Genomic DNA, 115,343 nt, shown 5'->3' with positions numbered 1-115,343 from the left:
TCCCGGCATCTGTCAGTTTTCCAACTTCAACTCATCCATCTGCTTCTGAATCTGAGCGACATCTACCGTTCTTTGAAAACGAACCTCCGAGCGACTATAACGATCCTGAGTAATGGAAGTCTGTTCAAGCAAATCGCTAAACAGCTTGCGTAGCTGTAGCATTTTGTCCCGTTCCGCTAGCGCATCGGCGATCGATTGATCACTCGGATCAAAATCGTCTGCTCATTCACAGCTCTTTCTAACTCCTGCAAAAGAGCTTCAGGTTGTTCAGCCGGCTCCTCACCCTCTTGAACTTTAACGACTCGCTCCAGCCGCTGCTTTAGCTGAACGATTTTACGGGTTAGATCATTTCGATTCACTAACGCTTCCGCAAGTTTCAGATCTGGACTCCCCCTATAATTTTCTGATAGCTAGCGAATAAGGCTCGTGTGAAAAGATGCCGTGGTGTTCAGCACAGCTAATCCTCCCAAATCGATGTCTCTAAATGATCTACGAACTTGCGTAATTTACCGGCTAGCTTGCGGTTAATGGTTCCATCCTGATACATTTGCTGCACCTTATCCCGCTGCTCTTGAATGGCTTTCAGCTTCATTTCAAGTTTTTGATCATCAACAAGCCCATCCTTTGTCCAGCCTTTCCCTTGCTCCAGACGAGAAATTAACTGCTCATAACTGCATGCAACCTTCTCGGCTGCACTTCGGTTGTTCTCGTTCTTACAGACATTAATAGCAGCTATAGCAGCATGGGCCATGGCAATTTTCGCTTCTCTAGCACACTCAGCCTGTTGCAGCATTTGTTGGCTAGCTTCCCCTTCATTCTGACCTGAGAACATTCCCGCAAACAGTCGTCTGATCTCGGTAATCGATATTCTGATTTGTGAATTTAGACTTCTGGCTAGAAAGACCTCACTATGATCCAAGAATTCTCCCAGCTTCTGAGCCACTGAGGCGGGAATCTCATTGTTCTCTAGCAATCGGTTCAGTTCTTTACGTTCAGCTTGCAGACCCACAATCCTCGCTTCAACACCCAGTCGGCGGAAGTTCTCGAGTGCTGGATCATTCGATTGGTCCTCACGGTTTAGACTATAAACCTTTTCTCTAAATTCACTCAAAGCCGGTTGTGCGGATTCCTTACTTTCTTCTGTCATCATACTTTGCAGCATGGTTAAACCGGCAGCAATAACTTTAGACTTGGCCGCCTGCTCGGCTCCTGTCTCACCTGATTCGGCAACTGGCTCTTCTATACCTGCTAGAATTGGCAAAAAGATACTAGCGATCAGCAGCGACATTAGAATAACACCTGCGGCGATAAAGATGATTAAATCACGCTCAGGAAATGGCGATCCATCCCCAAGAAAAAAGGGAATCGAGAACGCACCGGCTAAGGTAACCGCTCCACGCACTCCTGAAATCGTGAGGATTAATAGTGACTTAACAGATGATTTCTCCATTTTCCGCAGACGAGATCCTACTAAAGAGAACACATACACCCATACAAACCGTAGTACAAACAGCAGCAAAGTAATGGCTAATACATAACCTACAACTATAAGATTATCCACGGCCGTATCACGGTAGATCACTTCAATAACATCTGGAATAGATAAGCCAAGAATAAGAAAGACCAGGCCATTCAATATATAGAGCAGAACAGACCATGTACTAGCGGATACCAGTTGTAGCTTATACTGCGGAGATACGGCACGGTCCTTCTCAACCGCATGAATAATTCCCCCTGCAACCACTGCCAAAATGCCAGATACCCCTATCTCTTCACTGATCAAATAAATAATAAAAGGAGTTAGGATTTGCAGCAGCACATGCACTGTGATATCCTCCATCCCCAGTCTGCGAATAATTACGCTTAGCCGAATCAGAAGAAAAGCCAATAATGCCCCAACGATCAACCCACCTGCAGCTATAATTACAAAGCTAATGGAGGCTTTCGGTAAAGAAAACATACCCGTAACTGCTGCAGCAATGGCAAAGTTAAAGGCAACAAGCCCGGAAGCATCATTCATTAATGATTCGCCCTCTAGAATGCGGTGAATACTCTTAGGAAGATGTACTCTTCCAGCGATTGCGCTGACCGCGACCGCATCTGTAGGTGACAAGATCGCTGCCAGAGCAAATGCAGCTGCTAGAGGGATCGTTGGAATCATCCAGTTTATCGAATATCCAGCAATAAGCACCGTAGCAAAAACCAATCCCAGCGCCAGCATTAATATCGGACCCCGTAAGTTCCATAATTCATTTCTTGGCGTCCGTTTCCCATCATTGAACAAAAGCGGTGCAATAAACAATACGAAAAACAGCTCTGGTTCCAATGTCATATGTATTCCCAAAGGCATTAACACTACCATTACACCCAGACCAATTTGAATTAACGGTATTGGCACAAAGGGAATAAATCGGTTTATGATGTTGGAAATTGCGATAAGGCCCAGTAGGACGAGTACAACTAGAAAAGTCTCCAAACCACATCAACTCCCTTTTTTATTTGGTTATTATATCGTAAAGCTTCAGGTAAGGGAAAAATATAGAAATAGAAGTTCTCAACAATAATGTCCCCTAGAAATTACACAAAAAAATACATCAGATATACATTGACAAAAATATTTATTTATGTTATAATAATAAATTACGCTATTGAAATTACATTTTATTTTAAGTATTATATGCATTAGCCTAACGGCATCGCTCTTATCATCAATCATGGAGGGATCTTATGCATATTGCTAGTGGAATAGAAATGTTAGAGATTACAGCACAGGTTATGGGCGGGAGTGACACGATTTACCCCACGCTGCTCTGGGATCAAAATTCTGCTGTACTCGTAGACACCGGATTTCCGGGCCTGCTCCCAAAATTCAAAGAAGCTCTAAAAGAAACCCATGTGCCTTGGGAACAACTGCGCACCGTAATCATCACACATCAAGATCTAGATCACATCGGGAGCTTACCTGATTTACTGTCAGAAGAATGTCTAGAACTGACAGTTCTGGCTCACGAAATCGAGCAGCCTTATATTGAAGGAGAGCGAATGCTCCTTAAACACACCCCTGAAGCTTTAGCTGCGGCAGAAGCCATGATCCCCCCTCATGTACCAGAGGAATGGCGCCGCGCTTTCCTATCCGTGTTATCTCATCCCCCTAAAGGAAGAGTAGATCGAACCATAGTGGACGGGGAAATACTGCCTCTTGCCGGTGGAATTACGATTATCCATACACCAGGACATAGCCCTGGACATCTGAGTCTATACCATCATGATAGCCGTACGCTAATTGCCGCGGATGCTCTTACCGTTCAAGGCGGTGAGCTGCACGGCCCCACTCCTTCGGCAACGCCTGACATGAAGCAAGCTTTAATCTCTCTGACAAAGTTCGCCGAGTATGAGATTGAAACGGTCATTTGCTATCATGGCGGGATTTATCGCGGACACGCAAACAAACGGATTGCTGAAATTGTGGAAGCAAGAGAATAGACTGATGCAAGAAAGCAGAGCCCTTATCTGGCTCTGCTTTCTTTTTATATATAGTCCTTACTCGTTATACTCACTTATGATTCCGAAACAACTGTAAACCGTTCACGAATATGCTGCGGCTGTTCAATTTCATCTACAATAGCAATCGCATAATCTTCATAGCTGACATAGCTCTCACCTTTGGAATTCACAAGCAGATGATCTTTGCCTTTCACATAAGAACCCGTTCTTGTCCCAATTGCAAAATTAGCGGATGGACTAACGAAGGTCCAAGACAGCGAGTCTGTACCTTGCAGGATCTCCAGGTTCTTCCCTTGATTCGTAGCCGTTGGCTTGATAAAGTCAGGGAAATCAGGGGTATCTACCACTTTAAGCGTCTTAGCTTCATCTACATATAAACTTCCCGCACCTCCAACTACAATCAATCTTGTATTAGGGGCATCCTTTAATGCTTCAATAAGCACATTTCCGGCATCCACATGCAGATGCTCTTGTCCAAATGGTGCTCCAAAAGCATTCACAACAACATCAAAACCCTTCAAATCTTCAGCGGTAAGGGCAAATACATCCTTTTCGATGACCTTTGCCTTACGATTTGCAACTTTCGATGCATCCCGTACAATGGCTGTAACTTCATGGCCTCTATCTAGCGCTTCCTGAGTGATTCGGCTTCCGGCTTTTCCACTTGCTCCTACAACTGCGATTTTCATATTATTTCCTCCTGTATATGTTTACGATGTTTTTACTTTAGTATTTATATCAAGGAGATCCTGAACGATGCTTCTGTCGATATCGAGATCAAACTTTCTCCCCCAAAAGCATTCTGTACCCGTACTAGTGATCCGGTCATAATCTTCTATCGTTAGTGTTCTTGGATAATCCGGTCCTGTTTCCCAGTCTGTATACCTCTTAATTTCACTCCGTACATTGTTCTTAAACCCACTATTCAAAATAATCGTATGGAAGAAGATTTCATCTCCACATAATGTGTTCTTAAAAAATCTAACATACTCTGGAGAAGTAGAAGTAAACTCCATGATGTATTCCATACATTCACCTGTAATAGACATCCAGTTAGAGCCTTTATACAGCGATTTTGGCAGAACACCCAACCTTCTATGCAAGAATGGAACGTTCATTACTGCTTTAATATACCTCATTCTAATGGCAGCCATACGCCTGGTTCTTGAGATCAGGAATCTAGGATAATAAACAGACACCCTCTCATAACATCCCCACGTTTCAGAAGTACTTGGTAATTGCTGATACTTCACAAATTCGTTCCCCTGATTCTTCTTAAAGAAATCAAGAATAACTTCGTTGGAAGCTAAGGGCAGATCCTGACCACTTATGATGTGGATATAATTGAATTTCCCATGTTCTTTGATCAGCGCAAAACACTTCAAAACACATTCAATCTGACTGTAATGTCCCCACCTTACATCAATAGGCTCTTTCACAAAATGAATATCGTTACGATGAGTAATATCACCTTCAATACCACTCTTCTGATCGACATGTAGGAAAAACTCGACGGAGTCATTAGTTAAACTATCGATTAGCATATTGATCTGCTCAGGATTTTTGTGACAAAGGATCACATACGCCATTTTGAATGATTCCAACAACCTTCACCCTTCCGCCCATCTTTTTCCAAATATTATAAAATAAATGGACAAAAATGGATAGTTCTTTCTATCCAGAAAAAGGTGAATTCGATTGGTGATTAGTTATTTCGTATGACTTTTCACTATAAGTCTGATTCCAATGTTCCATGGATCTTTGAATGTAGGGTCTCCATTCTCTTCAACAACGGTGTAACCCGCCTGCTTAACACGCTCCACTACAGACGTACGCTCCTCTTCATTCGGAAGAAGTAAGGTGAAATAATCAATTCCTACTGCATCAGCAGGTGCCACAGGTGCGCCTTGCCCTGCCCATATATTCAATCCAATGTGGTGATGATACCCACCTGCTGAGATAAACATTGCCGCACTGCCATAATTAGCTACTAGATCAAAACCAAGCAAACCAACGTAGAACTCCTTCGCCTTAGTTAAATTACCCACATGAAAGTGTACATGTCCGATCACCGTTCCGGCTGGCAGCCCGTTCCATTGTAAACCTTCAGAAACCGCCAACAAACCATCTACATCCACTGGGTCCGTTGTCATCATTACATGCCCTTCCGCATCATACTTCCATGTATCCCTAGGACGATCTCTATAAATTTCGATTCCGTTGTTATCCGGGTCCTGAATATACAGTGCTTCACTCACCAAATGATCTCCCTGACCTACTTCAATTCCCGACGCGATCAAATTGCGTACAACGAGTCCCAAGCTAGGACGATCCGGAACAAGGATAGCAAAATGATACAATCCAGCCACTGAGTTCGGACGAAGAACCTTTGCATTCTCAATCTCCCGCAGAATCAATAACACATTCTGACCGTCAGCAGTCATTTCCACCTCACGGCCAGATTGCCGCAAGACACTTAACCCCACCACGTTCTGATAAAAGGTGAGCGAACGCTCTAAATTACTTACTCTAATTTGTACCAGACCAATCTCTACGTCCGGATGAAGTGTTGTTTTAGTTGTCATTATATTTCCTCCCACTATTCCTGTAACTTAATCAGTTACAAATTAACTATCTTTAGTATAGTTACCTTCTATATGTTTGTCAATTACCAACAAAAAAATCATGCTGACTGATTCACAGCCAAACATGATTCATAAGAACACCTCATCCTAGGAGTGCCATTCCTGTAAATATTCAGATACACTGGATTCAAGAAGTCCAATTAAGTCTTCATCCATATACTTATAATCATCTGATATATTCAAACAAATTATTCTTTTGCCGATTACACCGTCTCTGAATTTATCTTGAATTCTTCGAACATGCTTCTTCTCCATCACAAAAATAACATCCGCCCAGCCCACATGTCCTTCAGAAAGTTTGATTCTGGCATGATCCTCTGTTCCAGCAGATCTCACTTCATGACCATCAATTCCTTGAAATATCTTCTCCGCAGTTAAACTCCGCCAGCGATTCTGGCTGCAGACAAACAGTAGTTTAATAGAGAGCACCTTCCTTATCCGATTAATACCTTATTTCGTTTGTCGGTTTAGATAAACCCTCCTATTTAAGGAGGCATCCGAAACCCATGTTGTTAATAAGTCTTTGTTAAAAAGATATTCATTACCAACTCTGATATAAGGGAACATAGTCCCTTCAAAAATGCCCGATCTACTTAAATTCTCATGCTCCGTTTTAATAATATTCATCACTTGATCTTCAGTCAGATTTAAGTATAAGGCCGTCTCTTTAATATCCATCAAAAGCTTATCTGCCGTTACTATGGATGGAGTCTGGTCTTGATCAACTTCCAACTCTTTATCGCCATTAGTTATTGAACATCCAATAATAAATGAAATCCCTAGAATAAGACTCGCCACGATAATTGAGATTTGATTAGACTTCATTGATCACCTCCACCGTACACTTCATGAAGAGGTCTGTAGCTTGGGTGTTCTTCGATTTGCGTAACGACAACACCTTGCTCTGAGTCCATCACGCGGTAGGCTTTAGCTTCTTCTCTTGTCGACATCACCTTATATTCATTATCCTTGTAGATGATGGCACAGTTATTATCCACTGCGATTCCGAGCAAACCTCCGTCTTTTACCATACGCGAAAAATCCTCAACCCGAATATCCTCATTATAATGCGGACAATGAATACCTGGCAGAATCCCCATCGCTTCAAGCTTAATATACTGCCAGTTCCCTTGGTCGTCGAACGCTTCAGAGTCACTATGCCCATATTCAAACCAGCAAATGGAACCTGCACTCAGCCCTGCCAAAATAGTCCCCGAGTTGTACGCTTCTTTTAGAAGAGCATCTACGCCGGTATTTTTCCATATCTCCAGCATCTTTCGGGTATTACCACCACCAACATAAATCAGATCAGCGGATATAATTAACTCTGCGATTTCTTCATGGGTATAGGTTTGGCTCACAAGCAATAAATGACTTGTTTCACATCCTAGAATCTCGCCGTACACTTTGTTGAACGTATCACAATAACCTGGTGCATCACTACTAGCTGTTGGAATAAATAATGCTTTCGGATTAGCTTTCTGGGTTAACTTCACAACTTCACGATCCATTTCAAGCGTTTCTAGATCGATTAGCTCTCCCCCACCGATTACCACGATAGTCCCCATAATCTCCCCTACTTTCACCAGGATCTATTTTCTCCCTTTCCGTATTCCTTAGCAAGAATGCTGTAAATCTCCAAATCAATGAGCCCTTTACCTGACCATACATGGGCTTGTCTTAACGTCCCCTCTTTCATAAAGCCACTTTTCAAAAGGACCCGCTTGGACCGCTCATTAAAAGGCATGACTTCAGCTTGGATTCGATTGACCTCTGCCGTCTCAAATAAATATTTTTTCACCGTTTCAACGGCTTGAGTTGCAATCCCTTTTCCCCAATAAGACTCCGCCAAAAAATAACCAATCGTGACCATATCCACTTTTTGATTAAAATCCATAGCTTCGATGATACCTAGCAGTATGTACGGATTATTTTTACGGAAAATTCCCCACTTCACTCTTAACCCTTTATTAAAATCACGTTCGAAATGTCCGATCATATTCTTTACTGTATCTTTATTATGTTTCGGAATAATTCCGCAGTACTCAAACACTTGATCATTGCTATAAATTCCAAATACCTCTTCAAGGTTACTAACTTCAATTTTTTTCAGTGTTAGTTGTTCGGTTTCTAAAGTAGGGAATTGCTCAAATACATGACTAAGCTTCAATTCGTTCCCTCCGTTACTTTTTGATATTGTGAATCAAGGTTACCGCTCGAAAGCTCATCTTCTATCCCCGCGCATTCCCTCTATACTGCGCAGTTCTAAGCTCTCGAATATAGGGCTCTGTAGCTGGCATAACCGCATCTATGGCTTGTTGAATGGCTAACTCAATATCATAAGGAACTCTTACAAATTGTATATTCAAAGATGCTGTTGTCAGGCCTCCATACTCCCCCTCCAAAATCACATAAGATGCCTGAGTGACATCTAGAGGATTCCCCACACTGCCAACATTAAATAAAGTCTTCCCTTCTAAATGTTGTATAAAAGCATTGTGAATGTCCCCATAACCTACGATATCCGCTTGCCGCTTCTCCTGGCAGAGATCAGAACAACCAAACATAGACAGCCGCTTCTCATAATCGTCCCAAGGCTGAATCCGTTCATAATAGCTTCGCGGTGAAGCATGAAATAATCGGATAAACTTACCACTCATCATAAACTCAATCGAGAACGGTAATGTACCTAAATAAGCAAGGCGGTCTTTCCCTAACAAATTCCGACTCCACCGGGCCATTTCAAAATCAACATCCTGATTCATTAAATCATCCCAGTTTCCCATAACACTGATTTCACAATTGTTCTTAATGATATCAACGGCTAGATCTGAATTTGGTCCTTTACCAACAATATCACCTAGGCAAAATATCCTGCTAATTCCACGCTGCTTAATATCCTCTAATACGGCTGTCAAAGCCGGGATATTTCCATGAATATCTGAGATTAATGCGATTTGTTCCACTGTAAATCCTCCGTTCATTTTCCACTTCAGCATATTAGAGTTTCCCTATATGAAGTATTATCTGTTTTCTGCCTTCTAAATACAGATTCTATGATTACGCCCTACTTCCCTTCTTTAAGTCACTACTCTCCTGACCCAAGCCATTCGGAGCCTCTTGGTATGTTTCCAATAAAAAAAGACCACAATCACGTTAGCACATGTTGTGGTCTTCATTCTACGTTGCGATATGGAGTGGTTATATTTCAGGCATTTCATTCACAATCTGCTCCAAAGTAACCTCCTGAAGGACATTCTCCATCGCCTTTTGCGCGAGCGAGAATACCGGTACAATGGCGCTGGCTATATTTTTGCCGACTGGACAATCGGGATTAGGGTGCTCATGAACTGAGAACAACGAATCCTCCTCCACCGCGTTTACTGCCTTATAAATCTGAAGTAGTGTAATTTCAGCGCTACTACGTGAAAGTGAGGCTCCCGCGACTCCGGGACGGGCCGTTACCAGTCCTGCTTTTTGCAACATACTAGTTAGCCGGCGGATAACTACAGGGTTGGTGTTCACACTACCAGCTATCCACTCCGAGGTACTTTTACCCTCTTTATTACTGTCGATTAACGTTAATATATGAATGGCTACCGCAAATCGGGTGCTGATGTTCACTATAAATCTCTCCTTTTGCCATACTACCCGGCTAGCAACAAGTGCATTAATCAGATGCAACAATAATAGTTACATTTTATGCATTTGTCAAACACTGAAGGAGATGCAATTCAGGATCGTAATTAGTGAATATTATGCTTTTTGAAATTACCACCCTTAACTTCTGCTACATCATATACTACGACAAAAGCGTTAGGGTCAATTTCATGAATGATTTCCTTGATTTTGCTTTCTTCCAGACGGTTAATTACACAGGTAATTTCTTTGAATTGTTCATTGGAGTAACCACCGTATGCATCAGTATAGGTTGCCCCACGTCCCAATCGGTCACGAATCGTTTCCACCATAATTTCCGGTTGAACGGTGATGATTTTGAAAGTTTTAGAGCCGCTCAAACCTTCTTCAACGATATGAATCACTTTAGAAGCAATAAAATAAGCAAGTGCGGATAGAATCGCCCCTTGTAGCCCAAATGCAGTTGAAACAACAATAAAGACAAACATGTTTAGGAATAAGATTAGATCACTTGTCCCAAAAGGTATTTTTCGTGAAAGCAATACAGCCAACATGTCGATCCCATCTAACGCCCCACCATTACGTAACGCTAAACCCATACCAAAACCGATGATAATCCCGCCTACAACAGTAATTAATAATGTATCTCCTTCAATAATCGTTGGCACATGGTGCATTAGGCTTGTACCAATGGCTAGTGAGGCAATACCGATAATGGAATAAATAGCAAAGCTTTTACCAATTTGCTTATATCCTAACCAAACAAATGGGATGTTAATTATAACAATTAACAGCCCTAACGGTAATCCAAACAGCTGTGAGCCAACGATACTTAGGCCTGTAACACCACCATCTGAAACATTGTTAGGTATTAATACGGATTCCAGGCCATATGAAGTTATAAGTGCCCCTATAATAATTAATATGACTTTTGAAAATATCTTCAGCTTATTTGATTTTTGATGCTGTCTTATTCCATGCATTCCATTTCCCCACTTCAAATTAGTTTTTTATATCACTGCAAGTGAAAAACATCCACTGGACAAAAGCCGACAAAAAACAGTCTATAATAAATGTCACCACTTTGGCAAATCAGACGCCGCTAGTATGATATCTATTATTTTACCCATATGACTTAAAATAATCTTATCGTTCCATAAAAAATGAAAAAACCAGACTACGAAAATTCGTAATCTGGTAATCTCCTCTATCACACCTTCATGTATTCGTTATACAATTCCTCAAAAGTATCGTATCTTTCAACTTTCCTTCCCACCTTATTATATTCTTCCAGATATTCATCCATGACCTGCAGGAACTGCTCTTTAAATAAATGCAGATGATCTGAATCAAAATACTGCATAATATCAAACTTTTTTGTTCCCCTTGATTCTGTCATTTCATCAAGAAAATTTTGTATGCCCATGGCTGCATAATAAGCATAAGATTTATCATTTAATTCCACACTTGCTATAACCTTATTGCGGCAGTTACACCATAATTCCTCAAAGGTGCCACCAAGATTATCATAGGTTGGGACAGGCTGAATCACAAAATCCTTATACATTTTATTATATAAATCATTGATGCTTTCTAGAAATCTATAGGATGTACTTCTGATTTCAACGACTGTCTTCGCATCGATCACAGCCATATATATATTTTCAAAATCATCAGGAATATAACGATACGTAGCTATTTCCTCCAGATATCTCTTAAGTCCCCTTTTAAAATAGGTATTGTTCAAATGTGTTAGAGCATTTACCAAATTGTATACAACTTCGCATGAAGCATACCTCACTGCGCCGATATCTTCAGAAAGTAATGTATTCGTATATTCTTGTTTTGCTATGTCTATATTCTTTTTCGCTCTACTAATGCATTCACTCCCTATAGGCTTTACTAAAGCATCGAGAGCTCTCTGTTTATATAAATTTAGCTTTTCCAGATATTCGGGTTTCGCACAATATAACAGCTCTAAATCTATCAGACTCGAAATCATTGGACTCTCAAGATTCGCTTGATCTTCTATCCTTGTTTCCCATGGCGTACAATAGATGTCGTATCCAACATCCTCCAGAATAAAACACGAAGATATTCCCCAGCCTTGGGCCGTGTTATTAATTATAATCAGATCAAGATCGCTTTTTTCATGAAAATCTCCGGTACTGAAAGAGCCTGTAAGCCCAATGATTGCAATATCATCAGGAAAATCTCTCTTGGCACGTTCAATAACCATACTAATAAGTTTGTCATTTTTATTTAGAATTTTTTGTCTAATATCCGCATCCATATCCAATTCTCCTCTTTATCCATATTAATTCCATTGTATATGGATATAGCTCCAGTAAGTATTCCGACTTTATATATATTCAATCTATACCAAGAAAATTTCATCTAAAGGTCTTCCGTCACAAGGATTAAAATCAATCCCTAAAATCTTTGCCATCGTAGGAGCTATATCTACCATTTTGAGATCCCCTATGGGAAAATCACTTTTCACCTTATTCCCTGAGATCACCAAGTTGCATCTATAATCCTCTTTATCGGGAGAGTAGCCATGCGTAGCATATTTAATCCCTTGTTTGTCCAAATCAACAATCGTAGGTTCATCCATGCTCTCATCGAAACAATAGCCTCTCCTAGCTTCAAGCATATATTTAGTAGATGGGCCCACATGAAGTTGATTCAGCCGCTCTCTAGTATACATTTCCTCTATACCTGAAGCATCATCATCCATATATTCCTGAATAACAGCTAACGCTAATTGTTCAGCTTCTTCATCACCTTCTTTAATATGCAGATAAGCGGATCCGCTCCCACACTGAAAGTAAGCTCTCCACTTCATTTCGCCGTTCTCTTTATAGATCAACCCTTTTTCCTGCAAAAGGTTGTTCAAATGCACTTTATACCGAACATTGAACTGGCCATGGTCACCCAAAACTAAAAAAACCGTGTCATCCTTTATCCCGGCTTCATCCACTGCTTGCATAACATCACCTAATCTCTTATCCATACGTGTGATTACCCGCTTCACTTCATCGCTGTCAGTACCGTAGACATGCTTGGCGTCATCCAGATCAATCAAATGCATCATAAGAAGATTAGGCTTTTTACGCTTAATCGTTTCCATCGCACACTTTGTCGTGAAGTCATCCAGATAAGGCTGTTCAATTCCTTTTCGAAGCCGTCCATATTTCAGCTCCATTTCAATGCAATATAACGGGCTCCCGCTTTTTAACACCTTCAGTGCCTGATTTTCGTTGTTGATGGCTCTGATTTCAGGGATATTATATTGGATTGAGGATTTCCCTGATACCGGCCAGAGGATTCCTGCGGTACTCATGTTATGCTCGCGCGCAGCATCATAAATCGTGGGCACCTTTATCGCATTTCTGAACCAGAACCAGCTTTGCTCCTTTTCCTTCACAAACGGCTGAAATGGATTGTTATGGTGGATACCATGCTTATCTGGATATACACCGGTTGCTATCGTAGTGTGTACCACATAAGTGAGCGTGGGATATACACTTTTTAATTGATTACTATGCGCTCCGTTCTTAATCAATTTCGATAGGTTTGGAAAACGGCTGGCCATTTCCCATTGGTCTTCTGAAAAGGCATCGTAAGAGATGACAATCAGATGTTTGGCCATTGCCGTTTGTTCTTTGCTTGACTTCATAGGATAAGTCCCTTCGGTTCATCTTGTTCAAGCTTCTCTTTTGGTAAAGTTATAAATACGAAGAATCCAATAATGAATAGTGGGATAATCGCTAAAATACTAAATTTAGCGTTGCCTGTTAGGGTAGTTGTTAATGACATTACAGCAGGACCCACAATCGCCGCAAACTTGCCAAAGATATTGTAAAAGCCAAAGAATTCATTGGATTTTTCCTTAGGAATAATCTTCGCATAATAAGATCTGCTAAGCGCTTGAATCCCTCCCTGGGCAGATCCAATTAGCGCTCCCAGAATAAATATATGCCACACTGAAGTAATAAAGTAAGCAGCGATACAAGATATGATATATGTAAAAATCCCCACGATGATCATCGTTCTAGCTGAGTATTTTTTGGCAAGATTACCGTACAGGATAGCACACGGAAATGCGATGATCTGGATAACTAATAAGATCCCCAGTAAAGTAAAGGTATCAAAAGCATCCGCACCCAGTACCGATGTGGCATATGGCACTACCATTTTAATAATCGTATCTACCCCATCAATATAGAGAAAGTAGGCGATCAAGAATACAAATACTACTTTATGCTGTCTGACATTTTTAAACGTGTCTCCCAGTCTTATAAAGCTATTAATGACCGGTTTGGGTTCAGGTTCTATGTAATATCTTTGCTGCACATCCTTGATCATAGGCATGGTCAGCAGTCCCCACCAAAGGGCAGTGATTATAAATCCAATCTGATAGCCGATTGATTTATCCATCCCCATAAACAGAATCAGCAGTAGGCTGATACCGAATGGAATAACGCTGGCGATATATCCAAAAGCAAACCCTTTTGAGGATACCTTATCCATCCTTTCATCCGTGGTTACATCCACCAGAAAAGAATCATAAAAAATATTGGCCCCGGCAAATCCTATGACTGACAAAATATAAAATACAATCAATAACTGCCACTGCCCACTCGCAGGTGCAACGAAAGCCAGCGAAGCAGTAGCTATCACGCCGATCAATGAGAAAAATATGAAGAAGCGTTTTTTCTTATCCTTATAATCTGCCATCGCCCCTAAAATCGGGCTAAGGATGGCCACCAGAATACTCGCTATGGAATTAAAATACCCCAAATCCATGCTGTTGTTAACATTCGAAAACATCCCAAATACAATAGGCAGTAAAGCCGTTGTAACCGCCATCGAATAAGCCGAATTTCCACAGTCATATAAAATCCATGATTTTTCCTCTTTACTTAGTTTCATCTAACAGCCACCTTTTCACCTAGTTCCTTCTGTTATATCACTTAAGCATATGTGGCATGTTAAATGCATGTAAAACTACACTTCATAATTCCACTGGAGAGCTGATCCTCATGTCCTCTCCTGTATTGTCAAACTTTTAAGGACCTCAGCAACCTGTAGAGCATACTTTTTACTCAAACGTGACTTACCAAGATTACTCTTCACAATCTTAATCATTCGGGTATCTCGGCTCTTAGCGAATTTCTCCAGCATGGCAAAGCCCGCTTCAGGTTCACTCGCCACAAATACACTTAAGCTGTATTCAAGCCCCTTAGATAATACACGAAAATGCTCAGCGTCCTCATATTGCACTTCCCCACTACCCATATTTTCCATGATTCGAGTAGCCAACTGAAGACAATAAAGCGTATTCTCTTTCTCTTTTAAAAGAGGAGGATGCGCTAACGCTGCTACAAAAGCTCTTTGTTCAAGCCCGTTCGCACCCTCCTCCCACATGTCGATCAGCTGCCTGACAAGAGAAAAACTCTCCTCCGCTATACTTTGCAGCGCCATAGCAGACGCTTCACGCATCCTCCATCTGGAGTCGTTCATGGCTGTCTTAATGATGCTCTGAATCATAATTCGCTGCTCTTCTTCAGCGTAGCTGTAATAAGCGCCCAGCGCTCTAACCGCACAAAACGGCAGAAACTCACGGGGATCATTCACCCCAGCTTCTGCCTCTGTAAGATTAGCCCAGGAATTAAGAAACTCCCAGTCTGTCTCTGTTAGTTTAGGATGGGCAAAATGTTTGGCAAATTTGCCTGATAGCTCCAAATTCACTCGTGGTCCGGGAAGATTGCTCTCCTTCATCAGCAAATCTCTAAGCTGTACCCACTGCTCCTTATCGCTTACCCATTGCTGAAACAGCATATCCATCATTTTTTGTCCAGCCCTCTCTGGTCCCTCCGGTATTTACCTTTAGATTTGAACAATCCCCTGCATCTCGTATGGATAATCAATCTGCTTTTTTACCGAATTCATCGCTGCTTCTCCAGCCAAGCGTGAAATCAGATATAACCCCAGATCAATGGAAGTGGACACTCCACCACCTGTAATCACATTACCATCTTGCACAATACGGGTCTCCACAACTTCTTCACAGTAAGGTTTTAGTAATTCATAGGCAGATGGATGGGTAGTAGCTTTCTTCCCTCCTAGCAGCCCCGCAGCCCCAAGCAGCAGTGAGCCTGTGCAGACAGATACCTTATAAGGAACATTGTGAGCACCAGCAAGCCACGAGACAAAACCTTCATCATAACGAAGTTTCCGTGTCCCCATCCCTCCAGGTACAAATACCATGTCATACTCCGAAAGCTCTGGCAGCACTTTTCCAGCTTTAACTGTGAAACCTAACTCATCCGTCACTTCCTCCGACGCTGCACATATATCCCAAGACAAATTTTTGCCGATTTCAAATTGCCCCAATCGATAAATAACATCATAGAACCCCGCAAAATCTAAGAACGTAATCCCGTCAAAAAGTATAAAGGCGATTTTCAATTTCGCACTCTCCTCTTATGGCTTGGTTAGGATAATAGGCTCACCTTTAGTCACAATAATCGTATGTTCAAACTGTGCTACCCGGCCATTGTCTACGACACTCAGTGTCCATCCATCCGACTGCTGCTCCACGTAATCTGCTCCAGTAGAAAGGAAGGGCTCAACCGTAATCACCTGTCCCTCTTTTAACACTGTAGTCACTCTTGGATTGTAGAAAGGTAAGATTTCAAAAGGCTTCTCATGCAGTGATTTGCCAATCCCGTGGCTGCACAGATTACGTACCACTCTATAGCCGCGTTTCCGAGCTTCGAGTTCCATCATTCTGCCAATCTCATTGACCTTCATCCCTGCTCTCAGATGATTGATCACACTCATCATAGTTTCCTCTGCACTCTGGCATAGTCGAAGAATGTCATCATTATAAGGTGGTAGTTGAAACGAAACTCCGGCGTCCCCATAATAACCATTCAGTTCAGCAGATACATCAATATTGATCAAATCACCAGCATTAATCACTCTAGGACCAGGAATCCCATGAGCAACCTCTTCATTCACACTGATGCAGGTGCTGCCTGGAAAATTATACGTTATCATTGGGGCTGAAGATGCTCCGAATTCCGCTAGAATTTCAGCTCCAATCTTATCAAGCTCCGCTGTTGTCATACCTGGAGTTACTTTCTTTTTCATCTCGGCGATGGTATGTCCTACTACTTTCCCTATGGCTTTTAGCCCTTCTAAATCTTGTATGGTATCACTCGTCATCTATCACACATTCCTCTCACTTCTGGTATGAATCACTTGTCTAACTTCTGAAATGCACTTCCATTCCACTGAAAAATATCTTCCATCTGTTTACCGGCTACATTATCGTAATAACTTCTCTTGAAGCTATGATCATCCACTTTATCAAGCTTTATCGAATACCCCTTAGGACTGCTGATAAATAAATCAGAGCCAAGTTTGATCCCTAATTCCTCTATAACGTTATTTTTTCTAAGCGTAAATAGCTTGTAGAAGTAACCGTTACTGGATCCGTACTGACCTATCGTAAAATCCGGATCGCCGTCGCCATTATAGTCCTCAAACTGAATTTGAAAAAAATCATTAAATATTATGGGATCCTCAAAATGTTCACTGAGTGGAAAGCTATTCAAAGTTCTCCCTTGATTATCGATAAGAACAAGCCCAAACCTGCCACTCCAATTCCTTCCCATCAACGGACCTGGTATTGTCCAATCCTCACTGTAGGTTCCATCTAAAAGCTGCAGATTCAAGAATCCAGTTCTATTAGTTAAGGGATAGAGATCATTATGTGATATCGTTACTGGACCTGTAACCTTAACAGAAGACTCCAGCGACTCCGTCTGTTCTATGTTCGCCTGATCTGCTGTTCCATAGATGAGTTGTCTTATTTGATCTGCGTTTTTCACCGGAATAGAGTAGCCCTGACCACCATTCTCAGCTGTAGTAAATAAACCTTTATAGCCAAGTTCATTACCTATTGCTATGTAATAATCCTCCGAGTAGCCATCACCATAAACAAGTTCCATTTTAAATTCAGGGGCCCAATCCAGCTCCCCCGATAATTTATTGCTCTTGTTCATAGCCTCCGAAAGCGCCTTAATCAGAGCGGAGTCCTTCAGTATTAGGGTCTCAAAATGTTCGGGTCGATCAACTTGGTTCTGATCACTAGTTGTTACAGGAGTTAAAGACACTCCGGCGATCCACCTTGCATTGATGAAGCCCACATCATTCTTACACCCGCTTAAAAGAGCAACCAAGAACAAGGGTACAACCCATAGTAATTTCCTAATGCGAACCACCTCCAAGAAAAGAAACATAACCCAATTATAACAGCGTCCATAAATTTAAAGAAATCGACTTTCCGAACCGTTACAAGCATAAACGCCTTCGGCGTCCCTATAAGGACGGCAAGTGTTTAAGCGAGAAATATAAGGATAATTTATAGCATGGAGCATATAAATTCTTATATTTTAAAAAAAAGACTATAACCTGCTCCTTTAATGAGTGGTTCTAGTCTTATAAAATCAAGTAAATATGTAGTGATATGATCAGACGATTAAGCTTGAATTGCCTACCGTCTTAAGCCAAGCCTCTGCAATAAGTGCATGGCCCGCAGGTGATGGATGTACTCCATCCGGAGCCCAATAAGCAGGCTCTGCTTTCACGGATGCCGCAGCAAACAGGCCATCCAACGGAACAAGTAATGCACCATATTCACGTGCCAATTCACGAACAATGTGAATTTTAGGGTCCAAATCCTGGCGCCAAGTTCTACGATCTTCTGGGACAGGCAACACAAATGGCTCGATTAAGACTAAATTAGCAGCCAGCGAATGCTGCGTGCGTTCGATCAGGTCACGATACGCAGCTTCAAATTGTTCAGGCGTTGTTTCCTGACCAGAATCAAAGCGGCGCCAAGTATCGTTAATCCCAATATATATGGACACCCACGTCGGCTTCAGATTCAGGCAATCCTTCTCCCAGCGTTCCTGCAAATCTACTGCACGGTTGCCGCTAATTCCACGATTATAGAACGTAAGATTCTTCTCAGGATACAAATGCCCCAGACGAGCGGCGATCATCAATGCATAACCTACACCAAGCGATGAAGCATCATCATAATTACGACCCCAATCCGTTATGCTGTCGCCTTGAAACAGAATGACATCGTTTTGTCGGAATAACATCACGTAATCCTCCCCTATTTTCCCCTGTTAATATTAGCCAATATAGTATATCAAAAATGAATACTACGTACTAGGACAATCATTAACAATTCATGGTAGAAACCACTAGAGATCAACAAAAAAACCTGCTCAAATAAGAGCAGGTTTTCCAAAAATACAATCAATAAGCTAAGCTAAACAATCCTTTAATGTGGGACAAGTAACGAATATTACTTGCTTCCTTCATCAAGGTTGCAGGCAATCCTTTTAGCGGAGTTGAGCTAGCACCAACGATGGCTACACCGTCTTTACGGCCTAAGCTCGCAAGCGTCCCTGAGTTGATCGGACTAAAGGATTCAAATGATTTATCCTTCAAGTATGCATAAAGATTGTACCCGATCAATTCGCCCATTTGCCAAGCGATTTGTGCAGTTGGTGGATATGGACGACCATCTTCGGCAAAGACAACGGCGCTGTCACCAGCAACGAATACGTCTTTGTGTGATGTGGATTGCAAGAATTCATTTACCGTTGCACGACCACGGTTCACTTCAAGACCGGACTCACCAATCAGTGGATTTCCTTGTACGCCGCCAGTCCATACGAAGGTGTTAGCAATAATTTTTTGACCATCTTTCAAGTCAATGACATTATCCGCTACATTCGTAACAGGTAGTCCTGTCAAGAATTGAACACCACGTTTTTCTAAGCTTGCCACTGCGCGTTCGATCAATGCATCTGGCAATACTGGTAAAATCTTAGGACCTGCTTCAACCAGCATCAGTTTAATTTCTTTAGGATCCACGCCATATTTCTTAGTGAGTGTTGGCAACACATCAGCGATTTCACCAACAAGTTCAACACCTGTTAAGCCACCGCCACCGATTAGGATGCTTGCATCCGCTGGATTTTTAGACTTCGCATATTCACGGATACGCTCATCAATATGACGATGAATTCTGTTAGCATCTGCTGCCGATTTCAAAACCATACTGTATTGCTCAAGACCTGGAATGCCAAAATAAGCCGTAGTGCTTCCAAGACCCACAACTAAAGCATCGTAGGACAATGTCACACCATCAGATAGTGTAATTTGTTTGTTCTCAACAGAAAAAGAATTCACCTTTGCAATTTTCAGGTCGATATCTTTACCTGCAAAAAGCTTAGCTAATGGCATAGCAACAGCACCTTCTGCAACACTACCCGCTGCAAGACGATGCAATTCTGTAATAATTTGATGTGTAGGATATTGATTAACGACTGTAATTTTAGCTTCGTCCTTCTTCAGGTACTTGCGTACAGTTAAGGCGCTTAGTAGACCACCATAACCTGCTCCTAGAATGACAATATGTTTAGACATGATGTTTCCTCCGTCCTTACGAATGAGATATAAAAAATATTATTTCTGTTGACTGCGTTCGCCGGCAACTTGAAGATAAGCATTTACGAAACGGAAAAGCTTCTGTGCTTGTGGATCTTTCATCATCTTCATAAGACCAAATACACCGATCACATCGCTATTTTCATTCGCACGATCTTGCGCTTCGATCACTGTAGCTGCCATATTCTTCGCCGAATGCACCACTGGTTCAGCAAGTTCTTTAATTGCACTTACCGTATCACTTTTCAAGACTTCATCCGCAGCAACAGTTTGAACAAAGTCATATGACTTTGTGAGCACGCCGACAAGCTCTGTTAATTTTGGCAACTGTTCCACTAAGACAGTTAACGACTCCTGAACTTCAGGCTTCAATAGCTGCTCTAGAACATTCATTTGTTCTTGAGTGACAGCTAATTTTGGTGATTCTTGCTCAGGTTGTGTTTGAGTGATTGTTTCTGACATATCCGAATCTCCTCTGCAAATAAGCTTTGCTGCTTAATAGTAATAAAAAAATAAAAACTTATAACGCCATATTTCTATTATAGCACTTATCAAGTTATAAATGTCACAAAGTTTTTGATTTTTTCTAAAGTTTTGTGATTTTTATTACATTAAAATAAATTAGTCATAATTTTCGATATTATTTATACATGCATAGATGATTAAATGCTTATTGTGTAAATTCATTCAAATTCATCTCCGCTTTCAATAAAACCTCGTCCATTGCCGGATTGTTCTTTAATGGTAGCAATCTAAAATACAGAGAACGAACGAAATTTTTGGTGTTCACACGAGCAACGTACTGGCCGCGGCTTCTCGGCCACCCCCCACATTGCTCCAAGTTGCGAATCCAGTCGACAATAGATTGTTGTGGAAGTAAATGATGATCTATCATTGTAGCTACAATCGTAGCGATCCGTTCATCTTCTTCGTCGCTAAATATGTGCTGATCGTTGTAAAGCATCCTTTGGATGACTGCCAAAACCTCTTCCCTTATTGCAGCATCACTCTCCGAGCAGAGTACCAGTTCATCCAAGGCATCTGCGCCATGGGCTGCAGCATGAGCCCAACCTTCTTCAGGCATAAATCCTCGTAAATCCTGTTCTTCCTCATAATATCTAATAAGCGCTTCCTTCACATTTGTAAACTCTGCGCTAGCTAAAAAAGCCTGTTCCCTATGCCGCTGAAGAATCAGCGCAACGATCAGTACCGAAAACGTTCTTGTGAACACAGCCTGATCTTCTTTGCTGCCAATGTGATAAAACAAATGCTGCTCGTCAAGGAGAATCAAAAGTAGTTCACGAAGCTCCGCATCACTAAACCATTGTTTCTCGTTAACCCATTTGTAGAAGGTGGAATAGATCAAGTCATCTCGTAGCTTCGGCTGTGGATCTCCTATGTACTCAAGCATCAATTTCACATAATCCCTTAATTGCTCCCCACTTCTAAGCTCGTAATCGTTCTCTTCAATTCTTTGCAAGTCAATTATCAACTGCTCTCTAGTATCGTTCAACATTCCCACCCTTTCATTAATAAAAGCAATTAAATTTTTCGTATCCTAATATCCTAATTTACATCCCAATATTTTACAACATAGTAATTATTATTCGACATTCCAAAGTACTTAGAGAGCTGAATGTAAATGAAGTGAATTTAATCATTGACGAATATAATTAACTGTGCTATTTTGAGTTAGTAACTAATAGTTAGTTCATTTATAAATATCACTTATTTATAATTAACAAGCAAATACATAACATATGGAGGAATAACTCATGAGCGCTTTTACAGATTTGATTGAATCCCGCAGGTCTGCTATGAATTTTGTTGAAGGGGTGAAGATCCCTCAGAATGAACTTGAGGAAATGTTCTCTTACGCCAGATTGGCTCCATCTGCATATAATCTTCAACATGCCAATTATAAAGTGGTTTCTGATGAGAATTTAAAAGAAGAGATTCGTAAAGCGGCTTACGGTCAATATAAAATCCACTCCGCCTCAGCGGTAATAGTGGTACTCGGGGATAAGAATGCTTATCTGAAAGCCCCAGAAATCTTCGGAGGACTTAAAGCTTTAGGGGCTATGAGTCAAGAGGATTATGATGCAGAGATAGAAACGATTAACAATGCATACAAAGGAAATGATGCTTTCCAAAGAGATGAGGCTATTCGGAATGCTTCTCTGTCTGCCATGCACTTCATGCTGATTGCCAAAGATAAAGGCTGGGATACCTGCCCGATGATCGGCTTTGATCCGGAAGCGATTCAATCCACTTTAAATCTACCCGATCATATGGTACCGGTTATGCTGATCACTATCGGAAAAGACAAGAAACATAAAATCAGACCACGTGGCTATCGTAAACCGGTCAATGAATTCGTTGAATTTATCTGAGGGTTATTGGAAGATATCGATAGATATAACAAAAGCGTTTCATCCGATATTTGAAGTTCGGATGGAACGCTTTTTTACTAAGGATGTGGAACTTAAATCTTTCTTCACTACTTAGCATACTGAAGAATTGCAATTGCTGCTCGTTCCCGTCGTTCGGCGTTCTCACTAACAAGAGCTTCCTTCAAAATATCGAGCGCCATTGATAATGTCTCTTCATCCACATGCATTCGATTACTCACCGCTTGCTCTGAAACAGAAGAACCTGTAATCCACAGATCCACACGAGCACTAGGCATCGGCCCCTTATACTGTTTGACCACTCCACTATCGCTAAGAAACTCTTTTATCCCTGCGTTTAGATCGGTTATAGGAAGACTTTTCAGCCAAGTTACACCACGTCGATGGCATGTACCGATGTCTGGCGCGTCAAATAATTCATTGTAAAAATAATCGCCTAGATCTCCTAGATGTACCCAATCGCCATCACACACCAGCACATAATCGCCATCCTGCATCGTATGTACGAAGAGTTGAATGGCTTGTATATGTTTTGTAAGCTCCAACTCACTGTATTGGTATGTATGAATCATCCGATCACGGAGCTCCACTTTACTGATGTTCTCCAAATCCCCTATTCCGGGATATCCGATACTCACATAATTATCCTCTAAAAATGCAGTGATTCGTTCGGTCCCAAGCGGTTTTGATCCCATCTGAAACAGATTCATAGATCATTCCTCCAAGTAATTAATATAATATTTTTTCAGCAAAGAGAACTCTACTTAGCAAGCTCATATGTCTATCCTCCATCCTGCGTCCTCATTGGTGTAATTAAAAAAAGTGTGGACGAAGTCATGTCTACAGGCTGTATCACCAGTGGTCTTTCTTTTCCAGCAAACCTTATTCTAAGCGTCTCACTATCGATCGCCCGAAGGATGTCTCTGAAATATTTTCCGTTAAAAGCTACTCGAAAATATTCACCTTCTAGATACTCCAATGGAATCTCCTCTTTTGCCTCACCTACGTCGGCGGTCCTGGATATTAAATGAAGTATACCGGAGGGATATACACCGAGCGTTACACTTTCACCAGCCAATATAGCAATACGTTCAACCACACGCAACAAACGCTCTGTCTTAACGATCACTTCGGATATATATACTTGTGGAATTAAATTATCGACATAGGGATAAGTGCCCTCAAGTAGCGCAGACTGAACCCTCAAGCCATCAGAAATAAATCTGATTTGTTTCTGACCTATCTCGATTTGGATGCTGCTGCCCTCATCATCGTTTATTATTTTTAAAAGATCCTCAAGGGTGCTGCCCGGTATAATAACATTTAAAGGACTTGCTCCGTAATCTTCTACGTTTTCAACAACATGCTGAGCGAGGCGGATGCCATCAGTGGCGACTACGCGAATATTTTGATTATCTATTTGAAGTGAAACACCTGTGAGCACAGGTCTTGTTTCCAACGAAGAGACCGCAAAAACCACATGTTTAAATATTTGCTTCAAAAGTGTGTTCTTCATGCGTATCTTTTGGGTGTTTGGATGATCCACGTAATGGATTCTCGGAAATTCTGCAGTGTCCATCCCGCATAAACGAAACTGAGTATTGCCCGATTGGATATTTAGAATCAATGTCTCTGCGATTTCCAGCCTAATTAATCCAGGGTCAAGCTTGCGGATGATCTCATAAAAATAACGTGCGGGCACTACGATCTCACCTGGTTTGTGTACAATCATCGAATCCATCTTCACAGGAAGCTTATATTCAATGGTCATTCTTATATTGCTGGCTGTTAAAGTCAGACCCTCCGCTTGCGCCTGAATATGTATTCCGGAAAGAACACGGGAGGAACTATTCGCGGATATAGCTTTTAAGACTGCTTGTAGTGCTGTGCTAAGAGAATCTTTTGACACATGGATTAGCAAAGACCTCACCTAACTCTCCTTAGATTCCTTTGCAAAATGTGCCTCAATAATGTTCCGAAATACCTGGGAGCGAGATACGTTCTGTTCCTCACAGGCCTGCTCTATCTCCTGCCAGATGTTTTCTGGTAACGTCAAAGATACCTTTTTAGTTATACCGGTGCTTTTTCTGCCAGCCCCTTTCCGAAGACCTCCCCTCGTAAAAAGAAACCCTAACTGCCCATCTTTAGTAGCTACGCCTACCTTAACTTTATCCTTAGAGCTGCTTGTGATATCGCTTGTGATTTTAGAATAGAATTCACTTAAAATTTCATCTCTGTGTTCGTCTTCGAATTTATGATCACTCAATCCTCACACCTCATAATTTGAATTTAGTAACTAAAATCAATATATCCACTATTTTCATAATACCATACATGCCAATAATCCACCACCATTCTAGACACAAAAAAAACACCCCATAGATCGGAGTGTGTGGTTAGCTGGGTAAGCGTTCGAAATTGTGATTGTAAGAGTTAATTACCACACTATCTCAAGATATTTTGGTAATTTGGTGTAAGGTCAGACTTTCGTGGGTCTCTCAAATGCTTGAATGATTCTAACTTCACCTTAGGACCAGGAGTGATTCTAAAAGTCATAGTGTCCTCTCCAACGGAAAGATGTGGACCCACTGTAGGGTGTATATTGAGTGTAATTAAGAAATCAAACCGACGAAATCCATTCACTCGCTTTATATCTGTAACATCTACTAAATAAGGATACACTGTCGGAGTTATCGTCAGAAGTGGCGCATAAATCTCAGCAATTTTTTTCTCAATATGGGGTAAAAGGAAGAGCATTAGTGTGTCTTTGTACATGAGCTCGCGGGAATCCTGATCTGGAAGCTTCGGTTCCGATTCAGATCTAAGCGGAGCCTCAGATTGCGGTTGAACTAAGCCATTAGCGGAGCAAGGTTGTTGCCCCAGCAAGAACATAACTGCGATAAGAAGAGGAGCAATCCAGCTTTTTTTCATCAAAATAGCCTCCTTAGGGAACTTTTTATAAATTCCCCAATGAGGCCCTAATTTTATACGCTAAATCTCAATTGTGTTAAAAAGAAAGGGATCTCCCCTAAGATAATTCCTTAGAATCGCTTGCGCATAAGGCTGTTCTGCTTTCAGTCCCTCGGTTTCTCTAGGGTCGGGTGCGTGATGGCAATAATTTTCGATCATAACCATGACCGTAAAATTCTCTAAAGTCTGAAACCACTCCCCATCAAGCTTGGCCACACTTTCGTAACCCTTAATGACCAGTTCTCTTTGTAAAGGATACAACCCTAGAATGGTATGTGCCACATCATAAAGATAATATCCCCAGCCACATCTTCCGAAATCAATCGGTCGAGGTTCACCCTCTTTAAATATGATGTTCCCTTGATGTAAATCACCATGGATAACCCCATAAGTCCTTCTGTTCTTATTTTTATGCTGCTTGCTTAACCAGCCGTATAATTTCTCAGCCGCAGACTGATACAGCACGAACTCATCATCCAAAAGAAAACTATGGTAGTGCAGCTTTAATCGGAGCATTGCTTTTCTAAAGCTATGTTCATCCCACACAGGACGATTAAAGCCTGGAGGTAACTCAAGCTCCTGTGCCGCTTTATGTAGCTTGGCTAATAGAACGCCTTCTTTGTAAATTTGATCTTCGGTAAGTCTTTCGTTCGCATGTTCGCCTTCAACCCAGCGCATTAACGATGCATATATACCATCCTCATTACCTTGCTCCACTTTGAACGTAACAGAACCCGTTCGATCATGAACGCCTTTCGGCAGGGGGACATCAATTTTCCTCTTCAAAAGCTCCAGCCAAGCGATTTCGGAGTTAATTTCTTCTTTAGATCTCCCCGAGTGAAGACGCAGCAAAAAAGTCCCCTCTTTATTAGTCTCTATTACAAAAGTGCAGGTGTCCGATCGTTGGATAAAACGAATCTGTGTCCAATCGAGGTCAAAGTGCCGGAGTGCCATTAAAGCTGCTTGCTTATAATTATTTCTCATCGCAATGGAATGTACACATCAACCTCATCAGGCCACGTAGGATTAGCAAACTGATAGACTTCAATAGCCAATGCACGATCATTACTCTGCAAACCATTTTCTCTCACATAAGTATGAAGAATCTCATAAGGATCGCCTTTGGATTTCACCTGGACATACCGATGAGCCGGGATCGTAAAACCAAGCATACCTTCAGGAACATTCGTGAGTTCCTCCACTTCCATACAGATCATATAGGTAAATAAATTCTCCGAAGTAAAATGTGGACTAAGGTATCGTTCAGGGTGAATAATATTGCTAATTTCATCTTTTCTACTATTAAATTCTCGCTTCATCGCCTCTACTCTTTCCGTCTCGTGCCCTACAAAGGAAGAAGTAATACTCAAGCCTATTAGCTTCATCTCCGGTAATTCGAGCACTTGGACTACACCTTCATCCATCATGAATAATTCATCCCTTCTATGATTATTTAAAATGAAAATATCTGAAATAAATATTTCTCTTGAAAATAATTTCAGAAAACTAAATAATATAAAGCAGTACTACATGTCGGATCTATCATCTTAATAAGGGTGGAGCTTCATTACAGACAGAAGAAAGGTTGAACATCGGCACCATGAACGCAATTCCAAACCTCAACAAGGAACCAGCCCGTGTGGAAAAAACACGCAAAGAACCTTTCCCCATCTCTATTCTTTCACTTACCGTAGGCGCTTTTGCCATTGGAATGACTGAATTTGTCATCATGGGTATTTTACCAAATGTCGCCAAAGATTTACAGGTTAGTATTTCTACTGCAGGTCAGCTCATCACGATGTATGCCCTTGGGGTAGCCGTCGGTGCTCCTATTCTAACCATCCTTACACAACGAATTCCACAAAAGAAACTGTTATGCCTGCTCATGGTATTATTTATTCTAGGCAACGGAATCTCTGTATTTGCTCCAAACTATACCGTTCTTATGGTTGCTCGTATCATCACAGCTTTAACACACGGGACTTTCTTTGGCGTTGGTGCAGTGATCGCTTCTAATCTGGTCAAGCCCAATAGGCGGGCCGGAGCCGTATCCATTATGATGGCTGGTCTAACGATTGCTAATATCGTCGGTGTTCCTCTAGGAACATTTATTGGGCAAAACATGGGCTGGCGCGCCTCATTTGCTGCGATAGCAGTCATGGGAGTCGCTGCACTAATCGGCATTCTTATTTTCATTCCAAAGATTAAACAAGACAAACCTGCTAGTGTAATCCAGCAAATTTCTGCGCTAGCTAATCCTAAACTGCTTCTATTCTTACTGATCGGCGCGCTTGGTAACGCCAGCTTGTTCACAGTGTTCACTTATATAGCGCCACTGCTAATGGAAGTTACCGGCTTTGCCGAGCATAGTGTGACATGGATTCTAGTTCTCTTCGGCTGTGGTGTAACCATCGGGAATATCGTTGGCGGGAAGCTTGCAGATTGGAAGCTGATGCCTTCTATCGTGGGACTTTATTTCGCGGTTAGTGTCATTCTTACGATCTTTTCCTTCACAATGCATAGCCCAGTAGCTGCGGTAATCACAATATTCTTCTGGGGTATGGTGTCCTTTGCGGTCATGCCAGGATTACAAATACGGATCATGAGTCTGGCTCAGGCCGCTCCTGCACTTGCTTCCACAACCAGCCACTCCGCAGGTAATCTCGGAAACGCAACAGGTGCTTTCATCGGCGGATGGGTCATTTCTCATCTTGCGATTACTTCGCTGCCATGGGTCGGTGCCGTTCTGGTAGGACTCGGTCTGGTACTGGGGATTGCTTGTTATGTAGCAGAACGTAAAGAGAAAGTGGCGTAATTTTTATAGGCTTATATTAAAAAACGAGGGTGTCTCCAAAGCGATGAAAATGGCTTAGGGACGCCCTCGTGTTTCATTTTACAAACTATAGCTATCTACTATCTTATGGCTTCATTCTTCTAATGCTCAGCATCTGATTTGCCCCTTTTTGAAATTCATAAGGAACCTCCATTTCCTCCACAGCGAAACCTTGTTGAACCATCTCATCTATAAGGCGATCTAGATGCTCATATCTTTTGCAAGACAGATCAACTAAAGGGAAAATACGAAGTTCTCCTCTAGTCACCCGCATAAGTTCATTAACAGTCCTTAGATGAAAATCATAATCCAGCCGATCACTATACATAAATAGGAAATGCGCAGACAATGTCAGATCAAAATCCTCATCATTGAACGGCAGATTAGGTAAAATCACAGGAACATATCGCGCCGGGGTTTGTCTCTGATCCCTGATGTTATCGTTTAAAGCCCTACTCCTCGCTTGTGTCAAATCCTCTATAGACTTGAAGTAGTCCCATACAAAATTGCCCTGTACCTTAACCAGTTCAGACATAGCATGCTCAATATCTTGAACACCTTTATCTTCAAGCTCATCCGCAGAGTAATAATAAGCGATATCCGCAGCAGTCACGTCACTCCCTAACTGATTCGATATCGCTGTAAAAGAGCAGGCACCTGCAGGACAATCCAAAATCCGCCTGCCTACAAGATCCGCTTCTTTCAATTTGAACATCTGTAAATATTCCTCAAAGGTCCTTCCTATAAAAACAATCCTCTCCAACTCAAGCTTTCCCTCTACTCCGCTCATCTCATCTCACCTTTCCTCATCTCGGCTAATACTGCTCGCTTTTTACTTCTGTTTAAATATATGTATAAGATAATCTATAAGAAGTCCTAGAATCAGGAACGACCCAAAATGAATTACATACGTGGGAAATCTGACGCTGATTAATATACTGCTTGCAGCCCATTCCGTATTATTAACATCAACCATCCAGTTTGCAAAGGGCTTCATGAAAATCAGCGTATCTATAATTGGATTAAGTCGTACAAGAATGATGTTTGCGATCTCAATCCCCAAATAATCACCCAGACAGATGATGATACTAATAATCGAAAACCAGAAACTGAATTTTCTCCTTAAAAACATCAAGCACCGCCCTCTCTTTTTTTTCCTAATACATACAATTCGTTTAAAATTCAAAATATCCTTGTCGCGGATAGCTCCTGCTTTAAAAAATGATACAATCTGGAGCTCGCCAGCTTCAAGGGATAATCCGAAAGTTTACATAGGATACCGCAGGTCATATCGATAACCTTTCCCTCCAGTTTTCGCACTACCGTTCCTGCAGGGGCCGGATTCAAGACTATCTCAGGGACAAGAGCGACGCCTAAGCCACTTTCCACATAATATTTTAGAGCCGACATGCTTCCAATCTCCATAGTATCGAACGGTGCACCACCTGATTCCTGTAGCACACTTTCTAATTTTTTGCGATAAGGACAGTTTGCTGCCGTAATAAGTAACCTATGATCCTGTAAATCCTCTGGCGTGATATTCTCCTTGGAAGCTAGCGGATGCTCTTCTGGCATAAGTAACACAAATTCCTCCGTAAATAAGGGTTCAAAATAAAGCTCCTTACCCAGCTCTGGCGCTGAACATACAGCCATATCAATTTCGCCTCGCAAAAGCAGTTCACTGAGTGCAGCGGTTCCCGCGATCTCCACGGAGACTTTCACTTTCGGAAACTGCGTCATAAAGCTGCTTAACAGCTGCGGCAAACGATAGCTCGCCGTCGGATCCGTTACCCCTATGCGGAGGTTGCCAGCTTCACCTATTTTTAAATCAGCCAAACGGCTCTGTAGCCGCTCCATGTCCTTAACAATATGTAAGCTCTCTTCATAAAACAATCTGCCAGCTTCAGTTAAGCTGATTTGTTTTCCCCGCTCAAGCAGTTGACATCCTAAGTCGGTTTCAAGCCTCTGCATTTGCATCGTGACCGTGGATTGGGCATAATTCAATTCCTCTGCTGCACGGTTAAAGCTTCCTGAACTCACAATGGTTTGAAAGGTTTTTATTGTTTTTAGATCCATTTCTGAGCCCTCCACTACTTAATTCAAATAAATTGAACCAAACCTTCAATTAATTCAATTATACGAAATCCAATAATCACTATAGAATACTCTATATCAACAACATACGCCAACCAAAGGAGTGAATAAGGATGGATCTTAACAATAAAGTAGCCTTAGTAACTGGTGGAGGTACTGGAATTGGCAAGGCTGTAAGTCTGGAATTAGCCCGACGCGGAGCCCTTGTTGCAGTGAACTATTCTAGATCCGAGGCAGAAGCTAATGAAACCGTGAATACGATTATAAATCAAGGTGGGCAAGCGATAGCAGTACAAGCCGATGTTTCTAAGGATCAGGAAGTGCGAAGTATGGTCCATTCGATTATTCAGCATTTTGGAACGGTAGATCTGCTGGTGAATAACGCCAGTATTACTAAACATATTGCGCTGGGTGATCTGGAAAAAGCAACAGAGGAAGTCTGGGATGAACTCTATGATGTGAATGTGAAAGGAATGTTTTTCTGCGCCAGAGCAGTTGCACCATATATGAACATGAGCGGTTCAGGCACCATCGTCAATCTCGGCAGCATCGCCGGACAAACTGGCTTAGGTTCTTCCCTTCCTTATGCGGTCTCCAAAGCTGCTGTTCATGGCCTCACGAAATCTCTCGCCCATGCGCTAGCTCCAACTATTAGAGTGAACTGTGTCGCACCGGGAGCTGTTGCTACCAGATGGTGGTCTGGTCGAGAAGAACAGATGCATAAATTAGCACCTAATCTGCTGCTCCAGCGTCTATCATCCACTGAGGATATCGCTCAATTCGTCTGCGCAACACTCGAACAGGAAGCAATGACCGGACAGATCATTACGGTAGATAGTGGACAAACGTTGTAACAACTAAACAAATGGCATATCAATTGAAGTGCCGATAGAATAATTAGGGAATTTCCCCCTGTAATTCTGACATATCTACTCATCCAAATAGTAATTACGGAAAACCTCCCTATAATTTAGCTGATTTGCTGGAAAATAAAGAAATCCCCCTGATTTTTAGGGAGGAATTCCTTGTTTTCGTTCATTTAAGGCTAAACTCGGCTATTTTCAGGGAGTTTTTCCCTAATTCCTCTCTAGCCTGCTCGATCGTCGTTTGGTCTATTTTATAAAGATAGAAGCTGCCCCAAAAGTAGAATTATCTACTTCTAGGACAGCCTCTATTGCATAAATATTGGTGATGTCTTTAGTTAGGTTCACTACCCCAAATCAAATTTCCTGACACGTATGCTGGTGCTTTGCTCCAGTCCACATAGTTGGTATCTACTCCATTAAAGGAATAATCTCCGGTTTGAGTATAATTCGTCCAATCCTCTTTAGACACACGCACCTGAATGTCGATGCTCGCACCCGCCGCAAGTGAACCTGCTGCACTTGAGAAACCAACCTCCAGATAATAATCCGCATTTGCTTTAGCTGTTGGCAATTTTACAAATGTTCCTGTTACATTCGCGCTTCCCACCTGTGACCAATCGCAGAAGAAGCTTTGTGCCTTCTCACCATCAATAGTGTAATAGTATCTCACTTTCACATCAGAGAGTGTCACAGCACTTGTGCTCGTATTCACCAGCTTAAACTTTGGATTCAACGTATTTCCGGAAGCAGACAATGAACTATTATACATCTGTACTTTCAATGCTGCAGTAGGAGCTACTGTCGTATCCGCAATCGTGACAACCAAGGATTGTGTGGTTCCTGCACTAAACTCAAAGGTAAGCGTAGTGCTTCCCAACGCTTGGGTTGCCAGATACTCTTTCTTGATCGTTACTGTAGAACCACTCACTGTATAATCTGTGCTTGCTACGAGGGTGGCTGTTCCGTTTTTGATCGTGCTGAGTGTATTTCCGTTCAACGTCATAGTTACTGCTACGTCTGCTTGATTCGCAGTTTTCTTATCAAAGCCTGCCATTGTTGGGGTTATCGTGGAGTTAGTTACTGGTGTTGTCGTATCCGTTACCGCAACCGCTAAGGATTGCGTCGCTCCTGCGCTAAAGCTGAACGTCAGCGTGGTCGTCCCTACCGCTTGCGTCGCTAGATACGCTTTTTTAATGGTCACAGTAGATCCACTGACCGTGTAATCTGTACCAGTAACCAATGTCGCCGTTCCGTTTTTGATCGTGCTGAGCGTATTTCCGTTCAACGTCATAGTTACTGCTACGTCTGCTTGATTCGTAGTTTTCTTATCAAAGCCTGCTATTGTCGGGGTTATCGTGGAGTTGGATACTGGTGTTGTCGTATCCGTCACCGCAACCGCTAAGGATTGCGTCGCACCTGCGCTAAAGCTGAATATCAGAGTGGTCGTTCCTACCGCTTGCGTCGCTAGATACGCCTTCTTAAGGGTGACGGTTGATCCGCTGACCGTGTAATCTGTCCCTGCAACCAGTGTTGCCGTTCCATTCTTGATCGCACTCAATGTATTTCCGTTCAACGTCATAGTTACTGCTACGTCTGCTTGATTCGCAGTTTTCTTATCAAAGCTTGAGGTTGTTGGTGTTATCGTGGAGTTAGTTACTGGTGTTGTCGTATCCGTCACCGCAACCGCCAATGATTGATTAGCCCCTGCGCTAAAGCTAAACGTCAGCGTGGTTGTTCCTACCGCTTGCGTCGCTAGATATGCTTTTTTAATGGTCACAGTAGATCCACTGACCGTATAATCTGTACCAGTAACCAATGCCGCCGTTCCGTTCTTGATCGTGCTGAGCGTATTTCCATTCAGTGTCAGCGTTACTGCAACGTCGGCCTGATTCGCTGTTTTCTTATCGAAGCTTGCAGTTGTTGGAGTAATGGTTGAGCCTGTAGCTGGTAGATTGACAGGATCAGCATACAATGTGCCTCGGCCATTCGTTCCGAGATATACACGTCCGTAAATTCTTGGGTCACCAGTAATCGCCATATTAATCTTGGCGTATTGGTGGGCATCGTCATTAATACGAACCCAAGTTGCGCCAACATCATCGGAACGGAAGACACCCCGCACGCCATCAATCTTCGCTACCGTGTACAGTGCCATATAAGTTTGACCCGGCGCAGCCTTTCCATAACCAATGAGATCAGCTTCTTGTACGTTGGTTAACTTCGTGAAGCTCGCACCAGAGTTCGTGGAGTGCCACAAACCATACTTATTCTCAGTCGTATTTCCTCCTGCAAACCAGATGTCACCTTCAATTCCTGGTACTGCTTTCATGCTGATCTGAGCTTCATTCGGCTGTAATCCAGCTACATTATTGGTTGGGAAACCTGAAGCTGAAGTGGCAGTAAATGTAGCTCCGCCATCCACACTAACATAGAAGACCCCAGCAAAAAATCCATAAAATTTGTTAGCATTCACTCGGTCAGATGCTACTTTTGCTCCTGCAGGTAATCCGGCGCTTGCTGTCCAAGAGTTACCTGTTGTTTTGGAGTAGTACACACCAATATCCGAGGTGCTCCACAAAATAGAGTTCCCACTTGCAGACACAGCTACTTGTCCATGCCCCACTGTTGTTTTGGTGCCATTTGACGGTTCGGAATTTGGCATGTACCAGTTCACTCCACCATCGTTAGAGATACCAATGGATTTCATACTTGGTGTCTTCTCTTTATCTGCACTGCCTACCCGTACCATATATGATGGACTCAACTCTGCATAATCAATACTCATTGTTGTTGCCCATGAAGGACTAGTCTGGAATTTAGTTGGAGCTACCGACAAATCCTCATGACGGAAACCAGAAACGTCACCAAGTGCAGTGATCAAATGGGAGGTTCCCGTTGGCGGGCTTATCAACCCTAATACTGCAGTTTCCTCCACACCTTTTGCCATAACAGAGATATTCACCTTGCCTCCGGTATCCCATGAGGTCAAATTGTTTGAGCCATAAATGGTAGCCCCCGTCCCATACATCATCCGGTTAGAGTTGAAAGGATCAATTTCCAGATCGCCCATCATCCAGCCCAGTTTTGGTGAAGGATCAAGAGAGGTCGAAGTCGTTCCGTGATCGAGCCAAGGTGCTGCTGTGATATCCATACTGAACTTATAAGTTCGTTCTGGATAATTGCCCCAGTCCCAAATTCGGCTCCATGTTGCACCACCGTTAGTACTGCGGAAAATCACTTCATCAGGCCACCAAGCGTTTAAACTGGATACCATAACTGTGTTAGGATTCTGTACATCCACAGCTAAACCACCGAAGCCATACCAATTATCCGTTCCGGTTGAAGGACTGATGTTCGTCCATGCACCGCTTGTTTTATTGTATTTCCAAACCTCACCTTTACTTCCGTCATAAGGACCTACACCATTGCTATAAGTAATATACAGATCGCCTGTAGATGAAAGCACGCCATGATGTGGCAAGTAGCCTGAAGGTTGTCCTGCCAGAGCTGTCCAAGTTACGCCTCCATCTGTACTTCGATATACGCTGCTTGCTGTATCGGCAACCCCTACATATATCGTTTGAGTCGCATTGCCAAGTGTTCCTGTGCTCTTATCGAACGTAATCCAGGATAAGCCAACGAGATCATTTCCATAATCCAGTGTCGGATTCTGAATATATGTTCCTACATTCGTAAAGGAGGTTACCTTCGACCAAGTAACACCGGAGTCCGTACTTTTCCAGAGCCCATTGCCACTTCTGGCTCCGAAGAATAAAATATTATTCTTATTCGGGTCAATGACGAGGCGTTCACCCGCAGAGCGGCCCGGCATATTGCCACCTACCTTAAAAGGGAGCGGAGTGGTTTGCCAGGTGTTTCCCCGGTCACTAGAGCGCATGATCTGACCGTTATTATCCCAGGAGTTAGTATAAGTACCTGTTGCCATATAGACTTTGTTCGGATCAATAGGATCTGTAGCAAGGGCATCTACACCATTCTTATTCCAATCGACCCAGCCTACGGAGTCACTAATCGAAGTCCAACTAGAGGTAGCCTGATTCCATCGATACGCACCCCCGATATCTGTTCTGGCATAAATTAAATTGGGTTCGGACTGATTAAAAATAATTCCGGGTACAAAACCACCGCCGGCTCCCGTTACAACACTCTTCCAATTGTAAGGTTCACTTGCGGCCGCATGAGTAGTAGCTGGGAATGCAGAGAATAAAGAGCCTATCATCGCGCCAAGCAGGATTAACAATCCAGTTTTTCGGATACGGATACGATTACGAATCACGTTTTACGCCTCCTACAATTTTATTGGTTTGCTTTTGTTTTCCTCCTACTCTGTATCCCTGCTTCTTCCCTCCCCCCTAAATTCGACTATTTAAATTTTTCTGATAACGCTTTCATTATAATGGTAATGTTTTTCATAATCGATAGAAAATGGTTGTATTTTCATGAAGTTTGTCTCTAAAAATCGTACCATTTTCACACCTTAGATTACATTTCACAACCATAAACGCCTCCCCTAAGAGGAGTGTCAAATCAAAAATCCAGAAGAATCCCAAAAAAGCCCTCTCCACCCTAACGGTGAAGAAAGCTACTACTGGTTAATGCGTAAGCACAAATTCATCCAGCATCTTACCATCCACATCATAAGCCTGATAAGTCAAACTATCCTTGGTAACACTAATCCCTGCGAACATTTGCTTGTAGTTTTGAAAATGCACCGCATGATAGAACTGATCCTCTTTTTTCTCGTTAAATTTCCCTCCGGAAGCATTGGTCACCACATATACCGTACCTTTTTTAGCACCTACCGGATTCTCACCTTCAGAAACGATTTTTCCAGCCCGCAAAGGGTAGGATCTGGAGTACTCATGATTATGACCCTGCAGCACCAGATCGACCTCATATGCATCAAAAATATTCGTCCAATCTTCAACCTTCTTATATGAATTGCCCCCGTATGCCGGACGGTGCATCGCAACAATCTTCCATTCCTTATCCGTGCTCTTCAAATCTTGCTTCAGCCACTCAGCTTGCTTTTTCAAATTGCTCTCCGTATTCAATACAGACACATGTACAGGACCGTAATCGAAGGAATACGAGGTGCCCGCAATAGAACCTTTTGCCCCGTTATCTGGCAGGTTGAAATGAGAAGTAAAGTCCGTCGCATCGTCATCAACCTGATCATGATTTCCCGTAACAGGCATTAAGGGTATCCCAGAAAGCAAACCTTGCACGTTACCAAAAAATTGATCCCAGCCCGCCGAATCCTCCGGGTTCTCCGTTAAGTCACCATTATGCACAATAAATTTTGCCTCTGGAAAGGTCTGAACGGCCTTGCTCAATGTCTTCCCCCACAGCTTAAAATCATCCGCCCTCTCCCCTTGAGAATCCGCGACGTTGATAAACGTAACACTATCTAGTTCAACCTCTTCCGTGGTGAATTCCGCAACTGAACTCCATCCTCCCTCAAGCCCGCTGCCCACTCTGTAAGAATATAACGTCCCAGGTTCAAGTCCTGTAACCTCCGCTTTGTGAACACCTCTGGTACCATGGTCCGTTTTTATGGTGCTACTATTTGCTTCTATCCTTAGTACATCCGATTCTACAAAAGAGGACATCTGTCCCTTTACTAACTCCAGAACTCCTGCGGCATTGGAATCGCTAGTATACCAAGTGAACGCACGACTCGTTCCCGCATCTCCCTTAAAGGTGGTAACAAGATCATACGGGGCTGATGATTTCTTGGAGCTCCCGGATTTGGACCACTCCATCCCAACAGCCACCAAGATCAGAACAATCACTACTATCCCTAGAATGATGGCGAATTTATAGTCTTTCATCACGGCTCCTCCTTCATTTTTCTCTCTAGTCTTCTAACTAAGATAGCCTTCCAGAAAGTCAGAAGTCAAATCTATAGATCTATACTTTTGTTAACGCAGTGTAAAACATTCAGCTAACATTCAGTCTATTTTAAGTTAAGCATAAGGTCTGTCTCCTAGAATTAGTTGTGCAAGAAGGTTAGCCAACGACAGAGATAGAGATAGAAACGAGGTGGGAAAATGAGTAACAAGCTTCAATTCCGGCATGAGCTAAAATTCTTCATTAACTATCATCAATACCTTGTATTACGCCAACGATTACAGAGTTTGATTGATACAGACCAGCATGCCAATGAAAGTGGCGAATATCATATCCGCAGTTTGTATTTTGACGACATCAACAACTCGGCGCTTGCCGACAAACTCGGAGGTCTCAGAGAACGCGCCAAATATCGTATTCGTATCTACAACATTCAAGACAACATCATTCACTTTGAGAAAAAAATCAAAATGGACGATTATATCGCCAAAATTAAAGAGCCGCTGACCCGTCAAATGTACGACGAGATCATGGCAGGTAACTATGAGGTCCTGAATGTCCCGGACAGTCCACTGTTCATGGAATTATACAATCAGATGCGCCATAACCTTCTTCGGCCGAAGGTCATCGTGGATTATATTCGCGAGCCCTATGTTTGCCACAACGGCAACGTGCGGATCACGTTTGATAAAGAATTACGTACCGGTCTGCATTCGACGGATATTTTTGATAAGGATCTGCATCCGATTCGGGCGATGGATGAGAACTTTATTATTTTTGAAGTGAAATTCGATGAGTACATTCCGGAATACATTAAAATTGCGCTGCAGTTAGAGGGGCTGAACAGACAGTCCGCTTCAAAATATGTGATCTGCCGCAAATTCTTAAAAACCAACACTTGGGAGGATTATTGATTATGAATGCATCACTAGCAACAATGGCAGCAACCGCAACAACAGATACAACCACAAATACTTTTTCAGATATCATTAAAAACTCGGTGATAGACAACTTTGTCTCCGATATAAGCATCTCGAAAATGCTAATCACCTTAGGTGTGGCTTTTCTGATCGGATACTTTATTTATCTGCTCTATAAACGTGTATTTAGCGGAGTGTTATACTCCAAAAGCTTCAACGTCTCGCTAATGGGCATGACCATGATTACAGCCACTGTCATTATCGCCATTAACTCTAACCTGGTTCTGTCCCTCGGTATGGTCGGCGCATTGTCCATCGTTCGTTTCAGAACGCCGATCAAAGATCCAACAGATCTGATCTTCTTGTTCTGGGCAGCAGTCGCAGGGATTGTAACTGGCGCAGGCTTCTTCACTTTGGCTATTGTGGGTTCAATCATCATTGGTCTAATTCTGTTTCTGTTCATCAAGCATTCTTCTATCGAAACACCATACTTGCTGGTCATTAACTGTGATGGCGATGAGAGTGAACGTGAAGTCCACAACCATATCACCAAATCCGTGAAACGCTACAACGTGAAGCAAAAAACAGTATCTGCAAACAATATCGAATTAACACTGGAGCTTCGTCTTGATGATAAAGTAGGTGGCTTTGTCAATACTGTTTCCGACTTAAAGGGCGTTAAAAACGCACTTCTGATCAGCTACAGCGGTGACTATGTATCCTAAACATAATAAGATGAAAGGCGGTGCCCCAGATGAAAGCAAGAGGTAAATCTATCCTGCTGAGTCTTTGTTGCCTGCTGCTGGTCATCGCTGTAGCTGGGTGCCAGAACGCAAGTCCATCGGCAACAAACGAAACTGCAACAGATTCTAAGGATAAGGTAGTCTCGAGCGACGAGAAAAATCTAGACGAGCAAGTCTTTCCAAAAGATAAGGTCGTCGATGTCAAAATCACTTTGGACCCGGATGATTTTCAGGATATGCTGGATAATGCCAGCGCGGAAGAATATAAAACCGCATCGGTTGAGTACAACGGCGTTAAATTCGATAACGTTGCCGTGCGGACCAAAGGAAATCTTAGTCTCAGAAGTGTAGTACAGATGACAGACTCTGATCGGTACAGCTTTAAAATTTCTTTTGATGAATATGTGAACCAGAACTTATTTGGCATCACTAAGATCAACCTGAATAACAATTACAGCGATGCTTCTTATATGCGTGAATTTCTGACCTACGAGCTCGCTGAAAGTGTCGGACTTCCGACGCCGAAATATTCCTTCGTTAATGTATACGTCAACGATGAACTGAAGGGCTTCTACCTCGCGGTGGAACAGATCGGCGACGCATATTTGGAACGCAATTTCGGGAACTCTTACGGCGCACTTTATAAAGGGGAAATGACCGGTCAGGGCAGTGACTTGACTTGGCTTGGTGACGACCCTTCCCTCTATACCGGATTAGTAATGAAGTCGGATAAATCTAACGATGATATTCTGATCGATATGCTGAATGAGCTTAATAACGGCACCGATTATGAAAAATACATCGACGTAGAGGAATCGCTGAAGTATATCTCTCTAAATGCGGTCACGGCAAATATGGACAGTTATTTAGGTGGTAATAAACAAAATTATTACTTATATGAAGACGAAGGCGTCTTCTCGATCCTGCCGTGGGATTATAATATGGCTTTTGGCGGCATGGGCAGCGCAGACGTACTGATTGACGAGCCTACACAAGGCACGCTGGCTGAACGTCCTCTGATTGCGAAGCTACTTGCTAACGACGAATACAAAGCGAAATATCACGAAATCGTCAGCGAAATGATTAATGGCTATCTAGCTGATGATACGTTCCAAACTAGAATGGATCAGCTGGACATGATGATTTCCAGCTATGTCAAAGCAGATCCTTCTGCTTTCTACACCTTCGAGCAATATGAAGAAGGGATTAAGTCTGTTAAGACCTTCATGTCGAACATGGCTAAAAATATCCAGCAACAGCTCGACGGAACCATTCCTTCCTCCGGTGACGGATCGGGAAGCGGTATGGGTGGTGGCATGGGCGGCGGCTTTGGTGATGGCGCTAGGAATGGCACTGGTGCTGGTGCTTCTGGTGCTGGACAAGGCACGAACGGCGCGGGTAACAAGCAGACTGGCGTGGGGGCGGAACAGAGCGCGGGTGGTGCTGCACCGAACGCCGAAAGCGGGCAAGCTGCCACGGATGGGCAGGCTCCTCAGGGCGGTGCAGGCGGTGAGCCCGGTGCCATGGGCGGACCGGCTATCCCTGATGCCGGCGCGGGTCCCGGCAGTAACACGCAAGCAACAGCTGGCGGGCAAGCTGCTCAAGGTGGTCAAACCAACACCGACGGGCAAGTTGCTCAGAGTGCGCAGACCAACACCGACGGGCAAGCTGCTCAAGGTGGATTCACTGGAGGGCCTGGCGGTACACCGGGTGCCATGGGTGGACCAGCTATCCCTGAAGGTGGAAATGGCCCTGGCGGTGGCGGAATGGGTGGCGGTATGCCTGGTGGCATGGGTGGTAACTTTGGCGGCGGTGCTGGCGCTATGCAGCAAAAAGGCAGCACGAGTGAAGCCATCACTACTGGGGTCGCGATACTTCTCTTACTGCTGACTGCAGTCTTTGTGACCTTCTATAAGCGGAAACGGCTGTAGACAAGTAAAAGTAATTCACAACAAAAAAACATAAAAGAAGCTCCCGTCGTTTATCGGCTGGGGCTTCTTTCATGTCCTAAAGATCATATTGCCAAATTTCCACAAAAAAAACTGTGAACAGTCTCAAACTTCACTCGAGACTGTTCACAGTTATAAATTCAAACTTTTTTCTTATCAAGTATCCAACTCAGATCAAGGAATATAATGCTCCCCTATTACTCTTTCCGCCCGCGCAATATACTTATAGCCGCTATTAAAAAGGCAAGTAAAGATATCCCGACTGCAATGTAGACCATTGGATTGACACTGTTTGATTTTTCCTCATCTTTCATAATAGCATTATGCTCTTCCATGCTCATGGAATCGCTCTTCACATTGGAACCGTGAGAATGTTCATCCCCACCGGAAGCTTGTACAATTGTAGTAATGGAATGCGGATTCTCTGTTCCAGCCTCACCGGACCATTGCACCAAGCTTCCATCGGCATAGTGCTGATAAGCATCCCATGCAATGTCGCCAGCGGCATCAGGGTTCTTGGCCGTAAAGTAGAAGCGTTGGAATTGCCCCTTCTGAATGCCCTCACCATTAGCTATCCAGCTAACCTTATTCCCCTCAATGGTAACATCCCATCCGGGTGTAGCCTCATATTGTTTAAACTCGGCACCTGCTGGAACTCGTAGATCAACTTGTACAGTTGCCACGTCTTTTTCCGAAGGAACCTTTAATGTATAAGTCTCCCATGCCCCCGTGCTAGATTGTGCTGGTGCCACGGTTACGTGCGCGCTAGCCACTGCTGCGAACAATAACAATGTTGCTGCAGCTGGTGCGAATAACGTCATTATTTTGCGAGATAATCTGTTCATAGTTAGCCTCTTCTCATCAATAATTATATATCTTTGTCCTTAACTTCCTGCTATACATCTTTCGAAAAATCTCGTTTACGCGAAGCAAGTCCTTGCTCCAAGGCATAACGAGTCAGCTGCGTCCGGTTTTGGAGTTGCAGCTTTTGGAGGATGTTCTTCAAATGGTTTTTTACGGTATGCTCCGAAATCCCCAAGCTCACTGCAATCTCCTTGTTTTTTGATCCAGAAGATACACAGCTTAAAATTTCTTTCTCTCTAGCCGTCAACGACTCCCCTTCATCCGTTACAGAGGGTACGGTGAACTCCTTCAAGATTTGAAAAGCCAGCTCCCGACTAAGCGGTGCTTCTTCATTAACAATGGCCTGCAAATATTGAATCCAGGTGGAAGGTGCCAGATTCTTTAGCAAATACCCCTGTGCTCCTTGCTTTAGCGCTTCGAGGAGGTGGGAAATTTCGTCCGATACGGTAACGATAACGATTTTGACATAAGGATATTCCTGCTTGATCCGGCGAGTCGTCTCCAGCCCGTCCATTTCCGGCATCTGAATATCGATTAGGATGAGATCAGGCATCCACTGGGCTGTGAAAGCGATCGCTTCAGCACCACTCTCCACTACTCCAATGACCTCAAAACTATCATCCATGGACAAAATCTCGCACATCGCCTCACGTGCATGTGCATGGTCATCTACAACTAAAACCCGGTATCGGCTCATGGACTGACTTCCCCTTTCGTAATTTCAACCTGGGTGCCTGTGTCACCAGAAGTCAGCCTAAGCTTCCAGCCCATCCCCTCGACACGTTCCTTCATGATCTGAAGTCCGTAGCTGCCACTCACTTCAAATGGATCATACTGAAATCCTTCTCCATTGTCTGTAACAACTACCCTCCAATTCTTCTCATCGCCATCGCCAGTAATTGAAACCAGTCCAGCTCGTGTATGCTTACGAACATTAATGATCGCTTCGCGAATACAGGATAACAATTCTGATTTTTCCGAAGGGGAGAGCGCATCATCTTGCAGGCTCCAATCGAGAGAGGCTTCGATCATAATCTCGTTCGCCATCTGGGCTAGCTGATCTTTTACCGACTGTTCCAATGAAAAAGAACTCTGCTCTGAGACCGGAATCTTCAGATTGGCAATGGCCTGCCGCACATATCGGTTCACCTCATGGACCGTCTTTTTGATCTGATCCACATTTTCCTCACTGACCTCACCATTCTTGCGGCTTACTTCTAGCCGGTCGATTTTGACAGATAAGAGAAATAAAGATTGCGCCATTCCATCATGCAGTTCTTTGGCAAGTCCTTCCCGAGCCTTCATTGCATCTTTAAGCGCACGTTCCTGCTCCAGCTCCCGCTGATTCCGCTCCATAAGAGAGAACAAAGGGACGAGCAACACAAGACTGACTAAAAACACCAGGACTGGCGTCAAATAGTTCCCCAAATCCATAGAAATATAAGGCATTAGAAACTGGTGACGCACAATCTCCCAGATCCCCACCATTAGCGTTGGCAATAACAGGATCATATACTTTATTTGTTTATACGTTGCCGTCCCCTCCTGCACATCTTATGCTTAACAATATCACCGTCTCATCTAAGCGACATGACTCGATCGGGCTATATAGACCCATTAATGTTACAAATTTAAGTATTTTAAACGGTGATTGCTGACATTTATAATATCATAAGCAGGCTTTCTTATATTGAAGCAAAAAAAAGATACATCTCACGATGCACCCAATCATTTCTACTTTTACTGCGAAATCCTACCTAAATTGGTGAAGTATAACGTCCATATTGGATATCCATTTCTTTAAACGAATCTCCCTCTTTTTTCAGAAAAAACGTATTTACTCCCTCTGAGCCCCACCAATTCAGGCCGAGTAATGGGCCCTCTGAGGTATCAGCAGCAAAAAGGATGGAGAACATTTCAGGGATAACCTCTCCGCCATCATCCACCCGCCAGACCGAATATTCATCTCCTTGAATCACCGCTGGATAGTCCATGAAGGTAAATTCATCTTTTTCTTTCCAAACGAGACTAAATAACATATCCTGATCCAGCCTTACGAATTGAACGAGATACAGCTGTCGATCTGTAGATAGGTCTGCCAGCTTCCAGATTTTCTGAATTCCACGTTTTTTCGTATCTACAATACGCTGTCGAATCCTTTCTTCCACAGTAGATAAAGCTTCTTGACCCTCTAAGGATTCAATAGGCAAAAGCGCATCAACCTTAAAGTCTGTTTGATCCGTCAAATAGTAGGTTTCATCCGGGGTCGCACTTGCTTCTTCCACCGTAAAAAGATAACCCGCCAGATTTACAAAATTATGTGCCATCTCCCGGCCATTGCTGTTCTCTGTTCCATCCTGCCATTTATTAAATTTAACCTTTAACACATTCCCCTGATCACCAATAGCCTCATTTAATTGTGCCATCTCCTGATCCAGCCCTTTTTCATGCCCGGTAACTAGAATATTCCGCCCCTCTGCATCCGCAAAGCCAAAATTCATCTTCAGCTTCTCAGTATCTAGATATGCTTCAGTCTTCTGCTTGCTTGGAGTTGGTAATGGCTCTGCGCTTGGAGGAAGCGTTGGTGAAGGCAGTACAGTTTCCGCACTTTTTTCCGGTGTAGACTCAACATGATCGCCATCACTGGTCAAAGAGTTGTTGCTGGAACAACCCACCAACATAAGAACAATAAAGAAACTTGCCATAAGCTTATTCATTCTTTTTCCTCCAAACGAAGTTAGAATATTCCCATGCTCAGGTAACGTTCCCCCGCATCAGGTGCAATACATAGCACTCGCTTGCCGGCCCCGAGGCGCCGTGCTTCCTGCAATGCTGTCCATACTGCGGCTCCACCTGATGGGCCAAGCAGAATTCCTTCCTGTGCTGCCAGCATTCTCACGGTATTCAGTGCATCTTCATCCGAAACTTGAACAATTTCATCGTAGACCTTTGTATTCAGAATGGCGGGTATAAAGCCCGGACTGGTTCCAACCAGCTTATGCGGTCCAGGCTTTCCACCGGATAATACTGGTGAGCCCTGCGGCTCAACAACTAGAATACGAATATCTGGAAGCTGCTCACGCAACACTTCCCCAGTACCAGTTATCGTACCACCTGTTCCCGAAGAAGCAACGAACACGTCCAGCTTCCCTTCCATTTGCTCCATAATTTCAAGAGCTGTCGTAGTACGGTGAATGTCAGGGTTCGCTTTGTTCTCAAATTGCTGTGGAATAAAGCTGTTTGCCACTTCTTTCCCCAGCTCGATTGCTTTTGTTATAGCTCCCGGCATCCGCTCCGCTGCAGGAGTCAGAACAACTTCAGCGCCATAAGCCTTTAGAATGTTGATTCGTTCCTTCGTCATATTGTCAGGCATGACAAGAATCGCTTTATAGCCTTTTGCAGCGGCATTCATAGCCAATCCAATGCCTGTATTTCCGCTTGTCGGCTCTATAATGGTCCCTCCGGGCTTCAGCAGCCCGGCTAGTTCTGCTTGCAGGATCAGATTATAAGCTGCTCTATCCTTTACACTGCCACTGGGATTGAAGCGTTCCAGCTTTACATATAGTTCTGCATCTTGGGGGGTGGTCAACCGATTTAGTCGCACAACCGGTGTATTCCCAATCAGCTCAGTTATATTGTTAACAACTAGTGGTGTCATATATAGCGCCTCCTTCATTACTTTACATACCCTTCATTGTAACTTGAGTGGCACCTCCTGTCGATTCTGGAGCTTGCAAGCTCCCTAAGTTAAAAAGCCGCCTCCCAAATTTATGGGTAGGCGGCTTCATTATAACTGACTACTGATCTACAATTTACGGATTTACGTTAATGGTAAAAGTAGATGTATTATTCTTAATATTTGTTACCGTGTTCGTAATCTTCAGATTGTTAAAGGTTGCTGAGCCTCTGGCTGGACCTTGACCAGCCTCAGCAGCTTCATTCACCCAGATACCCACTCCGGATTTACTATCAAAAGCATCGCCGCTCTTTTGCGCACCGGTAATTGTAACATTATTAAAGATGGTATCTGTTACAGGGAATTGTGGAGTGGAACCTACATAGTTGGTCTGGAACATGATGCCATGATAGGTCGGATCAATGATATCCACATCATTGACTCGGATACCTTGGAAGACCTTGGAGGCCGAGAATACCCAGATCGCCGGGAAAGTCTGCGCGCCCCAGAAATGCCCACCTGCACGAACAATAGAAATATTCTCAAAATTCGTAGTCGGTGAAGCTCCGAAGCCATTCATCGGATATCCAAAGTCTAAAGAGCTGATTGTAATCCCGGAGTAGCAAAGTGTATCCGCAATATAAATATTACGGAAGGTATTTGCGTATCCACCATAGACAGCTACACCAGCAGCACGCCAAGTCAAGATTGAAGTGAGGTTCTCATAGATGTTATCCTTCATATCTGCACCACCAGAATCAATCGCCGAGAACAATGCAAAGCTATCATCACCTGTTGCCCGTGCTTCAATATTAGACACCAGGTTATTCGTGCTTCCATTAGTCATATTGATGCCGTCAGCGAAGGTGTTACGGATACGTGAGTTTTTAATCACCATGTTATCGGTATTGGCTCCCCAGTACATACAGACCTGATGTTCAGTCCAGATGTTGTCGATCGTAATGTTCGCCACATTGGAGAAATCAAATACTTTACCAGGACCGTCGATACGAGAAGTATAGTTTCCGAAATAAGCGAAATTCGCAAAGGTAGATCCATTCGCAGTATCACTGGCTCGGAATCCGACATCGGTATTCTCTTGGTTAGTTGGAGCAATGAACCTTGTATACCAAGGACCCGCACCGATAACCTTCACTGCCTTGCCGTAGACCTGAAACTTGTTAGAGGTCTGATAGTTTCCTGGTGGCAAATATACACCTACGAGATTTCCTGTGGTGTCCATCCGCACTTTATCAAGCGCATTTTGAACATCCTGATGCGTAAAGCCTGCAGGAACAGTGTATTTAGCCGGATCTGGATTAGCAATCGGTGAAACCTGCTCCAGACTGATGAAGTCGATGGCGTATTGAGAAGTGTTAGCGGTGTCCTTTTGTAAACGGATCGTACTTCCTGCCGGAATGGTACTATCAAACATAATGTTAGCTTCATCATAAATATGCCGTGGAGAACCTGCGCTTGGCGAATTTCCAGGACTTGTCTCAGAACCGTACAACCATGCATATTTAGAGGTTAAGTTAATAGCTTTGCTAAAGACACCATTAACATAGATGTTAAGCGTAGCATTTGTGCCGTCACCACTCGCTGAATCTGGAATCGAGAAACGAGTAACCAGAGTGTTCGTGCTGGCTTTTGTCGTGAATTCAACATAGCTACCTGTGGTGTTCAGAGTGACTGCTCTTCTGCCTGAAGCCTCACCTGCAGGATCGCCGATGGTCCGGTTGGCTGAAAGCTTCACGGCCCCACCGCCAATAACTCCATCCTCAGCCTCATACATGTCGTAAGGCATGTTCGCACCTCGACCGATGAACAGTGACTGCGTCTGAATATTATTAGCCCGTTTTACAGGCAGCTCATTAGCATCTACTGCAATTTCACTCTTCACAGTATATTTGCCATTTCCTGCAGTCCAATTACCAAGAGCTACAGGCGCTGTGGTCACCCCACTTGCGATCACGCCGTTATAGGAGCCTGTTAGAGTCTTAACCACCGCATTCGTAGTAGCATCTAAAACCGTCAGAGTTATGTTATGCGCACCACTCGCGGAAGCTGCTGTACCTTGATTCTTAATGGCAACTGAGAAGCTTACAGTGTTGCCGCCTGCTGGATTGCCAGGTGTCCAGCTGACGGAGGAAGCAACCAGATCAGAACTGGACACTGGAGCAATAATAAGGGAAGCCGGACTAGTAAAACTATTATTCCCCTCATTTGATTCAATCACTGTATTATTCTCATCGACCTTTGCACTTAATGAGTAGGTTGCTGCATCTTTTGCGCCCAAGTTAAGAGATACGCTCGTTGATGCGCCAGCAGCTATAGTACCTACTGGACTAGTACCTACAAGGGTAGTGCCCAAATAAAAATTCACATTAGTTGCAGCAGATGCTAGAGATCCTATATTCTTAACTGTTGCATTAAGTGTAATGGCATCCGTCTCAATTGGAGAGGTTGGAGTCCATGTAAGAGCAGTCACCGTCAAATCTGGATTCGCAGATGGTGTACCAATTACCTGAAATTCAGCAATTTGACCAGCACTTGAACCAGAGTTGGTAGTGATCTTTAGCTGCAATTCACTAGCCGTAGCCGTGACCGGAATCGTCACTGTATTACCGGTTGCCGGATTAAAGGTATACACGGTCGCAGGTACAAGACTCGTAAAAGCCGTTGTATTCTGATTATGCCCAAGCACTTGAATGGTCTGAGTACGTGTGGACCACGCCGATGCAGGATTCAGCTTGAGAACAACCGATGTAACATCAGCATTACTGCCCAAATTAACAGTTAATGTGTTCGGATAACTTCCCCCTGCCCCCTCCCAATAAGTAGTTACATCACCGTCATTCGCATTCGTCTGCACAAAGGTAAAGACTGAGGACGACGCAGTTATACTTTTGTTCAAAGCCAAATTTGAACCCGTCCCAGGTGTTGGGGTTACTGTTGGGGTTACCGTTGGTGTCGGTGTTACTGTCGGTGTTGGGGTTGGTGTTGGCGTTGGTGTGGCCGTTGGTGTTGGGGTTACTGTCGGTGTTGGCGTTGGTGTCGATGTGGCCGTTGGCGTTGCCGTTGGTGATGGTGTTGCTGTCGGTGCTGAAGATGGAGTAAGGATCAGGTTGTCCAGATTCACGTTTCCAGTATCACCAGCGTCATATTTATAAGTAATCGTATTAGCACCAGCATTCAAGGCTAGCGTTTCAACCTTTGTGGACCATGTATTCCAGTTGGCCAGATTTAAAAGAGAAGATTGCTTTGATTTCGTCCCATTTACATAAATACTTACCGTTTTTGTGCTGCCTGAAGCATTTGCATATTTTAATGCGGCATCATAGTTTCCAGCAGAGGCAACATTAACACTAAAGGCAGTCGTTGCTCCTTGTGTCAAATAGCCATCTACAAATCCGGTTCCGGTATAACCGGTATGATCTGTATTGACTTTTGCTCCACCGGATAAAGCAGCATTCTCCGCTTCATATCCTGTTGTTGGAAGTGTCGTTGTGCTGCCATAAATCTCAAATTCCGATAACTGTGCTGCTGGCCATCCTGTATTTGCCGTGAAGTTCAATTTAACATATCTAGCACTCGCAGCTGTAAAATTAATGGTCACAGTATTAGATCCGCTTGCTGGATTAAAGGTGTAATTGGCAGAGGCTGCTAAATTAGTGTAAGTAGAATCATCAGAGCTTCCCTCCACCGACAACGTTTGGGTTCTTGTTTCCCAGTTCGTCGGCAGTTTTAGAACAACCTGATTGACACTGCTTACGTCGCCTAAGTCCACTTTAATCCATTGCGGGAATGCGTTACTTACACTCTCCCAATACGTTCCTTGATTGCTGTCATTGGCATTAGTTGCTACATAAACATCGCCAAATGAGCTTGAAGTAATGCTTTTACCTTGGGCTAAATTCCCCGCAGCTAAACTCACCGAGGGGTACAACGCTAATTGACCTACAAACAATATTACAATCAAAAAATACATTACTGCCGACTTACCCGTAATTTTTTTAGAAGCTGCTATCATTAGAGAACCACCTCCCAAAGTTTTGTGAAGCTATGCAGCCAATAAGAATACGCTTTCAAAATAGTATTGTTATAGACATTCGCCTCCTAAAATGGACCTGATAGTTTTCAACGAGACTTAACAATCGTTTTATTATTAGCTGCCTGTCCTCCCGTATCCTTGACTCTGACTTCAATAAGTCACTGATCTATACCCAGAGGTTGACCACAAACTAACTAATAATGGTAATAATATAAGTTATAGGAAGGTGGACGTCGATGGCAATTTCTATGCTTAGTATGTGGGATATTACGTTCAACCAAATAAAAAAAGAAAGCTCCAGAGAGCACTGGGATTCCCCCTCAACTCTCCGAAGCTCGCCTTATACATTAAATCTAGCTACCAGCCCCTGTAGTCCATGAGCCATTAAGTTTAATTCACTTGCAGAGGAAGCAATTTGTTCCACCGAAGCCCTTTGCTCTTGTGAGGCTGCCGACACATGTTGTGTACTCGCTGCAGTCGTTTCTGCAATTGTCGTAACACTTCGAAGTGATTCCACAATCTCTTCCGTAGCCGCTGTGATCTCTTCCACAGCTCCAGATACTTCCTGAACCTGCTCGGCTAGTGAATCTATAGATAACCGAATCTCACCAAAGGAACGTCCAGCCTGCTGAATAATCTCCGTGCCTCCCCTTACTTCACTCATACTACTCATCATAACCTTCGTCGCATTATCTGCTTCACTTTGAATCCCGCTCGCCATTTCCGCAATTTGATTAGCGGATTCTGCGGATTGCTCTGCCAGCTTACGAACCTGGTCGGCAACTACAGCGAAGCCTCTCCCTTGCTCACCCGCGCGGGCTGCCTCAATCGTCGCATTTAACGCTAGCATATTCGTTTGCGAAGCGATCCCTTTTATAACTCCTACAACACCGCCAATTTCCTGTGATCGATTAACAAAGCCTTGGACTTGCTGTGACAAAGAATGTATAGATCGATTAATGGATTCCATCTGCTGACCTGCCGCCAGAAGTGATTCATCTCCGGCAATAGCAAACGACGCAGAACGATGCGAGGCTTCAGAAATATCCTGAACACTGGAGGCAATTTGACCGATTCCTATCGATATTTCTGAGAATGATATTGTATTGGTCTGTAGATCATTCATCTGTTTAGCAGTTCCCGAAGCTACTTCACCCATAATATCCGATATTCGTTCTGTCGCACCTGCTGTCACTCCACTATCCGAGGTAAGATTTGTAGAGGAATTCGCGAGACTATTCGCCGATAGCTTCACTTGTTCAATCATCGAGCCCAAATTTTCTGTCATTTTATTAAAATTAAACGCCAGTTCACCAATCTCATCTTTTGACCGAACGTTTAGCTTGCGAGTAAGATCGGCATCTCCATCTGCAATCTCCTTCAGCTGTGTGTTCACATCACGAAGTGGTTTAATAATTCGTCCAGATATTAATAGTGCAAGAATTAGGGCAAGAACAACCGATAATCCTGTCACACCAAAGCTAGTAATCATAGCGTTATTACGATGGGCTTCTGCTTGACTCTGCCCGTTCTGTATTTCCTCCATGAGCATGCTCTGGAATACAATCTGAGATTCAATCATTGCATCTAAAGATAAATTGGTAAACTTCTTCTGCGCTTCCGGGAAGTTCCCGTCCTTAGCTAAGGCGAAGGCTTCCTTCAAAACGATCAAATAATCATTCCATTTCCCCTTCAGCTCCGTTACACCCTTTAGTTCTTCTTCACTTAATCTAACACTCTCCAGCTCCTTGATGGCATTCTCAATCAATGGGAGCGTCTCTTCGTACTTAGAAAGATATGATTTTCGCTCAGCATCTGTGTTGCTCATCACATAACGAGCCCCGAGCTCATCTGCCGTACGAATTTTATCCGTTAATCCCTGAACAAGCGAAAGCTTGTTCCAGTTGCGATTGACCTGATCCGTCAGCATCGTAGCCTTTCCCTGAAACCATGTGTTTCCTGCTATAGCCACTAGAAAAACTACAATCACAGCAGTAAATCCCAATACAATTTTCCCACGGATATTTCTGAACATCGTTGTTCCTCATCTCTATATGTATAGTAGGTCCCGATTTGGTACTTTTATCCTACTATCGTTCCCTTAAGCTTCTCTGAAATTGAACTGAATGTTCGCTTAAAAAAACAAAAAGACCTCTACGTCCGGCCCAAGGCTGAACTAATGGTCTTTAGAGATCTTTTTATTCGTATAAATTTCCGTTCGCCAGCTCCGCCAGCTTCCCTTCATCCAGTACGCTTAAGCGTCCACGATTTCTTGCAATAATTCCTTCATCAATAAAACGACGCACGATTCGGTTAAGATGCCGATAACTTGTACCTAGCAACTCTGCTGTCTCTATAAGGCTTGAGGTCCGAATCTCCTCCACACGTCGGTCACCGTTTTTATCGGCGAATAAAGACATCAAATAGCTGGCAAATCGATTCTCGACCGGATACAACAGGTTAAGTGCGGAGGCTTGACCGAGCGTATGCAATTTGTGACTAAGTTCCCCTACGAGAAAACGTAACAAAGCTGTATTTTCCTCAAGCTCTCTCAGCAGTAATCTTCTCCCGGCAAAAAGAATCAAGCTCTCACCCACAGACTCCACTTGATTCTTGACAGGAAAGCGATGAAGCAGCTCCACATCCCCAATCACTGATATCGGATTTGTAAACCGCACCAGCATAGATTTGCCGTTCGGCAGCAGTGTCTGAATTTTGAGCTTGCCCTCAACCAATATGAACATCCCATCCAACTGATCGCCAACCAAACACAGCTTCTCTTCATCCGTATAACGTCTCAATTCCATTTTATACGTGACTAGCGGGCTAAAAATTCCGTCCAGACCGTTCTTCACTGCCAAGGCACGGACAGCTTCACGGTCAGTTATCGTTTGCATGTGGTGCCCCCTCTATTGTTTGCTCAAATAAGTGTAATTTAGAATACCCCACAAAAAAAGGACATATGTCCTTTTTAATAATATAAGAAAGTATAAGTTTCACACAATACTATATTTCTTATATTTCTCGCTTAACCGCTTATCGACCTTATAAGGAAGCCGAAGGCGTTTATGCTTGTAAGGATATCCCAAAACACCTTACATCACAACAGAGTCCACACTATATCGGATCATATTTACTTTCTGATCTTGTAACCAAAATTCTAAATTCCGATGATTGATTTTATCCACATACCCGATAATATCAGCCCCTTGTTCCCCTCTTTTATAATAAGAAGAGCCATAAGCTCCAATCACATCATCTGTAGAAGACCCCACATGAATACCTCTGGCAGTACTTATCTTCAGATCGGAATAGACGCTAATTAGAATGATTTTATCGTCACCACGCGCTGTGGCTACTGTTGTTTCGTTGTCCAAATGATAATATTGATACCGTTCAATATCGTCACGTGGTTTAGGTGCCTGGATGAGCGATTCGAGACTCTGAAGCAGCTGGATGTCTCCCAGACGTTCCTGCTCTAGATTGCTGCTGGATACACGAGAGTAATGACTTTGTCTTGGGGCATTGTATAAATAAATATGATAGATTCCATAACTTAAACCTACCGTAATAAAAATGATGATAAATAACCAGCCGTTACTAAATGGCTTTTTTCTCACTTTCCTCACACCTTCTTCTAACCTTTACTGTGCAAAATACTTCTCCAGCTCACGCTGCGCCTGATATTCCGGGAAATTAAAGGACTGCCACTTCCGCTCTCGCTGAGCACCGTCCCACCATTAGTTTTTCAAAAATTGATCTAGCATCCCGTCTTCCTTACGACTGAACTTAATCAGAGAGGGGATGACTTCCGGTGACAGACCAACCAAATAATCTGCATCCAGCTTACCACTCACCTCATAACGCTCCATATTCTTATTAGCTATAATGACATCCATACCTATATAGTTCATAACAACATAAGAGGTCAGACCTAGCACAATATAACATTTAGCCAACGGCAAACGGGGCACTACAATCCGTACAGCTGCAAGAATCAACAGCAAACCCATAAGTATCATAAATGCATGAACTAGGAAACGAATCGTAGTATATCCATACGCCTCTTCATATAGGGTTAGTCTAGTATAGGCAGAATACAACATGACAGTTGAACAGCCAACTAAGATATACAGCATAATATTAATGACTTTTTGGAGCAGTCCGCCCCTCTTTCCTTCTGATCCCAATGCCAGCATTAGAATCACGAAATTAATCGCGGTCACCATAATTAACTCGAAGAATCCACTACGAGCGTAATCAGCATAGGAACTACCCTCTGGTAACATCCCTTCCCAAGCTCCAAACAAGTAAGAAAATTGGACGATTACGAATAGAACATATACCGTGTTAATAGCTATAAGAATTGTCGTCATAATTACTGGATCAACCTTAAAGGTCACAGGCGCCTGCACAGGTCCATACTCCCTTGGTTGCACATTCCAGTCATAGACCTTCGAATCTACAAAGCCCCATACTAAGCCGAACAATCCCATGCCTATCAGGAGTACCCATAACGTCCGCACAATAATTTCACCAAATGAAATTCGATCCAGCATATTTGGCAGCCATATTAGCACATGATGAAACACACCATCGGCCGAGGCCAGCAGGGTAATCACAACAAGCAGTATCGGTAAAGAGATCGCAAGTCCTGTAAACACTTTCCCCAGCACTTGCTTGCGTCCATCCTTCACCTTACTATCACTGCTACTTTTGACGTCCTTGAACACAGTACCCCAGTGGCGAAAGTTCTGGGGAAGCAAATGCTCTAGTGTATCCCAAAGTATTCTGAATTGACTCCAAGAGGGGCGTTTATCACTTAGCAAATAAGTCATATGTAATAAAATCAGCACAGGGATTACTAATAGGTTCAACCCAAAGTAGAAAAGATTATGAAACAACACATAGGTCATCGAGAGTAGAAAAATCGCTCCAAACCAGAAATAACTGAGTTTGGTCAGTTTGCGCATTTTAGCCTTAGCGTAATAAAGCATATAAACATAAAACAGACAAACGAAGATAGGATAAGAAACACCTGGCAACTTTCCGTAGAACAACAACTGATGAACAATCGCCAGTAAGAAGGCAACAATTAAAGCGGCAAGTGATCGATTAAGCTTAAGCTCCGTTTCATCGGTCATGGTAAACACCCCCATATTCTTACTTTCTTATCCTTATTCTAAGTGATAAAATAAGAAAAAAAAGAGAAAGAATTTTTTAATAATTTCCTATTTTCTGAAAGGGACTTAAACCATGAAGCTGCATAGCCAATATTTAAAGCTGCACTCGCAGTTTGGGGGAGTCACAGAAATCTCAGTTACGATGGATGAGCTAGCCTTGACCTTCGGATGTACACACCGCAATGCCATGCATATTGTGAATAAAATGATGCAGCTGGAATGGGTCCAATGGACGCCGAAGCGCGGACGTGGAAGTCGTTCCTTATTACAGTTCCTTGTCCCTTCCGAAGAAATTGCGCTTCAATCCATGATGCAGGCTATCAGCCGTAAAGATGTTCACAAAGCTATTGATGGCATCAAAACCCATGCCAGCTCTTCCTCGCTGCAGGATACTTTACAAGGCTGGCTGCTGACCTATTTTGGTCATCATTCCGAAATCCGAAGTGACAAACAGATTGATACCCTGCGGCTTCCCATCACCCAGCAGCTACATACCTTCGACCCGCTTCATATGAATCTATTGGCAGAGTCTTTTGTTTCCAGTCATGTCTTCGACGGATTAGTGAGACGCAGCGGGGAACGGGATAAGATTGTGCCTAGTCTTGCTCATGCCTGGGAAGTGGATGTGAGCCGTACGATTTGGACTTTTTTTCTTCGCAAAGAAGTACTGTTTCATCATGGAAAAGTACTGACGGCAAAAGATGTAGTCTATTCCTTGGGACGGCTGATGCAAACCTCAAAGCGGACACTCTATAGCTATATTTTCAAAGAAATCCAGCAAGTTATCGCACTAAACCCATCCACCGTTCAAATTACACTTAAACAGCCCAATGAGCTATTCCTCCCTTTCTTGTGTACGAGTAGAGCGGCAATTGTTCCGCGTGATTTAGAAGGAATGGACGAACCTAGCTTTGGCCGCAGACCTGTGGGGACAGGACCATTTAAGGTTGTGGACATGAATGAGGACACTTGTGTGCTGGAGGTTTTTCCTTATTATTTTCTAGGAAGAGCTCATTTAGATCGAGTCGAAATAATGTATGTTCCGTGGGATACTACGTCCGATTCCTCAGATACTGGCTCGGCTTTTCATGTGATTCAGAATCCTTCATCCAACAATTCTTCTTCTTGGAGTCGGATTCATTCAGAGTCCTACATCCGTAAATTTGTTACCTGCAACACACAAAAAAAAGGACCGCTTAGCGACCCCCTTATTCGGGCAAAGATCGTATCCTGTTTAAAAGAAGAGTCAGCGTCTGTAACGCATAAGTCAATGGAAGACTATGAGGTCACCTTGCAAATAACCACCATTCCGCAATATGCTAACGATGCTGAATGTATTGCTGCTAAACTAGAGCGTCAAGGTTATCCGTGTACAGTTGTTTCCGTGTCTCCAGAGGAGTTCAAGGGCCCGATCCGACTGGAGGCCGACCTGATTGTTTTTTCATTATTTCGTGACGAGGATGAACAGCTTCGTTTATTTGATCTATATCTCACGCTTTCCCAGCATATAGAACCGCATACTCGTGCGGATATTGAAGGCTGGCTCTATACCATTGCACGAGAACCTAACCCTGAGGCTAGATCCGAGAGCTTTAGTATGATCGAGAACCGTCTTCTTGAGGAACATCATCTGCACATCTTGTATGAAAAACCCACCCAAACTGCTTATCTCCCCTCGGTTCGAGGAGTTAGCTTCAATAGTCAGGGCTGGGTTGATCTTCGTCATTTGTGGTTCCCGCCGCTGCTTTCCAGCGACAGCACTTCATGATATAAGCAATGCCCAGTCGATTCCCGAATCATCGGAGCCCTTTTCCAATCAAATTGGCAGAAACTGGCTCCTTCCCGATTTCCCTTGCCCAAACGGACAACTGTCCGACATGATGAATTTCATGAGCGATCACATGGCGCATCACTTCACCCCAAGTATCCGTCACGATCCGGCCATCCGCCAGGTGATCCTCAAAAATATTCCGCTCCAAACCCGCATGCCAAGAAAGTACAAAGGGCTCTACATCGGGCCGGAATTTCGCATCTAGTTCTCTTACCTGCTGCAAAGACTTGTAATGTTCGAAATCCTCCTGAAAATCCGGTTTACCTTGCAACACTTGAATCCAGCTCCACTCCACATCAACAATATGAAACAGAGTCTTCAATATGCTGCCTACACCACCAGTACGTGCCCCAAGTAGCTCTTCTTCAGAAATACTCTCACACCACTCGTACCATTGTTCACGAACTACCCAGTTATATTGAAAGAATGTTTGCAGATCAAGGCCTCCTTTTAATGGGAACTTAGATGTTTCCGGTACCCTTCCACCTTCTCATCTCTATACCCTAACGATTCATAAAAAATATGCGCTTCCTTACGCTTCTCTCCAGAGACTAAAATGATATAAAAGCAGTCTCTCTCGTGAGCCATTTCTTCAATGGCAAGCATTAGTTTTTTACCCACACCTTGACGACGGGCCCGCGATGAAACTACTACATTCTCAATTACCATAAACGGTTTGCAATCTCCTACCAGGTCATGACAGACAATCCCCATCAAAGACCCCATCAACTCCCCGTCCACAAAAGCGCCCAATAATATGTACCGACGATCTGCCTTAATTACTTTAAATACTTCTTCTAGTTTATTCAGATCCGATGGTTGATCCATCAGCTCCTGATATAGATCACCAAGTTCATGGAGAGACTCCAATTCTATTTCTTTAATAACGACCATGAATGTTCAACCTGCTTTCTTTAATTTAAGAATCTTTCTCCACATGCTCCACTATTTACGAACCTTCAGTTCAAATTCATCCTTCTGCCCATCCCACTCTACAACAACCTTAATAATCGAGTCCTCGTGTTCAAACGCCCCGCTTCCACCTCTTTCGGACTTCAGCTCACTTTTTCTTACTCCCTCGACATCTTCTAAGGTTTTACTTCCTCCACCTGATGTTCCCTTGAAGCTATATTTAAATGAATTAATCTTATCAAGATCCGTTTGCTCACCTTTATATTTAAGCTCAAATGTAGATTGCTGCGAGGTTTCATAATCTGGTCTCTCACCCTTTTTATCGATGAACTTCTCTGTTGCCTTTTGAACATACTCAGCCGACCATACTTTTCCTTCACCTGTAAATGTGTAATTGTGTTTATAGGTAGTTGTATTGCAGGCAGCAAGAAGAACTATGATTATTCCAGACAGCATCAGTGCGGATAGCTTCTTAATCATTATAGATCCCTCCCGATTCTGATAAAAAGCGAATAGTAACTGTTGTCCCCATACCTTCAGAGCTATTATAATAAATTTCCCCACCATATTTTTCTACAATATTAAAGCAAATCATTAACCCTAAACCGGTTCCATTACTTTTTAATGAATAAAAAGGCGTGCCCAGCGACTTAACCTCAGCCTCGGACATCCCACTTCCTTCATCGGTGATCATGATCTCGATAAAATTATTATTTCTATTTGCTATGACTGAGACGGATTTCCCTACATCTGAGGCTTCCAGCGCATTTTTTATAATATTAATGAGTAACTGCTTAAACTCAATTTTATTAATGGAAATAAAACAATCTTCCTCTACCTTTATATCGATTTGGTTATCAGATAGCATGGCATAGGAATGAAGCAGACCCATTACACTTTGAAGGACATCCTTCACATCCACTTTCTCTAGTCTTTGATCTCCATTTGGTTTGGATAGGGTTAGAAATTGAGAGATAATCTGTTCTACTGTGTTTAATTCATCAATCATTAAGTTGAACTTACTTTTTTTAGAATCATCAAATGAATCGTCCTCTTTGAACAATTGCAAAAAACCTCTAACCACGGTTATAGGATTTCGTATTTCATGTGCAACAGCAGCTGTTAATTGTCCTACCATCTTTAACCGCTCGGATTGCTGTAATTGTTCATAATACAGTTGCTGCTTTTTCATCCGTTTAAATGATAAATGGAAAATGAAAAACAATAATGCTTGAACAGCTATTATATTTATAATGTTGCCTAAAATGTCATGATGTAAATAAGTATATAATTCACCTTTATCAATAAAGATGACATAACTAAAAGTAATTACCATCAATATCCCATTTATAATAAAGGAAAAGTAGAACAATTTTAAATCAAAAAATAGAATAGAAAGTGCAGGAATAAGGCAAATCAAAATATAGGTGGTCCAAGTTTGAGGATATAAAAAGAAAAGCGTATAGAAGTAAGCAAATCCAAAAAGAATGATGATCTTTCTAAAGGTATATGTCTCATACTTAGGATAGATCCATAAACTAATGGATAGAATCATCACGCACAAAAAATGTACCATGTATCCAAAATTAATCCCATTTATCTCTGTTGTAGACAGTATTAATCCAGATATCATAAGGGTAATATTTAATAACATTACAATGTAATAGATTTTTCGATTCACCTGACTGTAAAACTCTCTCATGAATTCACCACTTCTAAATTAATTTAACCCTTTTTTGGATACTGCCCTCTCTAGAGGCAAAATTTAAGGGCACCCACTTGGATGCCCTTTCTACATCTCATACATTATTGTAATTATATCAGCCACTTTACTAAAATGGGAATAAATACTTTAGCCCTAATTATGATACGCCTCTCAGTTATGTGTCAATGTATAAAAAATAGACCACTCTCTCACAAAGCAGAGCAGTCCATTTATAGTATCGCTTTTATTCCATATCCTTATCAATATCCTTAGGGATCCGGCGGGCTACATCCGTTGCAATAGCTGCATGGATCACTGCCAGACGCACTAACTCTACCACTTTTTCGTTAAAAATACTCGGGATTACGTATTGCTCATTAACCTCATCCGGATGAACGACTGAAGCAATCGCTTTTGCCGCGGCTAGCTTCATTTCAAGGTTCACTGTTTTTGCTCTGCAATCCAGTGCGCCACGGAAAATACCCGGAAAACACAGCACATTGTTGATCTGATTCGGATAGTCACTTCTACCTGTCGCTAATACGCGAACAAAAGGCTCGGCCAATTCTGGCTCAATCTCCGGTGTCGGATTAGCCATCGCAAACACAATGTTATCGCTGGCCATACTCTTGAGATGATCAACAGATAGAATCCCACCACGTGACACCCCAATAAAGACATCTGCTCCCTGCATAACCTCCGTCAGTCCACCTTCGATACCTTCCGGGTTAGTTGCATCTGCAAGCTTCCGCCATTCCTGATTATCATACTGAAGATCTTTTCTAAGAACACCTTCACGATCTACCGCGTAGATTTTGCGAGCTCCTGCCGCCAGAAGCATATTACAGATGGACACACCAGCCGCACCTATACCCACAACGACTATTCGAACATCTTCGATAGATTTATTTACTACTTTAAGCGCATTCAAAAGACCTGCCAAAACTACAACAGATGTACCGTGCTGATCATCATGAAATACCGGAATATCCAGCTCTTCAGCAAGCCGACGTTCAATTTCAAAACAGCGCGGAGAACTGATATCTTCTAAGTTGATTCCCCCAAATCCAGGAGATACTGCTTTTACGATATTAATGATTTCATCTGAATCTTTAGTATTTAAGCATAGTGGAAAAGCATCGATGTTCGCCAATTGCTTAAACAGCATAGCCTTACCTTCCATAACAGGCATAGCCGCTTCCGGTCCAATATCCCCTAGCCCAAGCACAGCCGTACCGTCTGTAACAACGGCTACTGTATTCCGCTTCATCGTCAAAGAATAGGCTTTGTTCGGATCTTCGGCAATCGCCGTACACACTCGGGCAACTCCCGGTGTATACACCAGCGATAAATCCTCCCGATTTTTGATAGGCATTTTAGGTGTGATTTCAATTTTTCCGCCAAGATGAGCTAGAAAAGTTCGATCTGACACATTAATTACTTTGACTCCTGGCATCTTCGATAGTATAGACATCATTTCTCCATTCGAGGCATCTTGCACGTTTATTGTTATATCTCGAGTTGTTACATCCTTACCTGCACGAATCACGTCAATAGCAACGATATCTCCACCTGCAGTGGCAATTCCTGAAGCAACATCACCAAAAGAAGCAACCGATTTCCGAATTTCGAGCCTGACAATCATCGTTGTTGCAATAGCCATGAATTAGCCTCTCTTTCTTCAACCCTAAGATTTCAAATACACTATACTATACCATTTAAACAAACTTTCTTCCTATTGAATAGATCACCTTAGTATTTTTCTTAAGATAGTATTCCCTTCGGCACCCGGACCAAATACATCAGGGATTGTAGCGACGGGCACAAAGCCGTTTTTACCGTAAAAAGCAATTACATCATAATCTTCTGCATAGGTCAGCATAAGTAAACAGTAAGCTCCCCTACTCTTAACAACTTCTTCTACATGCTGTAGTAAAATACCTCCTATTCCTTTTCTGCGATGATCTTTACATACTCCAATATCTAGGACTTCGGCTCTTGCTCCAAGCGCGGGAATGCCAATCGGTGCCTCCTCATGCAGAACGGCAACAATACCAAAAGCATCGTCTTGTTCATTCTCATGATAAGCATAAAACAACGCCCCCCGCTGAAAATGTGATTGTATGCGGCGTCTCAGCCACTGCTCATGGTTAGGATTGTTTCTATCCAGATGGATATGTTCAACCTCAGCTAAGAGGTCCAAATACGGTTTGATCTCATGTTCACGAATTAACTTAATAATAGACATTTCAACAATTCTCCCTTAAAAACAAGTTATATACCAGCAGTCTGAACTTAACACGTCCACTGTACAAATAACATGTAGAGTTCGATTATAATGTTACAATACACAATCAAAGAGTCCTACACTACGTCTAACTTGCGTTATATCATAGACAATGACAAGTTGACTGATCAGAATAAATAATATATACATGTCTTACCTATAACGTAGTTGAAGGAGCTTACACTTATGACAGAATCATTTCAAGCATTAGTTGTCGACAAAACAGAATCATCATTCTCCGTCGCTGTTAAGCCGGTTGCCTTAGAAGAACTACCCGCAGGAGAAGTTGTAATTAAGGTTGCATACTCCAGTGTGAATTATAAAGACGGATTAGCCAGTATCCCTAACGGAAAAATTGTAAGATCATACCCTTTTATTCCAGGCATCGACTTATCCGGTACTGTGGTGTCTTCTACAGACGAGCGGTTTCATGAAGGACAGCAAGTTATCGCTACAGGGTATGGTATGGGTGTATCTCACTTTGGAGGATATAGCGAATATACACGAATTCCTGCCGCTTGGATCACCCCACTTCCGGAAGGACTTACACTAAGAGAAGCTATGATTTATGGTACAGCTGGACTAACTGCAGCCTTGTCCATTCAAGCTCTGGAAGACAATGACTTAGCATCAGACAAAGGCAAAGTACTCGTAACGGGAGCGACTGGTGGTGTGGGTGGATCGGCTATCGCTATGCTAAGCACAAAAGGCTATAGCGTAGTGGCCAGCACTGGTAATACAGAAGCTAACGAATATTTGAAAACTCTTGGCGCGGAGGAAGTCATTTCACGCGAGGAGGTTACGGGCGGATCTAGCAAACCATTAGAAAAGCAACTATGGCAAGGTGCTGTTGATTCCGTTGGCGGAAACTCACTTGCTTTGATTTTGAGTAAAATCTCCTACAGAGGTTCTGTTGCTGCAAGCGGCCTGACCGGTGGCACTTCTGTTCCAACTACCGTCCTTCCCTTTATTCTTCGGGGGGTTAACCTGCTCGGTATTGATTCCGTAGAGTGTCCTGCTGAGCTACGCGAAAAGGTGTGGACACGGATGGCGACTGATTTGAAGCCTGCACAGCTTGAGAACCTTGTAGATCGTGAAGTAACCTTGAATGAACTGCCACAAGCATTGGAAGATATTCTGCAAGGAAACACACGAGGCAGAGTGCTTGTCCGTTTATCTTAAGCCCTAATAAGAAAACCTCCCGGGAGATTTAATCTCAGGAGGTTTTTTGTTGTTACTCTTGATTATTTGAATATTGATAATTCGGCTGTTGTTGTACATAAGGCTGTTGGCGATAGTGCTGTTCATAGCCTTGAGTGTAGTATCCTTGCATTGGGTAAGGCTGATAATTAAATGCTTGCGTCGCTGGAGGCATTTGTGAAGCTATAGGAATGGGCTGAGCTTGCATATGAGCATATGGCTGCATGTTTGGATGCATGTTAGGTTGCATATTTGGTTTCATATTTGCATGCATATTCATATTAGGAGCCATATTCGGGGCCATATTATTGACTCCCTTTACTTTATCTTCCTCACAGCAGTCGGCAGGTGGGCCGATAAAGGTGCCAGGTTTAATAGGAGCTAACGCTTCCTTTACCAATGCTTCATTCAAACAGTAAGTATGGGCCAATACATTTGCCGGAGTTTTGCTCAAAATATCCGAGCCTAAGATAACCTCAGGAATAGGTGCGTCAAAAATGGCAAGCAGATGTGTATTATCGACAGTAGCTACTTCATAATGCCACCAGCCTTGCGGCACATTCGCCACTTGACCTGGACATATTGGGAAATGAAGAAGTTCATTTGTAAACGGATTGAGTATAGACACTACTGCTGAACCGCAGATACAATAGACAAGCTCTGCCGCATTTTGATGATAATGAGGCTCCACCACATTCGATTTACTAAGAAAAATATCAAGGAGTGAGGTATTCTCCAGTGTGTTCAACTGCTTAACCGACAGTAAATTAATGTAGTTGTTGGCATCCTTTTTAAAGAGAGTATTAGTGTTCACATCAAAAGTAAATTGTGTATTAGGGGACGTATAATCCATGTATGAAGTCACTGTTTATTCCTACCCTTCTGTTCCCGTAAATTTTTGATTTCCTAGAACAACATATGCGTTTGCCTATGCCTAGGTGCCGGAGATTCACTGACTCCAATAAAAATTCATCTTTCTCTGTCAATCGGGGCATCCTCTATAATGTTAAATTCTCACACTATACAGGAGGCAAAGTATGAAATCGATTCACATTAAAATAGTATTAGCGTTATGTATCTCTATCTTCACCATTATGGGGTTGCAGCCTTTGAATCAACACTCCACGGTTGCAGCCGCTAACCACAAATCCTCTACTAAACAGACTCCATTAACCTTTGTTCTGATTCATGGGTCTTGGGCTACTGCAGGTTTTTGGGATGAAACAGCCTCTGAGCTTCGTAAGTTAGGGCACACCGTCTACACACCGGAATATGCAGGACATGGCGCGGATAAGAATAATAATGTAACACATGAGCAAATCACAAAGTCCGTTGTCGACTATATTAAACAAAAAGACTTGAAGGATTTTATTCTGCTCGGACATAGCTTCGGCGGATCAGTCATTCAAACAGTTTCCCAGCAAGTACCTGATCGGATCAAACGGATCGTGTTCTTTGATGCCTTCGCGCCGCTTGACGGGCAAAGTGTGGCAGATCAATTTCCTGCTGAGTCACTTAAATCCTTTGAACAGCTAAGAGACGCTTCCGGTAATAACACCATCACGCTCCCTTTCCCGCTCTTCCGGGATACCTTCGTCAACACTGCCAGTCTTGCGCAAGCACAAGCCTTTTATAAACAAGCTCCACCTGAACCAGCTACCCCACTGTTTGAAAAGCTGGATCTCAAGAAATTCTACAGTCTCCAAATCCCTAAAAGTTATCTTTATCTGACGGAAGACACGGCTATCCCACAAGGTCCATATGGGTTTCACCCGACTCAATCCAGTCATTTGGGCGTTTTCCGCTTCATCGAGGGCAAAGGTGATCATATGACCACTGTCCGAACCGAGCCAAAAATGATGGCGGAATTGATGGTCAAGGCGGGTAGAGATTAGTCGCGTAATAGCGGAATAATGCATTCAGTCAGTAAAAAAGAGCAAGCGTACGGGAATGTTCCCTACTACGCTTGCTCTTTTTACAATTCTCCGCATGTCATTTAAGGATTCGGCTTCACTCCGGTAATCACCCAGCTATTATGATCTTTAACAAGTGAGATCGTCAGTAGCATGGATGGTTCCGGACCATTTGAAGTCGCGGAATCTATGCGCATTTCTATGACTTCTGAATTCGGGTTAATTACTGTTTCTTTAGTAACCTCGTACTTTGTAATCCACGGACTGGATACGCCCGTTACCCAATTCAGTTCAACAAACTGCGGATACATAACCTTTTTGAGTTCCTTGGAAAAGATCGAATATTGAATTGACGCATTCCTGTGCTGCAAACCGAACCCGTATAGCTCAGCCGCTTGAAACGCAGAAGGCAATATGATTCGTTTAGACTCGGGAGCTGGCAAAGGCATGGCTGAGAGCAGCTTTCCATTAGACTGAATCACCGTTCCATTATCAGGTGCACCTATTGCGATACCTGGCAGAAGCAATACACCTGCGATCAGGGTAGCCGCCAATTTCTTTTTACTAATCAGAATCACCTCATAGAAAGCTTTTTCACCTCATGTGAATTGAATTCTAATTATTCCCCGTTATCGCTAACTTTTATGTAACCAAAATGCCAACAAAAAAAGCGACCGTGACAATAACGGAATCGCTTGTGAGAAATAGAAATCTATTATCGTTCTACCGATTGTTTAAGCCGTTGATCAGGCGTGAAAAAGAGTCGGTAGCTCAGTACACTTAGCAGTATACTTGTTATGGCCGCAGAAGCGGTGAATGAGAACACAATCAGAATCTGGTAGCGAACAGCGATTACCGGATCAGCGCCTGCTATAATCATACCCGTCATCATACCTGGAAGCTGGACAAGTCCTACTGTCTTCATTCCGTCGATGGTAGGGATCATGCTGAATTTCACAGATCTTTTTCTAACTTCATGGATCGCTTGTGGAACCGTTGCACCGAGTGACAACAGGGTCTCGATTTCCCCTTTGCTCTGCTGTATTTCGTGCTTGATATGGTTAATGAACAAACCCGAGACAACCATAGCGCTACCAATGGTCATGCCACTAATGGGAATGATATATTGTGGGGTCGCCTCAATAATATGTAAGCCGAGCAGAATCCCCATCATAAGGAGCTCCATAGTAGCGATCGCAAGTCCAATTCTCCAGACTAATCCACGTAGACCTTTTCCTCTTTTCGCTGCATTCCATGCGGCTACACTTATCATGAAGATTATTATCAAAATAACATAGATCATCTGATCGGTTTTAAAAATAAATTGCAGTACATATCCGACCGCAAGCAATTGAATTGCCGACCTTATCGTGCCTACAATAATATCTTTTTCTAGTCCGAGCTTTTGCCATACCGAGACCAACATCGTCCCTAGCACAAACAGAAGCGTGAAACTCAGTGCAGTATAACTCATAAGAATGACGCTCCTTCTAACGGTCGAATAAATCTTTTTGCCAAGTTTTCCGCAGATTCAGCAAAAAAAGATTCACTCAAGTGCTGTTCCAGCTTACCATTCCCCATAAACCATGTAGTAGTGCTTATTCGGCTAGCCTGTTTAAGGTCATGGGTCACCCAAATCATTGAAGTCCCTTCTTCTTTATGCCACTGTTCTAGTAGATCCTCTACCCTTTGAGTGCTGTCAATGTCTAGTGATGCAGTGATTTCATCGAGCAGTAGAACATTAGGTCGCAGCAGCAATGACCGAATCAGGGATATCCGCTGCTTTTCACCGCCAGAGCAATCTGCTGCTTTTTTACTCAAATCCAATTGTTCCAGCCCTAGTTGTTCCAATAGCCGCTGTACTAATTTATGGTCATATGGTCTGTCATGCAGCTTGCTGACAGTTCTTAGGTTATCCTCCACACTGCCAGGCAACATAACCGCTTGTTGAGCCACAAACCCGATTTTCATTCTCCACAGCTTTGAATCCATATTTTTGAATGAAGTGCCCTTGACAAGCATATCCCCTTCATCTGGAGCATCCAGCAGAGCCATTATTCTAAGTAGTGTGCTTTTACCTTGACCCGAGGCACCGATCAGAGCGATTCGGTCCGATTCAGATATTTCAGCGGAGATGTCCGAGAATAGATATTTCGAAGCTTGTTCGCTACTTTTCCAGTTCAATTTTGCAAGTCTTTGAATTTCAAAAATACTGCTCAATGCCTTACCTCCTATTGCCAATCGAGAAAATATCATACCATTTCGTATTATAGCATTTTAGCTACATAAAAAAAGAGAAAGGCATCTCCCCCATGAGACATGCCTTTCCCATATATTAATTAATTTATTGATTAAACCGAGCTGTAACGAACACCGCAGGTGAATTCCAGTAGATCGTTACCTCATTCGTAGAATAACTAAGTTCATGATCGGCAAAGCACTGAGCGGCTGGTTTTCCTTGTAAATGTTCTACTACATATTCATCATGAAGCCCACGATCTGGCCCCCCAGATACAAGACCCGGCACAGGATCAACCACATGGTCACCAACAGATGGACGATGATGCGGATGCATCACTGGATGATCGCCAAATCCGGTAACATAACTGATATCCAGTACGTTACGACCCATCAGATAGTGCAAATGATCTAGCGCACAGTCCGCAAAGCTCGAATCTCCACTAAAATATTCAGCCACTAGCAGCAGCATAGCATTGTTCATTACTAGCATATTGCTACCCCAAATATAGTCTTCCTCTTTCAAAGAGATCCTATAGCCATCCTCGCGACTCTGTTCAGATAAACATCCAGCTTCAGCTAGAAGTCCTTCTCTTAAGGAAGCATACAAAGCACGGTCTGCTAGATCTTCACCATTTAATAGATACGCAAGCGTGCCGTAGCCCCCCATATCTGCCCAGCCTAGACTGTATTTTGAAAAAGACAACTGCACCAGTTGCAGAACAGCTTGATGGTATTCTTCTTTCCCCGTCGTACGATAGAGCTCCGCAGCTGCCCAATACCGCTCATCCTTGTCGTTCCCATCTCCATATTCACCGGTGCTAATTTCTGGAGGATTTATAAACCCTGGCGCATCTGGATGTTGAATAAGCCATTCCCAAGCTAGTGTTGCGGCATCCAGACATTTCTTCGCATAGGCTGAGTCAAAGGGCTCATATATCCGCGCTGCCATGGCCATGACTCCAGCAAAATCTCCAGTGGCGGTTGCTGACACCGGTGAGAAATATAGATCTGCTGTATCAGCCTCTGGCATCACATCCAAATCTGGAAAGCTCAGCGTAGTCAGTTTATGATACACTCCACCTGTTCTATAGTCTTGCATTTTGAATAACCAATCCAGCTCCACTTTGCATTCCAGCAATATATCTGGAGTTATCCCCCCACTTTCAGGAATCGGGATAGCGCTTACAAAAGCAGATGGATATAACTCATAGGCTAGTAACAGATCGGCGATGGCCTTGGCTCCGGGTCCACTATATTTACCATAATCACCTGCATCATGCCAGCCTCCAGAACAATCTAGCCGACGCTCCGTTTCACCATATACAATTCCCTCTGCTGTATGACATGCCTTATGCTTCCAATCTCCAGCATACTCTTCAGTCAACTCAACCCCGCAACGATAATAATAAAAGGCCTTCAGCAAGCCCTGTTGAAGCTCCTGATAAGGTTTATCTGAGATTATAAATGATGCCGAAGCTATCCCCTCACCTTGCTCAATCCGGTATCTGCCCACTGCATGAACCTCAGAAAAGTCACCTGTATGTACAGTTACTCCGCTTGCCTCATCAAATCTGGGAGCACCTGTCTGCCCTTCGAATACAACATTTCCATGATCAACATCAACAACCTGAAAGTCATGTCCAGCACCAGTAAACACTGCAATCTTTTCTCCACCCACCGGATATCCGATTTGATTTACAGTAATGGTTCGGAGTCTACGCTCACTCATGTTCATTCTCCTTCATATCAAATTGATGAAGCCAATGATTACAAGTCTCTCTTTCAAGTTGAGAATACTCTATTCTAGTTGTACGTGGCAATGATAACTACAATAAAAAACCTAGAGTTAACCAGAAACGGTAACTCTAGGTGATATAATCAGATTATTTGTCTCCAAGCAGCTTAATAAAGTTAGCTGGAAGTGTGAATTGCTGATTGTGAATCACTATACGGCGAAGCTCCTCAAAGGAACTAAGATCATCATCTTCATCGTCGTCTTTGATTTCCTTAATGTCCCGATGCAGTCGCTCCATTTGCAGATCAAGTGCATGAGCGGCATCCGCTGCATTTTTCAATTCACGCGTCATACTCTCTGGTACTGACTTATTATATTTATAGAAAATTTTATGTTCGAGACTTGCCCAGAAATCCATAGCAATGGTACGAATTTGTACCTCAACGCACACTAACTCCTGACGATCTGACATAAATACAGGTACCTGAATCAGCAAATGCAAACTTTGATAACCGTTAGGCTTGGGATTCTTAATATAATCCTTCACTTCAAGAACCGTTAAGTCGTCCTGCTTCTGAAGCATTTCACTTACATGATAAATATCTGAGATAAAAGAACAGGTAATTCGTAGACCTGCAATGTCTTTAATACAATTTCTCACAGAATCTAGAGATAATTCTCCATTTTTACGGAGCATTTTGTTCATAATACTCTCGGGAGACTTGATTCTCGATTTGGTATGTTCAATAGGACTGTAATCGTGAAGAGACTGAAACTCCTGTTTGAGGATCTCAATCTTCGTCTCCATCTCATCAAGCGCAAATTTATAAATCAACATAAACCGGGTGATCTCGTGCTTAAGCTTCTTAAATTGTTCGATTTGATTCTCGGGGGTCATTATCCATTTCTCCTCTTGTAGCTTTTCTCTATATTTATCATAGCCAATCCACTAGTGAAATTCAAATTCAGCGAGCGAATGTGAGGTTATTCAAAGTTAATTTGATTCAAATCCCATATTTCAAATGGGGTATTAACCTCCCCATATTCTACCACAACCAATGATTAGCAGAAAAAGAGCTCCCTCTCGGCAGCCCTTTCATCTGTTACAGTAACTGTTCTTTAGTTAAGCTGTTTCCACTTTTGCTCCAACGTTTGAGGGACATAACTTTCTAATTTTTTTAATAGTTCCAAGGGTTCTTGATCTATATTTAACAAACTAAGATGCGAAGCGTTAGAAAATCCCTCGTTAATGCTGTGTTGAATTAGATTCATCAGAGGATCAAAATAATTCCTGATATTTAAAACCCCTACCGGTTTCTTATGTATACCGATTTGTGACCAGCACAATACCTCAAACAGCTCTTCATACGTTCCAAAACCGCCGGGTAAAGCAATAAAGCTATCCGCCAGCTCCCCCATTTTTGCTTTTCGTCCATGCATATCGTCCACTTCTATCAGCTGCGTTAATTCTCTATGTACCATCTCTCCATTAAACAATCCCCTAGGCATAACTCCGATCACCTCACCTCCACCGTTCAAAACAGCATTGGCGACTTCACCCATTAATCCAATTTTTGACCCCCCGTAAATTAAGCGATAATCGTTCATAGCCATGTAGTTTCCAAGTTCAACAGCTTTGACTTTATATTCCTCATGCACCCCTAAATTCGATCCTGCAAAAACACAAATTGATTTCAAATCCTCATCTCCAAACTATATATTGATAATATCCGACATCTAATATACTATATGTTGGAGAATAAATCATATATAAGATTAAGGAGTGCTACATAATATGGAGATCAATGAAGTGCAGAAATGGATTAAAAATTATTATGGACAAAGAGGCTGGACCGATTATGGTCCTTTTATACGGGTTGGATTTCTTATGGAAGAGACCGGTGAGGTTGCACGGGCAGTACGCTCCTATGAAATCGGAAGAGATCGCCCAGATGAATCTACCCCTCCACCAGAGCAACTGAAACAAGACTTGATTGAGGAAATTGGTGATGTGCTAGGAAATATAGCCTTGTTAGCCGATTTGTATGGTATCACTTTAGAAGAGGCATTTACTGCACATAAGGAAAAATTAGTTAAACGCTTTAATTCCTAAGGAGAAGTAGAAAAAGGGCTACAATCGGCATCACCGTATTGTAACCCTTCATTATCTAACTATTTAAACCTCGTTAAGCATTACTGCCTAATGTATGATTCGAAATAGCATTAATTATTGTTTCCCAATCATCAGGGTGAACTTCGTGACCCGTTCCTTCTAGGGTTAGTAGCGACGCATTAGGAATTTCATCGGCAAGCGCCAGACCATGCTCCAATGGAAGTACGCTGTCTTCTGTACCGTGGATAACTAAGGTAGAAACCATGGTATTTTTCGCCTTCCCCTCGTAGTCATCCACTCCTGTAAGAAGCGAATGATTAAACATGCTGAGCAAGTTGTTTGCACGTTTTATTTCCATCCTAACTTGTTTATACGCTCTTTTCTCATCGAATTTATGTTTTGATCCACAGAGTATGCTGGAACCGGAAACCAAGTAATCTGCGACCGCTTCTTCATCTGACCAATCCAGACTAGCTCCATTGGCATGAAAAGCGAGGATCCTCTCATCCATTGGAGGTAAGTTCCGGTCATTATCATCAGATTCAAAAATGCTAGATGCGATCAATGTTAAGGTTAGAACTTTTTGGGGATGACGTATAGCAAGGACTTGTGCAATCATTCCGCCTAAGGACATCCCAACGATATTTGCCTGTTCTATATTATAAGCGTCAAGTAACCCAGCAGCATCATCGGCCATATCAATTACCGTATAATTAGAACTCCCAGGCTCATATACAACAGAACGTCCCACATCCCGGTTATCATACCTTATAACATATCGTCCTGTATCTGCTAATCGTTTACAGAACTCCTCATCCCAATAAACCATTGAACAAGTGGCACCCATAATTAGTAATACTGCAGGATTGCTGGGGTCTCCAAAACTATCCGAACATATATCAATACCGTTTACTTTAAATATCTTTTCGCTCATTGTTTATTCCTCATTTCATTCGAATTTGGTAATCAAAGAATGCACACTTAAATAAGACCCGTCACATTTTGAAATAAATGGATGTTGGTATCATTAAATTGTACCTCGAATTAACGCAAACGAATGAACTTGATGATCACGATAAGCACTCTCCTACTTCATATTAACGGGTTGTTAACCCAATTTCGATTATAACATAAAAAGACTATCCTCTGATTTTGAATCAGGAGATAGCCTTTCCATATATCCAGACAAAACTATTCGTTAAATAAATACTTCCTCAACGGTCAAATTTCGCTCCTTGGATAAATCCCTAAACGTAGTTTCATCTACTTTCACTAACGGTTTAAAAATATCCAAAGGGTTGTTCATAATAATCGTACCTTGCTCTCCGTTGCTAAGCTGAACACTTTTACCTACGAAGTTCGGCAGTAAATGTCCAATCAAAGCTTGTACCGCATTTCCATTCAGCTTGCCAAAGCCCAGCTCATGCACCTTGCGCAGAACGGTAATCAGCCCTTGTTTGGGTTGATTCACTCTTGCAGAGGTCATCCCAACATAGGCATTAGCAACAGCCACAATCAGTGTATACGGGTGCAGGTCCGCCTTACGAAGCATATTAGGATAACCAGTCCCATCCTCGAATTCATGATGCTGAAGCGCCACCAGAGCGGTCTTCTCGTCATTCATAGATTTAAGAATAATATCGTATCCATACGAAGTGTGACGCTTTAGTTCTTCAGTTTCCTCAGGGGTTAAGATCCCCGTCTTATTTAAGATAGATGGGTCGATCTGACTTTTTCCTATGTCGTGTAAATACCCTGCCCGGCTAATCTCGTAGCGTTCTTCTTTGGTATAACCTAACCAAGTCGCTATGTAAAATGATAGCAGTCCGACCTGTAATGAATGATTGTATGTACCAACGTCTTCTCGTTCAAGCAACAACAATAAGGAAACTACATCCTTATGTTCATCCATTTTTTCCAGCAAGGGCTGCAACGTAAGATCAACATCTGACTGCGTGAAACTACCCTTGCTGAGTGCTTCTAGAAAAATAGATTCATAGTTTTGGATCGCTAGATCAAAGTTTCCATTTAGGCTTTGCTCCAGATTCGTTCCCTCATTATCCATCGCAATGCTGCGAGGTTCAATATCGACATAATCGATACGATGTCTCATCAGGAGGGTGATTTCTTCTTGGTAAACAATTGTCCCTTTTGGGAGCACGTGTAAACCAACACTATTAAAAGTGTCCAACATAAGACAATCGCCATGTTTGAGATCCGTGACATGAGCTTTCAAAATTCTGCACCCTTCCTATCAATAGGTATATTTTACCTTAAGGATAGCTAAATTATTCCAAAGTCACAATATGGTTAAAGTCTCATTAACACTCTCAATTAGTTCAAAAGACCCCCGCAACATCACCTAAAAAGGAATACTAAAGTCCGCTATCACTTTTCCAATCAACTGATCCTTCGCTACAAAAGGAGTAGCCCAGAGATGAGCATCGTAGCTTATATTCCGGTTATCTCCGAGAAAAAAGTAATGATCCGCCGGAACCGTAACGGGTCCAAAAGTATAGTTCATCCGCTCATTAAGATAGGGTTCATTGATCTCTGTTCCATTTCTATAAAGGGCTCCATCTTTAATTTCAATGGTATCACCTGGCAACCCTATCAACCGCTTTACATATCTTTTATTCTCATCACCTGCTACCGGAGGCGTAAACACGACGATATCTCCATGATCGAGTGTCGTCATCCATAACATTTTTTCAACGATTAGACGGTCATTAATTTCAATTGTAGGAATCATAGAGCCAGTAGGAACCCTCATGGCTTCAGCAACATAAGTTCTTACAAACAAAGATAGGACCACTGCGATAGCAACACTAGGCAAATATTGTTTGATAAATTTCAACATAATTGCTCACCTCATATTCATTTTATGGGTACTCAGAATATCTAAATCCCTTACGAGTGGTGCTGTAGCTTTTTTTCGCTCGTTCATATTCAGTTCATATTGTCGTCATGTATAGTTCATCTTCATCGGGTAAGCTTCCTTTAGCAACTCGTTAAGATAGCTAGAATAAAGCGATTAGAACAGGAGAAGATGCAAGTGAAACCAGAAGAAGAGGTTATTAAAAAAAGGATGAATAAACCGCTTAAAATTATACTTATTTCCTTAGGGGCTTTAGCTACTGCAATAGTGCTTTTTCTAGTGACTGTTTTTGTCGCTAATATTTTCCTCAATAAATCGGACCAAGCTAAAATAAAACCCTATGGTCAGTCTGTAAGCGTCGATGGTAAAAATATGAATGTTTTGATTCAAGGAAATGGTGAAGAGACTGTTGTGCTCTTACCTGGTTATGGAACGGTGGCACCGGGACTTGATTTTAAGCTGCTAATAGATGAACTATCACCATTTTACAAAGTTGTTGTGATTGAGCCTTTCGGTTATGGATTAAGTGATAGAACTGAAAAAGAGCGAACCACAGAAAACATTGTGAGTGAAATTCATGAAGCTGTAAAGCAGCTTAATATTGACCGTTATATTCTAATGGCACACTCTATTTCCGGTATGTACAGTTTGAATTATGTGAACAAATATCCAAACGAAGTGAGTGCATTTGTCGGGATTGATAACAGTATTGCAACGGAAGACAGAATAGGTGTTAAAGTACCAACAGGAAAATTAAAACTACTTAGAAAATCAGGCTTGGGCAGATTGTTATTTAAATCAAGTGGAAATCCCTATGCTGAATTACCGTTTGATGATGAAACTAAAGAACAATTGAGATTGCTTACGCTTAGAAACACTTATAATTACACTAACTTAAATGAAGTGGAAAATATGTCTTCTAATTATAAAGGGGCTCTAAATTCAACTTTTCCAAAGGATCTCCCCCTTTTGCTCTTTGTTCAAGGGGATGATACTCTCTTAAAAGATTGGATATCATTGCATGAAGAGCAAGTCAAAAATTCCGTACAAGGAAAATTGGTAAAACTTGATGCAGGACATTATCTGCACCATACCAAATCAAAAGAAATCGCCGAAAATTTTAAGACATTTATGAAAGAAATAAAATAAGTATAGATTGTATCGCTCAGATTGTCTAAAGCGTTTCACCTATTCTCCATGCTGCTGCATCATGTGCAAGCTTCCTTGCATTTCATGCCGCAGCATTTTTTTTCTTATTCATAATCGTTAATATTTACGTACCCACACTTCTAAAACCGCTCAATAATGCGATTCATTTCCCCATCTACGTCCATCAAAGTATTCTTAGGTATATGAATGACCAACAAACCGCCAAAGATCTGTTCACATTTCCCATCATTCTCTGTGATCCGTTGTTTAAAAGCAGAAATGGCTGCTGAATCAACAGCCTCTTTACTGAGGAGCCAAGCGTACCTTTTGAAATGAGATTTCTGTACAGTTTCCTGATAGTAATAGATCCCTAGCTCTTCTTTCACCCGTATAATATCACCCATTGTAACACTTGGATTAAAGATCGGCGTCTCTTCGATGCGGTATTTATCTTTACCGACTGGAGTAACATCAAGGATTTCTATTTCACGGCCTGCTGGATCGAAGCAAATATGTAGTCCTGACGAATCTAGCATCAGCACACCTCAATTCTATTCAAAATCTGATCTTGATGATTCTAAATAACACAAAACACAATAAATACATTAAGCTTGTAATCCCGAACAACCTGAAGATTCCCGGCGTTAAAAACATATATAAACTGTATGGAAAACTCCAAATAAAGGCGAGAAGCATGAGAAGGCTTCTGTTTAAAGAGACACCTATCGCAAGTAATCCGGCAGGCAACACCAACATTACCATACTTATTATAATACTGGATTGATTCGTAACCTCAGCATACGGATTAATGAATATAAATATAAACCATAAAAAAACGGTCATCAAACTGGATACATATCCAATGAGTTTAATGATTGTTAAGTTTATGGATTGCTCCATTCCATCACCTCAATTCTTTCGCAATAATTCTCTCCAGCCATTTCCACGGGAGCAGCGTTTTGCCTAAGATCAAGATCCGGGTGCCTTTGCCGATAGGATACCGAAGCCTCGGTGACTTCATTTCAGTAATACGACCGATGAGATCTGCCACTTGCTTTGGATCAGGTGCAGTTTCAGCGGTATGCTTGGAATATCGTAGCACAGCGTCCAGACGGTCTCTATAAGGAGAATCCTCGACTTGACGAATTTGTGCCATTCCTTTTCCCCAAATCGGAGTACGGAAGGAGCCAGGTTCAATTAATACTACACGTATTCCATAAGGAGACATTTCATGACGCAGACTTTCACTGAATCCTTCTACTGCAAATTTGGAAGCTGCATATGGAGCATACCCCGGAAACCCGGACAACCCGCTTATACTCCCCACATTAATAATCGTACCACGTTTCTGTTCTCGCATAACTGGCAGCACAGCTTTTGTGACCGCGACTAATCCGAAAAAATTCGTCTCCATTTGCTGACGCCATTCTTCCATGGATATCTCTTCTATGAAGCCGCCTATAGCAAAGCCTGCATTATTTACCAAAACATCAATTCTTCCGAATGTTTCATGTACTGAGGTTATAGTCGCCTGTATAGAATCACTATCGGTAACATCCATGGTCATAAAATGAAGCTGCTTCAAGAGTCCTGCTTGCTCTGCCTGCTGTTCAAGCTCGCCTTTACGACTCAAATCGCGCATGGTTGCTACAACTTTGAATCCCTGTCCTGCTAGTTTAAGGGCTGTGAGCAGTCCAAATCCACTAGAGGTTCCGGTTATTAAGGCCACTCGATCATGCATTCGATCTAGATGTGAATTCATCTTTGACTCTCCTTATATTTCATTATTTCAAAAAAGCAAACAAACGTTCTTTTTCGGATTGACTATCCATTAATTTCAAGTTATAGTAAGTGTATCATTTATATTTCTGCGGGAGAAGCACCTCGCAAGATAGGCATTCATGCCTATCTTGGAGGTGCTTTTTTTGCGCACATAGACTAATTAGGGAGCTGAAATGAATGTTTATTCACAATTTTAGTTATTTAAAGAGGTTTGTCCAATTAATCCTAGTAGTAGCTCTCCTCAACATCAACCTTACATTAGCTTCTGCAGGTACAGACTGGGATTCAGCCTTAGATGACATTAACGGTCTCCATGGTAATTATACCTCGCTTCAAGTAGCCCTCAAGTCCGATAGCTCAAAAATTCAAATGCTACGTAAGCAGAACAATGAAGCTCTGAAATCTATTCACTCTGTCATAGAGTCAACAGATAAGGTTCTGCTGAGTCGTTTATCATCTGAAGCAACGTCGGCTCAGAAGAAACATGCTCCTCTACTGGACCAATACAGCACACTCAGTAAGCAGTCTACCGCAGCCAAGAAAGCTAAGGACTTTAAGACAGCCACTCTCCTGGATCTAAGACGCAATAAGCTCAAAGCTGCGGTAACACTCGCTAGAACTGAAATTAAGGCCAAGACAGACGCTTTGGCAACTGCCCGCAAGCAAACAGCTGCCAAGATCAAGCCTATCAAAGATGCTCTGGCACCAATCACAGCTCTGAAGAAGCAAATCACCGCCGAGAACAAGAATATCGCTGTAGCGCAGAAAGTTCGTTCAGAAGCAGATAAACAATATAAATCGGCTGTAAAACAAGGGGATGCAATTAAGGCAGTATCAGAAATGAAAATATCCTATGAGCAAATGAAACGAATTCATGACATGCATCAGAATATTTACAGCTGGGAGCAGAAGATCTCCTTAGCTCTACGATCTGCAGAGTCTAAGCTTCCATAAGGATTCGTTCCCACCGGCTCATATCAGCTTCACTAACATACTAATTAGTTGGGCTGCAGGCACAATTAGGAGCTGAGCAAATATAGTACCTATAAATCGCGAACCCATCAATACCACATATATTTTTCCTAGCTGATCACGGTATTCTACATTTTCAGTGGCTTTATGGGTAATAAGACCAAGCTGTGGGTCGATAAATATGGTCAGCAGTATAGTCGCCATTCCGTTAATCAATCCTGAGGCTTGAGAAGCAGTCGTGCTATATTGAGGCATTAGATGAGCAGCATACAAAGATGATATGACCCCTACGGTGTAAAAGGCTGTAACAAAAACATTCATAACAATAAAACGTTTAGGAATCCCCAGGTATCTGAAGTTATATAGATTCACTTTTGGTTTTCTTATGTATTTTCTAGTATTTTTTAACTGCCCGATCGTTACGCTCGTAAGCAGCTTGGGAATAGAACCTTCGATTTCAAGCTTTGAGATGATTCTCCCAAACAAGCCTACAAAAGTAGGGAAAATAGCAATGGCAATTAATGTCCCTAATGAAGAAGCTAACAATATAATTCTCAAGTAATTAAGAAGTGGGAAATCAGAATGTATTTTGGCATAATCTACGAATTTAGCCGTCAGTGGAGCTTGAATCATGTTTGCAGTTCTTGACACGAGAACAATAATGCCTGTCAGAGACAAAGCAATAGCTATCTTGTTCAGCTTCACCCCGGCGTATCTTACCGAATAAGATAAGGTTTCTGCTGTATGAATAATCATTGTAAGCAAGCATACTACAATCAAGCTATTTACCATTTTTAGGTTCATCTCCATTAAAAGCTATTTATCTATTCGGTGCAGTTTTGGGCGAAAGTATTGATCCAGTCCGTAAGAAAGCGTAATTCCAACGGTATATCGAACAAGGTCAATCCATAGGAATCCCTTTCCGAGAATCAACCCACCGAGTATGGTAGCACGGATGCTGTTGATCCACTCTGCTTGATACAGTTGGCTAAATTCTATACCGAAACTAAACATCAGGCTCCACATAAAAGCGATCCACAGCTTCCGGTTCACTAGCAGTACACGAAACATAAAGTAAACCATGCTGCCCCAAAGCGCATCTCCAAAATGTCTCGTTACAAACAAAGGTAGCTGTTCCGAGAATGCTCTAGAGCATAACCCCAGTACAATAACAATTAAGCAGATGCATCCATAAATAACTCTTTCTTTTAAAGCATTGACTCTCATTTCCATCCTCTATCCTGCGTCTGACTTGAAATTTATGCTTGATATAATATTAATCATCACGATATAAAACGGATAAATAATCATGGCCCCTATTATGATTAACCCCGTTACCGGAACTGGTTTATCCGCAGCTTCTGTAATCGGGAACCATGCTGCGAATAAATTAATAAACAGAACCAAATAGGGAAACCACAGGATCGTAGTGAAATATATGGATTTTTTACCGCTCAAATATTTTCTTGTCATCCAAACAAACCCCATAGAAAAAAATATAAACATCACAAATATGAAAATAAGCTGCAAGTTATTCACTTTATCCAGCTCCAAGCCAGAAATTCTACTAATACGATAAATATTTACTAGTAGCTCTATTACGACAAACAACATAAAGGCATAAAGTACGCTTAACGAATTCAGCTTAATAAAATACTTCATTTGCTCAGAACTTCGGGGTTCCACATTCGTTCCACACTAGTAAGCTCTAATTCATCAAATTCCAGCCTATAAATATCTGGTTTCGAAGTCTGTTCAAAGAACTCATAACCATACTCTTTATTGAAGTAATTCAGGATAATGGTCATGATATTCCCGTGGGTACCTAGTGCTATTTTGCCGCCTTTATTTTGCTGGATCAATTGCTTCATGATGGGGATTGCACGCTCTTGTGCTTCCTGAGTACTCTCTCCATTTGGCATTTTATATTGTAAGTCTGTGAACGATGCCCGGATACCTTGAAGAAATTCTTGTTCACTGATCTCGATTTCAACGCTTGCGATGGCTCTTTCTCTAAGTTCCTCATACAGCTCAATTTCTTGATCCGATGCATCAGCCAAATACTTAATCGTATCTATGGCTCGTCTATAAGGACTAGAAACAAAATGTGTGATCTCTTCCTCCGCCAACAGTTCTTTAATTCTATATGCGTCCTCATGCCCTTTATCAGATAATCCTCGTTCTCTCTCATCCCCAAGCACAAAAGGTGATACTGCGTGCCTAATCATATAAATAAAAGTCTTCATGAGTTACTCCTCTCCAGCTCATTCAAATATCGTTTTTGCCACTTCGCGGTCTTTCTTGAAAATCTCCACTGGATAGGGAATGGCCATCTCGGGCAGCTCACTCTCTTTAAAGAACTTAAATTCTTCGACTTCCCCATCCATTGCTCTCAGCGTTCCACGGATGATAGAACACTCAAAAACGATGACTGTATATTCCACCTGGTCTCCATTGTTATATTCGTATCTATATTTCCCTCCACCAAAAACCCCAAGAATGGAAGTAGGATGCACCATTAATCCAGTCTCTTCATATACTTCTCTGCGCAAAGTTCTTCCCGGCCGTTCCCCTGGCTCGATAGCGCCTGCTGGCAATCCCCACAAGGACTCTTCAGGTTTTCGAATAAATAGAATTTCATCTTCTTTATTTCTTATTACTGCAGCTACGGAAGGCATCATTAATAACTCTGAACCCACTTTTCCTCGGATCTCCTGATAATACTCTGACATCGGCACGCTATTCAACCATCCTCTCACACCGTTTTGTAGAACATCATTCTATTTTCCTCCGGCTTCCCATAAACCCACATTCTGTATATATTAGACATCTCTGTGATGGAATCCTTTAGATTCGGCAATATGCTTAGCGTGGAACAAAAAAAGCTTCCGAACGGCTCAATACTTTCTGAGGTCCGGAAGCAGTTACAATGAGGTGAGACTTTGAACTTAATGTTTCCCTTTGTAGCCGGCAAGCTGTACGATCATGATGACAAGAACAAGCAATGAAATGAGCTGATCAATACTCATCTGCGTCCGCCTCCAATCCCAAATGAAGGATGGCTCTTCGGACGGCATTTCCTCTCCCAAGGACACTGCTTCGTTCCCCTTATACACACTATGTAACGTGAGTTCGATTTATTACTTTAAGAATGACTTACCCCTCCATACGAGCAAGTTCTTTCTCCACTTCATCTAGTTGATCTTCGCCGAACACTTTAAAGCCATTTTGCCGTAATAACTCCGTAGTTGTACCTTCTCCTGACATCTTCGTATCCCTAAAAGTACCATCATAAATATAAAGACTACCACAAGAAGGACTATCCTGTTTTAATATTGCTAATGTAACTTGATGTTCTGTAGCCAGCTTCAGCGTTGCTTGAGCACCTTTCATAAAAGGTTCCGTAACATCCACACCTGCACCTGTTACTACCCGCTCACCTTGCCGCTGGGCATCTGGACGAGGCGTTGATAACCCTCCGACTACCTCAGGACAAATGTGGACAAAACGCCCTTCCTCATACCACTTCAAGAAACGAGCATCTAGACACGGCACATCACCATTATCATAACGCACTTTATGTCCTAACAGACATGCGCTTACTAGAATCTTCCCTGTCATCGTAATCTCCACCAGTCCGTCTAGTATTTAATATATGGCTATATTATTTACGACACAAAACTGATATGCAAGATCGAAATGCTTGTCACTGAAATGTTTGTGCTTCATATACAAAAGAATGCTTATTATGTCCATATAGGCATCATTAATCTTGATATTGGGGGGTCTTCTCACTTCTATACCGACTCCAGCAAGTCCACAATAAATCAGCCATAAGATAGAGTCCCACGAAAGGAAATATAATTCCCCAAACATTATGGACTAGTGAATACAAACGCTCCATAAACGGCTGAATCCCATATACACAAGCTACTGATAGCGCCCACCAATATAGGGAGAATCGAAGGCAAATATGCCCTTGCAGTTGATAAGACATCCCTGAGTAATCCCACCATTGCTTTTGAAAGACAGTCTTCAGCAGCCAACCACTTACATATTCAACAGCTGAAGGAACGACTAACGCAAGCAGGAGGAAAATTGGGAAAGGCAGGGTTAAGTCTCTGGCAATCAATAGAAGCAGTGGTGCAAATCCATACATTGGTTTAAAAGGGCCTTTTAGAAAGCCTTCTTTGCGAAAGCTTCCATTACTATATAAGTTATATGTACCTTCCAATACCCAGCCTAAAAAAGAGTAGATCATAAAATAAAAGAAATATTGGCCCGCCACTGCCATCGCAGAATCTCCGCTTGAAGAAAATATAGAAGTCATCATGTTATACACCACTCCTAGTTGTCATTATTTTCTTAAATATCCATCCGGCCCTATTATGCCTTAATCCTTCAGGAGATATGCGCAACAAAAAAGACATAACCCAAAGGTTATGTCTTCATTACAAATTATAAAGAGTGAAGCGGATTCTCTATCCACCTACGCTTATGGTTTTAGCCGTTCTTCATGATTCTGAGCCGATATTAGCGACTGATTCTCGTCTTGTTTCTTTAACGTATCGGTTGAAAGTTCACTTCGTACGCCAAAGTTTGAACCATACTTTTTCTCAAAGTTGCCTACAAGAGCCTCACCACGTTTTTGCCGATATCGGCTGTTCTCATTCCGACTACGCATTTCATTTCCTCCCTGCTATAAGAATGGCTGAGATCTGTGAAATTTGCGAAAAGCTACTAAGAATTTGGAGAAAACTCTCTGATGAGGTTGTACCTGAATTCATTATACAATAATTGCTAAAATCATCTCAAGAAAAACAGACTGCCCAATGAAGGACAGCCTGTCTTCCGAATCATTTAGTCCAAATCGTTAGGAAGCGGATCAGGATGCGAGGACTCTGCAGGCTTGGCTACCCAATCGTCTGCTTCTGGCTCGATGTCCACACCATTCTCCATCTTCTTAATTTCAGCTAATGAATCGCCGTCTTTATTTTCCTTGTTGCGGATTTCCGCTTCATCTTGAGAATAATCTGACATGTGAAATCCTCCTCAGGTACTTTGCTTTATTTGTTCCTTAGTTATAGTTACCCGATGGAGTGTTTTGCAAACATAGTTACGATGAATGAATTTAAGGGTACATGATCCAAGCTACCACCGGACCGATACATGAACCGACAATAGCACAAACGGTCATCGCTACGGAGCTCATTGAAACTGACTGTTCACCGTATTCCAGTGCCTTTGCAGTTCCAAGTGCATGAGAACCCGTTCCTAACCCGATCCCAATCCCAACTTCGCTTCGAATCTTAAACAGTTTAATAATGAGAGGACCGCCAATCGCACCTGTAAATCCGGCAATCATTACAAATACGGAGGTTAGCGAGGAGTCCCCACCTAAACCATTTGAGATTTGTATCGCCACAGGTGTTGTGATCGATTTTGGCAAAATGGACAGAACATACAATTTAGAGAATCCTAGACCAGCCGCCAAAAGCAGACCACTAAACATCCCTAGTAACAGTCCTGCAATCGCTCCCCCCAGGATGGCTGGAAGATTCTCGACTAACACATTACGTTGTTTATACAATGGGTAGGCTAGCGCCACTACAGCAGGACCGAGTAACTGATTGATCCACTGACCGCCTATCATATATGTATCATACGGAATATGAAAAAATAGAAGTATTGCTACAACAAGGACTGTTGCTGTTAACGCGGGAATCAGTACAGGAAACCGAAAACGTCTATAAATTACGGACATCATCAAATAAATAGCAACATTAAGCAGGACAATTCCTGTCGCGATAAAAAACATTATAATTCCTTCCCCTTTTCGCTTAAGCTCTTGCTGCTCCAGCCCGCCTTGCTCTTTCCTTTCAAGGTTGAAAGCCATTGACTCGTATGTGCTGCTGCTGCAATTGTGAGGACGCTGCTAACGATAAGAATCAAGATTAAGAGCAAACCTCTTCCACTAAAAATATCCATATGCTTCACGATCCCAGCCGTCGCTGGAATAAAAAATAACGGAAGATAAGCTAATATTGTTGTTGCACCATCTTCAATCCACTTCACTGGTACAACCTTGAATAGCAATAAAACAAAGAGCAGCAGTAATCCGACGATACTCCCAGAAACGGGAAGATGCAGCTGCTTTTGCAGGAAGTCTCCAGCCAAGTAGAACAAATAAAGCAGGAACACTTGGATAATTATGCGAATGATTTTCATGATGCAGGATCCCTTCATTATTAAATTAACTCGATAAAGCTTAAAATGGGTCACCTCAATAAGAGTATCAGAGTTTTCATGAAAATTTCAATTACTTTTCGAATCTTGTAAGAATTAAACAAAAATAACCTGCATGATCTCCAAGACACTGGAGACTTTGCAGGTTTCATTATTTTCGTTATGCAGCTCAAAAATGAAATTCCAGCTTAGTTAAACCCACTGAACGACTTGCTCTGCGCTTTGTCTTGTTTTTCCACGTGGTTCATTCAAACGATACCCAAAGGCTACCATGCAGGAGATTCCAAAATGTTCGGCATCCATAATCCCCTCTTCGGTAAGAACTTGCTCTATCTTCGCTTTATCGAAACCTTCCATTGGGCAAGAATCGATTCCGATTAAAGCGGCTGATGTCATCATATTACCAAGGGCTATATAAGTCTGACGGCAGCTCCATTCGAACATTGCACGCTCATTCTCCATCAATCCAAAATCAACCTTCAAGAACTTATCGAACATATTACCTTTCCCTTCCATCACTTCTGGAGGTAGCTCCTGCACATGCTCCATGATCCCTTTAATATAATCTGAATCAGCAGCCATATCTTTAGGAAGACGTGAGAGAATCAATACAAAATGACTTGCGGTTGGCAATTGCTTTTGTGCTCCCCAGGCATGAGCACGTAATTTCTCACGTATTTCCGGACTTTGTACTACGACAAAACGCCAAGGCTCGAATCCGAATGAACTTGGTGACAGACGTCCTGTTTCCAGAATAAACTGAAAGTCTGACTCACTAATTTTTTTATGACTATCAAATTCTTTAGTTGCATGTCTGAACTGGTAAGCAGACAGGATTTCATTCTTGTTTAATGATAAAGTATCCATATTTAACACTCCTTTTATTTGCTTAGAATCAACGGCCCATTTGACTGTTTGCCGTTCTCATGCTTAATATTAGAATATATATCACTTCTTTAAAAGTACGCACATTAATGTTATGTAGTATACAAATTGATACTATGGGAGTTGAACGGCTATGCGTGATCGAAAAGGTGGATTCGGAGATTTCCCAGGGGGAAATAAGGAAGCTTGCCCTGTGGAATTTACGCTCGATGTTATAGGAGGAAAATGGAAGGGGATTCTCATCTATCACTTGATGGATGGAACGAAACGCTTTAACGAATTTCGCCGGATATGCCCAGGAATCACTCAACGCATGTTAACCTTGCAGCTTAGAGAGCTGGAAGAAGATGGAGTTGTTCACCGCGAGGTCTACCATCAGGTTCCCCCGAAAGTCGAATACTCGTTAACTGAATTTGGCAAGACACTGACCCCTATTATTAAACTCATGAAAGACTGGGGCGAGGTTTACAAAACAAAACAGCTTTCCGCAGAAAGCTGTCCAGAAGGTATGGATATTACGGTGTAGCTCAAAGCTGCACCTTTTATTTTTCAAAAAATGCTTCGGCCTTTTCCTTATGTTCGTTGGTTACCTGACCAGATATCGCTTTAATGCCTGCTGCAATGATCGCTGCATCATCTGTAAATCCAAGGCCGAGAATCGCATCGGGTATCGCATCAATCGGGGAGATGAAATAAGCCAACGCTCCGAAGGCAATTCCTTTTGCCCATAAAGGGGTCTTTGCATCGACTGCGCAATAATACATCGCAATAGCATCTTTAGTAAATGGGATCTTTCCTGCGAACTTTTTAGTTTTAGTCCAAAAATTCCGCGTCACCATCTCCTCGTTCTCTTTACTGTATGGAAACTTCTCTGCTGTGAGTTCCGCAGTGATCTTATCATCATCTTTCTTCATTAGATTTTCCCTCCGCAAGGTTCATATGAAGTACATACAGTCAGTATACCCTCAGCTATTATTTATATCTTTAAGATAAACTATAGCTCGTTCTATGAAACTTACACAATATCATTTAATTTCTTTGATCTTATTCAAATCACTGCTGCATAACGCTTCAAGATTCTTAAAGATTCGCTCGGCATCCCAATCCCACCACTTAAGCGCTTCTAGATGTTCGATCAATTCATCATCAAAACGTTGTCTGATTACTTTACATGGATTTCCTCCAGCGACACTATAAGCCGGGATATCTTTGACAACTGTTGAATTGGCCGCGATGACAGCTCCATTACCAATATGTACACCCGGCATAACCGTAACATTCTGCCCAATCCACACATCGTTGCCAATCACCGTATCTCCTTTTAAGGGTAAATCTGATAGTTCTGGAACCGCATGCTCCCAGCCATTAGACATGATATTAAAAGGGTAGGTCGTAACAGAATTCATTCGATGGTTCGCACCATTCATGACAAATTCAATACCTTTGGCAATCGCGCAGAATTTCCCAATAATAAGCTTGTCACCAATAAAATCATAATGATGAGTCACATGCTCCTCAAACTTTTCGGCACCGTCTATATCATCATAATACGTATAATCGCCAATCGTAATATTTTTTCTTGTAATCACATTTTTGATATAACAGATGCTTTTGATCTGTTCATTCGGATAGAGCGAATTCGGATTCGGTCCATATTTCTCCATAATAACGCCTCTCTCTCTTTTTGATAAAACATAGCAGAGATCACATATCTTTTCAAATAAGTACGAATCATGAACATAAAAAGCGGCTACCGTGTGGTAACCGCCATAACAAGTACTTTATCGCTTTGATAAAACATCTACTTCGTATTGCTTCACATCGCTCAGCCAACTTTCTCGGACAGGCACACCATTCGTCGCACAATAATAATCCCAAATAGCTCCGAACGGATAAGATTTCAATTCCTCTACCAGTGCAAGTCTAGTAGTATAATCCCCATCCAGTTCAATTTGCTTCAATAGCTCTATCGGTTCCAGCATCGCACGTAGCAGAGCTTTGATTGTGTTACGTGTTCCGATCACCCAAGCGGCAATGTGATTAATACTTCCGTCAAAGAAATCGAGTCCAATATGAGTTCTTTCCAGGAATTGACCTCTAACTAGTTCACGAGCAATCTCCAGCAGTTCATCATCCATAGTCACCACATGATCACTATCCCAGCGTACTGGACGGCTAACATGCAGCAACAATTGATCACCAAACAGCAGCCAAGAGGATAGTTTATTCGAGATGGTCTCGGTCGGATGGAAATGCCCAGCATCGAAGCAAACCGCTTTGCCCCGACTTAGTGCATAACCCATATAAAATTCATGCGAACCTACCACATAACTTTCTGAACCAATTCCGAACAGCTTGCTTTCTACAGCATCAATGTTATATTGCTGATCAATCTCCTCGCTGAAGATCTCGTCCAGTGATTGCTGAAGTCGTACTCTCGGTGACAGACGGTCGATCGGTGTATCTTTATATCCATCTGGAACCCAGAAGTTGGTTACACAAGGCTGACCTAGTGCCTGACCGAAGGATTCTGAGATTCGGCGTGAAGCCTTGCAATGAGCAATCCAGAAATTGCGGATTTCAGGATCCGAGTGGCTTAGTGTAAAGCCATCATTAGCTTTTTCATGAGAGAAGCAAGTGGGATTGAAATCTAATCCAAGTCCCTGCTCCTTAGCCCATTCCACCCATCTTTCAAAATGCTTAGGCTCTAGCGCATCAAGATCTACAGTTTCTTCCGTATCAGCATAAATAGCATGTAAATTAACTTTATGACGTCCGGGGATAAGTGCTAGTGCTTGCTCCAAATCACGGCGCAGCTCCTCCGGATTTTTTGCTCGCCCCGGGTAACTGCCCGTGACCGCGATCCCGCCACTTAGCTCCTTTTCCTTATTCAGGAAGCCCTTTACATCGTCTCCTTGCCAGCAGTGCAATGAAATTTTGATTGCTGCAAGCTGCTCTAATACTTTATCTACGTCAATACCGTGCTGAGCGTAGAGCTTTTTCGCTTCATTATAGCTCGTCTGAATGCTCCTAAAGCTTTCTGTATTCTGCTCCATGCTTGAGCCTCCTGATATTGTCTTAGTGATTTCATTTAGGGGCATTTTTGCCCTTCTTTTGCTCGTTTTCCGCTTTTTATGCTCAATGTAGGGGATTTATCCCCTTCTTTTGCTCGTTTTCCGCTATTTCCGCTCAAAGAGGGGCATTTATACCCTTCTTTTGCTCATCCATAGCTATCTAATAGTTATCCCATATATTCTCGGTTACTTTATTAGTTACTCTTAAACGACCTGCAGTCGAGTAAACTCAGCTAATGCCGCGGTTTTTAGGGAAGAGTCCATCTCTTGTGGAAAATAGATTGTTACATCAAATGAACGATATATAATTTCTCTTGCTTCTTTAATATCTGTGACCGTACCCACACTGATCATTTGCATAACTACGTTACCTAATGCGGTGGATTCCGTTGGACCAGCGTAAATCTCCATCTCAAGTAAATCCGCCGCGATCTGACATAGTAGTGCGTTGTTCGCCCCTCCGCCTACGATGTGCAGCCGCTCCCACTTCTCGCCGGTCAATAGCTGAAGATCCTGAACATAGAAATAGTAAGAAAGAGCAAGACTGTCAAACACACATCTGGCAATCTCCCCTGGTGTCTTTGGTACCCACTGTCCGACTTCCGCACAATAGCTCTGTATCTCGCTGATCATGTTGGATGGATTCATGAATCGTTCATCATTGCAGTAGATGATGGATCTAAAAGGAATTTCTTGCGCTGCCAATTCTACCAGTTCGCCGAAGCTGTATTGACCACCATATTCCTCACGAACCTTTTGGATCAGCCACATCCCCATAATGTTCTTAAGAAAACGGAATGAGCCGAAGGCTCCCCATTCGTTTGTATAATTGCGCTCCATCGCTTCTGGACTTGTAATGGCTGAAGCTCGTTCCACCCCGATGAGTGACCAAGTACCACTACTGAGAAATCCCCATTTGTCGCTACTTGCAGGAACGCCTAGTACAGCTGATGCTGTATCATGTGTGGCAACTGCTATGAACTCACAATCTGGAAGATCACCGCGTGCCACCAAGTCATCAGTCAATCCGCCAATTCGTTCCCCAGGTTCCGTTAAGGGAGGAAACTGCTCTTTTGAAAGACCAAGCAGTGCCAGTAAATCAGTATCATAATCCCGAGTTTGCAGATTAAGCAGACCCGTCGTTGAAGCATTCGTGACTTCACTAATTCTTCGTCCCGTAAGCCGATAGTAGAGATAATCAGGGACCAACAGGATTGAATGTGCTGCTTCAAGATCTGCCTGATCATGCACAAACAGCTGGTACAACGTATTAATCGGGAGAACTTGTATCCCCGTCTTTGTGTAAACGCTTTCAGTCGATATATTGCGATGTACGCTTTGTACCGCTCCATCTGTTCGGGAATCACGATAAGAAAAAACTTCATGAATTCGTGTACCCTTCTGATCTAGAAGTACGTAATCCACGGCCCAAGTATCAATTCCGACGGTACAATGCTCAATTCCTTTTGACTTCGCCTTCTGCAAGCCTTTTACAATTTCAGCAAATAAATAATCGACGTCCCAATAAAGATTACCATTCTTCTCAGAGAACCCATTACTAAAACGGTGAATTTCTGTTAATGATAAGGTTCCTTCCGGTTCTTGCAAGGTTCCGCAAACGACTCTCCCACTAGAGGCTCCAATATCAATAGCAATATGATTCTGACCCTGTTTATGTGCCCCAGCATTCATTCTTAAACAACACTCCTTATCTCCTCATCAGCCTACCAGCAAGGCGAATACGATTCCAGGGCCATGCACACCTATCGTCAGATCATTCTCAATATCCGCTGAACGGCTAGGTCCAGAGATAAAGTGAATACCTGCGGGGAGACCCGATTGTCCCGCTTCATCAAAATCAATAAGCACCTCACCCAGACGAGTCTTCAGCCGCTCCAGCGGAACGATGGCAATTAATGCGGTTGGCAACAGGCTGACAGAGCGCCCTTTATCCGCAGAAGATAACACTGTAATAGAGCCTGTATAAGCAACTGCATAATCCGCGATCAGAATCCCAATATCGGCTTCCGCCGCCCTAGCTTTCCATGCTTCTTGCATATCCGTATTCCAGACAGATACCCGCGTATCTACAAGTTCTTCTTCTAGCCGAAGTGCCGCAAGCTCAGTTACATTTTGCCGAAGAATATAACGGGCGAGCATATCACTCGCTTTATTGACGATAAAAGCTTTAGCTTCATCCATCGTTGCCATGCGAAACACATGTCCACCTGCACTTTGAAAATTCGCAGTAAATTGATCGATGCGTTCTTCTGGACTCCACTGGAATTCTTGCCAATAATCTGGAGCACCGCGAAAAGGATGTAACGGAGCCGCAGTCGTTCTTGGCCGCTTCAGGCGACGAGCGATATCGTTCATGAATGCCTGCTGTTTCTCACGAGAATCATGGTCCATACGCTCCAGCCATTCTCTGTGCGTTTCCTCAGTCATATCCGGGCTCTCCTTTCAGTTCTTCCGCCTTCCGCTTCGCTAATAAATCTTCCATCCGTTTCTGTATCGACGGGTCCATCTCGCGACTATTTTGGTCTAACTCCTCCTGCAGCTCTTTCCAGCTCTCGCGGAAGGATTCATCCGCCAGCTTCGGAGCGATCCGGTAGTTATTCCAGCCTTTTAGCGGCCCAAGCTTTGACGGAATTCCGCCGTCTCTCACAAGTAGCTTTTGTCCGATTCTGCCTACTTTCATCACACTACTGAATCGCTGGGACTTCGCCATAATCGCACCAAAACCTTTCATGCCAAGACCTTCCGCTTTGTCTCCATAACCTCTCTCTACCTTACGTCGCCGTAAATAGATAAGCATATCATGCAGAGGGATTTTGACTGGACAAGCTTCATAACACGCACCGCATAGACTCGATGCACCTGCGATATCATCCCATTGATCTACATTTTTGTTCAGCGCCGGGGTCAACACCGCTCCGATCGGTCCGCTATAAGTTCCACCATAGGCATGACCGCCAATATGACGATAGACAGGGCAGGCATTCAGACAAGCTCCACAGCGGATACAGTTCAGCAGCTCCTGAAATTCTGGATCGCCGAGCTGCTCAGATCGACCATTATCAAGGATAATAATATGCTGCTCTTCCGGCCCGTCCCCATCATCTTTTCTACGGGGTCCTGAAATACCGGACATATACACTGTTAGCTTCTGGCCAGTTGCTGAACGAGGCAATAACGTAGCCATCACCTCAAGGTCGCTCCAAGAAGGAATAATCCGCTCCATCCCCATCAAAGTGATTTGCGTCTTCGGCAAGGTGGTGACCATGCGAGCATTGCCCTCATTCTCGAACAGCACCATGGAACCTGTCTCTGCAATCGCAAAATTGCACCCCGTCATCCCAATATCCGCTTCTAGGAATTTCTCCCGTAACTTGCGCCGTACAAATCCTGCAAGGATTGTAGTCTCAGGCAAAAGCTCCTCCCCTGCCTCCTTGGACAACAGCTCAGCAATCTGATAGCGGTTCTTATGGATGGCTGGGATAATGATATGAGACGGAGTTTCTCCGGCAAGCTGGATAATATATTCGCCAAGATCTGTTTCAATCGTCTCCACGTCAATGGATTCAAGAGCCGTATTCAAATGCAGCTCCTCAGTCACCATCGATTTTGATTTGACCACGGAAGCCGCTTGTTTTCGCTGTGCAATCTCTAAAGCAATCTTCACTGCCTCTTCACCCGTTGCCGCAAAATGAATATGCGTGCCGTTCGCTCTTGCATTGTCCGCAAATAGATTTAAGTAATAATCCAGATGAGCGATCGTATGCAGGCGAATTTGCCGCCCACGTTCGCGCCATTCTTCCCAGTGTCCATGATCGTTCGCCGCTTTCTGTTTCCCGTCACGCAGCCTTTCCGTAGTAAAGCGAACCGCCTTGCGCAAAAAGTCATTATTCAGCGCCAAGTCGGCACGCTCTTTTACCGTAGCTGGCTTCACATTAATCGATTCCGATTTAGTCTGAGCGGCATTCTGACTCATTGTCCACTCACCCCCTCATACAGTAGCTCTGCTAAATGCATGACTCGGACCGGTTTGTGGCGATAACGCAAATTCCCAGCAATATTCATGAGACAGCCCATATCCAGACCCGTTAAGACTTCTGCTTCCGACTCCAGCACATGATCTGACTTCTCGGTGACCATCGCCCCGGAGATATCAGACATCTTCACGGCAAAGGTTCCACCAAACCCACAACAGTCCTCAGCAAAAGGTAATGGCACTAGCTCCATCGCCTTCACATTCTGCATAAGTAACATAGGCTCATCACGAATCCCCAGAATCCGAGTGCCATGACAGGAAGGATGATAGGTAACTTTATGCGGAAATACTGCCCCTAGATCCGTTACGCCAAGCACCTGTACCATGAACTGGCTGAACTCATAGGATTTACGCTGCAAATTCTGCGCCTTGAACAAATTAATCGGATCATCCTGAAACAGTTTCGGGTAATGATGAAGCATCCCGGTGCAAGACCCGGAAGGAGCAATGACAAAGTCACTGTCTTCGAAAGCCTGCAAAATCGTAAGTGCAGCTTGACGTGCCTCATTCCAATAGCCACTATTGTACGCAGGCTGTCCGCAGCAGGTCTGCACTTCGGGAAAATCCAGCTGCACGCCATATCTGGCAAGCAGACGTGCCATCGCTTCTCCGACCTTTGGGTACACTGCATCACTGATGCAAGTAATAAACATCGATACCTTCATGTCTTCACCTCCTGCAACACTATTTTCTACACGGTTGTGATTGCGATGTTCAGCTCCTGTAGCTGCTTTAGCTGTTCTGTGGCAGGGCTGTAATCCGTTATAACAACATCCAATTCACTAGTCGTGGCAACATGTGTGAACGCTTGAATTCCGAATTTGCTGGAGTCACAAAGTAGGATCACCTGTTCCGCGATAGAAATCATCTTTCGCTTCACCATCGCTTGCAGCTCATTCGATTCGCTGGCACCGCGTTCGAGATGAAATCCTTTGCAGGAAAAAAACATCTTATCCACGTGATACAACTCAAGCGAACGCTCGGCTAAATGACCAACAAAGGACATCGATCTGCGGCTCAGTTGACCGCCAGTTGAGATCACATCTATTCGTTCCTTCCCACTTAACTCCGCAGCTACCCTAATAGAATTAGTCAGTACAGTTAGTGGCATATCCGGCAAATGTGAGGCCATATACCATGCAGTTGTGCTAGCATCCAGCAAAATCCGATCTCCCGGCTTTATCATCATCACTGCTTCACGAGCAATCTGCTGCTTCTCCGCTGCGTTCATAATTTCACGTTCAGCATATGGCGTCTCTGGCTGACGATCACGTAGACTGACTGCACCGCCGTGCGAGCGTAGCAGCCTCCCCGCCTTTTCCAAGCGATCAAGATCCCGGCGGATGGTCTCCTCCGTCACTTGGCATAATGTACTCAGTTCCGAGACACGAATGCTGCCACGTTCATTCACTAGTTCTACGATTCTTTCATATCTGTCTGCAATCAGCATGGCTTCCCTCCGTTATATCTATCTATATTCCATCTTCCACTTATCTAGTAAAAGCTGCCGGCACTCCACCGTCAATCGTCAGCATGCAGCCCGTAGTCTTCTCTGACTTGGATGAAGCGAAAAAGGCCACCCCTTCAGCAATATCACGTGGATAAATATTTACAAGCAGTGTTGTGCGTTTACGATAATGTTCCTCCAGTTGATCCGGCTCAATCCCGTAAGCAGCAGCCCGTTCATTCCGCCAGTTCGAATTCCAAATCGCTGAGCCTTGTAGAATGGCATCCGGCAAAATTGTATTGACGCGAATACCGAACTCTCCACCTTCAGCTGCAATACAGCGAGCCAAATGTGCTTCGAGTGCTTTGGCAGAACTGTAAGCCGATACGCTTTTTCCAGCAAATATAGAGTTCTTAGAGCCAATAAATACCATGCTACCGCCAATCTTTTGCTCCTTCATCACCTTGAAGGCTTCACGTGCAACGAGGAAATATCCAGTTCCTAGCACGGAAATGTTCAAGTTCCACTCTTTTAATGAAGTCTCATCAAAAGGACTGGAAGTCGCAAGCCCAGCATTATTAACAATAATATCTACTCCGCCATAAAAGAGTGCTGTATCTGCATAAGCTGCGGTAACTTGCTCCTCCTGCGTTACATCCATTTTAACAGCGAACGCACGATTCTCACCGTATTTATCGTTAATCTCCCCGGCAATTTTCTGTGCGCCCTCCAGATTGAGATCTGCCAGCACAACATGCGCCCCTTCGGACACTAGTCGACGAGCGGTTTCGCTCCCGATTCCTCCTGCGCCACCAGTAATGAACGCAACCTTACGCGAGAATTCTGCTTCTGCTGGTGCCAGCGATAATTTATATAATTCCAAAGGCCAATATTCCACATTGTACGATTCATTTTCACTTAGAGAGACGAAATCTCCCAATGCGGTAGCCCCGCGCATAACAGCAATCGCCCGGTGATACAAGGCACCGCTAATTTTAGAGTTGCTCCAGCTTTTGCCGGTGTTGATCATTCCCACTCCGGGAATTAGAATCACACGCGGTGCGGCTTCGAACATTACATCTCCCTCATGCTTATTGCGATCGAAGTACGCTTCGTACTGCTCTTTGTATGCGGTAATCGCTTCGTTCAGCTTCGTCTTCAAACCATCAATATCACTGGCATTTGGTTCCCAATTCACAAATAGTGGCAGCATTTTGGTATGTACCAAATGATCCGGACAAGCTGCACCTACACTGGATAATTTCTCCGAGTTAACTCCACCTACAAAACGCAGCACATCCTCTTCATCATCGAAGGTCAGTATCATTTTGCGCTCATCACTAACTGCGCCTCTAATCAATGGCATCACTGCAGCTGCTACAACCCGCCGCTCTTCTTCCGGAAGCGCTTCCGATTTGCGACCTCCGAACAGATTCTCATCTTCAATTCTATCTTGGATGTAACGCTCTGCTTCATTAATGATAGAGATCGTCTTCGCGTAACAAGCTTCCGGCGTATCCCCCCAAGTCACGAGACCATGCTTCTCCATCAACACCAATTCTGCTTGTGGATTTGCAAGTACGCCTTCAGCGATCATTTTGGATAAAGTGAACCCAGGACGAATGTAAGGCACCCATACGAAACGATCCCCATAGATTTCCCGCGCAATATCTTTACCGTTATGAGCACAGCATAAGCTGATAATCGCATCTGGATGCGTATGATCTACATGTTTGAATGGTAAAAAAGCATGCAGCAGCGTCTCAATTGAAGCACGCGGATGCTTAGGATCAATCATACAATTCGCGAGGTAAGCCACCATTTCCTCATCAGGCATTTCCTCCCGATCAAACAAAGGCGCAATATCCTCAAGCCGCAATCCGGTAAAATTGCCTGCTTTCATCGTAGCTAGGTCAGAGCCGCTACCCTTCACCCACATGACTTCAACCTCACGACCACGGAAATCTAATTCTATAGTTTTACTAGAGGTATTCCCTCCTCCAAAATTACAGACTCTACGATCTTCACCCAACAGATTGGAGCGATAGACCAGTGCATCCAGACCTCCGTTGATGACTTTTCCCCGTGCAGAATCCCATAAACTTTGTACCATTTGTGAATACCTCCGTTTTTGAATGTTTATTTTTTGTTTATTTTTGTTTGTTTTGATTTTAATCTATTTGTTTGTGTTTGAATAGAGCGTTTTCAACAAAATTTAAAATTCATTTCACAAGATAGACGAATCCTCCTTGGATGAACTGAAATTCCATTGCGAAAAAACAAAAAAAGAGTTGCCAATTAGCAACTCCTTCCCCCCCACTATTCAGCACCGACTCGACTCATAAACTAATCCAGTAGTTACATTTTCCATCCTCGATACCGCTAAGTATTCCTCTGTTCGCTTCAATAACCTTTCTCGAAGATACATTGTTCGGCTCACAAGTCAGCATGACCTTATCAATCTCCAGATCCGCAGCTTTTTTTAACAACTCTGCTAAAAAAATCTTACCAAAGCCCTTTCCTCGCTCACTAGGCCTGATGCTATATCCGATGTGTCCACCTGATTTTCTTAATTGATCATTTAAGGAATGTCTTAGCTTTCCAACACCAACTGGATAAGAGTCAATCAGTAACCAATAGTTGGTTTGCGGGACATAGTTTGGTAGGATATTATCGCCTCTTGAGAGTGCTATCCGATCTCTGATGAAATCAGGAAATTCACTGTAAGCCAAATCAAACCCATTGTTAACGAATCCATTCTCCCCAGGGCCGATCTCCATAATCATTTCAAAAATATCGCGTCCATCTGACAAACTAGCTTCCTTTAGCTCAATCAACATCATAATCCCCCCTAGAACACAAATTGCTTACCATATCAAAAAATTTTACTGCAAAAAAGAGCCCTCTGCATTATTTAATTGCAGTTTCTACAACTAAAATTAACTTCAGCACGCCTGTTTATCGTTAAGTGTACTTTGTGCAACTAAATTCCCCCACTTAAGCTGTATCCGCTGATTTCCAGAGATATAGTTGTACAAAGTACATCTATATCACAATAACCGGAGTAAAGTAGCTATTTAGTTGTATTGAATACACTTATCTGCTCCCGCCCTCTTTTTCACAGTAATGTTTCTATTTCTATCTCTTCCTTGCGAACTCTCGTAGTATACTAATTGGAATAAGAAGCAGATGTTTTATTTTGGATAAGGAGGTTTGAGATGGTAAATAGCTTCAAGAATGTAAAAGCGCAAGAACGAGTGTGGCACTCCTATGAGCAGATGATTGAGCAGTGGCCCATTCCGCTTGAGGAGATTGATGTTCCAACCACATATGGACTGACGCATTGTATCCTTGCTGGTCAAAAGAATAATCCACCTTTACTACTGTTTCATGGTGTTGGTGATAACTCGGCGGTCATGTGGATCTTAAATATCGAGGAGTTATCGAAGCATTTTTATTGCATCGCGATTGATACTTTGGGTGGACCCGGAAAAAGCATACCTAACGAGCAGTTTAACAAACAGAAGTTTGAGCAAGTAAAATGGATTAATGAAATAGCGACGTATCTGAATATAGACGTCTTTAATATTGCGGGTGTGTCCAATGGCGCCTATATTGCTTTTAATTATGCGACCAAGCAACCGGACAAAGTGAACCGTGTCGTTTGTTTGGAGGGCGGGATGGTCACTGCACCGATTAAAGCCATGATCCAAACTTTAATGATGATGTTCCCGGAGATTCTGATTCCAACGGATCGCAATTTACTGAAAGTTCTGAAGAAGTTAAGCGCACCTCACTCCCCATTATTTGACAACCATCCAGCATTAGCTGCTCATCTGATCCTTTTAATGCGCACTCATAATCAGCAAGCTATGTTTGTGCATAAGCTTCATCCATACGATAAAAACGCTGCAGTCGCAGTTAGAGACAAGCTCTATTTTCTAGTTGGAGAACACGCGCTAAAACAATCGAAGGATTTCATAAATATTTTAGAAGATGGAAAGTTCTATTACCAAGTCATCCCCCATGCGGGACACGGGATTAATCATGAGCAACCGGATAAAGTAAACACTGAGATCATCAATTTCCTGATAGACGATAAGGATAAATCACTTGCATCCAGATGAAAGCGCTACTATTATGTTTGTAATTACACATACCTACCCTAGATAAGGAGATGATTTCCATCAGATACGGAACATTAGCGCATACATTTGGTTGTTTACCCCTCAAATCGTTGACAGCAACGCTTCAGAATTATGATATCGATTTTGTTCAACTTGCTTTATCCAAAGCTATTCAGGACATCGATACCTCCACAGGTAAATTAAGTCCAGGCCTCGCAAACTATATTGGCGAACAATTTGACAGAGCAGGTATACGTATCGGAGTGTTAGGCTGTTATATCAATCCCATTCACCCGGATCCTGTTATTCGGAGATTTGAAATAGATCGCTTTAAAGAACATCTACGGTATGCCCGCCAATTCGGCGCCCCTATGGTGGCTACGGAGACGGGCGCACTGACTACTTTCCAAGCACAAGATCCGCTCCATTACGAAGAGATCGGCTGGGATATATTAAAGGCAACTGTACAAGAGCTTGCAGAGGAAGCTGAAAAATGGGGTGTTTTTCTGGGATTGGAGGGGGTCTGCACACATACTCTTTCTACACCTGACAAGATGCGCCGCATCTTAGATGAAATTCCCTCTGGCAATATTGGGGTTGTCCTGGATCCATGCAATTTTATTGGTGACGCGGTAGATATGCAGGATCAAATTGTTGATGACGCCTTCAGGTTGTTCGGGGATCGGATCATTTTGGCGCATTTAAAAGACATCTATCAAGATGGAGAGAGAATTTACCACGGTAAGGCTGGTGGAGGGCATTTTCATACCGAAGCTTTCCTGAGCAAACTCCAAAAATATAAGCCCATGATCGACCTATCTTTAGAAGATATAACGAACCTCGAGATTAATGAGACCGTTGCTTTACTGAAGAATATTGCTCATATGGAAAAATAACGCTTTTCAAAATTAGCTAAATGGTACCTTTCTATGCGAGTTGAATAAAATAAGAAACAGAACGATTGAGTAACATCGTTTGACGATTAAGCCCTAACTTGGAAGGGACGGGATTACCGATGAGATTCACATTCCCTATTCTGACCTTATCTCATGGTGGAGCTCAACGCATGCTGGTAGAACTCGCCAATGGGCTAACAGCTATGGGGCATCAGGTTACTATCCTCATGCCTGTGGATGGGGTTGTTTCCTATGATGTCCGCTCCACCTTAATCCGTTCCACACATATGGAGCTTCAAGAACAGGACTATCCCATAGGCGATGTTATTGTTTCTAATTTTCATACGACAGTCCCTACCTCTCAAGCAGCTAGCAATCAAGGAAAAGGAATTCATGTAAGATTGTCATTATGTTATGAACCCCCCTTTTTACCAGATAGTTCGCTGTCGTTCCCTTCTTATCATGTCACAGAGCATCTAATTGTTTTATCGCATTGGCAGCAGGAACTGATTCGTTTAAATCATGGGATCACAGGAAAAATCGTGCCCATTGGCATTAGCTCCTCCTTCAAGAATATGAATATCCGTTACAGTCTTCAGGAGCCTTTAAACATAACAGCTATATTAAGAAAAGCAGAACGTGGTTTCTCATGGCACCGTGAGCAAGACTATCTTATAGAGCAGCTGGATCACGTGAAAAATCAATGTCCCAATGTAAATATTAACTTTATCAGTCCGCCCGACGAGTTCAACACTTCAGAAGTTCTCCAAAGAATGAAAGCTACTGGCAAATATCGATTCTTCACGCCTGCTAATGATGAGGAGCTCTGTTACCATTACAACGGTGCAGATATCTTTGTTAGTTCTAGTATTTTTGATACGGGTTCTTTGCCGGGGCTTGAAGCCATGCGGTGTGGCGCAGCACTCGTCTGTGTTTATTCAGGTGGAAATATGGAATACGCAAATCACGAGAAGAACTGCCTGCTCTCCTATCGGTACGAGAATCGGCTTGGTGAAGATGTCATCCGCCTAATTCGAGACCCAAACTTAAGAACTAAATTAGCCGTACAAGGTGAAAGATCTTCCCTCAAATGGACATGGGCAAATAGTGTCAGGTTATTTGAGCAAGCGGTTAGGGACTTCTTGTTAAAAACTAGACGATCTTAAAAATAGTGAAGGCTACTCTCTCTTACGATAGTTGCCTGGTGAGACGCCATAACGTTCCCGAAATACCCTGTGGAAATAGGTGTAGCTTCCAAACCCCGTCTCCTCTGCTATTCGCTCTAAGGTATAATTGGTGTTGTCCATTAATCGAAGTGCCATAGCAAGCCGAATTTGCCCAGCATATTGCATAATAGAGCAGCCGAATTGAATTTTGAATACATGCACAGCCCTCGTTACACTAATTCCGGCATGGGCAGCTACATCCTTTAGCCTGATTTCTGATGTAGCATGCTCCTCTACATAACTCTTCATCTTAAGCCCGTGCAGCAGTGAGGCTGATGATGATGCAGGTGCTTCTTCCATAGCCCGATCTAACAGCAGACATAGCGCTTTAAACAGCGCCTCAAGTATTTCAGGGCTACCCCCATCTAATCTTCTATTCTCCAGATCAAGCTGTTGCCATATACTTTGCAGCTTGCCATCATCCGCAATTCTAACCTTCTTCGGTCTTTCGCGCAGGTTCCACCACTGATCCACCCATTCCCCTGTACACATTACAAAATAGTCCACACTATGTCCCAGCGGACTCTTCTTTTCCCCGATTCTCAGATCATATATATCTTGAGGCTTAAATAATAACAGATCACCAGGCACCACGGTTACCATGTCCCCATCGATCAGTACTTCACACTCCCCTTCTGCTTGCAGCCTGATGATATAGGTATCCAGCCCACTGCGATATAATTGCCGAAAAGGCTGAGTATGGCGAATAAAGCCGCATAGGCTTATTTGGACACTATTAGTTTTCATAGCATTCACTCCTCTTCTCTAAGTAGTCGATGACCAGATCGTTGAGGTTCTTAGCCATATTGTTTCTTCAAAGAGCAGTGAATCTCCTTCTATAATAAAGACAGAATTTATATGTACAGGAGGTTACCAACCACTATGAGTAAAATTGTCCGCGTCATTCAAACAGCAAAAGAAACTACCGACCGTCTGACAGAAAAAGACCCTCTGATCTTCCTCCCCGATACATCAGGCGTCGAATCAGAGCTCATCAATATTTATGATGATCTGGAGTATCAGGAAATGGAAGGTTTCGGTGGTGCACTTACCGAGGCTTCTGCTGTTACCATCGCTAAACTAAGTGAAGCTAAACAAAAAGAAATCATCGACGCTTATTTTGATCCTGAGCACGGAATTGGGTATACCCTTTGCCGCTCGCATATCCAGAGCTGTGACTTCTCACTCGGCAACTATGCTTATGTAGAAGAAGGCGATGCAGAGCTCCGTTCGTTCGATATTTCCAGAGATCAAGAGTCAATTATCCCCCTAATCAAAAATGCTGCAACAGCTGTTGGTGAAGATTTCCGTTTGTTCTCCTCTCCTTGGAGTCCGCCAGCTTTTATGAAAACGAACGGTCAAATGAACGGTGGTGGAGCTCTTAAACCTGAATACCGTGAGGCTTGGGCCAACATGTTCGTAAAATATATTCAGGCTTACGCAGCTGAAGGCATCGATATTTGGGCTGTTAGTGTTCAGAATGAAGCGAAGGCTGTTCAAATCTGGGATTCTTGCCTTTATACTGCCGAAGAAGAAAAAGATTTTGTTCGTGATTACTTGGGACCTGCCTTGGAACAAGCCGGTTTGGCTCATGTAAAGGTTATGATCTGGGATCATAACAAGGAGCGCGTGTATGATCGTGCCAAGGTTGCTTTTGAAGATCAAGAAGCTTCCAAATACATTTGGGGAATTTGCTTCCACTGGTACTCCGGAGATCACTTCGAAGCCCTATCGGCCGTTCATGATCGCTTCCCAGACAAGAAGCTGTTCTTCAGCGAAGGCTGCCAAGAAGGTGGCGTTCATCTCGGCTCTTGGAACACAGGCGAACGTTACGGCCATGATATCATTGGTAACCTGAACAACTGGATGTCAAGCTGGACGGACTGGAATATTGTTTTGGACGAGCAAGGGGGCCCTAACCATGTAGGTAACTACTGTGATGCTCCAATTATTGGCGATACGAAAAACGATGAAATAATATTTGAGAGCTCCTTCTATTACATCGGGCATTTTAGTAAATACATTCGCCCAGGTGCTAAACGAATTGGGCACTCTAAATATACTGATAAGCTTGAAACAACGGCTTTTCGTAACCCAGATGGCACCATTGCTGTTATCGTTATGAACCGCACGGAACAAGAGCTTCCTTTCACCCTGCGCTTCCATAACAACTTGGCTGAGAATATGATTCCAGCTCATGCTATTCAAACCCTACTAATAAAGTAAAAAGAATAAGGAGGTTCTCTTTATGCCACTCGCATAGAGAGAACCTCCTTTGTTTAAATAAGTGAAATAGGATGTTACAGCCTAGCCGTCAGTATTTCACATCATGCTCTATTCTACATTCACATAACGACTGTAAGCATCGGTACGAATTTTAACCAGCTTCTCCAGTCCCATACCCCGCAGCTGTTTCACATAATCAGCCCAGCCCTCGTCAATTTTACCTGTAATTATAAACTGAGCACGCATTGTATTGACATAACTATCGATGTCCGTAGTCAAAGTCGGCAGCAGCTGAAACTCTTCAGCGGTGTACATTACATCAGGGAAAGGTGGCGTTGTATAATCACTTCCCAGCTTATCGAGCTGCAGCTTCAGTCCATCTCCGGTTTTTGGGTTTAGAAAGATGGATTTTTCAAACACTGGACTGACATATTTCGGCCCGAAATCCCGGAGTGATTGATCCCAATACCAGGCATCAGCACTGGTACCCATCGGTGGGTCCATCAATGTATAAGAACCGTTAATATTTTTCTTAATAACGGTGTCTATCGCTCCCCAGAAATTTTGAATGCTTGCTTCATTGGTGTAGAACTGATCAGCCCAGCGGGCAGCAATCTCTGGATATTTGCAAGAAGTGGAAATTAGCAGCTCGTTACGTTCCAGATTCATTCCATACGGATTTCCTATGGTGTAGCGCTTACCATCCGGTCCTGCAATCGGAGGAATCGTGATATATTGATCACTCCATTTGCCAAACACGGCATCCGGCGTCCACTGATACGAGAATCCTACGATAGGAGCATCCGGATTAAGAAACTTGGCTGATCTCATCGTTTCATCTTGCGTGAATAACTCTTTATCAAGCAAACCTTCAACAAATAATTTATGCTCCCATTTGAGCCCTTCTTTGTACGCCTCTGAAACAGGGTAATATACCGCATTTCCGTCCTGGACGACCATAAAGTTATTGTTCAGATCCGTGATTCCGAAGGGACTGATGAGATCATTACTTACTTCGATAACAGGTATCTCATCCAGCCTTCCATTCCCATTAGGGTCACGTTCTTTAAATGCTTTTAGCACGTTGTATAGATCATCAATCGTATCGGGAATCTTCAATCCCAATTTATCCAGCCAGGTTTTGTTAATCACGGGTTGGCGTGAGCTTTTAGGACGTAAAGGTAATCTTGCAGGCAAAGAGTAGATTTTCCCGTCAGGAAAAGTACTGATTTTTTTCAATTCAGGCTCTTCCTGCATGGCTGCTTTGAGGTTAGGCATATAGCTTTCGATATAGTCATCAAGCGGCCTGAATAAGCTTAAATTATTGACGATATCCGAATCTCCGAAGGTCTCACTCCCTAAAATGATATCTGGAAGTGTACCGCTTGCCAGCATAATGGACTTCCGCTCACTCCAATCATTAGCAGACATCACCTGCCATTCGATTTTGACATTCGTATTTTTTTCCAAATCCTTCAGCCATTGATTCTGGATAAAGTTATCTCCCATGCTTCCCCACCGAACCGTTAGAACCTTCAGCGTCATGGGCTTATCCACGATTGGCAAACCTTCTTTATGAAATTGACCCGGATCAGATTCAACAGAGTTTACCCCTTTATCCCCTTTACAGGCTGTAAGTCCAGCAAGCAACGTTGTCACTAGAAGAATGACGGTGATTGTTCTATTGATACTGTTTTTGGGTTGCTTATTCATTACGGTCTTGCTCCCTCACAAATGTTAGTTGAAAAGTAGAAGAGCTTATTCCTTCACTGCGCCGATCATTACCCCTTGGTTAAAGTATTTTTGCACAAATGGGTATACACACATAATTGGAACAGTTGCTACGATAATAACCGAATACCGCATCATATTTGCGAGCCGTAACGCGATTTGTGCGGCTTCTCCGGTCCCCATACCAGACTGCATCTGATTGGTAATCAGAATATTTCGCAGGATCAGCTGCAAAGGATACATATTAGGATTTTTCAAATAAATCAAGGCATTAAAATATGAATTCCAATAACCTACAGCGATCCATAAACCTAACACTGCAATAATAGCCTTCGACAACGGTAGAACTATCTGTGCAAAATAACGGAGATTGCCACAACCATCAATTTGCGCTGCTTCCCATAAATCACCCGGAATACTAGTCTGGAAAAAAGTTCGTGCCACTATGATATTAAAAACTCCAACTGCGAAAGGCAGTACCATAACCAAGAAAGTATCATAGAGATGGAAATCACGAACCGTTAAAAAAGTAGGAATCAACCCCCCATTAAAGAACATTGTAAATATGAAAAACAGCGAAATATATTTTCGCCCCACAAGGTCCTTTCTTGACAACGCATAGGCAGCTGAGATATTAACTACTAAACCGATTGCAGTCCCAACCACCGTGTACAGGATGGTATTCCAATACCCGATCCAAATATTCTCATGACGAAGCAGCTCTTTATAACCATCAAAAGTAAACCCTTTAGGAAATAGCCAAACTTGACCTCCAGCAACCGCGGAAGGATCACTAAACGAAGCAATGACGATAAAATACAGCGGATAGATCAGGATGATTAGAAAAATTGCCGATATAACGTACATCACAATTTCCATTATAGTATCTGAGGAACGATTCTTCTTTATTTTTCCTACATTTCCTTTAGTCGCCGTCTCTAAACCTCCCATTTCAATGCTCCTCCCTTCTACCACAAGCTATTTTCGCTTAGCTTTTTAGAAATCTGATTGACCATGATCAATAAAATAAAATTAATGACCGTGTTAAACAGGTTGATCGCCGACGAAAAGCTATACTGACTGCTGAGCAGACCAATTTTGTAGACATAAGTAGACAGAATTTCACTTGAAGTGATGTTCAAGTCATTTTGCATTAAGTACACCTTTTCAAATCCAACCCCAAGCAGTCCCCCGACCCTCAGGATAAGCAATGTTATCGCTGTTGGCATCAGCATCGGAATATCGATGTAACGAATTTTATGCATCCGACTTGCGCCGTCTACGGTTGCAGCCTCATACAAACTAGGATCAACAGCAGAGAGAGCAGCGATAAAGATAATGCTGTCCCAGCCGACATGCTGCCACACATCCGACCAGACGTACACACTGCTGAATAATCCAGCAGAGCCCATTAGATCAGGAGCTTCTTTTCCAAAAAGACTATATACATTGCCCAGTAGTCCGGTGCTAGGTGAGAAGAGAATCATCATTAAGCCCACCATAACTACGGTTGAGATAAAATGTGGCATATAGGATACCGTCTGAAAAAACCGTCTAAAACGGTTTGGTCTCATCTGGTTAACCATCAGCGCAAGTATAATCGGAATCGGAAACGTAATCAGACTGTACACACTGATGATTAGCGTATTTTTGATCGTGGCAGAAAATTGATAAGAATTAAAGAACTTCTCGAAGTATTTGAATCCGGCCCACGGGCTGCCGCCTATACCCAAGGCTGGGCTATAATCCTTGAAGGCAATTAGTACCCCGTACATGGGTTTATACGCGAATAATAACGTCAGAACTATAGCTGGAAAAAGCAATAGATAAAGACCCCAGTTTTGTTTGATTTGTCCGAGTTTCCGACTCAAATGAATTGGATTAGATTTCATAACATCCCCTCCTTATTAAAAATAGAGAATGCTACCCCACAAATTTATGTAGGGCAGCACCTTTTTCGAAAGACGAATAGGTTATTTCACACTCATATAACGACTGTAAGCATCTGTGCGAATCTTAACTAATTTTTCAAGCCCCATTTTATTAAGCTGTTTGACATAATCATCCCAGCCTTCGTCAATTCCGCCTTTGCTAATAAATTGAGCGCGCATTGTATTCACATAACCGTCGATATCCGTGGTCAAGGTTGGCAGCTCCTCGAACTCATCGGAGGTGTACATAACGTTAGGGAAAGGCTCTGTTACAAATTCACTACCCAGCTTATCCAGCTGCAGCTTCAGTCCATCTCCACTTTCAGGATTAAGAACGATTTTCTGTTCAAAGGACGGGCTCACATATTTCGGTCCGAAATCTCGAAGAGACTGATCCCAGTACCAGGCATCTGCGCTGGTTCCAGCTGGTGGATCCATCAATGTATAGGTGCTGTCATCATTCTTCTTAATTACAGTTCCAATTGCACCCCAAAAATTCTGAATGCTCGCTTCGTTCGTGTAGAACTGATCTGCCCAACGCGCAGCAACCTCAGGATACTTACTCGAAGTAGTAATCAGCAGTTCATTACGGTTAAGACTCATCCCAATTGGATTACCGATTGTATAACGCTTACCATCCGGTCCGGCAATCGGTGGAATCGTCACATATTGATCGCTCCATTTACCAAACACAGCGTCCGGGGTCCACTGATACGTAAAGCCTACGATTGGAGCATCCGGATTTTGGAACTTCGCCGATCTCATCGTGTCATCCTGAGTGAATACCTCTTTATCTAACAATCCTTCCGCATACAATTTATTTTCCCATTTAAGGCCTTCTTTGAACTCCTCCGAAACAGGGAAATAGATCGCTTTTCCGTCCTTGATGATCATATTGTTGTTATTCAAGTCGGCAATTCCGAAAGGACTGATCAAGTCATTCCCAATTTCAATAAAAGGAATCTCATCTTGTTTGCCATTTCCGTTTGGATCTTGTTCTTTGAAAGCTTTAAGTACGTTGTATAACTCATCAATCGTTTCAGGAGCCTTCAGGCCCAATTTATCGAGCCAAGTTTTGTTAATCACAGGCTGACGAGAGCTTTTTGGACGCGATGGAAGTCTTGTTGGCAGTGAATAGATTTTCCCGTCAGGAAAAGTGCTGATTTTTTTCAACTCAGGCGTTTCTTCCATGGCCGCTTTAAGATTTGGCATATTTTTTTCAATATAATCATCTAACGGCCGGAAAAAGCTAAGATTATTAACGATATCGGAATCTCCGAAGGTTTGATTTCCGAGGATAATATCTGGAAGTGTACCGCTAGCCAGCAGAATGGACTTCTGTTCGGCCCAGTCATTGGAGGACATCACTTGCCATTCGATTTTGACATTTGTATTTTTCTCTAGATCCTTCAGCCATTGGTTCTGCGTAAACGTGTCTCCCATGCTTCCCCAACGTACGGTCAGCACCTTAAGCGTTACAGGCTCATTAACAATTGGCAGACCTTCTTTGTTGTAACTGCTCGTCTCACTAGTCGCAGCATTATTCCCGTCTTTTCCGCCGCAGCCAGCAATACCAAATACCATAGCCGCCGCCAGCAGACCCACAGTCCATTTCTTTGCCGTCTTTTTCTTACTGTGTTGACTCATCCTCTTAATCCCCCATTTCAATTAATCAAAGATTATCTGAATAGCTTAATCATAACGTCTTATTTTTTCGTATTCCGGACCCTTTAAGACGGTTATCCAGACCTTTGAATCCGCTTACAAAAAACACGAAATCAAAAGCCTTCGCTTGAAGGGACTTAATAACAGTATCCCGACTTCTGTATGTGCTTTCCGGACTTTGCGGTAAATCGCTAGCGAGTTCTCCTGTATTTTTCCTGCAGAGGTCTTATAATGATTTTATGAACAAAAAAACAGCGAAGCACAAAACCTACCCCATTCGTCATTATATAAAAGTCATGATGGCAGTCTCGTTCACAGTCCTCATTCTGGATTTAGCGATCAGCATTACTTCCATTTCTATCGTTAAGCAGCAGTCCACTCGAAATTTACAGGATACTGCGGCACTCTACATTAATCGTATCAATCATGATTTCGCTTACATTAATCACTATATGGGCTGGACGCTTGGGAACGATGAGAGCTTGCTTGCGATGAATACTTACGGGGTCAACAGTATCGAGTTCTTGAAGGCAAATGATAATCTGCATAAACGCTTTACCGAGCTGCAAAAAAACTACGGACATGAGTACAACTTTTTCTACTATTTGAAAAATGAGAACTACTTTTTAAATTGTGCACCGATCAGTGTGACCTATACGGATTACAGGCAGCTCAAAACGAAGATTATTTCTTATATTGATGATAAGGAGATGTATGAGAAGTTTTATTCCAAATGGACGCCAATCCTTGTTAACAACCACTACTACGTGATTAATATCGTTCCCTATTACAATCGTTATTTAATTGGACTGATCTCCGCCGATAATCTGATCCGTCCTCTACGCCAAATTAATCTGGGTGCCAATGGTTATGTTTCTCTCGTAGATGAGAATGAACAGCCTTTATCGAGTCCCATATCGAACAGCGGAAAGCTGATAACGGAAGAGGGAGGCTTCTCAAATCTTTTGCAATCGCGTACAACAATCAACAGCGCCTTCTCAGACACCACCTTTAGCACTAAAATGGTCATTAAATATGGCATATTCGAAAAAATCATCATTGCTCAGCTGCTTATAATGTTACTCTTCTTCATTGTAACTTCCACTTTATGCATCGTTCTGCTGTTTTTCAAGAAAAGAGTACTAGGCCCGATTCAAAGCTTCTCTGAGAACCTTGCTTTCATTAATGAGGCTGGGCAACCCGCAGATTTCAAAAGCAGTGAGATTATAGAGCTGGAACAAGCAAACACACAGTTTAAAGATTTAGTTGATCAAATCAAAACCTTCAAAATCGCTATGTACGAGCAGGAACTGGAGAAGCAGCGGATACAACTGGATTATATGAAGCTACAGATCAAGCCCCACTTTTTCTTAAATTGCCTGACTAGCATCTATAGCATGGCCCAAATTGAAATGTATAAAGAAATTGAGAATATGACGTTATCTACGTCGAAATATTTCCGTTATATTTTTCAAAATGGAGAGAATTTTGTCCGGCTGGAGGATGAAATTGAACATGTCCGAACCTATCTAGAGATTCAAAAGCAACGATATCAGGATGCATTTATTTACAATATTGAGCAAGAGGATCAGGCAAGCTGTGTGGAAATTCCGCCATTAGTGCTGCAAACCTTCATTGAAAATTCTATTAAATATGCGATTTCACGAGAACATGAAGTAGAGATCAGGCTTACAGTCCAGCGATTACGGATTGAAGAGGAAGACATGCTCGTTATCCAGCTCACCGACACCGGTCCCGGTTTTCCACCGCAAGTGTTAGAGAAGCTTAATCTTGGTGAGCCCTTGGATCAAAGCAACGGTATGCAGATCGGTATTATGAATACGCTTAAACGGCTGGAATATCTCTATTTAAAAAGAGCAACTATCACCTTTTCCAATTTGGAGAGCGGCGGCGCTAGTGTAATCTTATCTCTCCCGGAGCTTCCTAAATAAATCTAAATGAATGGAGAGCTAACTATGAATGTACTGCTTGTTGATGATGACTTTTATGTTATTGCTGCATTGCAAAAGAGAATAGATTGGGAATCGTTACACATTGATACTGTCTATACAGCAAATAATGTCGCTCAGGCACGTGAAATAATAGAAAAGCATTCTATTCAAATTCTAATTTCGGATATTGAAATGCCTCAGGGCAGCGGATTGGAATTACTGGCCTGGATTCGCGAAGGGAATTATAGTATTCAGACTATACTTCTTACTAATTATGCGGATTTCAACTATGCCCAGAAAGCGATTGAATTGCAAAGCTTTGAATATTTTCTTAAGCCCATCGAATTTGATAAGCTGATGCTGATTATCCATAAGGCTGTCACACAGGCAAAAGAGCAGCAAAGAAATGAAAAAGCCATTCAAGGCGGTTACTTTTGGCAAAAAAACCAAGCGAAGATTCTCGAGCATTTTTGGCGTAAGTTGGTTAGTGGAAGCACATCATTTCCGATTAAATTAGCGGACATCACCCTTGCCATTGAGGAACAGAACCTCTCCTATCAAATGAGTGACACTCTGCAGCCTTTAATCTTTAACCTATTTCCTTACAACGGCAGTATGGGAAAAGAAGAGAAGGATCTTTTTGATTTTGCTCTGCTGAACGTATTATATGAATTGTTACAGAGTCCTTGCTTTACCATCGAGAGTATTCTGGAATATAAAGATTATAATTGGATCGCCATATTAAAATGGAATCAGACACCAGACACGTCCTTGCTTGAAGAATTATGCTCTTCCTTTATTCAAAAGGCGATTCCTTATTTAAAATGCGACGTCTGCTGCAATATTGGTTTATACGATAAACTGAATCATGTGGGGAATGTTCTGAAACAATCGCTTCGCATGGATGAGGAAATTACGAGATGCAGAAATCAGACTTTTTTAGTGGAAGCCTATCTCTATCAAAATAAAACTGGCTATACGCCACCGGATCTTGTCTATTTGGAAGAGCTGCTGAACCAGAATCAATTCACTACTTTTCTTGAGGAAGTTACGAAATCTCTAAGGGTTATGCTTAACAATAGAACTCTGGAGACCTCTGTCCTTAGCTTGTTCCGCTTAGATATTGTTCAGCTAGTCTATTCATTTCTCAACCTCAAAGGGATACGGTCACACAAACTTTACTCCGGCAAAACTAACGATAAATTATCCTTGCACTCTCTGAACTCGATCGAGGATATGGAAGAATATCTTAAATATTTAGTGACTACAGCGATGAAATACCGTGAGTTTGCCGCACAGACCAAATCCGTCGCGGAGGAAATCAAACAATACATTCATTCGCATTACGGTGATGATCTGACACGAAATGATTTGGCCGAAATTGTCTACCTCAATCCTGATTATCTGGCAAGAATATTCAAACGAGAAACTGGTGTTTCATTAGGCAGCTACGTCATCCAAGTTAGAATCGCGGCTGCAAAGCATCTATTGGAAACCACAAATATGTCTGTTTATACTGTCGCAAACAAGGTTGGCTATAACAACTACTCCTATTTCTCTAAGCTGTTCAAACAAGAGGTTGGACTCCCTCCCAACGATTACAAAAAAGAACAACAATACAATCCAGCATATTAAAAAGAGGGTGTCTTAACGACGAAAACCCCCAGAGTCAAAATCATGACTACTGGGGGCATTTTTGTTAAGCTTGAATCGCTACATATTTGTCGCCAAGCAGATTTTTAAAATAAGTGCGGTTATATAACATGCTAGGATGGGACGGATAAAAGTTCAACGCCGTTTCATTATGATGATTCGCTAACTCGTGTTGGCCAAGGCGATCATAACAGAGTGCCAATTGGAGATGCGGCAGCCAGGTATAAAAAATCCCATTTTTCATCCCCATCGAATCGTTATCCCGTGGCAGCTGTATCGCAAGCTCATACCAGTATGTTGCTGGGTGCAATTGACCCTTTTCCAATAGAAGGGCCCCAAGTCGGCAGCAGAACTCTGAACGTGGTTTATCGTACTGTAACGTTCTGCATAATGCTTCATATGCACCGTCTTTATCCCCCAGCCGTTCCCGGCATTCGGCAAGCCTTAAGCAAGCTTGAAAATTATCTTCTATCCAGCCCTGTCCACCCGCCAAAAACAGCTCGTAGTATTTGCAAGCCTCTTCATTTATAGCATGATCCCTTAATTCATTCGCATAATAATACTGATCCCTTGGAGAGAATGCTTCACCCTCGGCCACTCTTTTTTGGTAAATCCGCAAATTACGGTCTGTATATTCCTTATCCTTCTCATGGGTAATACAGACATCGCTACTAAAGGAAGGGCCACTTACCTCTAGATATTCATGTACTGGGCCAATCCATTGAAAATTGCAGCTCCGGCGAACTAGCCGATTCCGACGCAAGCTAGCTGTGACATTCCCCGCCTCGTCAAAAGCCAAATTATACTGCATGTTCACGCTGTGAAAATGCCCTGGCAGAATCTCCTTTAGCTTTTTAAACAGAATCTGATCCGCTTCCTTTATATAGTCATCCGCATCCAGCCACAAAATATACTCCTGAGTAGCTTTACTGAAGGCAAAATTACGTGCGGCACTAAAGTTATCGATCCATTCAAAATCGTAAATCACAGCTCCGTAGGACATTGCGATCTCTTTAGTCTTATCCGTCGAGCCTGTATCCACGATAACCACTTCATCTACAAGATTTGCAACGCTAGACAAACATTTATGCAGGCTTTTTTCTTCATTTCGTACAATCATACATAAACTAATCGTGACCATACTCGCCCTCCTAAGCGTTTTGTTTAAAATTTCTTTCTATATTGATATGCAGGGTTAGTGAAATGGAATCCTACACTTGCTTTTTAGAAAGACTTAGGTGCTATTTTTTGTTATAATCAATGCAATGCGTTGTTTATAAATTCAGACATATATAAAGGGGATGTTACCATGACTCAAATTATTAAAACTCTAACTATTGCAGGCAGCGACTCCAGTGGTGGCGCAGGCATCCAAGCGGATCTAAAAACATTTGAAGAGTATGGTACCTACGGCTTTAGTGCCTTGACAACTATCGTTACAATGGACCCGGACAACGGCTGGCACCATAATGTTTATCCAATTGACGCCTCCATTGTTGCTGAGCAGCTAAAAACTATTTTCGCAGGTGGTCCAGTAAATGCCATGAAGACAGGTATGCTGGGAAGTGTTGAAATTGTGCGTGTTGCTGAGCAAGCGATCAAAGAAAATCTACAGACCAATGTAGTGATTGATCCGGTCATGGTCTGCAAGGGTGAAGATGAAGTCTTGAACCCAGACAGCGCGGAGGCTATTCGTGATTTACTGCTGCCACTTGCCACTGTGGTTACACCAAATCTGTTTGAAGCTGGCGTTCTTTCAGGTCTTGGCAAACTTTCTACCCTAGAGGATATGAAAGAAGCTGCTCGTCTGATTCATAAGCTCGGAGCAAGTAATGTCGTGGTTAAAGGCGGCAAAGCACTCGGGGGCGATCAAGCGATTGATGTCTTCTTCGACGGTGCTGAGTACACCGTATTTCAAACAGCCAAAATCGAGCCTGCTCACAATCATGGGGCTGGATGTACCTTTGCCGCTGCCATTACAGGCGGTTTAGCTAACGGTCTGTCCGTTCATGAAGCTGTAGCAAAAGCTAAAGATTTTGTCTCCGCTGCCATTCGCAATGGCTTTGCGTTCAATGAATATGTGGGTCCTGTATTTCATGGTGGCTATCGTTTAGAACGTTAGAACCCTAAGCTACAGATCCTGAAACAAAAATGGCAGTCCAGATGCTGTATTTCAGCACTGAACTGCCATTTTTTTATTGGGTGAGTATAATTACTTAAACCCTGGAAAATCAGCCAGATCGGAAAGACGGATGAAAAATACAATAATTGCTAACACGCCAAGCAGGATAATCGGAAACGGCTGTACTCATGCCCCATCTCCCCTTTCAACTGCAATTATATAAAGCACATTATAGAGTAAAACATGGGATGGAGCAAACCAACAAGGGCATATTCCATAGGAATATACCCTGTAATATTTAGCGTTCCTATGATTGATTATTCAAAATTCGCAAACTTATTACTTTGCTTATGCTTACGTCTATTCTGATCATTCCACGAGAGAACGACTTCCAGTTCTTTTGCCCCACTCTTTATAAAAAATTGACTAAAGCTAACCGTCTCTTTCGGTCTCATATCATAGCTAAATGGATCAGCTAAGATGATTTGTTCCTGATTAGCGTCTTGTACTGGTCGATACAACTCAAAGGTTACATCTATCGTATCTTCACTCAAATTTGTGACTAATAGCTCGTAGCTCTTATATTTTTCCGGCTGTGGCGAAGGCAGTTTACTTTTATGGAGCTCCACTGCCCATTTGGTTGTTTCACTCTTTACAGGTAGCATACTTTTAACCGCATAAATACTAGAGCCACCAGTAATCATCAAACACAGAACTAGCAGCGTCAGCACAAACCTTCTATTCAATGCTCATATCTCCTCGCTATAGGTATGCGTTTAAGATTCACGAACACTGATTTTTTATGCATTTTTCGGCAAAAAAAAGTACTCGAATCTAAATTCGAGCACTTCATACACATATTATTTAATCAAAATAGATAAAGCACTTTTAGAGCCTAAACGGAACGATAAATCATCCTTACCCTGCAATTTCACAGCTACATTCTCAGCCTTTTCACTATCGTTGAACAGAACAACCGCAATAGAGTGATCTGTGTTCTTAAACGCTACGGAACGAATCACTTCTTGATTAGTGGAAGCGTCAATACGTACAGCCTTAGGACGAATGAACTTGCTGAAGTGTGCCAGTGCATAGTAGTCCAGTGTATACGTAAGTTCCTTAGTCTCTTGGTTGACCGTCACAATACCGCGACAAGTACTTTTACCAAAGCCTGGTACAGTTGGACCGTTCTTCTCATCTAAGGCCATATTCCACAAGACAAAGGATTTACTATGGTTTCTAAGAATATCAATCCCTGTTCTCATGACATTCGAGAAAGCTTGTTCAAACGGAGGAATCCATTCGCCACCAGAACCTTCTGTAAAATGTACTTCTTTATCTGCAAAAGCCTTCAGAACCTCTGATTGTGCTGACGCATTCCCACCATACCAGTGCCAGGCAACACCGTCCACTTCATCCTTCGCATAATCGAGCACCGTGAGTGGATAATCCGGACGATCCCAGTTGTGATCATAGCAGAGAATTTTTGTATGGATGTTGTTTTTCACGAAGCTAGGCTTCAGATAATTTTTAATGAAATCTCTTTGCGCCTCAGGCAGCATTAACATACTTGGATAGTGCTTTGGTTCAAAAAGAGGCTCGTTCTGCGGTGTTACCGCATAAGTTGGCAGACCGTGCTCTTCAAAAGCTTGAATGTATCGTACAAAATAATCGGCATAAGCTTGGTAATGTTCATGTTTAAGTTCGCCGGCGATCATAGATCCGCTAGTCTTCATCCAGCCTGGTGCACTCCAAGGTGAAGCCATCAGCTTGATCTCAGGATTAAGTTCCAGCGCTTGTTGTAACAAAGGGATAATATCAGCTTCATCATGTGCGATGGAGAAATGAGTTAATTCTGTATCGGTTTCCTGAGCAGGCATATCGTCATAGCTATAAATATCTCTAGCATAATCCGATGCTCCCATTGGATTTCTTAATACGGACAAGCCAATTCCATCTTGGGAATCAAAAAGCTTGCTCATGACTTCTTTTTTCTGTTCATTGTCAAGAACTTGGTTAATCAAATATGCGGATGAATCCGTAAAGGATGCCCCGAAGCCATCCATTTCCTGAAAGGTTTGATTCTCATCAAGGTTTACAGTAGTGACCGGCTCATCTGAAGCCATTGGAGTCAATTGTTCTAGCGTTTGCTCTACGAACAATTCATTCTCCCCAGTAGATTGATAAATTTTAAGTTTTGTCATGTTGTTTCCCTCCACTTTTCTATATATTTTGCTATGTTTCTGTAGGATAAGGCCCCGGTAAAGGGCCCCATCCAGCCTTTTACTTATTTAAGACCTAATTTTTCTTTGTTGCTCTTCATTTTTTCAGTGCGAATTTCTGCGATCTTATCCCAGTTGTTATCCTTCAAGAATGATTTGTAAGCAGCCAAGGTGCTATCAAATGTTGCTTCATCCTTAGCACGAATCATACTCACAAGCGTAGTGTTCCAATTTGTATCGATTGCAGATAGACTACGAGCTTCCGGCGTTCCTTGAGCCGGGTTGATATTTTCAAGAATAAAGTGTGGTTTCAGCTTACCTTTACCCCACTCTTGCATTTGTTTAATAGAATCTGCGAATGCGTCATTACTTAGAGCTTTATCGCGGTCATGTCC

General features: G+C 42.7%; 114 protein-coding genes and 3 pseudogenes (1 of these 117 only partly in view). 21 read left to right on the top strand and 96 right to left on the bottom strand.

The genetic code is table 11. The features are described 5' to 3' along the window. Positions 1–12 precede the first annotated feature (12 nt). A pseudogene (locus tag MKY99_RS11410) lies at positions 13–359 on the bottom strand (DIP1984 family protein). Positions 360–457: 98 nt separating this feature from the next. Continuing rightward, positions 458–2,476, bottom strand: coding sequence for a Na+/H+ antiporter (locus MKY99_RS11405; protein ID WP_339270550.1), 2,019 nt, complete (start codon positions 2,474–2,476; stop codon positions 458–460). A 251-nt stretch (positions 2,477–2,727) separates the two neighbouring features. Between MKY99_RS11405 and MKY99_RS11400 the strand changes: the two genes are divergently transcribed. Then, positions 2,728–3,483: an MBL fold metallo-hydrolase gene (locus MKY99_RS11400; protein ID WP_339270548.1), complete on the top strand. Its 756-nt coding sequence runs from the start codon at positions 2,728–2,730 to the stop codon at positions 3,481–3,483. 74 nt (positions 3,484–3,557) lie between these two features. Here the strand turns inward: MKY99_RS11400 and MKY99_RS11395 are convergent, their stop codons facing one another. From MKY99_RS11395 to MKY99_RS11295, 21 genes are all read right to left on the bottom strand, one after another. Beyond that, positions 3,558–4,193, bottom strand: a complete 636-nt coding sequence (locus MKY99_RS11395; RefSeq protein WP_042187246.1) for an NAD(P)-dependent oxidoreductase — start codon at positions 4,191–4,193, stop codon at positions 3,558–3,560. Between the two features lie 21 nt (positions 4,194–4,214). After that, positions 4,215–5,108, bottom strand: a complete 894-nt coding sequence (locus tag MKY99_RS11390) for a beta-1,6-N-acetylglucosaminyltransferase (RefSeq protein WP_339270546.1) — start codon at positions 5,106–5,108, stop codon at positions 4,215–4,217. A gap of 105 nt (positions 5,109–5,213) precedes the next feature. Further along, the gene (locus MKY99_RS11385; RefSeq protein ID WP_339270544.1) at positions 5,214–6,089 is read right to left on the bottom strand and encodes a VOC family protein; all 876 of its coding nucleotides are present in this window, start codon (positions 6,087–6,089) and stop codon (positions 5,214–5,216) included. A 147-nt stretch (positions 6,090–6,236) separates the two neighbouring features. Next, on the bottom strand, positions 6,237–6,569 hold the full coding sequence (locus MKY99_RS11380) for a protein tyrosine phosphatase (protein ID WP_179086694.1): 333 nt from the start codon (positions 6,567–6,569) through the stop codon (positions 6,237–6,239). A 30-nt stretch (positions 6,570–6,599) separates the two neighbouring features. Continuing rightward, entirely contained in the window at positions 6,600–6,974 is a 375-nt protein-coding gene (locus MKY99_RS11375; RefSeq protein ID WP_076282983.1) for a hypothetical protein, read from the bottom strand. Next, entirely contained in the window at positions 6,971–7,717 is a 747-nt protein-coding gene (locus MKY99_RS11370; protein WP_076283378.1) for a peptidase E, read from the bottom strand. Before MKY99_RS11370 ends, MKY99_RS11375 begins: the two co-directional genes overlap by 4 nt. Before the next feature lie 14 nt (positions 7,718–7,731). Beyond that, complete coding sequence (locus MKY99_RS11365) at positions 7,732–8,319, bottom strand: GNAT family protein (RefSeq protein ID WP_339270541.1); 588 nt, start codon at positions 8,317–8,319, stop codon at positions 7,732–7,734. Between the two features lie 61 nt (positions 8,320–8,380). Then, positions 8,381–9,115, bottom strand: a complete 735-nt coding sequence (locus MKY99_RS11360; RefSeq protein WP_149644562.1) for a metallophosphoesterase family protein — start codon at positions 9,113–9,115, stop codon at positions 8,381–8,383. Between the two features lie 235 nt (positions 9,116–9,350). Next, positions 9,351–9,773, bottom strand: coding sequence for an Rrf2 family transcriptional regulator (locus MKY99_RS11355; protein WP_042187235.1), 423 nt, complete (start codon positions 9,771–9,773; stop codon positions 9,351–9,353). A gap of 122 nt (positions 9,774–9,895) precedes the next feature. After that, complete coding sequence (locus MKY99_RS11350; RefSeq protein WP_179085712.1) at positions 9,896–10,771, bottom strand: YitT family protein; 876 nt, start codon at positions 10,769–10,771, stop codon at positions 9,896–9,898. Between the two features lie 227 nt (positions 10,772–10,998). After that, on the bottom strand, positions 10,999–12,081 hold the full coding sequence (locus MKY99_RS11345; protein WP_339270539.1) for a nucleotidyltransferase domain-containing protein: 1,083 nt from the start codon (positions 12,079–12,081) through the stop codon (positions 10,999–11,001). 84 nt (positions 12,082–12,165) lie between these two features. Continuing rightward, positions 12,166–13,470, bottom strand: coding sequence for an ectonucleotide pyrophosphatase/phosphodiesterase (locus MKY99_RS11340; RefSeq protein ID WP_339270537.1), 1,305 nt, complete (start codon positions 13,468–13,470; stop codon positions 12,166–12,168). Next, a complete protein-coding gene (locus tag MKY99_RS11335) occupies positions 13,467–14,726 on the bottom strand; it encodes an MFS transporter (protein WP_339270535.1) in 1,260 nt (419 codons plus the stop codon). The genes MKY99_RS11340 and MKY99_RS11335 overlap by 4 nt, the downstream gene beginning before the upstream one ends. Positions 14,727–14,834: 108 nt before the next feature. After that, positions 14,835–15,644, bottom strand: coding sequence for a hypothetical protein (locus MKY99_RS11330; RefSeq protein WP_339270533.1), 810 nt, complete (start codon positions 15,642–15,644; stop codon positions 14,835–14,837). Positions 15,645–15,683: 39 nt separating this feature from the next. Next, complete coding sequence (locus tag MKY99_RS11325) at positions 15,684–16,265, bottom strand: DJ-1/PfpI family protein (RefSeq protein WP_339270532.1); 582 nt, start codon at positions 16,263–16,265, stop codon at positions 15,684–15,686. A 15-nt stretch (positions 16,266–16,280) separates the two neighbouring features. Further along, positions 16,281–17,027: a type I methionyl aminopeptidase gene (gene map / locus MKY99_RS11320; protein ID WP_076299489.1), complete on the bottom strand. Its 747-nt coding sequence runs from the start codon at positions 17,025–17,027 to the stop codon at positions 16,281–16,283. Between the two features lie 32 nt (positions 17,028–17,059). Further along, entirely contained in the window at positions 17,060–17,980 is a 921-nt protein-coding gene (locus tag MKY99_RS11315; protein WP_339270530.1) for a hypothetical protein, read from the bottom strand. Positions 17,981–18,337: 357 nt separating this feature from the next. Further along, a complete protein-coding gene (locus MKY99_RS11310) occupies positions 18,338–18,976 on the bottom strand; it encodes an SGNH/GDSL hydrolase family protein (protein ID WP_339270528.1) in 639 nt (212 codons plus the stop codon). Positions 18,977–19,136: 160 nt separating this feature from the next. Beyond that, the gene (locus tag MKY99_RS11305; protein WP_042187216.1) at positions 19,137–20,315 is read right to left on the bottom strand and encodes an NAD(P)/FAD-dependent oxidoreductase; all 1,179 of its coding nucleotides are present in this window, start codon (positions 20,313–20,315) and stop codon (positions 19,137–19,139) included. 39 nt (positions 20,316–20,354) lie between these two features. Then, positions 20,355–20,798 carry a DUF1641 domain-containing protein gene (locus MKY99_RS11300; protein ID WP_042187214.1) on the bottom strand — a complete coding sequence of 148 codons (444 nt, stop codon included), beginning with the start codon at positions 20,796–20,798 and terminating at the stop codon, positions 20,355–20,357. Positions 20,799–21,006: 208 nt separating this feature from the next. Then, positions 21,007–21,816 carry a DUF2785 domain-containing protein gene (locus tag MKY99_RS11295; RefSeq protein ID WP_339270527.1) on the bottom strand — a complete coding sequence of 270 codons (810 nt, stop codon included), beginning with the start codon at positions 21,814–21,816 and terminating at the stop codon, positions 21,007–21,009. Between the two features lie 295 nt (positions 21,817–22,111). Between MKY99_RS11295 and MKY99_RS11290 the strand changes: the two genes are divergently transcribed. Continuing rightward, entirely contained in the window at positions 22,112–22,729 is a 618-nt protein-coding gene (locus MKY99_RS11290) for a nitroreductase family protein (RefSeq protein ID WP_339270525.1), read from the top strand. Between the two features lie 107 nt (positions 22,730–22,836). On the opposite strand, the gene MKY99_RS11285 is transcribed toward MKY99_RS11290, so the two are convergent. The 6 genes from MKY99_RS11285 to MKY99_RS11260 form a co-directional block, all read right to left on the bottom strand. Continuing rightward, the gene (locus tag MKY99_RS11285; protein WP_339270523.1) at positions 22,837–23,457 is read right to left on the bottom strand and encodes a hypothetical protein; all 621 of its coding nucleotides are present in this window, start codon (positions 23,455–23,457) and stop codon (positions 22,837–22,839) included. Between the two features lie 71 nt (positions 23,458–23,528). Next, the gene (gene dnaN, locus MKY99_RS11280; RefSeq protein ID WP_339270522.1) at positions 23,529–24,656 is read right to left on the bottom strand and encodes a DNA polymerase III subunit beta; all 1,128 of its coding nucleotides are present in this window, start codon (positions 24,654–24,656) and stop codon (positions 23,529–23,531) included. Between the two features lie 21 nt (positions 24,657–24,677). Next, positions 24,678–25,013 carry a hypothetical protein gene (locus MKY99_RS11275; RefSeq protein WP_339270520.1) on the bottom strand — a complete coding sequence of 112 codons (336 nt, stop codon included), beginning with the start codon at positions 25,011–25,013 and terminating at the stop codon, positions 24,678–24,680. Between the two features lie 179 nt (positions 25,014–25,192). Next, the gene (locus tag MKY99_RS11270; protein ID WP_339270518.1) at positions 25,193–25,678 is read right to left on the bottom strand and encodes a DUF3888 domain-containing protein; all 486 of its coding nucleotides are present in this window, start codon (positions 25,676–25,678) and stop codon (positions 25,193–25,195) included. A gap of 60 nt (positions 25,679–25,738) precedes the next feature. Next, positions 25,739–26,701 (bottom strand): phosphotransferase, encoded by a 963-nt coding sequence (locus tag MKY99_RS11265; RefSeq protein WP_339270516.1) that lies wholly within the window; start codon positions 26,699–26,701, stop codon positions 25,739–25,741. Further along, on the bottom strand, positions 26,698–27,144 hold the full coding sequence (locus MKY99_RS11260; protein WP_339270514.1) for an effector binding domain-containing protein: 447 nt from the start codon (positions 27,142–27,144) through the stop codon (positions 26,698–26,700). The genes MKY99_RS11265 and MKY99_RS11260 overlap by 4 nt, the downstream gene beginning before the upstream one ends. 173 nt (positions 27,145–27,317) lie before the next feature. On the opposite strand from MKY99_RS11260, the gene MKY99_RS11255 reads away from it, so the two are divergent. Beyond that, positions 27,318–28,532 carry an MFS transporter gene (locus MKY99_RS11255; RefSeq protein WP_339270512.1) on the top strand — a complete coding sequence of 405 codons (1,215 nt, stop codon included), beginning with the start codon at positions 27,318–27,320 and terminating at the stop codon, positions 28,530–28,532. A 103-nt stretch (positions 28,533–28,635) separates the two neighbouring features. Here the strand turns inward: MKY99_RS11255 and MKY99_RS11250 are convergent, their stop codons facing one another. The 3 genes from MKY99_RS11250 to MKY99_RS11240 are packed head-to-tail and all read right to left on the bottom strand — an operon-like array spanning position 28,636 to position 30,626. Further along, the gene (locus MKY99_RS11250; RefSeq protein ID WP_339270511.1) at positions 28,636–29,340 is read right to left on the bottom strand and encodes an SAM-dependent methyltransferase; all 705 of its coding nucleotides are present in this window, start codon (positions 29,338–29,340) and stop codon (positions 28,636–28,638) included. A 42-nt stretch (positions 29,341–29,382) separates the two neighbouring features. After that, positions 29,383–29,682, bottom strand: coding sequence for a hypothetical protein (locus MKY99_RS11245; protein WP_042187201.1), 300 nt, complete (start codon positions 29,680–29,682; stop codon positions 29,383–29,385). Positions 29,683–29,732: 50 nt separating this feature from the next. Further along, positions 29,733–30,626 carry a LysR family transcriptional regulator gene (locus MKY99_RS11240; protein ID WP_339270509.1) on the bottom strand — a complete coding sequence of 298 codons (894 nt, stop codon included), beginning with the start codon at positions 30,624–30,626 and terminating at the stop codon, positions 29,733–29,735. Positions 30,627–30,757: 131 nt separating this feature from the next. Here MKY99_RS11240 and MKY99_RS11235 point away from each other — a divergent pair, with 131 nt between their 5' ends. Continuing rightward, positions 30,758–31,498: an SDR family NAD(P)-dependent oxidoreductase gene (locus MKY99_RS11235; RefSeq protein WP_339270507.1), complete on the top strand. Its 741-nt coding sequence runs from the start codon at positions 30,758–30,760 to the stop codon at positions 31,496–31,498. A 343-nt stretch (positions 31,499–31,841) separates the two neighbouring features. Here MKY99_RS11235 and MKY99_RS11230 read toward each other — a convergent pair whose 3' ends face one another. From MKY99_RS11230 to MKY99_RS11215, 4 genes and pseudogenes are all read right to left on the bottom strand, one after another. Beyond that, on the bottom strand, positions 31,842–32,564 hold the full coding sequence (locus tag MKY99_RS11230) for a X2-like carbohydrate binding domain-containing protein (protein ID WP_339271597.1): 723 nt from the start codon (positions 32,562–32,564) through the stop codon (positions 31,842–31,844). Between the two features lie 63 nt (positions 32,565–32,627). Next, a pseudogene (locus MKY99_RS11225) lies at positions 32,628–32,852 on the bottom strand (X2-like carbohydrate binding domain-containing protein); the annotation flags it as partial. A 30-nt stretch (positions 32,853–32,882) separates the two neighbouring features. After that, positions 32,883–35,750 (bottom strand): annotated as a pseudogene (locus MKY99_RS11220) (X2-like carbohydrate binding domain-containing protein); the annotation flags it as partial. Positions 35,751–36,123: 373 nt separating this feature from the next. After that, positions 36,124–37,365: a metallophosphoesterase family protein gene (locus MKY99_RS11215; protein ID WP_339270505.1), complete on the bottom strand. Its 1,242-nt coding sequence runs from the start codon at positions 37,363–37,365 to the stop codon at positions 36,124–36,126. 219 nt (positions 37,366–37,584) lie between these two features. On the opposite strand from MKY99_RS11215, the gene MKY99_RS11210 reads away from it, so the two are divergent. The 3 genes from MKY99_RS11210 to MKY99_RS11200 are packed head-to-tail and all read left to right on the top strand — an operon-like array spanning position 37,585 to position 40,978. Further along, positions 37,585–38,298: a polyphosphate polymerase domain-containing protein gene (locus tag MKY99_RS11210; RefSeq protein WP_339270503.1), complete on the top strand. Its 714-nt coding sequence runs from the start codon at positions 37,585–37,587 to the stop codon at positions 38,296–38,298. A gap of 23 nt (positions 38,299–38,321) precedes the next feature. Beyond that, the gene (locus tag MKY99_RS11205) at positions 38,322–39,029 is read left to right on the top strand and encodes a DUF4956 domain-containing protein (protein WP_149644558.1); all 708 of its coding nucleotides are present in this window, start codon (positions 38,322–38,324) and stop codon (positions 39,027–39,029) included. 29 nt (positions 39,030–39,058) lie between these two features. Next, entirely contained in the window at positions 39,059–40,978 is a 1,920-nt protein-coding gene (locus tag MKY99_RS11200; protein WP_339270501.1) for a CotH kinase family protein, read from the top strand. A gap of 215 nt (positions 40,979–41,193) precedes the next feature. Here MKY99_RS11200 and MKY99_RS11195 read toward each other — a convergent pair whose 3' ends face one another. The 10 genes from MKY99_RS11195 to MKY99_RS11150 all read right to left on the bottom strand — a co-directional run bounded on the left by MKY99_RS11195 (position 41,194) and on the right by MKY99_RS11150 (position 54,734). Beyond that, positions 41,194–41,841, bottom strand: a complete 648-nt coding sequence (locus MKY99_RS11195; protein ID WP_052404250.1) for a DUF1775 domain-containing protein — start codon at positions 41,839–41,841, stop codon at positions 41,194–41,196. A gap of 50 nt (positions 41,842–41,891) precedes the next feature. Continuing rightward, positions 41,892–42,557: a response regulator transcription factor gene (locus tag MKY99_RS11190; protein ID WP_042187189.1), complete on the bottom strand. Its 666-nt coding sequence runs from the start codon at positions 42,555–42,557 to the stop codon at positions 41,892–41,894. Further along, positions 42,554–43,372 (bottom strand): histidine kinase, encoded by an 819-nt coding sequence (locus MKY99_RS11185; RefSeq protein WP_339270499.1) that lies wholly within the window; start codon positions 43,370–43,372, stop codon positions 42,554–42,556. The genes MKY99_RS11190 and MKY99_RS11185 overlap by 4 nt, the downstream gene beginning before the upstream one ends. Before the next feature lie 245 nt (positions 43,373–43,617). Next, a complete protein-coding gene (locus MKY99_RS11180) occupies positions 43,618–44,577 on the bottom strand; it encodes a hypothetical protein (protein WP_339270497.1) in 960 nt (319 codons plus the stop codon). Between the two features lie 20 nt (positions 44,578–44,597). Further along, entirely contained in the window at positions 44,598–45,518 is a 921-nt protein-coding gene (gene cysK, locus MKY99_RS11175; protein WP_339270495.1) for a cysteine synthase A, read from the bottom strand. Positions 45,519–45,672: 154 nt separating this feature from the next. Continuing rightward, positions 45,673–49,569, bottom strand: coding sequence for a discoidin domain-containing protein (locus MKY99_RS11170; protein ID WP_339270493.1), 3,897 nt, complete (start codon positions 49,567–49,569; stop codon positions 45,673–45,675). A gap of 361 nt (positions 49,570–49,930) precedes the next feature. After that, the gene (locus MKY99_RS11165) at positions 49,931–51,625 is read right to left on the bottom strand and encodes a methyl-accepting chemotaxis protein (RefSeq protein ID WP_339270491.1); all 1,695 of its coding nucleotides are present in this window, start codon (positions 51,623–51,625) and stop codon (positions 49,931–49,933) included. A gap of 163 nt (positions 51,626–51,788) precedes the next feature. Beyond that, positions 51,789–52,487 carry a cyclic nucleotide-binding domain-containing protein gene (locus MKY99_RS11160; protein WP_339270489.1) on the bottom strand — a complete coding sequence of 233 codons (699 nt, stop codon included), beginning with the start codon at positions 52,485–52,487 and terminating at the stop codon, positions 51,789–51,791. A 198-nt stretch (positions 52,488–52,685) separates the two neighbouring features. Next, the gene (locus MKY99_RS11155; protein ID WP_339270487.1) at positions 52,686–53,210 is read right to left on the bottom strand and encodes a hypothetical protein; all 525 of its coding nucleotides are present in this window, start codon (positions 53,208–53,210) and stop codon (positions 52,686–52,688) included. A gap of 120 nt (positions 53,211–53,330) precedes the next feature. Continuing rightward, entirely contained in the window at positions 53,331–54,734 is a 1,404-nt protein-coding gene (locus MKY99_RS11150) for a DUF4173 domain-containing protein (protein WP_339270485.1), read from the bottom strand. 112 nt (positions 54,735–54,846) lie between these two features. Here MKY99_RS11150 and MKY99_RS11145 point away from each other — a divergent pair, with 112 nt between their 5' ends. Beyond that, positions 54,847–56,541 carry an ABC transporter substrate-binding protein gene (locus MKY99_RS11145; RefSeq protein ID WP_339270483.1) on the top strand — a complete coding sequence of 565 codons (1,695 nt, stop codon included), beginning with the start codon at positions 54,847–54,849 and terminating at the stop codon, positions 56,539–56,541. A gap of 28 nt (positions 56,542–56,569) precedes the next feature. Here the strand turns inward: MKY99_RS11145 and MKY99_RS11140 are convergent, their stop codons facing one another. The 6 genes from MKY99_RS11140 to MKY99_RS11115 form a co-directional block, all read right to left on the bottom strand. Beyond that, complete coding sequence (locus tag MKY99_RS11140; RefSeq protein ID WP_339271595.1) at positions 56,570–57,040, bottom strand: DinB family protein; 471 nt, start codon at positions 57,038–57,040, stop codon at positions 56,570–56,572. Between the two features lie 14 nt (positions 57,041–57,054). Continuing rightward, complete coding sequence (locus MKY99_RS11135) at positions 57,055–57,498, bottom strand: GNAT family N-acetyltransferase (protein ID WP_042187171.1); 444 nt, start codon at positions 57,496–57,498, stop codon at positions 57,055–57,057. A 51-nt stretch (positions 57,499–57,549) separates the two neighbouring features. After that, the gene (locus MKY99_RS11130) at positions 57,550–57,996 is read right to left on the bottom strand and encodes a hypothetical protein (RefSeq protein WP_339270481.1); all 447 of its coding nucleotides are present in this window, start codon (positions 57,994–57,996) and stop codon (positions 57,550–57,552) included. After that, positions 57,989–59,071, bottom strand: a complete 1,083-nt coding sequence (locus MKY99_RS11125; protein WP_339271594.1) for a HAMP domain-containing sensor histidine kinase — start codon at positions 59,069–59,071, stop codon at positions 57,989–57,991. The genes MKY99_RS11130 and MKY99_RS11125 overlap by 8 nt, the downstream gene beginning before the upstream one ends. Positions 59,072–59,465: 394 nt before the next feature. Continuing rightward, positions 59,466–60,884: an NAD-dependent malic enzyme gene (locus tag MKY99_RS11120; RefSeq protein WP_076298432.1), complete on the bottom strand. Its 1,419-nt coding sequence runs from the start codon at positions 60,882–60,884 to the stop codon at positions 59,466–59,468. Between the two features lie 84 nt (positions 60,885–60,968). Beyond that, entirely contained in the window at positions 60,969–61,469 is a 501-nt protein-coding gene (locus MKY99_RS11115; protein WP_339270478.1) for a GNAT family N-acetyltransferase, read from the bottom strand. A gap of 225 nt (positions 61,470–61,694) precedes the next feature. Here MKY99_RS11115 and MKY99_RS11110 point away from each other — a divergent pair, with 225 nt between their 5' ends. After that, positions 61,695–62,690 carry an acryloyl-CoA reductase gene (locus tag MKY99_RS11110; RefSeq protein WP_339270477.1) on the top strand — a complete coding sequence of 332 codons (996 nt, stop codon included), beginning with the start codon at positions 61,695–61,697 and terminating at the stop codon, positions 62,688–62,690. Positions 62,691–62,742: 52 nt separating this feature from the next. On the opposite strand, the gene MKY99_RS11105 is transcribed toward MKY99_RS11110, so the two are convergent. After that, complete coding sequence (locus tag MKY99_RS11105) at positions 62,743–63,561, bottom strand: cupin domain-containing protein (RefSeq protein WP_339270475.1); 819 nt, start codon at positions 63,559–63,561, stop codon at positions 62,743–62,745. Positions 63,562–63,745: 184 nt separating this feature from the next. Between MKY99_RS11105 and MKY99_RS11100 the strand changes: the two genes are divergently transcribed. After that, positions 63,746–64,603: an alpha/beta hydrolase gene (locus MKY99_RS11100; protein WP_076283022.1), complete on the top strand. Its 858-nt coding sequence runs from the start codon at positions 63,746–63,748 to the stop codon at positions 64,601–64,603. A gap of 101 nt (positions 64,604–64,704) precedes the next feature. On the opposite strand, the gene MKY99_RS11095 is transcribed toward MKY99_RS11100, so the two are convergent. The 6 genes from MKY99_RS11095 to MKY99_RS11070 form a co-directional block, all read right to left on the bottom strand. Then, a complete protein-coding gene (locus MKY99_RS11095; protein WP_149644088.1) occupies positions 64,705–65,199 on the bottom strand; it encodes a hypothetical protein in 495 nt (164 codons plus the stop codon). Between the two features lie 137 nt (positions 65,200–65,336). Further along, positions 65,337–66,095 carry an iron export ABC transporter permease subunit FetB gene (gene fetB, locus MKY99_RS11090; RefSeq protein WP_042187159.1) on the bottom strand — a complete coding sequence of 253 codons (759 nt, stop codon included), beginning with the start codon at positions 66,093–66,095 and terminating at the stop codon, positions 65,337–65,339. Further along, positions 66,092–66,841, bottom strand: coding sequence for an ATP-binding cassette domain-containing protein (locus tag MKY99_RS11085; protein WP_339270473.1), 750 nt, complete (start codon positions 66,839–66,841; stop codon positions 66,092–66,094). Before MKY99_RS11085 ends, fetB begins: the two co-directional genes overlap by 4 nt. A gap of 124 nt (positions 66,842–66,965) precedes the next feature. Then, a complete protein-coding gene (locus MKY99_RS11080; protein ID WP_339270471.1) occupies positions 66,966–68,591 on the bottom strand; it encodes a glycoside hydrolase family 9 protein in 1,626 nt (541 codons plus the stop codon). Between the two features lie 154 nt (positions 68,592–68,745). Next, complete coding sequence (locus tag MKY99_RS11075) at positions 68,746–69,495, bottom strand: GTP pyrophosphokinase family protein (RefSeq protein WP_042187155.1); 750 nt, start codon at positions 69,493–69,495, stop codon at positions 68,746–68,748. Between the two features lie 221 nt (positions 69,496–69,716). Further along, positions 69,717–70,295 (bottom strand): TIGR00730 family Rossman fold protein, encoded by a 579-nt coding sequence (locus MKY99_RS11070; protein WP_339270469.1) that lies wholly within the window; start codon positions 70,293–70,295, stop codon positions 69,717–69,719. Positions 70,296–70,392: 97 nt separating this feature from the next. Here MKY99_RS11070 and MKY99_RS11065 point away from each other — a divergent pair, with 97 nt between their 5' ends. Further along, the gene (locus tag MKY99_RS11065) at positions 70,393–70,710 is read left to right on the top strand and encodes a MazG-like family protein (protein WP_076283026.1); all 318 of its coding nucleotides are present in this window, start codon (positions 70,393–70,395) and stop codon (positions 70,708–70,710) included. A gap of 73 nt (positions 70,711–70,783) precedes the next feature. On the opposite strand, the gene MKY99_RS11060 is transcribed toward MKY99_RS11065, so the two are convergent. From MKY99_RS11060 to lepB, 3 genes are all read right to left on the bottom strand, one after another. Further along, positions 70,784–71,644: an alpha/beta hydrolase gene (locus tag MKY99_RS11060; protein ID WP_339270467.1), complete on the bottom strand. Its 861-nt coding sequence runs from the start codon at positions 71,642–71,644 to the stop codon at positions 70,784–70,786. Positions 71,645–71,908: 264 nt separating this feature from the next. Further along, positions 71,909–72,946 (bottom strand): HD domain-containing phosphohydrolase, encoded by a 1,038-nt coding sequence (locus tag MKY99_RS11055; RefSeq protein ID WP_042187147.1) that lies wholly within the window; start codon positions 72,944–72,946, stop codon positions 71,909–71,911. Positions 72,947–73,072: 126 nt separating this feature from the next. Continuing rightward, on the bottom strand, positions 73,073–73,570 hold the full coding sequence (gene lepB, locus MKY99_RS11050; protein WP_076283028.1) for a signal peptidase I: 498 nt from the start codon (positions 73,568–73,570) through the stop codon (positions 73,073–73,075). A 189-nt stretch (positions 73,571–73,759) separates the two neighbouring features. Here lepB and MKY99_RS11045 point away from each other — a divergent pair, with 189 nt between their 5' ends. Continuing rightward, the gene (locus tag MKY99_RS11045; protein WP_339270466.1) at positions 73,760–74,737 is read left to right on the top strand and encodes an alpha/beta hydrolase; all 978 of its coding nucleotides are present in this window, start codon (positions 73,760–73,762) and stop codon (positions 74,735–74,737) included. A gap of 140 nt (positions 74,738–74,877) precedes the next feature. On the opposite strand, the gene MKY99_RS11040 is transcribed toward MKY99_RS11045, so the two are convergent. Together MKY99_RS11040 and MKY99_RS11035 are read right to left on the bottom strand one after the other, a co-directional pair. Continuing rightward, positions 74,878–75,273, bottom strand: a complete 396-nt coding sequence (locus MKY99_RS11040) for a DUF4265 domain-containing protein (RefSeq protein WP_042187136.1) — start codon at positions 75,271–75,273, stop codon at positions 74,878–74,880. 368 nt (positions 75,274–75,641) lie between these two features. Beyond that, complete coding sequence (locus MKY99_RS11035) at positions 75,642–76,499, bottom strand: SDR family oxidoreductase (protein WP_339270464.1); 858 nt, start codon at positions 76,497–76,499, stop codon at positions 75,642–75,644. Positions 76,500–76,696: 197 nt separating this feature from the next. Here MKY99_RS11035 and MKY99_RS11030 point away from each other — a divergent pair, with 197 nt between their 5' ends. Further along, positions 76,697–77,473, top strand: a complete 777-nt coding sequence (locus MKY99_RS11030; protein ID WP_339270462.1) for a hypothetical protein — start codon at positions 76,697–76,699, stop codon at positions 77,471–77,473. Positions 77,474–77,491: 18 nt separating this feature from the next. On the opposite strand, the gene MKY99_RS11025 is transcribed toward MKY99_RS11030, so the two are convergent. The 13 genes from MKY99_RS11025 to MKY99_RS10965 form a co-directional block, all read right to left on the bottom strand. Beyond that, positions 77,492–78,283 (bottom strand): lipid II flippase Amj family protein, encoded by a 792-nt coding sequence (locus MKY99_RS11025; RefSeq protein WP_042187128.1) that lies wholly within the window; start codon positions 78,281–78,283, stop codon positions 77,492–77,494. Positions 78,284–78,307: 24 nt separating this feature from the next. After that, positions 78,308–78,718, bottom strand: a complete 411-nt coding sequence (locus tag MKY99_RS11020) for a DUF2809 domain-containing protein (RefSeq protein ID WP_081382731.1) — start codon at positions 78,716–78,718, stop codon at positions 78,308–78,310. Positions 78,719–78,727: 9 nt separating this feature from the next. Continuing rightward, the gene (locus MKY99_RS11015) at positions 78,728–79,153 is read right to left on the bottom strand and encodes a hypothetical protein (protein WP_042187124.1); all 426 of its coding nucleotides are present in this window, start codon (positions 79,151–79,153) and stop codon (positions 78,728–78,730) included. After that, a complete protein-coding gene (locus MKY99_RS11010; protein WP_339270460.1) occupies positions 79,150–79,737 on the bottom strand; it encodes a histidine phosphatase family protein in 588 nt (195 codons plus the stop codon). The genes MKY99_RS11015 and MKY99_RS11010 overlap by 4 nt, the downstream gene beginning before the upstream one ends. Positions 79,738–79,755: 18 nt before the next feature. After that, positions 79,756–80,229, bottom strand: a complete 474-nt coding sequence (locus MKY99_RS11005) for an NUDIX domain-containing protein (RefSeq protein WP_042193681.1) — start codon at positions 80,227–80,229, stop codon at positions 79,756–79,758. 210 nt (positions 80,230–80,439) lie between these two features. Continuing rightward, a complete protein-coding gene (locus tag MKY99_RS11000; RefSeq protein WP_156113097.1) occupies positions 80,440–80,586 on the bottom strand; it encodes a hypothetical protein in 147 nt (48 codons plus the stop codon). Between the two features lie 61 nt (positions 80,587–80,647). Further along, entirely contained in the window at positions 80,648–81,112 is a 465-nt protein-coding gene (locus MKY99_RS10995; protein WP_042187118.1) for a DUF523 domain-containing protein, read from the bottom strand. Between the two features lie 145 nt (positions 81,113–81,257). After that, a complete protein-coding gene (locus MKY99_RS10990) occupies positions 81,258–81,824 on the bottom strand; it encodes a putative ABC transporter permease (protein ID WP_339270458.1) in 567 nt (188 codons plus the stop codon). A gap of 162 nt (positions 81,825–81,986) precedes the next feature. Continuing rightward, complete coding sequence (locus MKY99_RS10985) at positions 81,987–82,175, bottom strand: hypothetical protein (RefSeq protein WP_339270456.1); 189 nt, start codon at positions 82,173–82,175, stop codon at positions 81,987–81,989. Between the two features lie 176 nt (positions 82,176–82,351). Continuing rightward, complete coding sequence (locus MKY99_RS10980; protein WP_042126589.1) at positions 82,352–82,531, bottom strand: hypothetical protein; 180 nt, start codon at positions 82,529–82,531, stop codon at positions 82,352–82,354. Positions 82,532–82,622: 91 nt separating this feature from the next. Further along, entirely contained in the window at positions 82,623–83,309 is a 687-nt protein-coding gene (locus MKY99_RS10975) for an LrgB family protein (RefSeq protein ID WP_076283038.1), read from the bottom strand. After that, positions 83,309–83,719, bottom strand: a complete 411-nt coding sequence (locus MKY99_RS10970) for a CidA/LrgA family holin-like protein (RefSeq protein WP_076283039.1) — start codon at positions 83,717–83,719, stop codon at positions 83,309–83,311. Before MKY99_RS10970 ends, MKY99_RS10975 begins: the two co-directional genes overlap by 1 nt. 210 nt (positions 83,720–83,929) lie before the next feature. Beyond that, positions 83,930–84,604: an NAD(P)H-dependent oxidoreductase gene (locus tag MKY99_RS10965; RefSeq protein ID WP_149644076.1), complete on the bottom strand. Its 675-nt coding sequence runs from the start codon at positions 84,602–84,604 to the stop codon at positions 83,930–83,932. 151 nt (positions 84,605–84,755) lie between these two features. On the opposite strand from MKY99_RS10965, the gene MKY99_RS10960 reads away from it, so the two are divergent. After that, complete coding sequence (locus MKY99_RS10960; RefSeq protein WP_042187109.1) at positions 84,756–85,148, top strand: helix-turn-helix domain-containing protein; 393 nt, start codon at positions 84,756–84,758, stop codon at positions 85,146–85,148. A gap of 16 nt (positions 85,149–85,164) precedes the next feature. Here MKY99_RS10960 and MKY99_RS10955 read toward each other — a convergent pair whose 3' ends face one another. From MKY99_RS10955 to MKY99_RS10910, 10 genes are all read right to left on the bottom strand, one after another. Beyond that, the gene (locus MKY99_RS10955; protein WP_042187107.1) at positions 85,165–85,536 is read right to left on the bottom strand and encodes a YkvA family protein; all 372 of its coding nucleotides are present in this window, start codon (positions 85,534–85,536) and stop codon (positions 85,165–85,167) included. Between the two features lie 111 nt (positions 85,537–85,647). Then, positions 85,648–86,286 carry a Vat family streptogramin A O-acetyltransferase gene (locus tag MKY99_RS10950; RefSeq protein ID WP_339270453.1) on the bottom strand — a complete coding sequence of 213 codons (639 nt, stop codon included), beginning with the start codon at positions 86,284–86,286 and terminating at the stop codon, positions 85,648–85,650. Positions 86,287–86,403: 117 nt separating this feature from the next. Then, positions 86,404–87,678 (bottom strand): L-rhamnose isomerase, encoded by a 1,275-nt coding sequence (rhaA, locus tag MKY99_RS10945; RefSeq protein WP_339270451.1) that lies wholly within the window; start codon positions 87,676–87,678, stop codon positions 86,404–86,406. Between the two features lie 222 nt (positions 87,679–87,900). Continuing rightward, a complete protein-coding gene (gene rhaB / locus MKY99_RS10940; RefSeq protein WP_339270449.1) occupies positions 87,901–89,388 on the bottom strand; it encodes a rhamnulokinase in 1,488 nt (495 codons plus the stop codon). 27 nt (positions 89,389–89,415) lie between these two features. Then, positions 89,416–90,144 (bottom strand): LUD domain-containing protein, encoded by a 729-nt coding sequence (locus tag MKY99_RS10935; RefSeq protein ID WP_339270447.1) that lies wholly within the window; start codon positions 90,142–90,144, stop codon positions 89,416–89,418. Continuing rightward, the gene (locus MKY99_RS10930) at positions 90,137–91,690 is read right to left on the bottom strand and encodes a LutB/LldF family L-lactate oxidation iron-sulfur protein (RefSeq protein ID WP_149644070.1); all 1,554 of its coding nucleotides are present in this window, start codon (positions 91,688–91,690) and stop codon (positions 90,137–90,139) included. Before MKY99_RS10930 ends, MKY99_RS10935 begins: the two co-directional genes overlap by 8 nt. Then, the gene (locus tag MKY99_RS10925) at positions 91,687–92,415 is read right to left on the bottom strand and encodes a (Fe-S)-binding protein (RefSeq protein ID WP_339270443.1); all 729 of its coding nucleotides are present in this window, start codon (positions 92,413–92,415) and stop codon (positions 91,687–91,689) included. Before MKY99_RS10925 ends, MKY99_RS10930 begins: the two co-directional genes overlap by 4 nt. A gap of 26 nt (positions 92,416–92,441) precedes the next feature. Continuing rightward, positions 92,442–93,200, bottom strand: coding sequence for a DeoR/GlpR family DNA-binding transcription regulator (locus MKY99_RS10920; RefSeq protein WP_042187090.1), 759 nt, complete (start codon positions 93,198–93,200; stop codon positions 92,442–92,444). 40 nt (positions 93,201–93,240) lie between these two features. After that, positions 93,241–95,310 carry a bifunctional aldolase/short-chain dehydrogenase gene (locus tag MKY99_RS10915; protein WP_339270441.1) on the bottom strand — a complete coding sequence of 690 codons (2,070 nt, stop codon included), beginning with the start codon at positions 95,308–95,310 and terminating at the stop codon, positions 93,241–93,243. A 226-nt stretch (positions 95,311–95,536) separates the two neighbouring features. After that, positions 95,537–96,040: a GNAT family N-acetyltransferase gene (locus MKY99_RS10910; protein WP_339270439.1), complete on the bottom strand. Its 504-nt coding sequence runs from the start codon at positions 96,038–96,040 to the stop codon at positions 95,537–95,539. Between the two features lie 375 nt (positions 96,041–96,415). Here MKY99_RS10910 and MKY99_RS10905 point away from each other — a divergent pair, with 375 nt between their 5' ends. The 3 genes from MKY99_RS10905 to MKY99_RS10895 all read left to right on the top strand — a co-directional run bounded on the left by MKY99_RS10905 (position 96,416) and on the right by MKY99_RS10895 (position 99,386). After that, positions 96,416–97,324 (top strand): alpha/beta hydrolase, encoded by a 909-nt coding sequence (locus tag MKY99_RS10905; RefSeq protein WP_339270437.1) that lies wholly within the window; start codon positions 96,416–96,418, stop codon positions 97,322–97,324. Between the two features lie 50 nt (positions 97,325–97,374). Further along, positions 97,375–98,220, top strand: coding sequence for a sugar phosphate isomerase/epimerase (locus MKY99_RS10900; protein ID WP_339270436.1), 846 nt, complete (start codon positions 97,375–97,377; stop codon positions 98,218–98,220). A gap of 119 nt (positions 98,221–98,339) precedes the next feature. Next, positions 98,340–99,386: a glycosyltransferase family 4 protein gene (locus MKY99_RS10895; protein WP_042187080.1), complete on the top strand. Its 1,047-nt coding sequence runs from the start codon at positions 98,340–98,342 to the stop codon at positions 99,384–99,386. 12 nt (positions 99,387–99,398) lie between these two features. Here MKY99_RS10895 and MKY99_RS10890 read toward each other — a convergent pair whose 3' ends face one another. Continuing rightward, entirely contained in the window at positions 99,399–100,193 is a 795-nt protein-coding gene (locus MKY99_RS10890) for a helix-turn-helix domain-containing protein (RefSeq protein ID WP_339270434.1), read from the bottom strand. Between the two features lie 135 nt (positions 100,194–100,328). Between MKY99_RS10890 and MKY99_RS10885 the strand changes: the two genes are divergently transcribed. Then, positions 100,329–101,672 (top strand): glycoside hydrolase family 30 protein, encoded by a 1,344-nt coding sequence (locus tag MKY99_RS10885; protein WP_042187078.1) that lies wholly within the window; start codon positions 100,329–100,331, stop codon positions 101,670–101,672. 108 nt (positions 101,673–101,780) lie between these two features. Here the strand turns inward: MKY99_RS10885 and MKY99_RS10880 are convergent, their stop codons facing one another. From MKY99_RS10880 to MKY99_RS10865, 4 genes are all read right to left on the bottom strand, one after another. Further along, positions 101,781–103,385 (bottom strand): extracellular solute-binding protein, encoded by a 1,605-nt coding sequence (locus tag MKY99_RS10880; protein ID WP_339270432.1) that lies wholly within the window; start codon positions 103,383–103,385, stop codon positions 101,781–101,783. A gap of 45 nt (positions 103,386–103,430) precedes the next feature. Beyond that, on the bottom strand, positions 103,431–104,354 hold the full coding sequence (locus MKY99_RS10875; protein ID WP_042187073.1) for a carbohydrate ABC transporter permease: 924 nt from the start codon (positions 104,352–104,354) through the stop codon (positions 103,431–103,433). A 17-nt stretch (positions 104,355–104,371) separates the two neighbouring features. After that, positions 104,372–105,295: an ABC transporter permease subunit gene (locus tag MKY99_RS10870; RefSeq protein WP_339270430.1), complete on the bottom strand. Its 924-nt coding sequence runs from the start codon at positions 105,293–105,295 to the stop codon at positions 104,372–104,374. Positions 105,296–105,376: 81 nt separating this feature from the next. Further along, entirely contained in the window at positions 105,377–106,981 is a 1,605-nt protein-coding gene (locus MKY99_RS10865) for an extracellular solute-binding protein (RefSeq protein ID WP_042187069.1), read from the bottom strand. A gap of 257 nt (positions 106,982–107,238) precedes the next feature. Here MKY99_RS10865 and MKY99_RS10860 point away from each other — a divergent pair, with 257 nt between their 5' ends. After that, on the top strand, positions 107,239–108,951 hold the full coding sequence (locus tag MKY99_RS10860) for a histidine kinase (RefSeq protein ID WP_339270428.1): 1,713 nt from the start codon (positions 107,239–107,241) through the stop codon (positions 108,949–108,951). Positions 108,952–108,975: 24 nt separating this feature from the next. Then, positions 108,976–110,586: a helix-turn-helix domain-containing protein gene (locus MKY99_RS10855; protein WP_042187065.1), complete on the top strand. Its 1,611-nt coding sequence runs from the start codon at positions 108,976–108,978 to the stop codon at positions 110,584–110,586. A 64-nt stretch (positions 110,587–110,650) separates the two neighbouring features. Here the strand turns inward: MKY99_RS10855 and MKY99_RS10850 are convergent, their stop codons facing one another. Further along, the gene (locus tag MKY99_RS10850) at positions 110,651–111,745 is read right to left on the bottom strand and encodes a glycosyltransferase family 2 protein (RefSeq protein ID WP_042187063.1); all 1,095 of its coding nucleotides are present in this window, start codon (positions 111,743–111,745) and stop codon (positions 110,651–110,653) included. Between the two features lie 168 nt (positions 111,746–111,913). On the opposite strand from MKY99_RS10850, the gene thiD reads away from it, so the two are divergent. After that, positions 111,914–112,726: a bifunctional hydroxymethylpyrimidine kinase/phosphomethylpyrimidine kinase gene (gene thiD, locus MKY99_RS10845; protein WP_042187061.1), complete on the top strand. Its 813-nt coding sequence runs from the start codon at positions 111,914–111,916 to the stop codon at positions 112,724–112,726. Between the two features lie 317 nt (positions 112,727–113,043). On the opposite strand, the gene MKY99_RS10840 is transcribed toward thiD, so the two are convergent. From MKY99_RS10840 to MKY99_RS10830, 3 genes are all read right to left on the bottom strand, one after another. After that, positions 113,044–113,472, bottom strand: coding sequence for a hypothetical protein (locus MKY99_RS10840; protein ID WP_339270425.1), 429 nt, complete (start codon positions 113,470–113,472; stop codon positions 113,044–113,046). A 114-nt stretch (positions 113,473–113,586) separates the two neighbouring features. Beyond that, positions 113,587–114,930 (bottom strand): glycoside hydrolase family 30 beta sandwich domain-containing protein, encoded by a 1,344-nt coding sequence (locus MKY99_RS10835; protein WP_339270423.1) that lies wholly within the window; start codon positions 114,928–114,930, stop codon positions 113,587–113,589. Between the two features lie 83 nt (positions 114,931–115,013). Then, positions 115,014–115,343: the 3' end of a sugar ABC transporter substrate-binding protein gene (locus MKY99_RS10830; protein ID WP_339270422.1), read on the bottom strand. 1,308 nt of this gene lie beyond the right edge of the window; 330 of the gene's 1,638 nt are visible here — the last part of the coding sequence; the start codon falls outside the window, past its right edge; its stop codon occupies positions 115,014–115,016.

This window comes from Paenibacillus sp. FSL R5-0470, assembly GCF_037975205.1.
In the GTDB taxonomy this organism is placed as follows: domain Bacteria; phylum Bacillota; class Bacilli; order Paenibacillales; family Paenibacillaceae; genus Paenibacillus_AQ.
This window is presented reverse-complemented; position numbering and strand designations above follow the sequence as displayed.

Coding starts and splice junctions, on each gene's coding strand:
- MKY99_RS11400 (WP_339270548.1), top strand. CDS start 2,728: ATGCATATTGCTAGTGGAATAGAAATGTTAGAGATTACAGCACAGGTT.
- MKY99_RS11395 (WP_042187246.1), bottom strand. CDS start 4,193: ATGAAAATCGCAGTTGTAGGAGCAAGTGGAAAAGCCGGAAGCCGAATC.
- MKY99_RS11385 (WP_339270544.1), bottom strand. CDS start 6,089: ATGACAACTAAAACAACACTTCATCCGGACGTAGAGATTGGTCTGGTA.
- MKY99_RS11375 (WP_076282983.1), bottom strand. CDS start 6,974: ATGAAGTCTAATCAAATCTCAATTATCGTGGCGAGTCTTATTCTAGGG.
- MKY99_RS11370 (WP_076283378.1), bottom strand. CDS start 7,717: ATGGGGACTATCGTGGTAATCGGTGGGGGAGAGCTAATCGATCTAGAA.
- MKY99_RS11350 (WP_179085712.1), bottom strand. CDS start 10,771: ATGCATGGAATAAGACAGCATCAAAAATCAAATAAGCTGAAGATATTT.
- MKY99_RS11345 (WP_339270539.1), bottom strand. CDS start 12,081: ATGGATGCGGATATTAGACAAAAAATTCTAAATAAAAATGACAAACTT.
- MKY99_RS11340 (WP_339270537.1), bottom strand. CDS start 13,470: ATGAAGTCAAGCAAAGAACAAACGGCAATGGCCAAACATCTGATTGTC.
- MKY99_RS11335 (WP_339270535.1), bottom strand. CDS start 14,726: ATGAAACTAAGTAAAGAGGAAAAATCATGGATTTTATATGACTGTGGA.
- MKY99_RS11330 (WP_339270533.1), bottom strand. CDS start 15,644: ATGATGGATATGCTGTTTCAGCAATGGGTAAGCGATAAGGAGCAGTGG.
- map (WP_076299489.1), bottom strand. CDS start 17,027: ATGACGAGTGATACCATACAAGATTTAGAAGGGCTAAAAGCCATAGGG.
- MKY99_RS11310 (WP_339270528.1), bottom strand. CDS start 18,976: ATGTTATTCCGACAAAACGATGTCATTCTGTTTCAAGGCGACAGCATA.
- MKY99_RS11305 (WP_042187216.1), bottom strand. CDS start 20,315: ATGTCTAAACATATTGTCATTCTAGGAGCAGGTTATGGTGGTCTACTA.
- MKY99_RS11300 (WP_042187214.1), bottom strand. CDS start 20,798: ATGTCAGAAACAATCACTCAAACACAACCTGAGCAAGAATCACCAAAA.
- MKY99_RS11290 (WP_339270525.1), top strand. CDS start 22,112: ATGAGCGCTTTTACAGATTTGATTGAATCCCGCAGGTCTGCTATGAAT.
- MKY99_RS11285 (WP_339270523.1), bottom strand. CDS start 23,457: ATGAATCTGTTTCAGATGGGATCAAAACCGCTTGGGACCGAACGAATC.
- MKY99_RS11270 (WP_339270518.1), bottom strand. CDS start 25,678: ATGAAAAAAAGCTGGATTGCTCCTCTTCTTATCGCAGTTATGTTCTTG.
- MKY99_RS11265 (WP_339270516.1), bottom strand. CDS start 26,701: ATGAGAAATAATTATAAGCAAGCAGCTTTAATGGCACTCCGGCACTTT.
- MKY99_RS11260 (WP_339270514.1), bottom strand. CDS start 27,144: ATGATGGATGAAGGTGTAGTCCAAGTGCTCGAATTACCGGAGATGAAG.
- MKY99_RS11255 (WP_339270512.1), top strand. CDS start 27,318: ATGAACGCAATTCCAAACCTCAACAAGGAACCAGCCCGTGTGGAAAAA.
- MKY99_RS11250 (WP_339270511.1), bottom strand. CDS start 29,340: ATGAGCGGAGTAGAGGGAAAGCTTGAGTTGGAGAGGATTGTTTTTATA.
- MKY99_RS11245 (WP_042187201.1), bottom strand. CDS start 29,682: ATGTTTTTAAGGAGAAAATTCAGTTTCTGGTTTTCGATTATTAGTATC.
- MKY99_RS11240 (WP_339270509.1), bottom strand. CDS start 30,626: ATGGATCTAAAAACAATAAAAACCTTTCAAACCATTGTGAGTTCAGGA.
- MKY99_RS11235 (WP_339270507.1), top strand. CDS start 30,758: ATGGATCTTAACAATAAAGTAGCCTTAGTAACTGGTGGAGGTACTGGA.
- MKY99_RS11230 (WP_339271597.1), bottom strand. CDS start 32,564: ATGGCAGGCTTTGATAAGAAAACTGCGAATCAAGCAGACGTAGCAGTA.
- MKY99_RS11215 (WP_339270505.1), bottom strand. CDS start 37,365: ATGAAAGACTATAAATTCGCCATCATTCTAGGGATAGTAGTGATTGTT.
- MKY99_RS11210 (WP_339270503.1), top strand. CDS start 37,585: ATGAGTAACAAGCTTCAATTCCGGCATGAGCTAAAATTCTTCATTAAC.
- MKY99_RS11205 (WP_149644558.1), top strand. CDS start 38,322: ATGGCAGCAACCGCAACAACAGATACAACCACAAATACTTTTTCAGAT.
- MKY99_RS11200 (WP_339270501.1), top strand. CDS start 39,059: ATGAAAGCAAGAGGTAAATCTATCCTGCTGAGTCTTTGTTGCCTGCTG.
- MKY99_RS11195 (WP_052404250.1), bottom strand. CDS start 41,841: ATGAACAGATTATCTCGCAAAATAATGACGTTATTCGCACCAGCTGCA.
- MKY99_RS11190 (WP_042187189.1), bottom strand. CDS start 42,557: ATGAGCCGATACCGGGTTTTAGTTGTAGATGACCATGCACATGCACGT.
- MKY99_RS11185 (WP_339270499.1), bottom strand. CDS start 43,372: ATGATCCTGTTATTGCCAACGCTAATGGTGGGGATCTGGGAGATTGTG.
- MKY99_RS11180 (WP_339270497.1), bottom strand. CDS start 44,577: ATGAATAAGCTTATGGCAAGTTTCTTTATTGTTCTTATGTTGGTGGGT.
- cysK (WP_339270495.1), bottom strand. CDS start 45,518: ATGACACCACTAGTTGTTAACAATATAACTGAGCTGATTGGGAATACA.
- MKY99_RS11170 (WP_339270493.1), bottom strand. CDS start 49,569: ATGATAGCAGCTTCTAAAAAAATTACGGGTAAGTCGGCAGTAATGTAT.
- MKY99_RS11165 (WP_339270491.1), bottom strand. CDS start 51,625: ATGTTCAGAAATATCCGTGGGAAAATTGTATTGGGATTTACTGCTGTG.
- MKY99_RS11160 (WP_339270489.1), bottom strand. CDS start 52,487: ATGCAAACGATAACTGACCGTGAAGCTGTCCGTGCCTTGGCAGTGAAG.
- MKY99_RS11150 (WP_339270485.1), bottom strand. CDS start 54,734: ATGACCGATGAAACGGAGCTTAAGCTTAATCGATCACTTGCCGCTTTA.
- MKY99_RS11145 (WP_339270483.1), top strand. CDS start 54,847: ATGAAGCTGCATAGCCAATATTTAAAGCTGCACTCGCAGTTTGGGGGA.
- MKY99_RS11135 (WP_042187171.1), bottom strand. CDS start 57,498: ATGGTCGTTATTAAAGAAATAGAATTGGAGTCTCTCCATGAACTTGGT.
- MKY99_RS11130 (WP_339270481.1), bottom strand. CDS start 57,996: ATGATTAAGAAGCTATCCGCACTGATGCTGTCTGGAATAATCATAGTT.
- MKY99_RS11125 (WP_339271594.1), bottom strand. CDS start 59,071: ATGATTCTATCCATTAGTTTATGGATCTATCCTAAGTATGAGACATAT.
- MKY99_RS11120 (WP_076298432.1), bottom strand. CDS start 60,884: ATGGCTATTGCAACAACGATGATTGTCAGGCTCGAAATTCGGAAATCG.
- MKY99_RS11115 (WP_339270478.1), bottom strand. CDS start 61,469: ATGTCTATTATTAAGTTAATTCGTGAACATGAGATCAAACCGTATTTG.
- MKY99_RS11110 (WP_339270477.1), top strand. CDS start 61,695: ATGACAGAATCATTTCAAGCATTAGTTGTCGACAAAACAGAATCATCA.
- MKY99_RS11105 (WP_339270475.1), bottom strand. CDS start 63,561: ATGGATTATACGTCCCCTAATACACAATTTACTTTTGATGTGAACACT.
- MKY99_RS11100 (WP_076283022.1), top strand. CDS start 63,746: ATGAAATCGATTCACATTAAAATAGTATTAGCGTTATGTATCTCTATC.
- fetB (WP_042187159.1), bottom strand. CDS start 66,095: ATGAGTTATACTGCACTGAGTTTCACGCTTCTGTTTGTGCTAGGGACG.
- MKY99_RS11080 (WP_339270471.1), bottom strand. CDS start 68,591: ATGAGTGAGCGTAGACTCCGAACCATTACTGTAAATCAAATCGGATAT.
- MKY99_RS11075 (WP_042187155.1), bottom strand. CDS start 69,495: ATGACCCCCGAGAATCAAATCGAACAATTTAAGAAGCTTAAGCACGAG.
- MKY99_RS11065 (WP_076283026.1), top strand. CDS start 70,393: ATGGAGATCAATGAAGTGCAGAAATGGATTAAAAATTATTATGGACAA.
- MKY99_RS11060 (WP_339270467.1), bottom strand. CDS start 71,644: ATGAGCGAAAAGATATTTAAAGTAAACGGTATTGATATATGTTCGGAT.
- lepB (WP_076283028.1), bottom strand. CDS start 73,570: ATGTTGAAATTTATCAAACAATATTTGCCTAGTGTTGCTATCGCAGTG.
- MKY99_RS11045 (WP_339270466.1), top strand. CDS start 73,760: ATGCAAGTGAAACCAGAAGAAGAGGTTATTAAAAAAAGGATGAATAAA.
- MKY99_RS11040 (WP_042187136.1), bottom strand. CDS start 75,273: ATGCTAGATTCGTCAGGACTACATATTTGCTTCGATCCAGCAGGCCGT.
- MKY99_RS11035 (WP_339270464.1), bottom strand. CDS start 76,499: ATGAATTCACATCTAGATCGAATGCATGATCGAGTGGCCTTAATAACC.
- MKY99_RS11030 (WP_339270462.1), top strand. CDS start 76,697: ATGTTTATTCACAATTTTAGTTATTTAAAGAGGTTTGTCCAATTAATC.
- MKY99_RS11025 (WP_042187128.1), bottom strand. CDS start 78,283: ATGGTAAATAGCTTGATTGTAGTATGCTTGCTTACAATGATTATTCAT.
- MKY99_RS11020 (WP_081382731.1), bottom strand. CDS start 78,718: ATGAGAGTCAATGCTTTAAAAGAAAGAGTTATTTATGGATGCATCTGC.
- MKY99_RS11015 (WP_042187124.1), bottom strand. CDS start 79,153: ATGAAGTATTTTATTAAGCTGAATTCGTTAAGCGTACTTTATGCCTTT.
- MKY99_RS11010 (WP_339270460.1), bottom strand. CDS start 79,737: ATGAAGACTTTTATTTATATGATTAGGCACGCAGTATCACCTTTTGTG.
- MKY99_RS10995 (WP_042187118.1), bottom strand. CDS start 81,112: ATGACAGGGAAGATTCTAGTAAGCGCATGTCTGTTAGGACATAAAGTG.
- MKY99_RS10990 (WP_339270458.1), bottom strand. CDS start 81,824: ATGATGACTTCTATATTTTCTTCAAGCGGAGATTCTGCGATGGCAGTG.
- MKY99_RS10985 (WP_339270456.1), bottom strand. CDS start 82,175: ATGCGTAGTCGGAATGAGAACAGCCGATATCGGCAAAAACGTGGTGAG.
- MKY99_RS10980 (WP_042126589.1), bottom strand. CDS start 82,531: ATGTCAGATTATTCTCAAGATGAAGCGGAAATCCGCAACAAGGAAAAT.
- MKY99_RS10975 (WP_076283038.1), bottom strand. CDS start 83,309: ATGTTTTTTATCGCGACAGGAATTGTCCTGCTTAATGTTGCTATTTAT.
- MKY99_RS10970 (WP_076283039.1), bottom strand. CDS start 83,719: ATGAAAATCATTCGCATAATTATCCAAGTGTTCCTGCTTTATTTGTTC.
- MKY99_RS10965 (WP_149644076.1), bottom strand. CDS start 84,604: ATGGATACTTTATCATTAAACAAGAATGAAATCCTGTCTGCTTACCAG.
- MKY99_RS10960 (WP_042187109.1), top strand. CDS start 84,756: ATGCGTGATCGAAAAGGTGGATTCGGAGATTTCCCAGGGGGAAATAAG.
- MKY99_RS10955 (WP_042187107.1), bottom strand. CDS start 85,536: ATGAAGAAAGATGATGATAAGATCACTGCGGAACTCACAGCAGAGAAG.
- MKY99_RS10950 (WP_339270453.1), bottom strand. CDS start 86,286: ATGGAGAAATATGGACCGAATCCGAATTCGCTCTATCCGAATGAACAG.
- rhaA (WP_339270451.1), bottom strand. CDS start 87,678: ATGGAGCAGAATACAGAAAGCTTTAGGAGCATTCAGACGAGCTATAAT.
- rhaB (WP_339270449.1), bottom strand. CDS start 89,388: ATGAATGCTGGGGCACATAAACAGGGTCAGAATCATATTGCTATTGAT.
- MKY99_RS10935 (WP_339270447.1), bottom strand. CDS start 90,144: ATGACTGAGGAAACGCACAGAGAATGGCTGGAGCGTATGGACCATGAT.
- MKY99_RS10930 (WP_149644070.1), bottom strand. CDS start 91,690: ATGAGTCAGAATGCCGCTCAGACTAAATCGGAATCGATTAATGTGAAG.
- MKY99_RS10925 (WP_339270443.1), bottom strand. CDS start 92,415: ATGAAGGTATCGATGTTTATTACTTGCATCAGTGATGCAGTGTACCCA.
- MKY99_RS10920 (WP_042187090.1), bottom strand. CDS start 93,200: ATGCTGATTGCAGACAGATATGAAAGAATCGTAGAACTAGTGAATGAA.
- MKY99_RS10915 (WP_339270441.1), bottom strand. CDS start 95,310: ATGGTACAAAGTTTATGGGATTCTGCACGGGGAAAAGTCATCAACGGA.
- MKY99_RS10910 (WP_339270439.1), bottom strand. CDS start 96,040: ATGATGTTGATTGAGCTAAAGGAAGCTAGTTTGTCAGATGGACGCGAT.
- MKY99_RS10905 (WP_339270437.1), top strand. CDS start 96,416: ATGGTAAATAGCTTCAAGAATGTAAAAGCGCAAGAACGAGTGTGGCAC.
- MKY99_RS10900 (WP_339270436.1), top strand. CDS start 97,375: ATGATTTCCATCAGATACGGAACATTAGCGCATACATTTGGTTGTTTA.
- MKY99_RS10895 (WP_042187080.1), top strand. CDS start 98,340: ATGAGATTCACATTCCCTATTCTGACCTTATCTCATGGTGGAGCTCAA.
- MKY99_RS10890 (WP_339270434.1), bottom strand. CDS start 100,193: ATGAAAACTAATAGTGTCCAAATAAGCCTATGCGGCTTTATTCGCCAT.
- MKY99_RS10885 (WP_042187078.1), top strand. CDS start 100,329: ATGAGTAAAATTGTCCGCGTCATTCAAACAGCAAAAGAAACTACCGAC.
- MKY99_RS10880 (WP_339270432.1), bottom strand. CDS start 103,385: ATGAATAAGCAACCCAAAAACAGTATCAATAGAACAATCACCGTCATT.
- MKY99_RS10875 (WP_042187073.1), bottom strand. CDS start 104,354: ATGGGAGGTTTAGAGACGGCGACTAAAGGAAATGTAGGAAAAATAAAG.
- MKY99_RS10870 (WP_339270430.1), bottom strand. CDS start 105,295: ATGAAATCTAATCCAATTCATTTGAGTCGGAAACTCGGACAAATCAAA.
- MKY99_RS10865 (WP_042187069.1), bottom strand. CDS start 106,981: ATGAGTCAACACAGTAAGAAAAAGACGGCAAAGAAATGGACTGTGGGT.
- MKY99_RS10860 (WP_339270428.1), top strand. CDS start 107,239: ATGAACAAAAAAACAGCGAAGCACAAAACCTACCCCATTCGTCATTAT.
- MKY99_RS10855 (WP_042187065.1), top strand. CDS start 108,976: ATGAATGTACTGCTTGTTGATGATGACTTTTATGTTATTGCTGCATTG.
- MKY99_RS10850 (WP_042187063.1), bottom strand. CDS start 111,745: ATGGTCACGATTAGTTTATGTATGATTGTACGAAATGAAGAAAAAAGC.
- thiD (WP_042187061.1), top strand. CDS start 111,914: ATGACTCAAATTATTAAAACTCTAACTATTGCAGGCAGCGACTCCAGT.
- MKY99_RS10835 (WP_339270423.1), bottom strand. CDS start 114,930: ATGACAAAACTTAAAATTTATCAATCTACTGGGGAGAATGAATTGTTC.